Source organism: Chitinophaga sp. 10T418, assembly GCF_056394125.1.
The window spans coordinates 173,015-288,357 of sequence record NZ_JBFTHG010000002.1 but is presented as its reverse complement, the minus strand read 5'-3'; the positions used below and the strand labels follow the sequence as shown (position 1 = coordinate 288,357).

Here is a 115,343-nt window from a genome sequence, read left to right as displayed (position 1 = left end):
GGTATAATCAAGTAATGCCTGCTGAGTAACAGTGTTACCAAAGGAGTTTTCATCTGTTACAGAGTTGGGACCCTGGTAAAAGGTAGGTTTCCCGTTAGCATCGTAGTACTGTTGGTCGGCAATAAATTTCTTATTGTGTTTTATTTTCATCACGTAGGAAAGTGATGGCTTGAAATGAAGACCGTTGATGATTTCCCAATCTGCGCCTACATTCCCAATCAGGTCGTAGTTATTGTATTTGTTTTGACTGTTTCCTTCCAGCCATGCCATAGGACTACCATCTGCAATGTATCCAAAATAGCCATTGGCGTATTTGTATGGGATGGTGGGAGAAATGCGGTTGATCTGTCTTACAATCTGTGTAAAATCACCGGTATAAGGATTACTCGGTTCTATTTGGTTGCTGTTGGTAAAAGCAATATTGGCATTTACCTTTACCCTGTCAGTAACTTCAGAGGTGATATTCAGTCTGCTGGTATAACGTTTGGCATTTGTTTCTTTCACGATACCATTCTCGTCAAACAAACCGAGGGAGAAAGCGTACTGTGTTTTCTCGCTGCCGCCGGATACGCCCAGGTAGTGGTTTTGCTGCAAGCCACTGCCTTTATAGAACAGGCCGAGCCAGTCGGTATTCGGATATTTGTAAGGATCAGAACCATCTTTGAATTTCTGAATTTCCTGATCTGTCCAGCGTACAGGTTTTCCTTCATTCACGAGGGCTTTGTTATACAGGGTAGCTGCCTGCCAGGAAGGTAAGAAATCTGGTAAGCCGGTAGCTTTTTGTTTGCCTACATATGCATTATAACTCACCTGCGGTTTTCCTTTTGAACCTTGTTTGGTAGTGATGAGCACCACACCATTGGCGGCACGGGAGCCATAGATAGAGGAGGACGCAGCATCTTTCAGCACTGACATCGTAGCAATATCATCAGGATTGATATTATTCAGGTTGTTCAGGTTGGTGATGACTCCATCGATTACAATAATCGGATCGGAGTTATTCATGGTACCGATACCTCTGATGCGGATCCTTGCGGCATCACTGCCTGGTTGTCCGCTGTTGGCAGCCGTAACAGTTACACCTGGCATGGTCCCCTGCAGGGCATTACTCAGATTGGTTACCGGCCTGTTGGTGAGTTGCTCGGAGGTGATGGAGGTAACAGCACCAGTCAGATTGGCTTTCTTCTGGATGCCATAACCTACTACTATAAATTGTTTTAATGCGCTTACATCCGGAACAAGCGAAATATTGAATTGTTTTTTGCCGGCAATAGGAATTTCCTGGGTAACATATCCCAGGCTGCTGATCACCAATACGGCATTTTCAGGTACGTCTTTCAGTTGGAAAGTACCGTCCGGGCTGGAAACGGCTCCTTTCTGGGTGCCTTTAACCACCACAGAAGCGCCGGGAATGGGGGCTCCGGTATCGTCCGTAATTTTCCCTGTAATGATGGCAGGTGGCGGCGCCACTGGCTGGGGAGCTGCCGGTTTTTCATTTTTGGTAATGAAGATGGTGTTGCCCTGGATTTCAAAACTCAGCGGTTGCTGTACCAGCACCATTTCCATGGCCGCCTGCGGCGACGCATTTTTGAGGTCAACCGAAACAGGCTTACTGTTTTTCAGGTCCTCTTTATCATAGAAGAAAACATACCCTGTTTGCTCTTTTATAGCATTGAGTACTTTCTGAAGACTCACCGCTTTGGCGGAGTAGGTGACCGTTTGTGCGCTGCTGCTGGCACTTACCTGTAAGGTGGCCACGAGTAGCATGATAGAAGTTAGTCTCATCACTAACAAAATTTTGGTTGAGAGCTCCGCAAACTTCCAATATTTGCGGGTACCGGAATTACAAATAGCCTTAAGTTGCATACTTTTGCAATGTTTGGTTGAATTAATAAATAAAGTTTACCGACTTGTTTGTTGATGAAATTGAACTATAACCGGGGTAGGACGCCAATCTTAATCCCCGGTTTTTTATTCAATATGCGTGGAAAGCCACTTCTGACAGTTTCAGGTGGTTCATTGTTCTAAATGTTTCATTGTTCATAACTATGGCTGGATAACAATCCGGTTGCCATTTTCAATTCTATATCTGATCCTTGTTTTAGATAATCCTTTTAATACCTGCGACAGGGTGAGGTTTCTGCCTATTTCTCCGCTGAATACCCGTTGAGGGATATCTCCTTCATATTTTACTTCCACATTGTACCAGCGCGAAAGCTGGCGCATAACAGTAGGAAGGTCTGCATCATTGAAATTGAAGAAGCCTTCTTTCCACGCCAGCACCTGCGACAGATCTACATGATCCACTATCTGTATGGCCTGGCCACTAGCGTTTACCCTCGCCTGCTGTCCTGGTTTAAGCGTTTGTTGTTGCTGCTGCGCGATGATCTTTACAGCTCCTTCCTGTAAGGTGGTATTGGTACTGGCTTCGTCTTTATACGCATTAATATTAAAATGTGTGCCCAGCACTTCTATCGTTGTATTGTTAGCCTTCACCACGAAGGGCATTGTTTCATTTTTGGCTACTTCAAAGTAGGCTTCCCCGGTAATGGTTACCCTTCTTTCGTGTCCGGTAAATGCAGTAGGGTAGTAGATGGAAGAACCTGCATTTAGCCATACGGACGTGCCATCCGGTAAAATAAGTTTGTATTGCCCGCCCAGTGGGGTGCTCATGGTATTATATAATACCTTATCCGCAGCAACTCCTGATTCATTATAAGCCAGTTGACCGTTACTCAGTTTGGTGATACGGGTATTCCCCTGTTGGGCCAACACGCCGTTGCCGGCGCTGTCGAGTGGTATCTGGGAACCGTCAGACAGGGTGAGCATAGCCCGGTTACCGCCAGGTGCAACGTCCCTTACAGGTGGAGCGCTTACTATTGCTGTCGGATGTGTGGCAGTTGATAAACGATAATAATAAGTACCGGATATGATAAACAGGCCACAGGCGGCAGCCCACCAGTAGCGTTGCAGGAAATGCACCCGCTTTTTAGCCGGCTCCTGCAGCACGAATTTATCTGAATCCAGTATTTCTTTTACGATTGATTGCCAGTAGGGACGGTCATATTCCGCATCCGTGGCGGCCGCTGATGGCCCGGTGGCGTGAAATGCGTCAAGCTGCCGCACCACTTCGCCAGACTCATCATCATGGATGAACTGTAACAGTTCTTTGTACTCTGCCTGCGTGGCTCGCAGTTGCTGTACCTGTTCTAATAGATATTTAAGTCTTTCTGGCGTGGACAACAAGTGAAATTTAGAGTCTTTTGAATTTAGTTGATATCATGGGAGATCTCCTTATTGAGAAGCCCCCTGCTATATACGTACGGCAACTAAACAAATAGTACCTATCCGATTAAAAAAAAATTAATAAAAAAATAAAATGTCCCATCCAAGCAGGATGAGCGGGAGCATAACACCTTTACTGATGAGGTATTCCCGGATGGATTTCAGGGAACGGACCAGTGAGTTTTTGACGGTTTGCGGTGACAGTTGGAGCTGATCCGCGATGGTGGCAATTTTTAGTCCCTTCTCCCTGCTGAGCAGGTAGATCTTTTGTGCCTGTGGTGGTAACTGGCGAATGGCTTGTTTTACCAGTTGGGATGTTTCGGAAAAAGCAATATTTTCTTCTGTGAGATTGGATTGGTCGCTGCTTTCCCTTATAATGCTCTGGCTGGCCTTATTCCGGACTTCCTGTTTTTGTAACCAACTGTAACAGCGGTGGTACACCATCTTGAAAATCCAGCTATGTGGAATCAGTACATCTGTCAGCTTTTCCCGGCCAAGCCATATGCCCAGGAATATTTCCTGTATAATATCTTTCTCTGGTCCCTCTACCTGTATTACACGTGCAATCACAGGTGTAATCTTTGGTACATACAAATGAAACAATATTTCAAATGCAGTTTCGTCCCCCTGAGCTATTTGGTGGAAAAGTGCAATTTCATCTATTGAATCATTATTCATTCCGTTAAATCCTGCTCTCTTTTTTAAGATCATCCAATCCGGCAAATCTAAAAATAAAATGCTTGAATGACCTGTTGTTATTGGTAAAGATGCAGTTGCAAGGTACAAAAAAACAAATTGCTTCATGGAGCGCTCAATAAAGTTCCAACGCCTGCGACCAGCGCAGGCGTTTTTAATGGAGGCAGATCAGTTATTTATCGCCTGAACCAGTTGAAATCTGCATGACCGCCGGCTGCACGGGTATTGAAATTAAACAATGCAAACCTGTTGGCCGTCCAGTCCAGTCCCAATCCCATTTTTAATTCGTTTCCAATCGGGATAAAGTCTTTGCCATTGGTACTATAGGCAAAAGTGGCCACAAATCCCTTCTCTCTGGCATAAGACTTAAACCAGACCCTGTTGCTTTTTAAATGAGCTACAGCTATAATGCTGTCATTGTTTGCCATGATTATTCTTTTCCTGCCGTTGGTTTGCTGAACAGCTACATAGGCATAGGGAAGCTGGAATATGCCTAAACCGGCGATATCTCCATCTTTCATTCCCTGTACGTCCATTTCCACCGTTCCTTCTGAATATGGGCCTTCTACGCGTTGCGTTAAGGTGTTGATAGCCTGCTGCCATTTGGACGCTTTGCCAGCTTTTAAACGAAGATAGCCGGGGTGTTCTGTCAGCGACCATTTACTGTTATCCGGGTTATGATTCCATTGCCATTGCAGGGCCAATACGGGGGAATTGAATTCATCAGAACTGGCAGGCACCCTGATTGGGCTGGTTATACCAATTACAGGTTTAGGGAATGTATCTACTCCCATCCCGTTTTTACCCAGCATGGGCCAGCCATCTTCCCAGGTAACCGGTTCAAGATTCGGCACCCGCCCTATGGGGCCACGATCCTGCATAATAATAAACCACCAGGAGCCATCTTTTAATTGTACCATACCACCCTGATGCAATCCATTGCCAGGATAGGTATGATCATCATGTATTACTACTATCGATTCATAGGGACCGTAGATGCTGTCTGAGCGTAAACACACTTCGCGACCCCTTGTGCCGCCGGTAGAGCCAAGTATATAATATTTATTATTGATTTTATAAAGATGTGATCCTTCAAGATAAGGGAAGCCGGGATTGTCGTAAATTTTTCGCTGCGGAACTTTTACGGACTTCGCATCGCTATTTAATTCAGTGATATAAAGTGTTTGTTGCCCATGTGCCACATACACTTTCCCATTATCATCAAAAAAGAGTCCCGGATCATACAGGTACTCAGGGAAGATGGTTCTTGTCCATGGTCCGCTTATACTTTTAGCTGTACAAATAGAAAAATGCCCTTCTTTTCCTTCCATCTTCGGGGTGCAGAAGCCTACATAGAAGGTGCTGTCATGATGGCGGATGGTGGCTGCCCAGGAACCACTGAGGTACATATCTCCCCCTTTCATATCATAACGGGCGTCTTCATCATACCTGGATACGGCATATCCGGCCATTTCCCAGTTTACCAGATCCCGGGAAACAGCAATGGGGCAGCCTGGTACATAATGCATGCTGGTAGAAATAAAATAGAATTTATCATCTACCCGGATAATGTCCGGATCGGGCCAGTCGCCCCACATGAGCGGATTCTTAAAATGGCCGTTACCCAAATCTGGTGTCCAGCTTTTATTAGTTTGTGAGAAGGCGGTAGTGAACCACAGTAGAAGTGTAGATAATAATAAAGTCCCTTTCATTGATCACTGTATTTGTTTTTCGCGTAACGTTATTTTTTGAGTGTGGCGCTGCCTTTCATAAGCAGTGCGATTTTACATCTCATTGGGGATGCAATCATGCTGGAAGGTAGCGAAGCTACAGATATTTTTTAATAACACTGATTTACCTGGCATAAGAAACACTATACTTCATGTATAAAATAGTATAAAATATATTATAGGGAGCGCGTTGGCAGTAAACTGGAAAATAAAGATAGCATCGATCATATCCAACGTAATAGTAAGCATGTTTTTGGTGATAGCGTGGCGCTTGAATTATTTATGCTGTTCAAAAGCATACGAAGGTCAATAGATAATATTTTCCAGACTACAGTTAATTTGACTTATTCAGATGTTATTTTGATAATAGCGATTCTTTTTTGTGTAAAGTAGCACGCTTAATGATCACTTATATGAAACCCGGATATTAAGAAAAGCGGAGAAGCAATCAGTCTGGTGTATTCCGAAAAATGAATTTTACTTCAAAGTGAAAGTATGAATGGAGCGGTGTACATCATATACATTTTGTAGACTACATTGTTTGTGATTTAGTCTGCGCGATTTTGCTGTTCCTGTAAAAATTATCCTATTGATAAATCAATTTTTTCCCTTTAACTCAGTAAGAAAATGAAGAGTGGTGGCTGACCATTTTGTAATACAGGATAATATAAATACGATCTGATGATTTTATTTTATTTCAAACATTGCGTTTGCATAAAAAAATATTCGGGGCAAAATAACATTATTAAAAATCAAAGCAGTTGTTGTTTAAAAAAATATATCGCGTGATCTTCGTCAACGAGATTTGCCTCAGAATTATCGAGGATATTATTGTCACGATTTGTCAACCTATTCAGTTATGAAAAGAAAAGTAGAACCACTCCGGTGGCTCTTAGGTATCTTATGCCTACTGCTGACTACGCAGGTTTCATTTGCACAAAACCAGATCAGAATTACAGGAAAAGTTATTGACTCAAAAGACAGGGCGGCGCTGGGAGGAGCCACTATTACCCTTGTTGACAGCAAAAAAAATGCAATAGCTGACAAGGAAGGACTGTTTGAAATAACAGTGCCTGAAGGTAGCCGTCTGCGGGTTACAATAGTAGGCTATGAACCTGTTACTGTAAGTGCCCGGAACAATCTCACTATCCCGATGAACACATCATCCGAAACACTCAATGACGTAGTGGTGGTGGGATATGGTACACAGAAAAAAGAATTGTTAACTGCTTCGATAGGAACCGTAAAATTTGATGCAGTAAAGCGTAATATACCGACTCAACAACTGGGTAATCTTTTAGCAGGTCAGATCGCAGGTGTGAACGTTGCCAGCCCGAAGGGAATACCAGGAAACGATCCGGGCATTTCTATCCGTCAAAGGACCACCTGGGATAAGAATAAACAGGATATTCTGTATGTAATTGATGGAAGAATTGCAGGTAGTGATGATTTTAACCGCTTATCGCCCAATGAGGTGGATAACATCACCGTGCTGAAAGATGCAGCTTCTACTGCAGTATATGGTTCAAGAGCGGCTGCGGGGGTTATTGTGGTGACAACACGCAGAGGGAAATCCGGTAAAGCAACCATTGAATATTCTTTTCAGACGGGCGTTGACAAAAGAACCAGGAATAGTGATTTGATGAGTGCAGTGCAGTATTTTGAATTTCAGAACCGGATAACACCCAATTCATATAGCCAAACTGTTATTGATAAGTTTAAAACAATTAATGATGGTTGGGGATACGATCAATTAGCTGCTGTATGGCATGACCCGTCTACTACTACGCATAATTTAAGTATCACCGGAGGAACAGATAAAATACAATACTTCATTGGCGGTTCAATGAGTAATCAGCAGCTGTTCATAAAAAATCTGAAATGGCAAAATTACAACGTAAGAGCCAATATTAAGGCCCAGATTGCGCAGGGGTTGACGGCGGAAGCGCTCTTATCACTCAATAATAATATTAAAAATTTCCCTTCTGATAATGATTACGATGGTGATGTGTATGCTAAGCTAAGGGTATGGCAGCCATATCAACCTGTTTGGACAACTGACGGTCATCCCATTGACTATGGTTGGATTCAGAATATGGGTGCACAGGCAAGGGGTGATAACGGGTATAAGACTTCTTCTTCCGTTAAGCCGGTGGCCAACTTAAAGCTTAACTACCAGATTCCAGGTGTCAAAGGGCTTAGCGTAGCGAGCCAGTTTAGTAAATCGTTTTCCAACCAACGGGAGAAGGCATTTGTTAAGCAATATGATATGTGGATGATGAAAACAACTGACCAATATATCATCAGTACAGATCCTAAAGATTTTGTAGGGTTCAAAAAATCTTTTCATACCAACAAGTTGTCTGAACGATATGAGTGGAGTACTGACTATCAGTTGAACTTACAGGTAAATTATGAAAATACCTTTAAGGACGTGCACCATGTAAAAGCATGGCTGATCTATGAACGCACTGGCAACGATGGTTCCTGGATGAAAGGTACAAGGGAGCGGTTCCCTGTATATGTCAGTGATCAATGGGGCTTTACAAGTGGCGACAGAGTGGATTCTTATGTGGAAGGCAACACCGAACAACCCTCCGGAAGAAAATCGTATATCGGGCAGTTTTTTTACGATTATGACAGCAAATACCTGGCTTCCTTTGCTTTTCGTTATGATGGGTCCATGCAGTTTGCGCCCGATAAACGTTGGGGCCTCTTTCCATCCGGCTCATTGGGTTGGATTGTTTCAAAGGAAAACTTTTTCAGGTCAAACAAAATTGATATGCTCAAGCTAAGGTTATCTGMCGGCTTAGTGGGTAACGATGGCGTAGGAGGATGGCAATGGCAGGAAGCATACAAGCAGGGCGAAAGCGCATTTTTCGGAACAGGAGGTGCAACTGGTGTAGGCATCAAGTACGGCTCACTGGTAAATCCTGATTTAACCTGGGAAAAAACCTTGAATTATAATGCAGGAATTGATGTTAACTTTTTAAAACATTTCAATGCCTCGCTGGAATATTTCTTTACAAAAACCTATGACATCCTCGGAGCCCGTATTCAGACAGTACCTCCTACATTTAGCAGACCACTACCTTCTTCCAATTACGGAGAAATAAGAGCACAAGGAGCGGAGTTGAGCATAGGGTATACGGGACAAACGGGAAGTGTCAATTATCATATCAATGCGATAGCTTCTTATAGCAATGCAATTACTAAAATCAGGGATCAGAATCTTACCCATCCATATGATGACGTGCTCAATAAAAGCACTAGCAATATCGTCACCCGCGTAGCTGAAAAGATAATCAGAACGCAGGCCGACCTCGATGCCTGGAATGCAGCCAATCCCAATTATACTTATTATGGCTACAAAGCAGCGCTTGGCCAACTGGTATATAAGGATATTAACGGCCCTAATGGCAAACAGGATGGCATTATAGACGATTGGGATGCGATTGAATGGAAGAAGAATAACAACCCAATTGCCGTGGGATTAAATTTTGGYGCATCCTGGAAAGGGCTGAGTCTTGATGTCAGCTTTAATGGTAATTTAAATTATTACCAGTCTATCAGACCCATGGCACAAAATGTGGAATGGAACCGGAACTGGGTGAAATGGTCTACCGATAGCTGGACGCCTCAGAACCCCAATTCCTCCTTACCGCTTCGTTACTCCTCTAACGATGGCACAAACAAGGTAACCTCGGATCCAAGTACATTCTGGTGGAGAAAAAGTAGTTGGGTGAGGTGCAAGTATATATCACTTGGTTATTCACTTCCTCAGAACTGGGTAAATAAAGCTGGTCTCGCCGGTGCACGCACTTTCTTCAACGCTTCCAATCCGTTTATCATCAGCAAATTTAACAAGTTGTATTACGATCCTGAAATTGGTGGACCCAACAGCTTCCCCATTATGCGCACATTCAACTTTGGGGTAAGTGTGACCTATTAATTCAACTTGTTTTAAAATTAAAAACTACATTGTTATGAATAGTAAAATTCGTTTCTCCACATACGGCGCTGGATTGTTGTCGGTCATACTGATATTGTTTAGTCAGGCTTGTAAAAAGGGATTGGATTATGAAAATAAGGATGCCATTGTTCCGGATAAAGTCTGGACTGATGCCAATATGATAAGTGCTTACCTCAATGATATTTATGGCAAATTAATGCCCGGATGGCCGGAGAGTGGAAATGATAGTGATGAAGGGATGCATGGAGATGGTCATAATCTTGGCGAAAACCAACGGGGGATTACTACGGTGGAGAATACCCATATGGATTTAAACTATGAGTATATCGACAGGATTAATTACTTCCTGGATAAAATGGGCACCGTATCTAATACGGTAGTCAACGAATCATTGAACAAACGTTATGTAGCAGAAGCCAAATTCTGGCGGGCATGGACCTATTGGAATATGGTGAAACAGGTAGGTGGCATACCGCTGATATTGCATGTTCAGGACCCGTCTGACCTTTCGGAATTATTTGTTCCCCGCAGTAAAACGACTGAATGTGTGGCGCAGATAGTGAAAGACCTGGATGAGGCTATTGCTGTTTTGCCCGCAGTATACGCTGATGCTGGTAAAGATTATGGAAGAATAACCAAAATTGCCGCCATGGCTTTCAAAGGCCAGGTGCTGTTATGGTATGCCAGCCCCTTGTTTAATCCCTCTAACGATAAAGCCCGCTGGCAGGCAGCATACGATGCTAATAAAGCCGCAAAAGACGCGGGCATTGCTGCCGGTTACGGATTATTTGAGAATTACAAGAACATCTGGTACCAGGAGCGGAACAAAGAGGTGATTATGGTGAACCAATTCTTCTATCCCGGGCATCCTGTAGATTTGACTGGCCTGAAAGCAGGTGGCTATAACCATAACCAACCTTATCTTCCTATGCTGCTCGGTTTCCCAAAACGTGACGGATCTCCTATGGACATGGATGTTAGCAGGTTGTCTGATCCCGCTTACAACAGCCAGTTTTTAAAGGATTTTTATCTGAACCGTGACCCCCGTTTTTACGCGACCGTATTTTTTGGAGGAGTACCTTATGTGTGCCCTGATCAAAACGCTGATACCTATCGGAAGGGAGAAACCTATTGGTGTGTGTATCGCCATATTTCCGGCAATTCAACCGAAAGGGCCAGTTACAAGAGTGTATTGGTAACCGATTTTAACAGATCAGGTATACCCGGTTTTTTAGGTTTTTACGATAAGAAAGGATTAGATACAACGGTAGCAGATGAAAACAGCGCGAAAGGACAAACCGATTGGCCCGAAATACGCTTTGCTGAAGTATTGATGAACTACGGTGAATGTGCCAATGAATTAGGTCAAACTTCCGAAGCATTGGATGTATTGCATCAGATTCGTCAGAGGGCAGGTATTTTGCCAGGTAACGCTGGTACCTATGGTATTACTGCTGCAACGAAAGCAGAAATACAGCGTGCTTTTATGGCAGAACGATTTATTGAGTTTGCATTTGAGGGAAAACGTTCCGGCGATTTAAGACGCTGGAAAAGATATGATCTCCTGAATACAATGGGCACGCGTCAATCCATTTATATAGTGCTGCAACCAGATAAAAAAGTAGCCAGCAATGAACTTATTCTCAACGATACCACCAGGGCGAAGTTTTATGCCGCATATATTGCCAGCGTGGATGGAGACGTTAATCATAAATTCAACTACAATTTAACACACTGGTTCTCGGCATTAAATCCAGGCCAGATTTCACAATCGAAAAACGTATTACAACAAAATATCGAATGGGGTGGAGGCTTTGATCCGCTGCAGTAAATAGTTAAAAATAAATCACGTAAAAAGAGGCCGGTTGTGTTTACCGGCCTCTTTTTTTTATTGTAGTGAGAATAACTCCTTCGTTCCCGGCTTGTTCCTGAAGCCGGAACGAAGGAGCTGTATTGAGGGATCTTTTACTTACCTGTTTTTAATATAATTAAGATGCCTGCATCAAAAAATATTGCGGATGCAGGTCATGACTATTTTTATAGGGATAAAATAACATGTAAGCCGGCAAATATTGATGTTGATTTTTCGGGATGACAAGAGGATCTTTGTCTTTTAAGTGAAAGGGAAGCGAATGAGTGCTCAAACGTGTCCCTTCTCTTCTATTCTTCATAGATAGAAGGTATCTTATACTAAAGGGGTTTCAATTTTTGTACATAATTAGCAACTGTCAGAGTGCATCTTGAATTGAACTGATCATTTTAAAGTTCCACGAAATGCCGGGGGTATTCCTACCCCTGGTTTAAATTTGTTGTACAATGGGTGTAAATATAGCATTGATGCTGGTCAATATTGTTGTACAATAGGCGCTGGCTGTTGCATAACTTTATGAAGCATATTATTTATGATGAGTGAATGTTGGGTCCCGCCGGATTGTGGGGCTCAGGGAAAAGCCGATCATGGTGAATAAAATTGAGTTAGATGCCGGTATAAATGGTTTTAAGAACGGTCCCTTACCGGTAGCAACCCTATATAGAATCTCAAGTTGTAATAGTGGTAAACAGGTGTAAAATGTACAGTATTGATCAGGAGATATTTAATATCCAAAGTATACAAATCAGAGCGTTGGCCCCTGTAAAGGCCGTTACACCATTTCAGGATGCCACTATGGGACCTTTTCCCGAGTTTGGTATGTCGCTGATTGTGATTGAAGATGAATATGGGAATGTCGGGGAATCGCCTGTTTACAGCAGCTATACCAATATTTTAGAAGCCTGCCTGGTACCGCTGTTATTATATTCCACAGATATTATTTACGAGCAGTTATATGCGAGGTTGTATTGGTCGATCCGGAATGAAGGTTTCCGCGGTCCTGCTGCTGGTTTACTGGGGCAGGTGGATATGGCCCTGCATGATCTTGCCGCAAGGCGGGTGGGTGTTCCGTTACATACTTATATGGGAGCTACCAGTAATGATGTGAAGGTATATGGCAGCGGAGGAGGAACTAACTACACTTACCCTGAATTGGAACAGGAGGTCCGTTTTTTCGCAGCGGCTGGAGTGGATTGCTATAAGATGAAAGTAGGAAAAGACTTTGGTCTTAATATGGCAGAAGATGTAAGGCGGGTAAAATTTGTTCGTAGTCTTTTGGGCAAACAAACCAGGTTAGCAGTGGACGCCAACCAGATTTGGACATGTGAACAGGCGTTAAGGTTTATAGATCTTACCGGGGGGGAAGATCTGGCCTGGTTTGAAGAGCCCACTCATTCTGCTTCTTTTGATCAGATTGAATTGTTATGTAAACAGACGCCTATGAAGATTGCTTTTGGGGAGTCGGAAAGAACATCCCGGGTTTTTCCAACCCTTGTGGATATTGGCGTTTCGCATTTGCAACCGGTTCCAGGACATCTGGCCGGTGTAAAAGAATGGATGGCGGTGAAGGAGTTAGCCAACAGACACCAGGTAGATTTTTCATCCGGGGGATACTCTTTGTTTACGTCTTCGCTGATGGCTACCGCTTCGGGATCCAGTCAGGTAGAATATATGTATTCAATTATGTCCGGGCTGGAAAGATATTTTGATGTGAAGCCGGGATGGAGTAATGGACGATTCTATTTACCGGAGGTTTCTGGTCTGCCAGTACGGGTAAACTGGAGTAATTGTGAGTATACTGGTAAACTGGCAACCAGGCATGTTTGGAATAAAAAGAATGTCAGGGGTTACCGGCCTGTTGTATCTTTGTGATGCTTAAGCCTATTTTGTGAAGATAACTTTGACAGGTATAGACTATCTGGTACTTTTTGCATACGTAGTTACACTGTTTATTCTTGGATTTTATCTTAAATCCCGTCGTGCATCACCAGGAGCCGACATGTTTTTGGGTGGAAGATCTCTGAAATGGTGGCAGATAGGGTTTTCCATGTTTAGTGCGAATGCCGGGCCAATGATGCTGATAGGGTTATCCAGCCTTGGTTTTTCGAGAGGTGTGGTTGGAAGTAACTTCGAGTGGCTTGCCTGGATCTTTCTTATATTACTGGCTGCATTTTTTATTCCACGTTATATCTCAGCTGGTATCAGCACTATTCCGCAGTTTCTATTGTTGCGTTATGGCAGGAGGTCATATAATTTCCTGGTGGTATACAGCCTGGTATCCATTTTATTTGTGTGGTTAGGTAGTGCGCTGTATGCAGGAGGACTTGTAATATCCACCGTTTTTAATTGTTCGTTGTGGGAAGCTGTTGTACTGGTGGCGATTATATCTACGAGTTATACGGCTATTGGTGGATTAAAGGCGGTTGTTCGTACCGGCGTGTTTCAATCATTAATTATCATTACCTCCTCTTTGTTGCTAACGTTGCTGGCTATATGGAAATTAGGGCATGCAGAAGGAGTGGTTAAAGCTGTGTCACCGGATTACTGGAAGTTGTTTCATTCAACAGCCGATCCGGAATATTCATGGATAGCGATAGTGGCTGGTTATCCCGTTGTAGCCGTTTATTACTGGTGTGCCGATCAGACGATTGTTCAGAAAGTACTCGCTGCAAGAAGTATAAAAGAAGGGCAGTATGGCATTCTTTTCCTTGCAGCCTTGAAAATAATTACACCATTTATTTTTGTATTACCTGGTATTTTATGTTTTTTACTGTATGGAAATATAACGCACCCGGATAACGCTTATATCATGATGGTGAAACAATTGATGCCGCAGGGATTACGTGGACTTTGCATTGCAGCATTGATTGCATCGCTGATTGATACGGTTTCTTCCGGTCTTAACTCATTCAGTACTGTTTTTACGCTGGACGTGGTCAGCCAGTTTATGCTTTTGAGTAACAGCACCAAACTTACGGTTGGTAGGTGGATGACAGCGCTGGCAGCTGTTTTAGGTGTAGCCATTGCTATATTGTTTTCTTATTCCGGTAAAAGCCTGTTTGAGTTAAGTCAGGGGCTGGTGTCTATTCTGGCGCCGCCTTTATCAGTTGTTTTTCTGGGTGGTATATTTTGGAAGCGTACACACCGGATTGGTGCAGAAGCCGTTTTATTCGGAGGTGGATTTATCTGCCTGTTGATTGGTATCTGCTATGTATTAAATTATCCGTACAAAGGTTTCTGGCCGCATTTTTTGTTACTTTCTGTTTATATTTTTATTGGGCTGGTGGCGCTTTTAGTGTTGACAACCCTCATTCTCAAAGCGCCGGAAAAGAATCAGCCGGTATTTAATTTCCCTGGCAGCGGAATGTTGGTGATGGGCAGGTGGCTATGGCTCGGATGGGGTTTGCTGGCTTTGATCATGACAATTATTTATATCGTATTAAATTAGTCACTATGTACAAAATCCGTTCTTCTTTCTTTTCATTGCTTTTGTTGTCTGTTGGTCTTTTGCTGGTGCTGCATGCATGTAGTACCGGTAGCCCGGAAAGAGACAGTAAGCCTGAGTTGAAAGAATATGTCTTTGTTGTGAATATTGTGCCCGATTCATTAAAACTGAAAGAGTACCTGGATTATCATGCGCATATATGGCCCGAAGTAGAGGCCGGGTTTAGAAAAGCAGGATATAGGAAAATAACACTGTACCGGCATGGATATCTTCTTGTAATGACGCTTTCAGTACCTGCAGATGCTAACCTGGATCAGATGGGTAAAACGGCCGAGTCATATGATAAACGTTGTGCAGAATGGAACAGATTGATGGATGGTTATCAAACTGGTGTAGCAGGGACGGGAAAGAATGAAAAGTGGGTAGAAGCAGCGCCTTTCTATCGCTTTGTTAAAGACTAACTATATTTTGTTAGTATTCGGTTTTAAGAGGTTTTCTTTATCCTCGTATTGTTTCAGGAAGTCTCGTGGTGAAAGGCCCTTGATTTCCTTGAAATGTTTATTGAAATTTGAAATGTTGTTATACCCGCTGTTGTAGCTGGCCTCAGCTACGTTGTAGTGTCCTTCCAGTAATAATTTCGCAGCGTGTCCTATGCGTACTTCTTTTACAAAATCTATTAAGGTACGGTTGGTGTTACGTTTAAAGAAACGGCAGAATGCAGCTGATGACATAGGAATAAGATCTGCAACTTCCTGTAGCGTGATATCATTCCTGAAATTTTGAAAGATATGATCGAATACTTTATTTATTTTTTTTGCTTCACCGGAGTTTTCAACAGTGTTGTAGAAGGGAGAAGACAATACGCTTGATGTTTCAGATTGCGAGAGGATATCGAGCAGGCGTATCATCAATGCAATGCGGGTAAGGCCGGACACAAAGACCATTTGATGCATGATCATCTTCGCCGTGTGCAAGGTACTGCCGGTAAATAAAATGCCTTTGGCTGCTTTGTCAAAAAGTATATTCAACTGTTTGGCTTCCGGTTTTTCCAATAGATCCTTTCCAAGGAAATTGGGAAAGAAATGGATGACTACCGCCTGTGGAGAAATCAAGGGATCGATCAACTGGTAGTACTGCCAACAGTGCGGCACATAACTGCCCAGCAGCACCAGTTCCGGACCATTGAAATCTTCGATATGGTCACCGATAAATCTTTTGCCACTGCAATTTTCCAGCAATGCTATTTCAAAATTAATATGTGACTTTAATGCAGCATATTTTTTTATCTCCAGAATTTCAGATCTGACAGTAAACGATTGATCGGGTGGAAAAGTGAAATTCTCGTATATATATTGCATAGAATGTAGGCCTCGTTAGATCGTGCTGGCTATTCAAATATAGGGAAAACACCGGAGAATATTGCTAATTCTCAAAGATGGAATTATTGATTTTGCGATGGGCAAAAATAGTATTTGTAATGGTTAATTTAAGCGTTGTATGCTGCCTCGAAGAAGCGCATCTTTGTACCTGCTATTGGATTTGTTTTCGACCGGAATAATTGTTTTTCTACAAATGCTATCCATATTGGAAAATGGCTTTTGTAGCAACTTCTGCTGTCATTTAACGTCCGTATAATAGTGTCTCATAAGCAAATAGGATATTTAACGGAGGGGGTTTTTCAGCCTCTTTTTTATAATTCTTTCCGTACACCCCGGCATCCTTCTGCTGCTTAAGTCATCTCATATCAAAAAAACATTGATAGTAATCAATAAAATAATAGGTTTTAAGCTATCTATTGTGATAATTTCGCGTGGAGATAAGATGTCTCTTCGGTAGCGGATCTTTAAGCGATGGACAATATCAGTGATCTCATAAAAGGTAGCTACTTTATTTACTTTAATATTTCAGGTTCATGTTTATTCTGCGGAGCACCTATTGGTTCCTGTTTTACTTTTTTATTATTAGCGTTTTTGCAAATGATTTGTGCGGGCAAAATGCTGTTGTAGCGCACTATAATTTCGGACATTCCGGTGAAGTTACCTATGCCAATGGACCAGATACGATTAAAGATCTTGCTCATCATTTTGACCTGAAGAAGACGGGGCAACCGGTGTTTTTTGCAGATGCGCCTGCAGACAGGAAGCTGATGGGAGAGGGTGCGCTGTTGTTTAAAAATAACGTGGGTTATCACAGCCTGCAAACGATAGACGATGGAGGAGTGGGGTTTGTGATGGAAGTCTGGGCCCAGGCAAATTCCAGGCAGGATGCGCAACAGGGTGGAAAAGATTTTAACGTGCTTGCGGGTTATGGAAATGATTCATTGGGATATCTGATCGGACAGACGGGTAATAGTTGGTCTGTTTTAATAGATGGGCGTATTGCGCGAAAGAATATAGGGACAGTAGTTCCAGGCGAGTGGGTACACATTGCGTTGGTCGTGAAAGGGCGGAAGACAACTGGTTATATCAACGGGGTGAAGACATTGGAAGCTGATGGAAGCATATCGCATGCTCCCGCTTTTTTTAATGCAGGTGCTGTGGGCCGGAAAAGTTCATTCGATGGCTTAATATATGAAATGCGCCTGAGTAAATTAACGGAAGGTAAGTTTGATCCACGCCGCCACTTGCTCTATAATGGCGCACAGATAGTACAGCAGCGGCAGTTATCGGTAGCTCAGCAACAGGCAATGATTTCCGGGGTTTTAAATACGCCCGGCGTAAAGCGTGTAACGGAATGGCCGCTATCAGGCAACCAGGCAGACTGGCTGGTGGAACGTATACATGTGCCGGCGCAGATGTTGGTGCAGCCAGGCGCAGATGGGCTTTCCGCGAAATTGTTGCTTACTAACGGATTGCTTTCCCGGGAGTTTTATATCAGTGAAAATATTGCCTGTACAGGTTTTAGTAATTTGTCTGATAATGCAGAGTATATAAGAGCGGTAAAGCCAGAGGCGCGTATAATGATTGATAGCACCTGGTTTAATATCGGAGGATTAAGTGGTCAGCCGGAAAAATCTTACCTGATGGACAGCTGGTTAAAGGACCTGGTAGCTGAACCATCCGCCTTCCGGTTCGATGGTATCGAATTAAAGCAACCTGAAGTGCGCTATCCCTGGCAGCAAAAATATAATGCTGTACATGCAGAGTGGCCTCCAAAAGGAGTGCATGTAATTATGCATTATAAGGCGCCGCTTTACAAGGGTAATTTTAAGAAAGAGGTGGAGGTGTTGGTACATTATGAATTGTATGAAGGAATTCCGGTGATAGCCAAATGGGTTACTGTTGAAAATAAGGGTGGTGTTGCTTTTACGGTGCAGGAATCTGAGTCAGAAGTATTGGCGGTTAACCAGGACCAGATTAAACGACTACACGTAGAAAGCGATTATTCATTTGCATTGGTGAATGCGGATACAGAAGGAAGTGCGCTGATGCATTATAAAGGGACACCGCCAGCCTACCAGGTAGGAAGGTCTACAACAGATTGGCGGGTAGACAAAGAGTATAACACGTGGGCCTCACATAATCAGGCAGAGGACAGGTTTCTGGGGTTCCCTCATCATAACCTGATGGTTAGCCGGCCACCTATGGGGCCCAATGAGACTGTGCTTCCCAAACAACAATTTACATCGTTTGTAACATTCGAATTATTACATGACAACGATGACCGGGAACGTCAGAGTCTTGCGCACAGGCGTTTTTACAGAACGCTGGCACCTCAGGTAACGGAGTCGCTTCTCACCGGAGGTATCACCTCTCATGACAGGGTGGAGTTGAAAAAGTTTATTGATCAGATGGGCGAGCTTGGATTTGAACGGCTGGATATTATGGCATGGCCGGGCATATCGCATGATAACCTGGATTCGGCTTATGTGAGTCTTTGGAAAGAGATAGCAGGTTATGCAGCAGCCAAAGGTATTATTATGGGCGGTTATGAGTTGCAGGTGGCATCCAGGGGGCGTGGAGCTACGGTGGACTGTATTGATCCGCAAACAGGAAAACCAGGTAGCTTATTCGGGCAGAGTGTTTGTGTGGCCAGTGAGTGGCAGGATACCTACTATCCGAAAATGTGGAAATTTTTCGATAGAACAGGGTTAATGTCTTACACCGTGGATGGGCCATATCATGGGGATGTATGTGCCTCTCTGGAGCATCCGCATCATCATAATTTATATGACTCCCAATGGGAACAATGGAAACAACAGGTACGGGTTTTACACGAAACCCAACGACGTAACATGTACGCCGCCATACCGGATTGGTATTTCCTGAATGGACAGAGCGCCACCGGCATGGGATACAGGGAGGCGAGTGCCAACCTTACTCCCCAGCAACAATTATTACTGGGGCGGCAATATATTTATGACGGCACCTGGCATAAAGCGCCCACCATGGGCTGGATGACGCTGCAGCTGGTGGGCTTTTACACGGGAGATCCGCGTGTTGGCCTGGAGCCATTGTCGCAACACCTCGACCGATACGAGGTCGGATTATTTCAGCATCTCGCCAGCGGCTGCCAGTTTACAGTGCGGGGTAAACGCTTATACGATACCCCGGAAACAAAAGCAATGGTAGCCAAATGGACAAATTGGTTTAAACAACACAGGGCCATTCTAACATCTGATATCATCCATATTGCCCGCCCTACGGGGCGGGATCTGGATGCCATGTTTCATGTGAATTCCGGTATTGAGGAAAAAGGGATGCTGGTCATATTTAATCCGACAGATAAGACAATCACCAGGCAAATGAAGGTGCCTGTATACTATACCGGGATTACCGGCAATGCAAAAGTGACCGACAAAGATGGCAACATTACCAGCTATGCAGTTGATGCCCATCATGAAATATCGCTGCCGGTATCTATCCCATCAGGAGGTTATGCCTGGTATGTAGTAAAGGAATAAGTCGCATTGAGTTTTTAATCCTGTTTACAAAAGAGGTTGGGATTTTAGCCAGCCTCTTTTGTTTAGCAGACGTGAACCGATGGCATGGGTGATCATCCGGCAAAAAGGTAAGGAGAACTTAAAGAAGGCCTGACGACGATAAAATAAAATAATAGGAACCACCTTATAGACTTTAAAGCGACAAATAGTTATGACAACATTTTCCAGGATACTGAGTTTTATTTTCTTATTGGCCATCTGCCAGGATATATCCGCACAGAAAAAGAATGCACTGACCGTGCTCACCTATAATATACATCATGCTAATCCTCCTTCCAAACCAGGTGTAATAGATGTGAAAGCCATATCAGCAGTGGTGAAGAGAGAAGCACCCGATTTTGTTGCTTTGCAGGAAGTAGACGTTCATACAGGCAGATCTGGTAAAGCGGTTGATGAAGCCAGAGATATTGCCAGTGATGCCGGTATGAACAGCTGTTTCGCAAAAGCAATTGACTTTGATGGAGGCGGGTATGGCATCGCTATATTGTCAAAATATAAAATTGACTCTACTCGCATTGTTAAGTTGCCAACTGCCATCAGTGGGAGTGAAGACAGGGTATTGTTACTGGCATTTATTAATATGGGGGCCAGGGGACATCTGATATTTGCCTGTACACATATGGATGCCTCCCAGTCGGAAGCCAGCCGGTTGCTTCAGATAGAGGAGATTACCAGATCCTTGCAATCCTGGAAGTATCCGGTGATTATTGCCGGTGATTTCAATGCAGAACCTGACAGTAAAGTAGTAGAGAAATTAGATGCCGGTTTTATTCGTTCCTGTAAGAACGGTTGTGCGAATACTATTCCTTCGGATGCACCCACGAAAATAATTGATTACATCGCAGTGAGAAAAGGTGATCCGTTTTCAATTTTAACTCATCGTGTATTGCCTGATGCTTATCCTTCAGATCATTTGCCGGTAGCTGCTGGTATGCAATGGAAAAAATAATGTGCTGAAGAAAGTCATCTAAACAACACCCTTTATTGCAAAATTTCACGAATAGCCGGCGCTAATTTAGCGCCGGCTATTTTTCTGCATCGGAGTTTTATCTGTTCCTTCCTGTTAATTAATATGTAAGTACATGTGATTTAAAAGCCATCCTGGTTGTCATTTATTTCTGTAAGATCATAATTTTTGTTGCCGCCAAATTCCATTCAGTGGCTAATATAGCAGCAATTAGTCGTCCAGTTATGGAAATGATAATACTATATTCATATGTGCGAACATAATTCTCTTTAGTTTTGCCCCAAAAATTAGTATCTCAGTTTATACCTACAGCAGTAACTATGGTTTTTGAATCGCTAACGCCGGTAAGTCCGGCAATTCCCCTCTCGTTCAGAGAATATTAATTTCTTAAAATAAACTAGTAAGATACTGATATGCAATCGCATCGTAACAGTGACAATGAACTCTGGGTACTTGTGTCCCGGCATGATGATCAACCAGCATTTGAGCAATTATACAGACGCTATATGCGTGTATTGATAGCAGTTATTTATAAATGGTTAGATGATAAGTCTGAAGCGGAGGATATTCTTCAGGAAATTTTTCTTAATCTGTGGGAACGTCGGTCACAGATAATTTTAAAGGGTGATATTTATACTTACCTGTACAGCATGGCTCGATACAAAATCTTCGACTGTCTCCGGGAGAAAAAACTGACTGACCAACAGATTCGTGCCTGGGTGCAGATCTCCGGAGAAGGGCTTACACATGAAACTTCTTATTTTGAAGAGGAACTGCAGCGCAGGGAAGCACTCGTGGCCTCAGAGCTGACTCAGTTGCCGGCACAAATGAAAAGGGTGTATCTGTTGAGAATAGAACAGCAAAAAAGCATCCTTGAAATCGCAGCAGAATTGCGGATATCCCCCAATACCGTCAGAAATCATTTACAACAGATCCGCAAGCGTCTGCAAAGTGCAGCGCTTAAGTGCTCATCTTTTTTGCTCTTCTTCTAGCCGAATGCGCTCCAACGCAAACATTTCCATCTAATGTTACGGAATTATTAATTCAAAAAAACAGACTAGTCTTTTTTTTCAGTATGCAGACTATTATGTGGCAACCTTATGCCCATAACAGAACATGCTATGTTGTAACAGGACGTGTTCAGGGTGAGGATAGAGGTACACCTTGTAACAATATTTGAATTACATGCATCGCGAAAACGGAATCAAAGAAATTTTACAACGCTACCTGGAAGGTGAATGTACCGCACAGGAAGCCAGATGGTTGGAACAGTGGTATGAGCTGATTGAAAAAGGAGAGGATACAAACCTTTCCGGAAACAATACTGCGCTCCTGGATAACGACGATGAGGAACGGCTGGTAAAAGCATGGAGACTGGCGGTAGCAGCTCGTCAGATGAGCGAACAGCCGACAGAGAAGGGCAGGGTTATACCAATCAGGTTTCGTAAAGTCATGTTGTATGCTGCTGCGTGGACCGGCATCATCGTCTTTGGTGGAATGGCCATCTTCCAATGGCATAAATGGTATCAGGGGCAACAGGTCCGGCAGATGGCATCATTTCTTGAAATAAGCACCGGTTACGGACAGGTGCGGAAAGTCTTGCTGCCAGATAGTTCTGTCGTTTGGTTGAATTCCGCTACGCATCTTCAATACCACGCTGATTTTATCCGGCACCGGGAGCTGCAACTTACCGGCGAGGCTTTTTTCGAAGTGAAACCCGATGTACAACATCCGTTCATTGTCCGCTCAAACAATGCCTCAACGCGGGTGTTCGGAACGGCCTTTAATATTTCAGCTTATGAAGGAACTGGTCAGTTGCGGATCTCCCTGCAAAGCGGGAAAGTAGGGGTAACCTATGATGGCGTAAGTGGTAGCAAAGACCATGTATTAACTCCCGGACAATTGCTGATATACGACAACGTAGCAAAGGTAGCAAGACTTGAAACCCAGACACCGGGAGAAATGGATGTATGGAAGGCGGGAAGTCTCCTGTTCTATAAAACACCACTACGGGAGGCCATGGCTCAGATAGAGGCCAGATACGGGGTACATGTTGTTTGCGATGCTGCAGTAAACAATCAGACGATAACAGCAAAATTCGAGAATGCCGCATTGGAAAAAGTGCTTGAACACCTGGCATTCGGCTGGGACCTGCATTTTTCAAGGCAGGGGAATACACTATATGTGAGATGATAACGACAAATAAAACAGTGAATAATAATCAATTTTTAATGTATGAGCAAACAATTACAACAACGATTTAGGATATTAGGATTCCTGATTGTAATGTTTTTTATTAAGCAGGAGGGGCATGCGCAAGCCATTCACCTTGACCTTCGAAGCTCCAACCTGGCTAAAGTAGTAGCGGCGTTGCAGGCGCAGGCGCCAGGTGTTAATTTTTCTTATAGCCAGGAGGTGCTGGAAAAAGTACAAACAGGAGAACTACAGCTAAATACAACCCGTCTGAAAGAGGCGCTCGAAGTATTGCAGACAAGATACGGTCTTCACTATCTGATGGATGGCAAGAATGTAACATTGAAATATTTACCCCTGTCTGAACTGCCTGCTACGGAATACAAAAAAATAGAAGGAATAGTGACTGATGACAAGGGCCAGCCAGTGATAGGAGCTACGATCAGTGTGAAGGGAACCGGTCGCGGAAAAATTACAGATGTGAATGGTCATTACTCGATTGAGGCCCAGGCTGGCAAGCAGTTAGAAGTTTCCTCCATCGGATTCGGTACACAGGTAGTAACGGTGCATGATCAGGCAGTTATCAATATACGCCTGGCAAACGGTGTGAACGAGTTACATGAGATGGTATTTGTTGGTTACCAGAAGATGCGTAAAAGTGATTTTACCGGGGTAGTTGCCAGTGTTAAAGCGAAGGAACTGAATATTTCGGCCCCTTCGCTGGGCCAGGCGCTGGTGGGCAAAGTTGCTGGTGTGGTGGTGTCACAAACAGACGGTTCTCCCTATGCAAGCCCTAAAATCCGGGTACGCGGTGTGGGGTCTATCAATGCCGGCAGTGATCCGCTTTATGTAATTGATGGCTATCCCGCAGGGAATGATCTCTATATTAACCCAAATGATATCGAGTCAATCGATATCTTAAAAGACGCTGCATCTGCTGCTATTTATGGCTCCAGGGCTTCCGGAGGTGTTGTCCTGATCACTACCAAAAGAGGAAAGGAAGGCAACGGAAAGCTGGATTATGATTTTCAATATGGTATAGGCCAGTTGGCGAAGAAAGTAAAATTGTTGAATGCACAGGAATTTGCCCAACTGGTAGTTGACGGCAGAAACGACAGCTACAAGGACCTTGTGCAGAATGCCGGTTTGGTTTGGAATGATGTAATGTATTCTGACGACAATCCTACCCGGATTGCGCGGGTCGGCAATGCCGCATCTATCAGCATCCCTACAGAGCTGTATGATTTCCCTGCTCAAAAAGTACGTACGCCTAAATACAATACCGACTGGCAGGATGCGGTATACCGGAATGCTCCTTTTATGCGACATAACCTCGCTTTCTCAGGTGGTTCAAAAACGACCCGTTATGCTGTAAGCGGAGACTATCAACGCCAGGACGGGATCATGCGGAATACCGGCCAGCAACGCGTGAATTTCAGAGCTAATCTCGATGCGGATGTCAGCGATAAACTGAAAATAGGTACTAACATTTCCTACACATCGAACACCAACCAGGAAACCCAGGAAGGACGTTGGGATCATAGTCCTGCTATGGGTGCATTAATTTATATGCCTATCTTCCCGGTATACAATGATGACGGAAGCCTGGCTACCAACCTGGCCGCCGCACAATCTGCCGCCTATGGTTATCAGACGGTTGAAAACCCGGTAGCTACACTGGAAAGAATAAAGATCACCAGGAAAGGTAATCGGAGCACCTATAATGGATTCGCTACGTATGAGCTGATCAGTCACCTGGTATTCAAGGCCAACCTCGGCTTACAAACCTACAACGAAAAGTATGATTCTTATCAGCCAAGCAGCCTGAGTGTCGGAAGCTTTGCTCCTTATTCACCACAGGCGATAGCAGCCGCTAACGCATATGCACAAACGGTGTCTCAGAAAGACAGGCTCGCGGAATTTACATTGAATTACAACCGGGATTTCGGAAAGCATAGCCTGAATGCACTGGCAGGTTATACCGCACAGGAAACTAATTCAGATGTGATCAGTGTTTCGGCGCTGGGATTTCAGAATGACCTGATTCCGGAAATCACTGCTGGAACAGCAGGACAGGTGTCAGTAGGAGGGGGTAAGTCAACAAATACGCTGCTCTCTTACCTGGGCAGGGTACAATATTCTTACGATGGTAAATATTACCTGACGGGTTCTTTACGTATGGATGGCTCCTCAAGGTTTGGTTCAAATAATCGCTGGGCGAAATTTCCATCATTATCGGCGGGTTGGAACGTATCGAAGGAATCCTTCTACCAGGGCTGGCTGGCCGACCACTCCACCCTGCGCCTGAGGGCAAGCTGGGGACTGAGTGGAAACAACAGCATCGGGAACTACAATGCACTGCAAACAATGGTGGGTCCATCGAGCGTTATTTTCGGTAATAACATTGTTTCCAATGCTTATTATGTAGGTGGTATTGCAGACCCTAACCTGGGTTGGGAGTCCACCTCACAATATAATGTGGGAATCGATGTGGGGCTTTTCCACGACAGGCTGTTGCTGATTGCCAATTATTATGACAGCCGGACTTTTAACCTGCTTTTCCGCAATAATATCTCTGCTGTTTCCGGATCAACTACCATCCTGACCAATCTCCGTGATTCCAAAATCCAGAACAAAGGATTTGATTTTCAGATAGACGGTAAAGTGGTGAAATCTGAAAACTTTAACCTGAATCTGAACGCAAATATTTCCATCAATCGCAATAAAGTATTGAACCTGGGCGGTGCCAGCACTATTATGACAGCCGGGGCGGAAAGATCTTATCTCACCCATATTACGAAAACAGGAGAGCCGGTGGGCATGTTCTATGGTTACCAGGTGGCCGGTATGGTACGGGAAAGCGACATGGCAAACATTGCTATTGATAATGCCAACTATGATCCTAAAACACAGTCATTCCCTAAGGGATATATGCTGAAAGGGCCTGCTCGTTCGCTGGCCCAAACGAATCGCCTGAGACCCGGTGACCTGTATTTTAAAGATGTAAATGGAGATGGGGTGGTGAATGCCAGTGATCTGGGTATTATCGGATCTCCTTACCCTAAATTCACTTATGGATTCTCGTTGTCTGCCAACTACCGCCAGATCGATTTGGCTGCTTCCTTTGCCGGCTCCTATGGCAACCAGGTATTAGACGGCCAGGATTATTACCTCTACAACATGGAAGGATCCGGTAATAACTACCAGGATGTAGTGAACCGCTACCGGTCAGAAGATCAGCCTGGTGATGGGCATGTATTCCGCGCATCGAGAGCAGGAACACAAAGCAACAGTACAAGACTTTCCACTTTCTACCTGCAGGATGGAAGTTTCTTTCGCTGCACCAATCTCTCTATCGGCTATAAGCTGCCTGTTATTAACGGACTGAGAAAAACCGGTATCAGTGCTATAAGGGTATACGGAAGTATCAACAATGCTTTCACCATCACTAAATACAAGGGATATAACCCGGAGGTAGATTTTAATTACAGCACAGGTAATTCAACCGCTAACCTGACGCCGGGCGTGGATTATGGTATTTATCCGCTGGTACGGTCCTATAATATGGGCATTCATATGACATACTAATGAACTTTTAAATTTAGGAAGATGCGTAATATATATTTACAAACAGTTGCACTGATCGCTATACTTTTTTGTAGCTGTACAAAAAGTTTCCTGGAGCAGACCAATCCAAATTCTGTATCGATTCAAAACTTCTATTCTTCTTAGACGGATGTACTCCTGGCACTGAATGGTTGTTATCAATCCATACGGAGCTCCAGTTGTCTCGGTGAGGAAAGTGACCTTTACAACGATCAGCGTTCAGGTGACACCGGTACAAATGATAATCAGTCCAGTGCAGGAGAACCCTTTCAGTTCAATAACTATGCTATCCTGCCAACGAATGGCTACCTGAAAAGTCATTGGACATCGTTGTATCAGGCGATTACCCGATGCAACTTTCTGCTGGCCAATATCGATAATGTAAAATTTACTGCCGATTCAGTAAAGGCCCAGTATAAAGCAGAAGCCAAATGTTTACGTGCATTGCTCTATTTCCACCTGGTGCGCAAATGGGGAGATGTACCAATGGTAACTAAACCACTCGACGGCCAGGCAGATGTAACCGCTGTTACCTTTCGTGTAAAGAGGTCAGAGGTGTATCAGCAGATCGTAGCTGACCTGAGAGATGCGGTGAACAGCCCTTTACCTGTAGTGCAACCGGGTGCTAACCGGGGGCATGTATCCAAACAGGCCGCCACTGCTATCCTGGGACAAGTGTATCTTACCCGCTATGCCACATTGGGTGGCGGTAATAGCGGTACAGCCGTTAATACAAAAGATCTGGACAGCGCTAACTACTACCTGACGGCCTGTTACAATATGCGTACTTTCAGCTCTCTTGCCACCATACCCTACAAAGATGTGTTTGATGTGAGTAAGAAAGCCACCTGCCCTGAACTGATCTGGCAGATTGTAAATCTTCAGGGAGATATCAACTATCATTCAAACATTGCCGCAGATGCACAGGCAAAAGGAGAAACGGTGAATTCACTGAAACCAGGAACGGGTGTGGGMTACAATGTGAAACATGATCTGGTGAATGAATACGAAGAAGGCGATCCCCGTGCATCTTTCTCCATTAAATTTGCCAACGATCCTATCGTTAAGGACTGGTATGTTACGAAATTCAGAGATACAACTTCTACTGCCGGAACAAGTGGCTATGGAGGGAATGACTGGATACTGATTCGTTATGCGGATGTGATACTGATGCTGGCAGAGGTGAACATGTACATAAACAATACGGCTACTGCCATTCAGTACCTGAACATAGTTAGAACCCGCGCTGGCATGCCTTCCTATGAAGCAACAATTGCCACGGATCCTGCTTATGTAAGCAAGTTCCCGACACTGAAACTGGCCATCCTTCATGAAAGAAGGTCAGAGCTGGCATTTGAACATCATCGTTGGTTCGACCTGCTTCGTTTTTTCAATACTGATGACCTGGTATCCTATATCCATTCAAAAAAGCAAGCTGACTGGGGAATAGGGCAGATCGCTAATTTTAATAGTAAGGATGTCTATTTCCCTATACCTTATAGTGAAACTATACTGAACCCTGCAGGGATGTATCAGAATCCGGGATATTGAGTGCCATGAAATAATTCCTGGTATTTTATTTACCGAAAGTTGATACGCTGCAAATAACGTATATGCGTTTTGGTAATTAATAAAACGGGGGACACATTCTTGTGTCCCCCTCATGCTGTAATCAAGTACTGTTTGCAGGAATAAGCTTCATCTATCATTCACCGGTATATCCGGTGGGTAAAACCCGTTTTCTGGCCTTTCGACCATTTTGTTCCCCATAGCATCAATGGCGTTTCCAGGTTTATGTATACTACTTCAGGCCGCAACCTCTTGTAATCAAGGCTGCGGCCTGCCTTTGAATGGCTCCTGAGGGAGTAGTGTTTATTGTATTGAACCCTTCACCTTGTTTACATCATCCAGAAAGTAATTTCCCTGGCGTTCATCAGTTCCGCATGAGTGAAGAAAAATCCCTCGTGGGGGATGCCGTCTATAAGCACTTTTTTAACTTTTGTATGTGTGGCTGAAAAATCCTTTCGCCGGATAGAAAGAAGGTGAGATTTTCCATCTGTATTGGTAAGCGTTATTTTTAATTCATCAAACAGTGGCACACCAACGGCGTAATCAGTACTTCCCGGACATACAGGATAGAAGCCCATAGAGGTAAATACTAACCAGGCAGACATTTGTCCGCAGTCATCATTTCCGGAAAGCCCATCGGGTATATTCCTGTAGTTTACGGGGGTATATTTGTAGATCTTCTGCCGGGTACTATCAGGTTTGTTGATATAATTGTAGAGGTAAGCATAGTGATGACCGGGCTCATTATCATGATGATAATGGCTGGAGTCGAAGTTTTCATTGAGTAATTTCTCAAATGCATTGGTTCCTCCCATTAGCTGAATAAGAGCAGGTATATCATGCATGGCGCCAAAAAGATAGGTCCATTTTGAACCTTCTGTCATTCCCTCATTGGATTTTTTCTCTGAAACAAATGATCCATTGGCATATCTGCTGATAAAGAAACCTGAACTCCGATCATATAAATGCTGGTAGTTCTTACTTCTTTTTATAAGGAAGTCAAATTCAGATGGATGGCCGGTTAACCGGGCCACTTGCGCTACGCACCAATCATCGTATGAATATTCAATGGTCTGCGAAACATTTTCATTCGTGCGTTCCAAAGGAATATATCCCATCTGATTATACCACGTAAGCCCGGCTCTGGCCTCATAGGCCGTCCAGGGTGCACGATCAGCCCATTTGTTGATACTATCTCCGGTAGGTGCTACAAAAGCATCCTTCTTCACCGCTTCCCAGGCAAGCGATCTGTCGAAGCCTTTTATCCCCTTAACCATGGCATCTGCAATAACAGCATCAGCATGTGTGCCTATCATAATATTTGTGTAGGTTGGATTCGGCCATTTGGGTAGCCAGCCACCTTCCTGGTACATCTGTAACAGTGATTGTATCATCGCCCCCGAACGATCCGGGGTGAGTAGATTTAACAAGGGGTGTTCTGCTCTGAATGTATCCCATAAGGAGAAATCGTTGTAGCTGACACCGTCATGAATAATATCATCAAATGCACTGTAATAGCGCCCGTATTCTGAAAATTCCCTGGGATATTGCATGGTACGGTAAAGCGCAGTATAAAAGCAGGTACGTTCATTCCTTTCTCCTCCGCGGATGGATATGAGCCCGAGATATTTATTCCACTCCCTTTTGGTTTTATCCATGACCGTCTGCATATCCCAACCGGGTATCTCTGTATTAAGATTGCTACGCGCCTGATCGATACTGATGAATGAAGTGCCCACCCTGGTCATGATCCGTTCTCCGTTTCCTGTAACAAATTTCAGAAAGGCTCCGCACCGGTCACCAGATTGTTCTTTCTGACCAACGAATATCTCATCTCTATAAGTCGTTCCAAAAGAAGCGGGACGTTTATTAAACTGCACTACAAAGTAGCCTTTGAAGTTCTTCAGTGGAGGGCCCAGATGCGCCGACTGACGGTCGGGATTGTAACCAATAAGTTCATTCCGCGTCTCATCATATTTGATCCAGCCAACAAAATTTTCTTGTCGGGATGCCTCAACAAATATATAGGAGCTATCAGATGCAGGGAATGTAAATTCCAGGAGACCGGCACGTGACGTGGCCGAAAGACAKGCCTTAATCTTTTCACCATTGGTGGTATTAAGCGTTACCGAATATCCATAAGGTGTAGATTTTTCATCCTGGTGAGAAAAAGTCATGGCCCTTTTTCTGTTGGTAAATAAAGTACCGGATTGGGGAGATATCGTTACCATTCCATAGTCTCCCATCCAAATGGCAGGTTGATGGGTAGCGGTAAATCCCATTATAGTTTTATCATCATAATGATAAGATGTTCTGGAGATAATACTTTCCCGGGTTTGAGCACACCACTGAGTCATTGCAAACGGAGGTGCAATGGCAGGAGTTAGCCCCCCATACTCCGTACTGTTACTTCCTGTTGTTCCAATCATTGAGTTGACCTCATCTACCGGCGATTGCGCTTTAGACATCGTTGTGCTGAATAGACAAACGGCACACATGAATAGGTAACAGACCGTTTTGCAAACAGCCAGTTGTATTCTTAACATGTTTTTTATATTTAAATGACAGAAACATACAAAAGTCTATATGCAATATTTGTGGAGCAACAGCTAATTTGACCAATTGAGGTGTTATTTTAACCCTGCTGGTGTTACGATGATTGTTTCGGTATACTCGCTTAGTATATTTGGAGTTAAATTACCTTGGGTTGGCGTTCAGAAAAGGTATTAACTCAGGCTTGATCATTTCAAAATCGAATAGTGTCTATTACACATGAATCCTGTCACCTGTAGCATAAACTGGAAAAGCTACCTTTCGTAAAAAAAGGTAGCCCCCGATTGTAATAGTATATCGCCTTTTTCTAAATCCTATCTGACTTGGTAAAAGGCCAAACAATTAAAGCAACAGGTCTAATGGACGACTTGATAGGCTCTCAGTCGCATTGGTAGCAATTGAAATGTTGGCATTTTCACTACATTCTTGCCTATATCCTCCTTTAACATTTTCTTCATTCGGCTATCAGGAATTGAATCCGGGCAAGGCTTGATATAGTAATAGTAATAAACGAAGGGTTGGTAAACTTCAAAATTTTGGCCGGCTCCTGGCGTCACCCGTTTCCAATCAGTTTCTTTGTAAAAAGGAATAACTCTGGCAAATTCATCCCGGAAGCCTTGAGGTAAATCTCTCGAATAATCAATACTATCCAACATCTTCCCGTTCCGAATGTGAAACGTAATTGTAGAATATACTGTGCACTGCGTATCCTCCGGCATTGGTGCCATCATCACTTGTCCAACTTTTTCAAAAAGTAATTTAGTATGCGTGTTATCAATCAATTTTGTCTGAGAGAAAGTTTCAATACTAAATAAAACAAGCAACCCTGCAAAGAGGTAGTTTTTCTTCATATTTATTGTCATATAACCCTATTTAATGATAAAAACAGTGATTTTAATATTACTGTTCTATTTACATTTTGTACCGCTAATTCCCATTTTGTAATAATTATTTATAGATTCGAATTTATTTCGATCTGCTAATGGTAATGCCTGATATACGTCAGTTAGTTCAAGTCCTCCCCAGCTTAGGGCAGTAGCTTCATTATAATCCATATCTGGAAACATTTCAGTTAGGGCATCAGCAAGTATACAAACATAATCATTTGCCATTTTTCTATGATCTCTTCCATTTCTATCCTCTTTTGTTGGATCCCATGTGGCAATAGCAAAATAGGCATGCAGAATTTCGTGCATAATTGTTGAAATAATATATTCCTGGGAAGCGTTTTGAAGATTCGTATTACTAAGTGTTATATAAGCATGGCAATTGGGAAAGAGTCCACTTGGTAGGGTCCTGGCATCGTAAATGCCCGTGTTGCCAGTGTGGAATTCCAATGTAGATTTTGCCTTTGCTCCAAAAAACTGATAAAGCATAATGCTATACCTTCCTGCAAAGATTTGCCCTTTCAGATTGCTTAGTGCTTGTTTTTGACATTTATCTTTTAGACTATCAACTACTTTTTTAATTTCATATAGTTGCGTGATTGGGACAACCGCAGGTGCCCCACTACTTGTTCCACCGCCACCACCAGCGGCACCGCCTCCTCCCGTAGATGGAGGGTCTGCGCAGACCATTGTGGTTGACTTATAATTGCAATCCCAATGTGCGCCGTCATCAAAGGTTCTGCAATCGTACCAATCCGTAACAGTACAGATTGTTGGCGCAGTAGTTTCAGTTGAAGGTGATTTCCTGATAGAAGTAGAAAATGTAGCGGGCGAAATTTTGTTGTTTTTGTTAGTCCAGGCGCTTAGAAAATTGCCTTTCCAGTCTTCTACCTTTGTAACGCCTTTAAATGGTAGCTTCCCCAGTAGATAATCTTTATCAGGTATCTGGGTTACCACTTCATAATGTGTAACCCCTTTGGGGTTAGTGTAAATCTTTAAAAAAGTCATCTCAGTAGCCGAAATGTGGCTACCGTCGCTGATAGTAATGTATTTCGCTTTTGAAATAAAAACGGGGACAGTTACAATTGTACCGGTATTGTCCTGAATGACCTTAGCTCCACTCCATAAGGGAAATTTATCCGGACGTTTATTTTTATTTACATCTGGGATAACCTCAGCGTTAAAGTAATTGTAAGCCGCGTCAATGATTTCTGACTCAGATGCAGCATTTGCAGGTGGGGCTTCCTCTTTTTTGTTACAAGCGAAAATTATCGTTCCGATAACTATAGCAATAAATAGGATTTTTCTCATGAATTTTAAGGTCGAATTTATTCATGCTTAAAACAGGAATTAACGAAGGTCGGGTTATACAATACCTGGGTTTAATTAATACTAGAGGAATATTAATTACTCTACCTGAAGATAAGTTATTATTATGATTAAAATAACGGTGGATTTGTTTCTTTCATGTCAAAAGGAACATACGTTTGACCTATTGACTGTAAAGAATTGATTGAAATGAATGCGTCAGATTCTAATTCAAAAAAAATGGGATATTATAAAGAAACAAAAAAGTAGCCCTCTAAAAGGCGATGCAGGGTATGTATTTCCAATCCTGATGGCAATTCACGACACACTAAGAAAAATTGACACTCGCATTGTAAGCTACTTTGATGCAACAGTAAATGCCATAATCCCTGGCGATATTTTTATTTCAGCGTATGTAAAAGCCTACAGAAAAATCATTTTGAACACCTATAGTTAACTATTTTATAGTTTGCTAAGCATAATAGATGTTTTCAACCAAGCTAAGAGTGGCGGTGCAAATCAGTATAAAATCCGAATATGAATTAACTCAATACACATCAATCAAGGAATAAAATTGAGAAGAAGTGGAGCGTTTCGGAGAATTGCAGGATCAAGTTGAAAATTGGAGGATAGTGTAAATTTTAAGCATAAATTTTATAGTGGATTAAGAGCCCCATCATTATAGTCAACATTACCTGCAAAATGTATTTTCATTACATTGATACCGTTGATGCTATGCCTGATACCCGCTATGTACCTATAGAAGCAGCGCAGGAGAGGTGGACTTGATGCGGGGATGAGTTCGGGATGTATAACCGGGATGAAATTGCATCAGAAGAAGGATGGAGGTGAGCACTGGCTATAGTAGGGCTGCTTCAGTACCAGGCTGTAGCTGCGAAAAGAAATATACTATTGAAAGGAAGCAGGTATAGAGGGTTTATTCATCAAAATATCTCCGGTGGCAAGATCGCTTTATTCCAGTTGAATGATAGCTGGATATGCGTGTGTATAGATAAGTTTGGGAAGCAATTTCGTCCGCTTGGGGTAAGTACGCTTATGGGCGTATTTGAGTACTTGTGGCGCTGCCACCGCAATAATATCGGCGGCCATACATTGCCTGTTGCCCGATGGGCCATCTTTGTACATCGCTCTTACCTGGAAAACTACTACCAGTGAACCCTCTCCGGGTACATCCAGCGAAACATTTGTTTCCTGGAAAGTGGTATTGGTATCTATCATTAGTGTAACCGTTTCGCGACCCACCACCGTTTCGCGACCCACCACCTGGCGTGATCTAAAATCAATACGCGTTGCGATCACTTTTACTTCCAGCGCAGCAATGCCTTTATACCCGGTGATGGTTTGTGCGGGAATATTTAATATTCCGTTGCTCAAAAGCCGGGGGGCCACTGGAAAGAAACGATCTACTCCGGTATGCTGATTGAAGCGGAAGCCTGTTAGTGCTTCATGATGATCGCCGGCAGCAATGAGCAGCTTGTTGAGCCGATTGATGTGCCCACCGTCACAATGGATATCCAGGTGAGGGTAGAAAGTCTTACGGATAAAAGCGCCTTTCCTGCTGGCGATGCCAAAGCGCCGGGATGCGCGGCGGGTAGCAGCCGTTTGCTGCACGCTTTCGGGCATGCTGCGCAGGAAGTATTTGCCATTGCGCTTATACCCAATGAGATTGCCGAGTTTTCCCGTAAAGGAAATGACAGACATTTGTTTTGCCATGAGAGATTATTTTGATTACTATAAATATAACACAATCCGGGGAACCTGTTTCCGGGACAGGTTGAAGATTAGCTACAGGGAGTGTAATGGGTATTGTTTAATATTCAAGGATAGTTCGATGGGGATTTGAGAATGACAAATACCAGTGTATTTGCATAGATATTTCCCAGGTTTTCAACTTGATCCAGATTGTTACATTCTATAAGTGTAGTTGAAGATTTCCATAAAAGAAAAAAGTCTGGACGACTGCCCAACGCCGTGATATCTAAAGCCAGAAATAATTGCATGTTTATCAAGCGGCAGAATTTTTTTCCATTCACCCAACCTTTTGCTGTTGAGCCCCCGTTTACTTTATTAAATAAACTGAATAGTATGAAAAATATGCCACTCTATTTAATGGGCCTCGTCCTGTTGGCTTTTGTTGTTTTTGGCTGCCGCAAACAGATGCAGGTAAATCCTACCGATAATCCGCTGTCATCCAGTTTTGCCAAAAAGGATTCCAGCCATCCGGGCGATACGATCCCACACGATACGATACATCATCCCGGCGACACCATCCCTCATCACCCCGGCGACACCATCCCTCATCACCCTGGCGATACCATTCCTCATCACCCCGGCGATACCATTCCTCATCACCCTGGCGACACCATCCCACATTATCCAGGCGATACTATTCCGCATCATCCTGATTCCACCCGGCATCGGCGGTAACTGTCCGTGATTGTTGTTCACATGCGCCGGATGATGGCGCATGCCATAAAATTATTATACTCACAATATTTATTCAAACAAACGTTGCCTTCACCTAAGTGTGATGGCAACGTTGCTATTTCTTACTGTCTAGGAAAACACCCATTGGAAGATATTTTACAACTGATAGCGGAATGTGCTGACAATAACCGTCTAAGCCAGGAAAAGCTTTACTACAGGCTTTATCCGGCATTTTTTTTACTATGTCGTAAATTTTTCAGTGACAACAATGACGCGTTGGAAGCATTGAATGATGGTATGATTTTAGTTTTCCGGCACATAAAAAAATACGATGCTGCCAAAGGAGCGTTCTTTAACTGGGCTTATACGGTTGTCAGAAATGCGGCGCTAGATAAGCTAAAACAACATAAATGGCCGGAACACCAGGAACTGGATATTTTTTTGCCGGAGAAAAAAGAGAACCTGTTGGGCGAGCTGGAATGGAAGGATATTTATAAACTACTGGATTACCTTCCGCCTGCTACCAGGACCATTTGTTCTTTATATTATCTGGAAGATTTATCCATAAAGGAAATCAGTGAACGGCTGAAACTTAGTGCAGGCACTATAAAATGGCATCTGAGCGAAACAAGAACCCGGTTAAAGCCCGTATTTACAGCATACTATCTGAATAAATAATTACATCTGTGAGCGCATCTAACTTAGGCAACGAGTATATAAACGAGGAAAATTCACCTATTCCTATTCCTCCTGCAAAGGATGGATGGGCAGATATGGAGCGCAGGCTAAATGCCACTCCACCGGAGGTGCACCTGAATAAAAGACTACCATTTTTACACAAAGCAGCTTTGTTGGCCGGAATGGCGGCCGTTTCCGGTATTGCATTTGCCATCGCTTATCATGCCATTATCCGACCAGACACCAACCATTCACACCAATTGCATCCTACCTTAACAGAGACCTCTTCAGCAAGAATGCCTGCTGATGAAAATATGGATACCTTACCACACAACTATTTCTCTCTGGAAAAATATTTACCGTCAACATCGGGCATAGTTGGTGCAGAGGGACTACACGGCATACCTCCCGTTATTCTCATATCTGACATCAACAGTACAGGAGTGAATACTCAACCTCCTGCAGACGAGGCCAGTGCCGGCATTGAGATGAATGCTACCCGCGCTGAACGTCAAACGACCACAGGAAATAATCTTAACACGGACATCCGTAATACTGGTGTTAACGCTACCACTGTTGCACGCAGAGAAACAAAAGGTGCTACCGTTCATCCAGTGACACCTGGTCCCGGTAGCGAGGCAGGGGGGAGTCCTGCTACTCATCATGCGGGTACAGGAAGAGATATCAGTATTAATAAGAAAATGAACGTTGCTACTAAGCTGGATACCAACAACGCCGGCCCGAAACCATCCGCTAACAATACTTCCGGGGGGCTTAACATTTCCGGTGCTTCCGCCATTCTATTTCCTGAAGTTAATATCAATACTTCCTCCAGAGCACCGGAAACTTCCCGGCTGTTACTGCAATCGTTGCCGCTATATGCTGGAAACAGGAGCGCTTTGCACCATCAGCCACCCAACAACATTGCCTCACATCTTAATATAATCAGGAAACATGAATTACCGGAATGGCAGCTGTTTCTACAATGGCAGCCGCCTATTCCACTTTCCGGCAGCACTTATTATTTAAGCGGCCCCAATGGAAACAACCAGGTGTATCGTCTGCTGATACCGGGTATCCGCGCTGTCAGGAAATGGAATGCTAACTCCATTTCACTGGATCTGACACCTTTTACGGCACAGATGTATAATGATCCGCTGATCCGGGAAAATAAAAGCAGGAACCCCGACAGCTCTATCAACAAAACCAAAACAATGCTGCGCAAAGAATTCGGAGCCAGCATGGCACTACTTTACCACCGCCGTATTTTTGAACAGTGGCAGGTGGCCGCAGGCATTCAATTTAATTACTGGATGAACCGGTCAACTGATGTGCAAACTGTACGCTATCTGCCCTGGGGCAGCAATGGCGCAGATTCAAGTAACAGGGTGGTAAAAGAAAGTATTCAATGGCAACAGTGGAAGATACCGCTGGAGGTGTATTACAATGCTCCTCGCTGGCAGGCAGGTGTACGGGTGGAGATACCACTTAATGTCAACCGTAGCGACAGCATCATCGCCAGCATAAAAGCACCTGTTCAGTTACAGCTGATGCTCCGATACAAACTGCTGACGCGGCGTAAATAATCAGGAAGTGTTGATAGATAATGTAGGATTTGATAAAAAAGCCATAAAGCTGCCCTGCCTGGTGGACAGTCGTCTATTGGATTACAGCGTCTGGAAATTGAATCACCATTAATGGAGTTCGCTGAAATTCATTATCTGCAGCATTCGAAGCCTTCACCTGGTCTTCTTCCAAAAAGGACAAGCTCTCTATACATATAAAGGATGGCGACGTAAGGCAGCAATTCTGGAACCTGGCAATAGCCCTATTACAGGGCGGCAGGGAAAGGACTACCTATTTTTAAATTGTATCAAAAAATAATTTGATTTTTAAAAAATATAATATTTATATTTGAGTGTGTACTGAGAATTGTTACGAGAATTATTTCAGTTAGTTATCCGACCCAACAGACAAACCAAATCTAATCAGTTTTCCAGAGTAGCATATTAATCAATAGAGCAGAGCCCTTTATCGTATTTAGTTTATGTCACAACTATAACCCGTTCCCGTGAAATCTTCATTTTTCATGATTGGATGCTGTATGCTTATATGTGTCCAGTCATTCGCTCAATCTGACAGTTTAGCCTATAAAAAGAAAAAGCCCTTGTCTGCCGATGAATGGCTTGTAAAATTAGACGGTACCACCGCACAAACGCAGGAGAAATTATTGACGGCCACGAAAAGGAGTCTGCAAAAGCTCCGGATGCAGGAGGATAAATTATTGAGTAAAGTAAAGAAGAAGGATACTTTATTAAATAATGGATCACTTCTATCAACAGCCGTCTTTTATGAAGGATTACAGAAAAGGATAAATTCCGCGAAACAATTACCTGCACAGGCTTTCTCTGATGTATACAGCAGCAAACTGGATTCCCTGAAAACAGCCATGAAATTTCTTTCCCAGCGCAACCTGCTGCAATCTGTTCAGGCGCAGAAACAATACCAGCAGCTGCTTTCACAATATAGTGACCTGCAGCAAAAATTTAATGAAACAGGTAATATCAGCCAGTTATTGATGGAACGGCAACAACAGTTGTTGGATAAGATACCACAGCTGGGACGTTATAAGGGATTCCGGAAAATGCAGGAACAGGTGGCTGGGTATCGTTCAAAAATAAGTGCCTGCAAAGAGGTATGGGAGAATCCTTMCAAGCTGGAAAGTAAGCTCACCGGCCTGTTAGCAGGTAATCCCGATTTCCGTAATTTCTTTAAAAATAATTCTGACCTGGGCAGCATCTTTCAACTGGGCAGCGGCCAGGATAATGCTGCAAATGCTGCTAATCTGCAGACCAGGGAGGCCGTCAACCAGGTTATAACGCAGCGTACCGGTTTGGCCGGCAATATACAATCAAGGATACAGGAAAGCCTTCCATCCGGCGCCGGCCAGGTGGACGGTATGTTGTCAGATCTGCAGGGACTGACAGATCTGAAAAAAGAGAATCTTGGTCTAACAGGCGCCCATCCTGGATTTAAGCGCAGGAAATCTTTTCGTGAAAGATTGGAATACTCCACCAATATACAAACTGTGCGTGCTGATAACTTCTTTCCGGCAACAACAGATCTTGGCCTTGCTGTAGGCTACCGGTTTAATGAACGTAGCACGGCCGGTTTGGGATCGAGCGGAAAGATAGGCTGGGGGAAAGGATTTCAGGATATCAATATCACGGGGCAGGGCTTATCCCTGCGTTCATTCGTAGACATAAAACTTAAAGGAAGCATCTGGATCTCCGGAGGTTGGGAATTTAATTACCAACAACCATTTCATACGCTGCGAACGTTGCAACAGGTATCTGATTGGAAACAGAGCGCCCTGCTTGGGGTAACAAAAAAACTAAATATTGGATCCGGATTATTTAAGAGCTATGAAATAAAGCTCCTTTACGATTTTCTATACAGATACCAGATTCCTGTCACCACGCCATTTAAATTCAGAATAGGTTACAGTTTATAAAACCCATTATTCTTATGCTATGAAATTACTATCAAGAAGCCTTTGCCAGGCCCTCTTCCTTTGCGTTTTTTTTCATACAACGCTGATAGCCCAATCATTAAAATCTTATGTTCCTCCGGGACCCAATGCTGCCAGCCTTGGGGTTTATGGACAAGTACCTGTGAGCGAGTATAGCGGTGTGCCGGAAATCAGTATTCCGCTTCACACCATCAGTACCGGGGACTTTAACATGCCGGTATCTATATCTTACCACGGGAGGGGATTCAGGACTTCTGATGAAGCTTCCTGGGTAGGCCTGGGATGGGCATTGAATATAGGTGGGGTGATCACCCGGTCCAAACGTCAGCTTGATGATTTTGCGCAATGGGGGTATTTCAGAAAGAATACTTTTCCTCCCGGATTTCCTGATTTATGTCACGAGGATATAGATCAGGAGCCGGATATGTTCTATTATAACTTCAATGGATATACGGGGAAGTTTGTATTGGACGTAGGAACAGGCGGACAACCATTTACGCTCCGTTCCTTTACCCAGGAAAATATACGTTTTGAATATGACATGATCAATTCTGCCTGGATGCTTACTACCGATGACGGTGTAAAGTATGTGTTTGCTAAAACTGAAATGACCACGGAACGCACGATTAGCCCGGCAGCGGAAGGCCCCAATAAGGATAAATCAGAAACATACATTTCCAGTTGGTTTATCTCTGCTGTTATTTTACCGGATAATTCCAGGATCACCTATACTTATCAGACACCGCTGAATACTAAAATATCCAGATCTACTTCTTCATCGGTCACCTCTTCCCTGGTATCTATATATCCCCCCGAGCTGGGCAGCGGATGCTGCGCACCTGGATCCGTTGAGCCGGGAACGTTCTACAGCTACTCCAACACCACTATTTTGTCTGATGATGTGGTATTGACCCAGGTGGATTATCCTACAGGAAAGATAGTGCTGAACACCAGTAACAGAACGGATCTGCAGGTAGGGCCAGGGTTGCCTCCAAGTAAAAAGCTGGACAAAATAGATATTTACATGAAGGTTTCAGGGACAGACGTTTATCTGAAGTCCTTTCAGATGGGCTATGATTACTTCAGCTCAGGCAGTACTGCTCCTCCGGCTATTTCTACCCGTTTGCGGCTACGGAGTATTAATGAAAAGACCCAGACAGCTGCTTTTAAACCGTACTCGTTTTATTACATCAGTGACTATGTGTATGATAAATCTTCATACGGAGGATTTATGGGAAGCAACGGTATTATACAATCTATCGTTTATCCTACCGGTGGTAGTACCCGTTTCCAGTTCGAACCTAATGAAGCCGCTAGTCTCATCCCAGGTCCGAAAGGATTACGCATCAGGCAAATCTATGCCCTGGACCCGACCAATAAACTCGATGTCCGCAATTTTGAATATACCGGTGGAAAGCTCATGGGAGATGAATACGAATTCTTCTCCGCAGACGTGAATACTCCCATTACATTACAGCCCGGCTCCTGTTGTTCCTACCAGACTACTATCTATGGATCAATGCGTCGCAAAATCGTTGCTTCGGCTAACTATTCCACCATGAGCGAAACGGTGAATGGTACTACGCTCGGATATGATAAGGTGGTTACTTATTTTGGTGAGAATGGTGAGAATGGCAAAAGAGAGGCTTACTTTGAAAACGTTGTGCCTCCTGCTACCAATTATCATTCAGGTATTTTTCCTGTTCCGGTGCCATTGGATATATCTGCCAGAAACGGAAATCTGAATGATGAATATACTTATAGTAACGTAAATGGCACTTATGTGCTGGTGAACCGGGTCCACAATGAATATTCCTCCGCTAATGCCAAAGTGATGCATGTAAGGCGTTTTGCTTATGACAAGTGTGAGGATTTTCCTTATAATATTACCACTGAGTGGATCCGGCCAAGTCTTCAAACAGTATACAATTATGATCAGAATGGTGCTAATCCGGTGGTTAATACCACCCAGTATTACTATGATCAGACCGGTAATAGTCACCCAACACGGATTGTCAGTACCGATAGCAAAAACAATACGATTCAAACAACGAATCACTATGTGCAGGAAAAAGCGTCCCTGCTGGGCGGCGTTTATGCAGCTATGCTGAGTAAGAACATGATAGGTGCAGTGATAGATGAAGATTATCTCAAGGACAATGTTTTGCTGACAAAGAAAAGCAGAACTTATAAAGACTGGTTTAATAATGGGAAAGTAATCAGGCTAAATGAAGAATATATTCAGAAGGGACCTATCGGAAGTCTTCAACTGGAAATGAAGTATAATGATTACCTGGAGAATGGGAAAGTAGCTTCCTTCTCCAAGAGCGGGGGTAAACCTGTTTCCTACATCTGGGGATATGACGATACTTACCCGATTGCAGAAGTTAATAATGCGTCATTGCAGCCTGTCAATGAGATTATACCCAGAAGCCAGGTGGCAGGCCAGTTCCTTGATTTATCTGCACCGGTGCCTTCTGTTAGCTTCACGCCCTTTACCACCAATCTTGGTCAATCCGTCACTTATACAATCAAAGTGATCCTGGAAGGTACCAATCCGAGTGGGATGATTACGGTAAACCTACGAAGCAGTAACGGAACGATTCATTCTTCCAGTCATTACAGCGCCAATACTTACACTGAAACCGCACAGTTACCTGAAGGAACTGATTCCTATTATTTTTCGGTGAACTGGACCGGCGTATCAGCAACTTTGGCCAGGGTAGACATCAAGATTAATTATAACGAAGCCCGTGTCCATAAAAGTATCTTCCACACCAGCTTTGAAGACCTGACCACTGGCTTTCAGAGCGAAGCTAAAACAGGTAACAAAAGCATTACCGGTCCCTTTAATGTACCGATGCCCTGGACGGTAGGGAAATATATATTGTCGTGGTGGGAAAAAACGGCCGGCAGTAGCGGTGTATGGGTATACAAGGAACAACCTGTTGCTATCACTGCCACTAACGCTGCCGATTATACGATTGGGAGTAGTACGGTTTTACTCGATGAGGTACGGCTGTATCCTGCTGATGCATTGATGCGCACCTACACTTATAAGCCGGGTATTGGTATGTTGACCAAGTGTGATGAAAGAAATGTTGTTACCTATTATGAGTATGATGATCTGCTGAGATTGAAAATAATCAGGGACGAAGACCGGAATATCCAGAAGACAGTTGACTACAACTATAAAAATTATTAACTCATTTAACGATACCCGTATGAAACGATTTTTCCATCACAGGTTCGTAGTCAGGTTGCTGCTAATAATCTGTTACTCCCTTTTTTCTTTAAATGGCTTTTCCCAATTTACTATATCCGGTGCCACCTGTGTAGTATCTGGTACCTCCAACTATTATGCTATTGGAGGCGACTGGTCGATTAATACACAAATGACGTGGTGTACAGATAACGGGATCATTACAAATAGTACTGGTACCTGCAGGTCTGGCACACCATTGCCTTCCATTCAGATCACGTGGGGCAATCCGGGAACAGCCACGGTGACTTGCCAGTTAAGTGGCAGAAATGCCAGTCTTACAGTAGCTGTTGTAGCCCCATTTACGCCAGGTAATATTACTTCTGCTACCACTCAGCAGATAGCCTACAATACCGTGCCGGCTACTATCAGTTGCGCACCGGGAACAGGGGGCACCTGTAATCCCTCGTTTGTTTATCAATGGCAATCCTCCACAGATAATACTAACTGGACGGACATTGGCGGTGCTACCGGGGTTAATTTGTCTTTCTCCACCGGCCTTACCAATACTACTTCTTACAGAAGAAGAACCGTTTCCGGAAGTACGGAAGGATACTCTAATGTGGCCACTGTTTATGTAACAGCGCCATTGGTAGCTGGTAGTATCGGACCGGTTTCACAAAATATTGTGTACTACCAGGCCCCCGCCAACATTACGGGACCTGCGGCATCAGGAGGCGACTGTAGCGGCAACTATATTTACCAGTGGCAGTCCGGTACGAACGGAACTAATTTCACCGATATCAGCGGCGCCAATGGCGTATCCCTGGTGTTTCAGGGGTCATCGGATCTTACTGTCAATACCTATTTCAGAAGAAGGGTAACCTGTGGTAGCGCAGTAGGATATACCAATAATGCTTTGGTAAAAGTATTTCCGTATTTATCTGCCGGTTCTCTCCAGGCAACAAATACACAGGTCATCTACAATACCAGTCCCGGTATCATACAGGGAACACCGTCCACCGGAGGAAGCTGTGACGGCGCTTATGTTTATAAGTGGATCAAAAGTCCGGACGGTAACCAATTTGAAGTGATCAATGGCGCCACCGGCGTAAGCTACACACCTGGCCCCCTGACGGCCACCACCTTTTTTTATCGTCAAACTATCTGTGGTACGGATGTAGTGAGTGCGAATACAGTGCAGATAACCGTGGCGCCTGCATTGCAGGGTGGCAGCATTTCAGCACCGGTATTAAATATACCCGGCGGCACACCATCCGGTAATATTACCGGTACTGCTGCCGCCGGTGGAAATTGTAATGGTGCTTATAGTTACCAGTGGCAGTCTTCTCCCAACGCGGTCATGTTTACCAATATTCCGGGCGCTACTACTATAAATTTTGATCCCGGAGTACTCACTGCCACTACTTCTTACAGGCGCGTGGTAAGTTGTGCAACAGAAACATCTTTCAGCAACATCGTAACTATTGTAGTGCAGCAGGCTCCCGCCGATGCGCTTAATATGAACTATATCCGTACCCGTAGCTTCCTCAAACCCCTTATCGTAGATAAGGCGGTGGCAGATGCCCAGGCCAATCCAGACGAGGTGCGGCAGGTAACGGAATACTTCGACGGCCTTGGCAGGTTGATCCAGAAAGTGTCTAAACAGCAAAGCGGGAGTGGAGTTCCTGCCGACCTGGTGCAACCGTTGGAATATGATGCATACGGTAGGGAGAGCAATAAGTATATGCCGTATGTATCGGCAGGATCTGATGGCAATTACAAGATCAACCCACTGACGGAACAACAGAGTTTTAATGCGGCCCAGTTTCCCGGTGAATCCTCTTTTGTGGAGAAAGTGAGTTATGAAGCATCTCCACTTAACAGGGTTATAAAAACCAATGCTCCGGGCGCAAGTTGGTCCGGCAGTAACAGGGGGGTAGGTGTACAATTCTTCACCAATACTGCCGCAGATGAGGTAAGGATCTGGAATATAAATACGGATGGTACTTATACTTCGCCTTCTGCTTATCCCGGCGGTACACTTTACAAATCCATTACCACCAATGAGAACGGCAAACAGGTGGTGGAGTATATTGACAAAAACAATAACCTGGTACTGAAAAAAGTCCAGCTGGCGGATGCTCCCGGTGTTAATCACACAGGATGGTTATGTACTTATTATGTCTATGATGACTACAAAAACCTGGTGATGGTGATACAGCCGGCCGGGGTAGAATTACTGATTAAGAATGCCACCTGGAATCCGGCCGCCGTAGCAAATCTGATTACACAATATTGTTTTGAGTATGCTTACGATGTACAGGGAAGAACCATATCCAAAAGAATACCCGGAGCCACTCCAATGTACACCGTGTATGACCAGTGGGGGCGGGTAGTATTAACGCAGAGCGGAGAATTACGGAAGACCAACAAATGGATCTTTACCAAGTATGATGGTCTGGACAGGGTGGTGATGACAGGCTTTTACTCAGATGCTAGTCATATTGGTTTGGCGCAGATGAAAAGCTATGTGGACGCCAGCACCACTACGCTTGCCCGTGCAGAAAAAAGAGATATTGGCACTGCCCATGGTTATACCACCAGTCTCAGTTTCCCGTCAGTGTTGAATCCGCCTTTTCTCACAGTGAGTTATTATGATGATTACGACTGGTGCAGCACACAGGGTATCAGTGCGGTCAAAAATAACAGCTACGACAGCAAGCTGCCGGCTGCTTCCAACACAGTTTATCCCTATCCGCAGTCCATTGCACAGGGTACACAAATAAGGGGTTTGACTACTGGTGTGAAGAACCTGATACTGGACGATGGGAATACGGCTACGGTGAGCGTGAATTTCTATAATGCTAAGCAGCAATTGGTTCAGTCGCAGACCAAACAGCAAACAGGAGGGATAGACATTATCACTACCCAATATGACTTTGCAGGAAGGGTAAATGCAAGTTATCTCAAGCAGGAGAAAGCGGGTGCCAATGCACAGGTACATGAAGTACTCACCCGCAGTACCTACAATCATGTGGGACTGCTGAGCGTGCGTAAGAAAATATCCTCTTCACTGGCTGCCGACAAACCGGAACAGTCCATCGTTACCTACGAATACAATAAACTGGGTGAACCGCTGCGCAAGAAGCTGGGCGCTAACGACKGCGCCCTTGAATCAGTTGATTATAGCTACAATGTAAGAGGATGGGTGAACGGCATCAACAGCGATTACGTAAAAGGTAATGGCACCCACTATTTCGGGATGGTGATCGGATACGATAAAACCGATGCAGGTATCCCGGGCACGGCTTACCAGGCTGCCAGGTTCAATGGCAGCATCGGTGGAGTAGTATGGAAAAGCAAGGGAGATGGGATACTCCGCAAGTATGACTACAGCTATGATAACCTGGACCGGTTGAATAAGGCTGATTTTACCCAAAACCAGGACAACAGTGGTTGGTCTGCCGCCAGTGTTGATTTTAGTGTATACGGGGCTCCTGAGCATGGCAATAAGATCGGGTATGATGCAAACGGTAACCTGCTGAGTCTTTTCCAGAACGGACTGAAAATAGGGGCTTCCGCACCGCTGGATAAGATGCGCTATACCTATGCTGCCGGCGGGAGCAGTAACCAGCTACTGGCCGTAACAGAAGATGCATCCATCGGGCTTACCAATAATAAGCTGGGTGATTTTACGGATGTCAACCGGAGTAACGATGATTATTCTTATGACGCCAATGGCAACATGCTAACGGATAAGAATAAACGAATCAGCAACATTGTTTATAATCACCTGAACCTTCCCCGGACCATCACGCTGCTTAAGAGTGATGGAACATCCAAAGGTACCATAGAGTATATCTATGATGCCTCAGGAAACAAGCTGACAAAAAAGATAAATGAAACGGGCAAGCCGGTAAAAATTTTCCAGTATCTCGACAATGCAGTATATGAAGATGACGAGCTGAAATATTTCCAGCATGAAGAAGGCCGCATCCGCTTTACGAAAGGCATAGGTAGTAGCCTGGGCAGGTATGATTTTGACTACCTGTTAAAAGATTACCTGGGCAATGTCCGGATGGTATTGACAGAGGAAGTACAAACGGACGCTTACCCTGCATTATCCTTTGAAGGTGCATCCGGTAGTCCCGAGGTGGTAACACAGGATAATAATTATGAGAATCGTGCTGGTAACAGCATCGCTGTTGCCAGCAGCCGGACCGCCTGGCCGTCTGCTTATAAAGCCAATAACCCGGTAGCACCCGGCACGGTGAATGATTACGGTATGCTTGTGAAAAAGAGCGCTGGTGCTATTGGTGGAGCTAAGCTGCTGAAAGTCATGAGCGGCGACAGGCTGCATGTAAAGGTAGACTACTGGTATGATGTACCCAATGCTAATAATACCGGGGCTAATGGAGCGCAAAGCATTGTCGCCAGCCTGTTGAACGTACTTACTGCAAGTGCAGTGCCTTCTGAACTCATCAAGGGCAATGTATCAGCCATTACAAGTGGACTCTCCGGCAATGCTGACCTGGCAAATCTGCTGAATACCAACCCCGCCACCAGCGGTACCAACCAGGCACCCAAGGCATATCTGAACATTATATTCTTTAATGAGCAACTGCAGTTTGACAAAGTAAACAGTAAAGTTTTCCCTATAGGCTATATCAGTAATAAGGTAAAACAGACGATTGATAAATCGTTGTCCAATGCCATTAATGTCAATAAGAACGGATATGCCTATATCTATTACAGTAATGAAACAGAGGAAGCGGTATATTTCGACAATTTCCAGGTAACGCAGCAACGTAGTGCGATTCTTGAGGAAACGCATTACTATCCTTTTGGAGGAAGACTGGAAGGTATTTGCAGTAAGGCATTCGGTAAGCAGGCTAACGATTTTCAGTTTGGTGGCAAGGAGTTGCAAAGTCGTGAATTCAGTGATGGGGAAGGGTTGCAATGGCTGGATTTTGAGGCACGCATGTATGATCCGCAGATTGGCAGATGGTTTACCCCGGATCCGCGGGCAGATGAAATGAGGAGGTGGTCGCCTTATAATTACGCTTTTGATAACCCTATCAGGTTCGTTGATCCGGATGGAATGTCACCCGTTGATGGTCCGGGTCCCCGTAACAGGATGGACCAAATGATGGCCAATTATATAGCGAGAGGATTGAGGGTTCCGGGAAGGGATAATGGTGATCATGGCGTGGATCCAAAACTGCAGGCTTACTTTAACTTTATGATGGATAAAGCCATCCCTGCAAGTAAGCCTTTTGTAAAAGCAATGGATTTTGCGCAGGAAGTTGTAGAAGGATTTGTACCTTTCGTAGACGCTGCTAAAGAGTTTAAAAAAGGGAATTACATTACCGGCGTATTATATGCTGCCGTTGACGTGGCAGGAGAATCGTTACTAAAAGGGGCGGCTAAAGGCCTCACCAAGGTGACGATGAAGATAGCCGAGAAAGTCCTTGTAAAGGAAATATCGGAGCAGGCGGTGAAGATGGCGGAAAGAGCCACAGTGAGGGTGGTGGTAAACGGAAATGAGCATTTAATTCCGAAGGGACTGACCAATACAGAACTGATACAGTTTGGCGCGAATGAGGCAGAAAGGATAGTAGGTGGTACGGGGAGATATGCGGGGACGCAGAAACACACTTATGTCAATGCACTGCTGGATCGGTTTGAGCGTATTGACGGAACGAGGGGTTTCCAGTACGATGTGTATTTTGGACCTGAAAACGGTAACGGGCGCGGGTTCCTGGATTTATGGGATCCGCAGAATAATATGATATATGATTTTAAATTTGGGTATCCGAACAAAACGCCTGCTATGTTGAACAATTCTCCCCAAATGATCAGGTATCGTAATGAGTTTACAGGTGCATCATCAACAATTATCAAACCAACTAAGTAAGAATGACAGAGAAGGTATCAAGTAAAACGATTACACAGGAATGGCTGAAATCCTTGCCGGGTCTGTCGATGTATTCAGGTACACAACTATTTAAGATACTGGGACCACTGGTTATAGGGGTAGAAATAATTAAGATCCCCGCCAGGGGACGTTATGCACCCTATTTTGTTTTTATTCCGCTGGTCGATCTAAAGGAGGATGGAAAAGCAAGGGGTACACAAATAGTCATACAGGCAAGAGATACAGATAACAGGCAGTTATTTATATCTGAAGAACAGTATGATGTTATACCACCGGCAGCAATTGATTGTGTACTTACGCAATTCAGTATTGCTTTGGATCAGGATATAGCACAGCAGGCACTTTACAGGATGGTTGATAATTTTACGGGATGGATCGAAGTGAAAGCGCGAATCAGATATATAATGGATTTCCACCTGATAAAATTACATGTTGCACTTTATCTCGATGACGAAGTACAGATACAGGAAAGCCTGAGAAGCATCCGGGAAGTAACTGCAGTTGTTCCTGCCAATACGCTGGCTGCCTGGTTTGGTGACTTCGCTGCCTGGGAGCAACAGTTGAATACAATGGTAACAAACCGCGAGGCCTACCTGGAGCAGATAACGGAAAAGATAAAAAAAGATAAAAAGTTGTCAAAGCTTCCGAGGAATGATATTTATCGTTAATGATCCAGACTGATGTAATAAAAGAAGAGCGCTGCATCCTTGCAGCGCTCTTCTTTTATTACATAACCCAGCACGAGTTGTCAGTATTAAATAATAATAATCAGCTGCGCATTTTGTGCCCCAACAGGGTATTTAACGGGCTTATTTAGGCTATATTCTATAAGTGCAGTTGACGATTTGTATAAATGAAAAAAGCCCTACAGTCTTAACTGTAAGGCTCTTTTTTAAAAGTCGGGACGACTAGATTCGAACTAGCKACCTCTTGCACCCCATGCAAGCGCGCTACCGGGCTGCGCTACGTCCCGTTTTACCGGTATTCCCCCGTTGGACGGGGATGCAAAAGTAGCCAATTATTTTATTTTTCAAAATATTAAGTATACTTTTTTATAAAATATTTTAAATATAAATCGTTAGCGCTATCTATCGACCCAGGGGACTTCGAAGGGCGTTAAGAAGGTGGTGAAGTATCAGGCTCGATGCTTGATTTAAACACCTGGTAATTTTGAAAATTAATTTATTAAAAATAATATTTTCATTTTGTGTTAGTTGATGTACCTGGCAATAACTTTATCACCATCAGTATTTTATCGATGCCTATATTTGCAGCCATAATATCTGTGCTATTAATTTAGTTAACCAAAGCCATAATAACGTAATTACATGAAGTATTATTTATCCCTGTTATTCCTCTTGTCAGGACTCTATCTGCATGCACAAGTAAAAACAAATCTCATCGGCGATACCGGCAACGTCGGCATCGGAACCCAAACGCCCACTGCTTTGCTGCACGTGAACGGCGGCAATATTAAAGTATCCGATCCCATTGGCTACCCCTGGGGTATGGCGATAAATCTGCCCAATCCTACCAGCCCCTGGGCCAGGGAATTCAGTATCTCTACGGGGAGTACCGGGAAAATGGCATCATTCGGCGCTTTTGGTAATGCCGGCGCATTGAATTATGCTTATATAGGCGGCAATTTAACCGCGGAAAGCGCTCACCTCACACCCTGGATGGTTTTCAAACCCAATGGCTATGTTGGTATCGGCACGGTTGATCCGCCAACAACATTTGCTGTGAATGGTGGGGTCACTATTTTCTCAGGCGTAAACGCTGTCACGGCAAGGCCTCTGATAACAAAGGAAACGATGACAGGAGAAATACGGGGTACCAGTCCGAGCTGGTATGGAGGCGATGACGGTTTCCTGAGATTGAGTGCGGGCGGTGGAACCAACGCGGGCACAAAGTCTTTTATTGACCTGTCGGGGTACGCAAACAATCAACCGGATCGCTTCCAGAACATCACGCTGGGCACCTCCGGTGCTGAAAGAATGCGCATCACTTCAAATGGAAACATTGGTATCGGCACCAGTAATCCCACGGCTAAGCTGGCAGTAAATGGTGATATTAAAGCCACACGCGTAAAAGTGACCGCTAACGCTGCCGATTGGCCGGACTACGTATTCAGCACATCTTATCAATTGCCTGGACTGCCGGAACTCGAAGAATACATCCGGAAACATCAGCATTTACCCGGTGTGCCTTCTGCAGAAGAAGTGAAGAAAGAGGGGAGTGCAGACCTGGGAAGCATGAATGAAATACTGCTCCGCAAGGTAGAGGAGTTAACCCTTTATATGATTGAGCTCAAGAAAGAAAATACAGCCCTGAAAGGCCGTATCGAAAGCCTGGAGGCTAAACGATAAATATGAGTAAGCAGCCCTGAACATAACCGTTTCAGGGCTGCTTTTATACGGTAATTTATTATCCCCGTTTCCCGCCACGGCTAATCAAAAATATAATCAGGCCCACTACCACTGCTACGGCAAGTATCCCTGTCCATACGCCAGCTTTGAATATTCCGCCTATCACTTCGCAACTACTGAGGAAAAGTACCAGGCATGACAGCAACCAATAAGTGAGGTGTTTCATATCGTTCAGTTTTAATGATATACACACCAAGACATATCCTGTACCAAAATATATTTGCAGGTGTCAAAATAATTCACAAGCTTTAGATGATCAACCAGGACATGTATGAATACAGGGAAAGCCTATAAATCAGGCCTGCGCGTGGTGGCTTCCCATTCCTCACTTTGGGGACTCTTTCTACAAGGTGACCGCCACGCTTTCGCCGAAATATATGATGCGCACATCGATGACCTCTTTCACTACGGTATGCATTTTTGCCAGGAAAAGGAAAGGGTAAAGGACTGTTTGCAGGACCTGTTCCAGGATCTTTGGATCAGCAGGGCACACTTGTCTGCCGACATTCAGAATGTACGCTATTACCTGATCAGCAGCCTGAGAAGGCGCCTGCTCCGGGCTCTCCGTAAAGACCGCCGCTATCAGCACCGCGAGTCCTGGGAAGCCTTTGAATTTGAATATACCCTCCCCCTCGAAAATCAACTCATTCAGCAGGAAACCCTCGAAGCCCAGAAACGCCTCCTGCAGGAAGGTCTGGCTACTCTCACCCGCCGCCAGCGTGAGGCCATCTATCTCCGCTTCTTCCAGAACCTCAGCTACGATGAAGTAGCAGATATTATGTCTATGCAGGTAGATTCTGTCTATAATACCATCTCCAAAGCAATCGGCATCCTCAAGAAAAACATTTCTCTGCCGCTCCTGTTGCTGCTTTTAAGCAAATAAAAAAATATTTTGAAAAAAGTGATGAGATTTCTTTCATGGAGGTCTCTTTAAGAAAAAGCATGTTCTCTTGGCAGCCAGCAACTATTTATCATACACGGCCAGGGAGTTTGCAATGGATGAGGATTTCCAGGAATGGGTATTGCACCCGGAGCTAAGAAATGTGTTTTGGGAAACGTGGCTCGCGCAAAATCCTGACAAGGAGCCCATCATCAGCAACGCCCGGCAATTGGTGCATAGTATCAGATTCCGCTCATACACCCTCTCCGCTACGGACAAGGAACAGCTATGGGAAGGAATATGGAATGGGCTCGCAGAAGAGGAAGAAACAACAAACGATATAGCCCGCATACCCTGGTGGAAAAACACCTGGAAATATGCAGCAGCAGTGTTACTGGGGATCCTGCTAACAGGCGCCTGGTGGAAATGGCAATCAACCAGCCATGAACCAGCTATCGTCAGCATACATACCCGGCTGGGCGAAACCAAAAATCTGTTACTGCCTGATTCTTCAGAAGTAACGCTCAACGCCGACTCACGACTGCTTTATGCAGTAAATGGAGACGGGAAACGCGAAGTATGGCTCGATGGAGAAGCCTTCTTCCATGTAAAACATACCGCTTCCCATCAGAAATTTATCGTTCATACCTACGATAATCTCAATGTGGAAGTACTGGGCACACAGTTTAATGTGAACAGTTCCGGGAAAGAAATTATAGTAGTGCTGCAACAGGGCAGTATACTGCTCAATATAGGCGAACCCGTTAAGGGAAAAACCGCTGAACTATACCTGCATCCGGGTGAAATGGTTCGATACAATAAACAGGACGGCGATTATACAAAGAAAAGTGTAGATGCAGACCATTATACCTCCTGGCACACAGGACGACTGGTAATGGACGATTTTACACTGACAGATGCTGCCGCCTTCATGCAACAGGTGTTTGGTAAAACACTGATTGTTCGCGACACACAATTATTACGATATAAGGTATCAGGGTCAATGCCTATCATTTACAACCCCGATACCATGATGACTCAGCTGGGAAAGGTTTTCCGTATGCAATTCAACCAAAGAGGCGATGAAGTCTGGATCCATAAACAATAAAGATCGCCGCTCATTATTATAAGTAGTCTATTCCTTAATCGTTAAAACCTGTTCAAGATGAAAAAAGGTTTACGTGTTTTGCTAATGCAAACATTAGCCCTGTATTTMCTATCCCAAACGGTGTCGGCACAGAACCTCGCTGCCACCAATAATCCGCAGATTCCCCCTGAAACCGGTAACAGTGAGGAGCTGCAACCCGATGAGTCTTCACTGAAAACAGTGCTGCATCTCATCGAAGACCGCTTCAGCGTTTCTATTGCCTACAAAAGTAACCTGGTGAAAAATAAAAAGGTACAACTGTCTGTTGCTACCTGTCAGTCACCCGAAGAAGCATTGGGCAAAGCCCTCTTGCCCTTCAATCTCCACTACGAAAAAGTGAGGGAACACTTTTATATGGTCACCGAAAAAGCACCGGCGCCAGTGCCTGTCGAATCAGGTGTACTTCAGCAACAACACCCCGTGAAAGGGGTGGTGAAAGATGATAAAGGGAACCCGTTTCCAGGTGTAACAGTACGTATCACCGGAACAAACATCGGTACGGTGACAAGCCCCGAAGGGACCTATTCCATCTCCGCTCCCGGTAAAAGCAACGATGAACTGGAAGTCAGTTTCATCGGCTACGAAACACAGCGTGTAGCCATTAGCGGTAGACAACTCATCAATATCACTTTGAAAGAAGGCGCCAGCGCCCTCAACGAAATAGTGGTAACAGGATATACCACCCAGAAAAAGAAAGATCTTACCGGCTCCGTAGCAGTGGTAAACATCGATAACTTAATTAAACAACCTTCCGCCCAGGTAACAGAACAGTTACAGGGACAGGCTTCCGGCGTAACCGTGATAGGCTCCGGCCAACCGGGACAAGCACCACAAATTCGTATCCGTGGAGTAAACACCTTTGGTTCCAACTCCCCGCTGTATGTAGTGGATGGAGTACCAACCACCGATATCGCCGACCTCAATCCAAATGATGTGGCCAGCCTGCAGGTATTGAAAGATGCCGGCGCCTCTTCTATCTACGGTGCCCGGGCTTCCAATGGTGTGATCATCATCACCACCCGCCGTGGTTCCGGTAAAGTAAAAGTAAGCTACGACGGCTACTATGGCCGCCAGCAGCCGAAGAAAGGTAATGTATGGAATACACTCAATCCGCAGGAACAGGCAGACCTCAGATGGCTGGCGTACAAAAACTCCGGTATCGACCCAGGCACAGAGCAATACGGTAACGGCGCCACGCCCAGGATCCCTGATTATATTCTGCCTTCGGGAGCCATGGAAGGCGATCCACGGGTAGACCCTTCCAAATATTATCTGAATCCGAATTATACTGACCTGACAGATTATGGTAACTTCTACCAGATCTCCAGGGCAAATAAAACAGGTACCGACTGGTATCATGAAGTATTCCGTCCAGCCCCGATTACCAGCCACAATGTGGCCGTGAGCGGTGGTGGGGATAAAGGTAATTATCTCTTCTCCCTGAATTATTTTAATCAGCAGGGAACGTTGATGAATACCTACCTGAGAAGGTATACTATCCGCTCCAATACCCAATATAATATTACGGATCATATCAGGGTAGGAGAGAACCTGGCATTCTCTATGTCTGAAAACCCTACCGTTGAAATCAATAGTTCTGATGCCGCTATCGGTCATGCTATGCGGGAGCAAAGTATTATACCGGTGTACGACATTAAAGGCAACTTCGCCGGTTCCGCCGGAGATGCGCTGGGGGATGCTTTTAACCCGGTGGCGATGCAGTATCGTACCCGTAACAATAAAGGCTTTAACAGCCGCTTGTTTGGTAATGTGTATGGAGAAGTAGATTTCCTGAAATACCTGACCTTCCGTACCAGCTTCGGTGGTGAAATATCTTCCGGATGGTCGCACAGTTTTACCTTCCCGCAGTATGAAAATAAGGAGAACTCCACCAGCAACTCCTATACAGAGGGATCTACTAACGCTCATGCATGGACCTGGACAAATACCCTGACTTATCACCAGACATTCAACCAGGTACATGACCTGAAAATAATTGCGGGTACGGAAGCATTTGACAGCCGTAACAGAAGCGTGGGCGGTACTACAAAAGATTATTTCACTTTTGATGCTTACTTCCCCGATCTGACTACTGGTACCGGCGTACAAACCAACTACAGCACCCGCGAATCAGAAAGCCTGTATTCCATACTGGGTCGTATTGATTACTCTTTTAAAGACAGGTACCTGCTGAGTGCTACTATTCGTCGGGATGGGTCGTCTAAATTTATAAATAACCGTTTCGGTACCTTCCCTGCTATTACTGCCGGCTGGCGTGTTTCGCAGGAAGAATTTATGAAGAAGGTGAGCTGGATCTCTGATCTGAAGCTCCGTGGCGGCTGGGGTATTATGGGTAACCAGCTAAATCTCGGCGTCAACAACGGTTACTTCCTGTATGGTGGTAAACGCAGTTCTACCTACTATGACCTCGCCGGTGTGAATAATGGTCTCACCGCAGGTTTTGCCAGTTTCCAGATCGGTAACCCCGATGCAAAATGGGAAAGTGATGTTAATGCCAACATCGGTATTGATGCAAGCCTGTTTAATGGTGAGTTGGATTTCTCCGCCGACTATTATCGTAAGGATATCAGGGACCTGCTGTACAACCCGGAACTACCTGGTCTTGCTGGTACATCGGCACAGCCTTACGTGAATATTGCACAAATGAAGAATGAGGGATTCGACTTCTCTATTGGCTGGCATAAAAATATCACTAAACAACTGCAAATAAACCTGACTGGTACACTGACTACTTATAAAAACAAGATCGTTAAAATTGCTGATGGAGTAGAGTATTTTGATAGTGATGGCCGCCGTTTTGATGGTAGTAATATTATCCGTAATGCAGTAGGTCAACCGGTGTCTTCTTTCTTCGGTTATAAAGTGATTGGTTTCTGGAATGACGCCGCTGAAATTGCAGAAGCAGATAAACAGGCGCAGAAAGCTACCAGCACGCCGGATGCTACTTACCAGGAAGGCGAAGGACTGGGACGTTTCCGCTACCAGGATGTGAATGGCGATGGTATCATTACACCGGATGACCGTACTTTCCTCGGCAATCCGAACCCTGATTTCTCTTATGGATTGAATATCGGTCTGAGTTACAAAGGTTTTGATTTCAGCTTGTTCCTCTTCGGTACCCATGGTAATCAGATCTGGAACAACGTACGCTGGTGGCGCGATTTCTACCCTTCTTTTGAAAGTGCCAAGAGCAAAACCGCGCTGTATGATTCCTGGAGACCTGATCATAAAAACGCTAAAGCGCCTATACAGGAAGTGGCCGGATCTACCAGCACCCAGGGAGTGCCTAACTCTTATATGGTGGAAAATGGTTCCTATCTGCGTGCCAAGAACCTGCAGCTGGGATATACTTTCCCGGCAGGTTCACTTAGCCGTTTACGCATAGAAAAATTGCGTGTTTACGTGCAGGCAGCCAACTTGTTTACCATCACTAAATACTCCGGTTTGGATCCTGAAATTGGCGGTTCAGATATTACCGATTTTGGTGTAGATGAAGGTGCTTATCCTAATCAACGCCAGTTCCTGATTGGCATTAACCTGGGTTTTTAACAATTGCTCATTTAAAAAAGTATGGTCATGAAATCATTTTATCATATACTACTGAGTGTGGCTTTTGCAACTCCCCTGATGTCTGGTTGTAGTAAGAGTTTCCTCGAACGTACCCCGCAGTCTTCCCTGGAAGAATCATCACTTACCAATAAAAAAGGTGTCAATGCCCTGTTGATCGGCGCTTATGGTGCATTGGACGGACAGGATTTCAAGGACGGTGACCTGACCAATCTCTCCGGGGGCAGTGGTTATGCAGTATCTCCTGATAACTGGATCTATGGCAGCGTATGCGGTGGTGATGCCCACAAAGGGAGCGATCCCGGTGATGCATCCGCTATCCTGCAGATAGCTACTTTTGTTGGTAACGCTACCAATGGTTTCTTCAACGAGAAATGGCGGGTAGATTATGAAGGTGTGCGCCGTTGTAATTTCGTATTGCACCTGTTGAAGAACGTCACTGATATGACGGAAGCTGAAAAGAAGGAAGCGGCAGGAGAAGCGCGTTTTCTTCGCGGACATTTCTATTCAGATCTGAAAAAGATGTTTGATCATGTACCCTGGGTAGACGAGAATTCCGAGAGTTATTCCAAACTGAATGTAGATGATTATAAAGTGCCCAACGATAAGGATATCTGGCCAATGATTGAAGCTGACTTCAAATACGCCGCCGATAACCTGAATGAGATACAGGATGTGATAGGCCGCGCCAATAAATGGGCAGCCAAAGCTTACCTGGCTAAAACATATCTCTATGAGAAAAAGTATGTGGAAGCGATGCCCATTTTTGAAGATGTGATTGCCAACGGCCAAACAGCCAAAGGTGTCCATTTTGAACTGGTACAGAAGTTCCATGATAACTTCGATGCTTTTACAGAAAATAACAGCGAAGCCGTTTTTTCCATTCAATACAGCGCAAATGATGGCTCCGGTGGTACCGGTAATGCTAACCAGGGAGAGATGCTGAATTACCCGTATAATGGCCCCTTCAGTTGCTGTGGTTTCTATCAGCCTACACAGGACCTGGTGAATTCCTTCCGTACTGATGCCAACGGTTTGCCATATATCGATGATTTCAACAGCCACCCTGTTGTAAACGATATGGGCATTGCCAGTGATGAAGCCTTTACTCCGGATGAAGGCAACCTGGATCCTCGTCTCGACTGGACCGTAGGCCGCCGTGGTATTCCTTTCCTTGACTGGGGTAATCACCCGGGCAACAATTGGATTCGTGACCAGCATTCTGCAGGCCCTTATTCCGCTGTGAAAAATGTATATATGCAGGCCACACAGGATAAATTTTATGATGGTAATGGCTGGGCGCCGGGAAATGCTATCAACTATGTACTGATCCGTTTCTCTGATGTACTCCTGATGGCGGCTGAATGCCAGGCACAGGTAGGAGATCTGAATATTGCGCAGCAACATGTAAATACAGTGCGTGCACGTGCTGCCAACCCGGTGAGCTGGGTAAAGACTTACATCGATCCGGAACATCCATTGGCTGGTTACACCAATACCCCTGCGGCTAATTATAAAATCAGTACATACACGGCCGGTACCTTTACCGCAAAAGGCAAAGCATGGGCTACGAAAGCCATTCAGTTTGAGCGTAAGCTGGAACTGGCTATGGAAGGACATCGTTATTTTGACCTGGTACGCTGGGGCATCGCACAAACAGAGCTGAACCGCTACTTCAGCTACGAGAAAACTATTACTACCGATATTGCCACCGGTAACTTTGGCGCCAAAAATGTCAGATACCCGATTCCACAACGCCAGATAGATCTGAGCGTGAAAAACGGCGCCTCTGTGCTTATCCAGAATACGGGCTACTAATCATACACATCTAATGAAGAGGGAAAGGCAGTTGCCTTTCCCTCTTTTATCAATCCTCATTACAAAAATATTAATTACATGAAACACGGCTATTACCTGTCGCTGTTAATGAGCCTTGCTTTGCCGGTACGCGCCCAGCAATGGATTACTGCCAGGCAGCCACTGGAGGGGAAATGGCAGATACAGTCAGCGGCTAAAGTAAAGGAAGACGGGAAAGAGATTACGGCAATGAACTTCTCCGCAGAGCAATGGTACCCCGCCAAAGTGCCGGGAACAGTAATGGCATCCCTCGTGGAAGATGGCGTTTACAAGGATATCTTCTTCCATAACAATATGGAACATATTGCCACCGATCCCTTTAAAGCTCCCTGGTGGCACCGCACTACCTTTGAATTGCCTGCCATGGCCCCCGGACAGGTGGTACAGCTCCTCTTTAACGGTATCAACTACCGCGCATCGATCTGGCTGAATGGTAAACAGGTGGCCACAGATACGATAAGAGGTGGTTTCCGCAGATTCAAATTTGATGTGAGCCAACTGGTACATACCGGCACCAACGTACTGGCCGTAAAGGTGACGGCACCGGCGCCCGGTGAGCCTACACTCGGGTTCGTAGACTGGAATCCCGCACCTCCCGATAAAAATATGGGCATCTGGCGTGATGTACAACTGCTGCTAAGTGGTCCCGTCACCATATCACAACCATTTGTTCAAACAACGGTGGATACAGTGGCTTTTAAACGTGCATCCGTTACCGTGAGTGCTGTGCTCAGCAATGAAAGCAATGCGCCGGTTACAGGTACACTGGAAGGACATATCGAGGACGATATCCACTTTTCCCAACAAATTACCTTAACCCCCAACAGCCACCAACAACTTACCTTCACACCACTGCAGTACCCGGCGCTGATTATCCGGAATCCCCGCCTGTGGTGGACCCGCGACCTGGGTAAACCGGAATTGTACCAACTGTCGCTGCAGTTTAAAACAGGTAATACGATAACGGATACACGAAAAACAAGATTCGGCATCCGGCAGGTATCTGACTATATCAATGCCGATGGACATCGGGGCTATATCCTCAATGGCCGCAAATTGCTGATCCGTGGCGGCGGATGGACAGATCCCATGCTGCTCAACGCCACCACCGATTATGAACGCGCCGGTATCGATTATGCCGTTCAGATGAACCTCAATACTATCCGCATGGAAGGCTTCTGGGGCAACAATGAGCACCTCTACGATCTGTGTGACGAAAAAGGCATCCTCATCATGGTAGGATGGAGCGCCCACTGGGAATGGGATAACTACATGGGCACAAAAGCAGACGACTTTGGCGGCATCATTACACCGGAACAACAATTTATTGCAGCACAATCCTGGAAAGACCAGATCATCTGGTTGCGCAACCATCCTTCCATATTCGTTTGGGTATATGGCAGCGATAAACTCCCACGCCCTGCGCTCGAACAGCAATACCTGGATATACTGCGGCAATACGATCCATCCCGCCCTTCACTGAGCTCCGCCCATGATAATACCAGTACACTCACCGGACCCGCCGCCGTAAAAATGCGCGGGCCCTATGATTATGTGCCACCAGACTATTGGTACATCGATGATAAAAATGGCGGCGCCTTCGGCTTTAATACAGAAACAGGCCCTGGTCCACAGGTACCCATGCTGGAAAGTCTGCGGAAGATGATCCCGGCAGACTCCCTATGGCCCATTTCCGGCGCCTGGATGTATCATGCGGCAAGAGGGGAGTTCCATAATCTCGACTACTACAACAATGCCATGGAAAAACGTTTAGGCAAAGCCGTTAGCCTGGAGGATTACCTGCGCAAAGCACAATACCTCAACTATGAAGGTATGCGTGCCATGCTGGAAGCATTTACGGCCAACCGTCCTGCCGCTACGGGTATTATCCAATGGATGTACAACTCTTCCTGGCCTAAACTCTGGTGGCAGTTATACGACTACTACCTGCTGCCCACTGCCGCCTTTTACGGCGCCCGCAAAGCAGGAGAGCCCCTGCATATTTCCTGGAACTATGGCCGCCGCGGAGTAGATGTAATCAACAATACCGGTAATACCACCGGTCAGCTGAAAGCCCGTATTCATGTGCTGGATGCTGCACTGCAAACTATTTATAAAACAGATACGCTGGTCACCGGCCTGCTGCCGCAAAATGCTATTCACCTGCCCGCATTGCCGGTATCGCCGGCCACGGGCACCTGGTACCTGGATTTGCAACTGCAGGACAAGGATAAAACGGTGAGCCGTAACTTTTATGTGCTATCATCCCGGCAGGACCTGCTGGATACGGCCAAAACAAACTGGTATGTTACGCCCCAAACAGCGTTTGCTGATCTCACTTCCCTGCAGCAACTACCTGCTGTAAAACTGGACATGCAGTCGAAACTGCTAGCCAAAAGAGATACAACTTTTGCCAGCGTAGTATTGAAAAATACAGGTAATACACTGGCATTTATGGTACACCTGGATATCCGCCGCAAGAGCGGGGAAACAGTGGTGCCGGTGTTCTGGGAAGACAATGACTTTACGCTGCTACCCGGTGAAAGCAGGGTAATTAACGGATACGTACATACGAAAGATTTACAACAACAACCTGCGGTGGTTTCTTTAAGTGGCTGGAACATCGTACCAATTCATCAATAATGAAAAACAGGAATTATTATATTGTTGGTTTAATCATGCTCACCTTTTTCGTGATTTCTTTTCTCACGAATGTCATAGGTCCCCTGATACCAGATATTATCAATGGTTTCCACCTGAGTCTTACGCTCKTGGCACTATTGCCTTTCGCTTTCTTTATCGCTTATGGCGTTATGTCTATTCCTGCGGGAATGCTCATAGAAAAGTACAAGGAAAAGAAAATCATGATGGCAGCTTTTGTAGTAGCCTTCCTGGGCGCGTTGTTGCTATCCTGCTTCCCGAATTACTTAACTGCGGTGCTCTCCCTCTTTTTAATCGGTTGCGGCATGGCCATGTTGCAGGTAGTCATTAATCCATTGCTGCGCACTTCCGGTGGGGAAGAGCATTATGCATTTAATTCCGTGCTGGCGCAACTGATATTTGGTCTGGCCTCTTTTGTGAGCCCGCTCGTATATTCGTACCTGGTAGTGCATATACAAAGTGGTAGTCTGCATACCTTTGCCGGTCTGGTACCGGCTAACTTACCATGGATTTCGCTGTACTGGCTGTTTACGTTGATTTGCATTCTGATGATCGCCATCATCGGACTGTCTAAATTTCCCAGCGTAGCGTTAACAAAAGAAGAGACGGTAGGTGCTTTGCAAACACATATCGATCTGCTGAAAAAACCGGTAGTGGTATTGTATTTCTTTGCTTTGTTCTGTTACGTAGGAACCGAGCAGGGGATTGCCAATTGGATTTCGCAGTTCCTCATGGTATATCACCATTATGATCCGCAAACGACCGGTGCTAATGCAGTGGCGTATTTCTGGGGTTTGATGACAGCAGGTGGTGTATTGGGATTACTTCTCCTGAAACTGATAGACAGCCGCAAAGTATTGGTAGGCTTTACGCTGCTGGCGATGATCAGTCTTACCGCAGCGCTGTTTGGCAGCGGCCCGGTAGCCCGGATCGCGTTTCCTATGGTGGGTTTCTTTGCTTCTGTGATGTATCCCATTATTTTTTCACTGGCGCTCAACTCTGTATCAGAACACCATGGCTCTTTCTCAGGCATCCTGGTAACAGGTATCACCGGCGGCGCCGTATTGCCGCTGATAGTAGGCTGGCTGGGAGATCATTGGGGACTGCGTATTGGTCTGTGTTTCCTGTATCTGACGATGGGATATATTTTAAGCATCGGCTTCTGGGCAAGACCTATTGTTACCAATAAAACATTAAGCTTCAGCGGGAGGGAGTAGCGTTAGTTGCTCTGCCCATTGCAAACCGCCGGCTAATGCACGGTTGCTGAATTCAATATGGATCACCCTGCGATTTTGTCTGTTGCTGCTGCGGCTGGAAGCATGCATCAGTAACGGCCGCATAATCATCATGCCACCAGGTGGTACTGCACAACTGACATACCCTGTGCCGTTCATATCGATAGTGTCTGCCCGGTAAACGCCTTTCAGGTGTGAGCCGGGCATCACTTTTAAAGCACCATTATGGTCATCAGTATCATCCAGGTGAATGCGAATAGTGAAATTGTTTTCCAGGATATCAACAGGCGGCTGTACGGCATACTGGTCGGGCTTTATCGTCCACGGACCATATCCTTCCACCGGGAGCTTCTCCGCAACAGAAATAGTCAGGTCCTGGTGCCAGGCCACAAACCAGTTAGACTGCCCTGGCTTATCAAAATAGATGGATTTAACCGGGAAATATCCTGCACCAAAAAGCTGCTGTAGCAATACTTGTAAGCGCGCTGTAAAAACAAGCGTTTGTATTGCCGGCACTACCTGCAGAAACCGGCGGATAGCAAAAAGGTCCTTCGTCTTCCGGAATAACGGTCCGGTAGGATCTGCATCGTTGATAGCAGTCACCATCGCATCGATCGCGGACTTGTCAAATACATCCGGTATCACGGTAAATCCTTGCTTGCTGATATGTTCCTGGTGTGCTGAGATGTTCATATTACCGATTCATTGGGTATTTGTTAATCCAGTGAAAGCCTCTGTTGATGAGCAGGGAATCATTTGGATCCTTTCTTTTCAATTATAGGTGTATACTATCTTTTTCCGCTATACAATTTATTATTTTATCAGCGTAATATTTCCCTTGAATTCGAATTTTTCCCCACTCTCACATACCGTTTGCATAGAATAGATGTAAGTACCCAAAGGCGCTTCTCTATTGTTACTACGGCCGTCCCATCCTGCGGAAGGTACGTTGACCGGGAAGTGCGTTCTTTCAAATACCAGGGTGCCCCAGCGATCATAGATGCGTAACCATTCCACTTCCTTTACACCTTTACCCTTAGGATAAATTCTTTCATTCCTGCCATCCTGGTTGGGAGTAAATGCATTCGGCATAAAAATGGCGCTCTGCTGGCAGAGCACATGCACCATCACATCATCAGATGCTTTACAGCCATATACATTTTCTACTTCCACCTTGTAAAGGGTGCTGAGATTAGGAAGGGCCTGTACCCGCTGACAGCTCGCACAGTCAAGATATTCAGCAGGCGTCCAGCTCCAGCGGATCACATCATTGCTGTTATTGCTGGCAAGGTACACGGGTACACCCGCCATGGTTTGCCGGTCTATACCGGCACTTACCACCGGTGTAGGATTTACTTTTACAGTGAGCGATGTCTTGTCCGAGAAGCAATTATCTTTATCATAACCGGTTACTTCGTAAGAATACTGGCCGGTACGGTTGATGGTCGCAACAGGAGTAGGAGAGGCGGGCTTGTCGAGCCCAAATCCGCGCCATACATAGTAATCTGTTCCCCATACCCGTAATGGCAACTTATCACCCAAACACAACAGTGTGTCAGGTGTAGCATGTATGGTAAAGGGCTGTACTACTCTTATTTTTACCTGGTCTGTATTTACGCAGCCTTTCGCGTCTGTTACTTTTACCTTGTAAGTAGTGGTAACTGTCGGAGTTGCTTTGGGATCCGGACTGGCAGGATTATCCAGGCTGGCAGCAGGCGTCCATTCATAAATACTTCCACCTCCGGCGTGTAGTATGGTGGCGTTATTCAAACAAATAAATTCAGTAGGTGAACTGGCTTTAATATCCGGCAAGGCCAATATATTCAATGGATGCGTAGTCTTATCAGCACAGCCATCTTTGCTGGTAACTGTCAGCGTTACGGTAGTGTTGCCGGTGGTAGAATAGGTCTGTGCCGCAGGTTGCTGTACGGTACTGGTTTTACTGTTGCCAAATTCCCAGGCCCAGGTCACGTCTGTTGTCCGGGTGACACTGCCGCTAAAAGTAATGGGTGCGTCTTTACATACTTCATCGGGACCGGTAATTACGGCTAACGGTTGAGGATATACGTTATATGATTCTTCCACCGTTTGCGTGCAACCATATTTGGTGGTAGCTGTAAGTCCAAATTTATACACTCCCGCTTTGTCCATGTAAAAGGAAGGGGTAGTAGTGTTGATATTAGTCGGTGTAAGGGAGGCATCATAAGTCCAGGTAAAGGCGGGAGGCATGTTGAGCTCATCCACAGAGTAACTGTTGAAGGTTGGCGCAAAGGTCAGCGTACCTTCGCCACATATCTTGTCCGGATTAGGATGCAGTTTAATATCCAGCTGATCTATTACGATCGGATGATCCAGGAAGGCATTGCCTTTGCAACCTGCATCGTCTTTCAGCAACAGTCGTGGCTTGTATATCCCGGGCTCGGTAAAACGATGGGTGATGTCCAGTTTATCTGTTTCTTCCACATCTCCGTCTGTAAAATCCCAGCTGAAAGAAGTGGCATTTTCCGGCTTTACCGTAAAGGATATTTCCTTTTGCAGGCATCCCCCTTCAGCACTGGTGGTAATGGTAGCATATGGCCCCTTAACCACTGCCATTTCGGTGTATTCATCTTCTGTATCTGCAATACCTGTTACTTTCAGGGTTACTTTATAGTGTCCGGCCACCGTATAGGTATGCACCGGAAAGGCCTGATCAGAAGTGGCCCCGTCACCAAAGTCCCATAAACAGGTGTTGTAGTTGATGGACGTATTATTAAAGCGGAAGATCATCGGCGCACAGTTACTGCCGTTTACAAATGTACCGGTATAAGTGAAACCCGCACCCACGGCAGATACTTTGATGTTCTTTGTTTTTTCATCGGTACAGCCGTTATTATCTTTGATCTGCAGCTTTACAGGAAACACTCCTTTGTCGGGGTATTGGTGTGTTACGGAATATGGATCTGTAGCGGTGTTGCCATCTCCCAGGTCCCATTTAAGTTCGGTAATATTTCCTCCTACGTCGTAAGAGCTGTTCCAGAAATTCACATAGCTGCCGGGCATTACCACGTAGGCATCTGCGTTGAAGTCGGCCAAAGGCCCGTTCACCTGTAAATATTTGCCGGCGAACGTATTAATGCAACCATCCTTGTCCGTTACAGTGACAGAAGGTGTGTAGGTGCCAGCTACCGCATAGGTGTGTTTAAATGGTCCGCTGGTGTAGGTCTGGGGACCCGAATTATCTCCAAAATTCCATACCCATTTTTTAACCCCGCTGCTGTTGGTAACATCTGTGTTGTCTGTGAAGGTAAGTTCCGTCCCTTTACATTGTGCCTGCGAAGGAAGATTGTAATCTGCCAATGGCCCGCGTACGGTGATGTCAATGTTGTTACTGTTGTTAGGGCAACCCAGTCTGTCCTGTATCCTTAAGCTAATGGTATGTTTACCTGGTGTAAGATTAGAATACGCCTGGTGATTTTCATAGTACGAATAACCCGCACCATCCAGCTGCCAGTAATAAGCCCAGCTGTCATGTATGCTTGCATCTTCTGCCGTTACGTGCCCAACCACTGTTTCATTACTGCATAATGTAATCTTGTCAGTAGCAATCGTTACAGGAGAAGGGGCTATAATGTTGACTGTGCTGGTGAGATACGTTGTACAATGGCCGTCAGAGGTAGTTAGTTGTATCGTATAAATTCCCGATTTGGCATAAATATGTGTAACGTTATCACTATGGGTGGTATAACTGGTATCCTTTCCATCGCCCCAGCTCCATTTCCAGCTTGTAGCGCCCAGTGAATACTCGGTAACGCTAACGGTAGTACGCTGATCACAATTTACCGGGTTAATCCTGAATCGGGGAAAAGGATTAACTGCGTTGATATAGGCTTTTTTTGTAATCGTATTCGGACAGGTACCGTTGGTAACTGTTAAAGTCACATCGTAGTAACCGGGTTCTGCGTAGCTGTGGGTAGCCGTGCGGCCGGATCCCCAGCTGTTATCACCGAAAGCCCAGTACCAGTCGGTACCTGCATCGGATTTGTCAGTGAAGGTTGTCAGGGAATTACCACACACTTCCGGCGCATTCGGAGAGCTGAAATCCGGTGTTGGCTTTTTATATACGTCCATCCGGTAAGGAAGGTTAACCGTTCCCGTACAGCCGTTAACGGTAGTGTATTGCAGGGAAGCCGTGTAAGAACCGGCTTTAGGGTAGGTGTGCGTGGGAGAAGGATCTGCGGAGGTGCTTCCGTCCCCGAATTTCCATAGATAGGTTTTTATCTGGTCACTGCTGCTGCTGCCGGCATTAAAGGTAGCGGAGAGTCCTTCGCAGCCATTGTAATTAGTGGCATAAGCAGAAATTAATGTTTTATAAATGTATAAACTGGAATAGGAGGTGGCAATACAACCATCTTTACTCTTCGCCTGCAGATAAATATTGAAATTACCTTCCCGGTTGTAGGTGTGTATAGGATTCTGGATGGAGGCCGCCTGTCCGTCACCAAATGTCCAGGCCCAGCTATCAGCCCCGGTGGTATTGCCCGTGAAATTAATGGTAGCTGGTACGTCACAAATAGGTTTATTATCGGTACTGATCGTTGCGGTAGGCGTTTGTTTTACGTCCACTGTTTTTTCTACTACATCAGGACAATTGCCGAACATAGCGGTCACCTTCACTTTTACAGGTCCGACAGTGGTGGGATAGTAAGAAAGGGTATTATCCCAATACGCCCATGCAGGCTGTCCATTCACTTCCCAGGTGGTGCTCTGAGGTTGAACAGGAGAAAAGGTGGCTTTGAAATCAGCGTTCTGACCGCTGCAAATCAGCGCAGGAGCGTTGAGCGTGGTCACGTAATTACCCACATTGATATCGTCCACGGTTTTAGTGGCTGTGCAGCCCCGTTCATTGCTCACCGTGAGTTTTATACTGTGTGTACCTTTAGTGGTAAAGGTATGTTTACCGGGGTCTTTAGCAGTACTGCTGCTGCCGTCATCAAACTCCCATTTATACGCAAGTGTTCCGGTACCGGAAGAGGTATTGGTAAACAACGCATCTACCGGCGCTTTACATAGTATTTTCTGTGCAACATTGAAATCAGCATTGAGTGCCGCGGCTACATCCACTGCTTTGTCCATTACTTTAAAATTCGTACAGCCATAGCTGTTAGTAACGGTCAGCAATACACTATATACACCTGGCACCGTGTAATTATGACTGATAGTACTTCCTGCATTTTCCGCCGCGCCGCCATCGCCGAAATCCCAGCTATAGCTTTGCAGGGTACCATCTCCTGGTTTGGATTTATCTGTAAAAGTGGGGCTGAACGTTACACACCCTTTAGGGGAAGATACACTGAAATCCACAGTAGGCTTAGATCTTACATGTATGTAGTCTGCCTTGGTTTCCGTTTTGGTACTGCCATCTGCATAAGTTACTTTCAGGGTAACGGTGTAATTCCCGGTCTTTACATAAGTAGCTGCAGGCTTCTTTTTCGTACTGGTATTGCCGTTACCGAAATCCCATTGCCAGGAAACCGGGCTACCGGTAGACAAGTCCGTGAAGGTGGTACTCACAGATTCACAATCACTCACAACGGAAGCTGAAAAATCAGCTTTTTGCTGCGCCTGGGCACTATGGATATTGAAAAGGCTGATAAACAGGTATAGCATCAGGGAGCCAACAATGTTGCGCTTGACAGGGAACAGATACATCGTATGTATAGGTATAAGGTGCCAAAATTAAGTATTTCCGGGCATATTTTCCGGTACATCCGGTTACTTGAATATTATGTTATCGCTATACGATAAATGCTTAATTTTAAAGAACTTAAAAGCAACAGATTATGTCTCATTTGTTCAGTCCTTTTACGTTGAGGGAAATCGTATTTCGCAATCGCATTGCAGTATCACCCATGTGTGAATATTCTTCGCAGGACGGATTTGCAAATGACTGGCACCTGGTACACCTGGGCAGCAGGGCGGTAGGTGGCGCAGGACTGGTGCTCACAGAGGCAGCGGCAGTATCACCGGAAGGACGTATCTCCATTCATGACCTGGGCATCTGGAAAGATGAACATATTGCCATGCTGCAGAGAATCACCACTTTTATTGCCGCTCAGGGTGCTATCCCCGGTATACAGCTGGCGCATGCCGGCAGGAAAGCCAGCACACTAAGGCCCTGGGAAGGTAGCCGCGCACTCCCGGCAGCAGAAGGGGGCTGGCAGGTGGTAGCGCCCAGCGCCATCCCGTTCAACGACGTATATCCGTTACCGGCAGCACTCACGGAAACGGGCATACGCAAGGTACTGGACGATTTCAGGGCCGCTGCACTCCGTGCTTTGCAGGCCGGATTTCAGGTAGTGGAATTGCATGGAGCACATGGTTACCTGTTGCATAACTTCTTATCGCCACTCAGTAATCACCGCACAGATGAATATGGAGGTACTTTTGAAAACAGGATACGCTTGCTGGTACAGGTGGTAGAAGCGGTACGTACAGTATGGCCGGAACAATATCCGTTGCTGGTCAGGATCTCCGCTACTGATTGGGCAGAAGGGGGCTGGAATCTGGCGGAGTCAGTACAACTGGCCACCATCCTGAAAGACAAGGGAGTAGATCTGATAGATTGCTCTTCCGGCGGTTTGGCAGCACATCAGCAAATCAAGGTAGGACCGCTGTACCAGACGCCATTCGCGGAAAAAATACGTAAAGAAGCCGGCATCGCTACCGGAGCCGTAGGGATGATCACCACTGCAGAGGAAGCGGAAGGAATCATCGCAGAAGGCCGCGCAGACATCGTCCTGATGGCCCGCGAATTATTAAGAAGTCCCTATTTTCCCTTACATGCAGCGCATAAACTCGATGCAGACATAACATGGCCGGTACAATACGATCGTGCAAAAATGAGGAAAAGAGACATAGCGTAAATACAAAGGGGGCGCAGGTGTAATACTGTCCCCCTTTGTATTTATATATCTGCCCTGGCAATTATTTCAGTATCGCTTCGATGGCATCAAGTTCTTCTTTCGTAAAAGCAGTATTCCGCAGGGTATCCAGGTTATTGTTCAGTTGTGCTACAGAGCTGGCACCAATCAATACCGTAGTAATACGTTTATCTTTCAGGATCCAGGCCAGTGCCATCTGGGCAAGTGATTGTCCGCGTTGCTGCGCCAGCTGATGCAGCTTTTTCACTTTCTCAATCTTTTCAGGTGTTACCTCACCTTCCTGCAGGAAGCCAGTAGGCTTGCTGGCACGTGAACCCTCCGGAATGCCTTTCAGATAACGGTCGGTCAGTAAGCCCTGTGCCAGTGGAGAGAAGGGGATACAGCCTACGCCATTTGCTTCCAATACATCCAGCAAGCCGTTCTCCACCCAACGCTCAAACATGCTGTATTTAGGCTGGTGAATGAGGCAGGGCGTCCCGAGTGATTTTAAGATGGCAACAGCGGTGCTGGTTTGTTCTGCCGTATAATTGGAAAGACCTACATACAACGCTTTCCCTTGTTGAACTATGCTATGCAGCGCTCCCATGGTTTCTTCAATCGGCGTAGCCGGGTCAGGCCTGTGAGAATAGAATATATCTACATACTCCAGCTGCATACGACGTAAGCTCTGATCCAGGCTGGACACCAGGTATTTGCGGGAGCCAAAGTCGCCATAGGGGCCAGGCCACATAGTATAACCGGCTTTGGTGGAAATGATCAGCTCATCACGCAGATTACCTGTGAAATCCTGTTTTAAAACCCTGCCAAAAGTTTCTTCTGCACTACCAGGTAACGGACCATAATTGTTGGCCAGGTCAAAATGCGTAATACCTTTGTCGAAAGCATTACGGATAATGTTGCGTCCATTCTCAAAATTATCGATAGAACCGAAGTTGTGCCATAGTCCCAGCGAAACGGCAGGCAGCTGAAGGCCACTCTTACCGCAACGGTTATAGGTCATACTTTTGTATCTGTCGGCTGCAGGTGAGTATTGCATGGAATTTCTGATTTTAGGGAGACAAGATAAAAAATAAAAGGGAAACATACCCCCTGGTATATTTCCCTTTTGTATACAATTTCTTGTTGTAATTAGTGTGTTTCCTCAACCGGTACACGTTGGGATGCCAACTGTGACAGTTTATTACTTTCTTTCAGCTTTTCCGGTATAGGGCGTATTTCCCATACAATGCCCAGCAAGCCTAACGTTTTGATAACATAGTAGGTAATGTCAAATTCCCACCAGTAAAAACCTTGTCTGGCCGCACTCTGATAATAGTGGTGATTGTTATGCCAGCCTTCTCCCAGTGTAACCAATGCCAGGACAGCACTGTTGCGGGATTCATCTCCGGTATAATATCTCTTCTTACCAATTTTGTGCATCAGGGAATTAATAGTAAAAGTACCATGGTACAATATCACGGTGCTCAGGAAGAACCCGATCAGCAGCGTAGATAAACCTGCGGTCCAGTCGAACCAGCCGGTGCCATTCACTTTATTGCCTACAAAATACACTGCTACTGCTAATATAATAGCGGGCACCCAATGCCATTTGTTCAGCCACATTAATTCTTTGGCTTTGTGATCTTTGATCAGGTCAAAACGGGTAGGCTTGTACTCCGGCCCCATGATCCAGCCAATATGTGCGTACCAGAATCCGTAAACATTCGCTGAATGCGGATCTTCAGGGGTATCGCTATGCTTGTGATGGATACGGTGATTAGCTGACCACCATAAAGCGCCTTTCTGTAAGCTGCTCTGCGCACCTCCAGCCAGAATAAACTGGAAGAATCTCGACGTTTTAAATGCACGATGTGAGAAGTAACGATGGTAGCCCGCCGTTACAAAAAACATACGTATGACGTACAATACACCACATAAGATCCAGTCAAATGCAGTAGTGCCGGTAAAAAATGCAAATAAGGGCACCGCGTGTATGCCCATGAAGTCTGCCTGATGCCACCAGTTTGGTGGTTTTCTGTCTTGCTTGATCGCCTTATTCATTCCACAAAGATAATTTCCGTCTGTTGTTAAATCTATGATTTAAATCATTTGGACAAAGTTAAGTGCTTTCCCCGGTTTTTCCGTGGCTATATTCTACCGAACTTTTTATGGCAGGATGTGTTAGAGGAAAACGTAGTACTATCCTTTATTTAATATTAAAGTAATTATTATGTCACAATTCATCTCTGCTATTCGTAATAATGTGAAATATTGGTGGCTGTATCTGCTCAACGGAATCATATTCTTCATTGCGGGCTTTATTGTTTTCTCCAATCCATTCAGTAGTTATGTGCTGTTGAGTATTTTTTTCAGCGTTACATTGTTTGTGACAGGGATCTTCGAAATAGCCTTTGCACTCGGCAATCGTAAAGGACATACCGGGTGGGGCTGGTCGCTGGCTTCCGGGGTCGTGGATGTAGTGATAGGGGGGATCCTGATAGGCTACCCAGCCGTCAGTATGGCCGTCATACCCCTGTTCCTGGCCTTCTGGTTTATGTTTAAAGGTATCAGCCTGATAGGATTTTCTATTCAGCTGCAATCGGACAGAATTCCCAACTGGGGCTGGCTGCTGGTAGGAGGAATCATCTTAATTATCATCGCTATTGTTATACTGGATAACCCGACACTCGGTGTAGCTGCCATACTGGGGCTGATGGCCGCCGCCTTCTGGGCAACAGGCATACTCAGCATCCTTTTCGCCTTCCGCCTGCGACAAGTGAAGAAAGAGCTGCTCGGAGCTTAAAGCTTAAAGCAAAAGGCAGAAAGCTATTGAAGCGAATGATCAACGCGAAAATATTTATCGTGTGGTCATTCGCTTCAATAGCTTTTTGCTTTAAGCATTCGGCTTTCTGTTTTATGCTTTTTACTTTCGGCTTTCTGCTTTTTGCTTTTTTCCAGTATATTCGGTCCATCTAAATCTTTTCTCTTCCGATGAAAATCAACAAAATCTATGCTATTGCGTCCTTGTTACTATGCGCAGGGATACAGCAGGGAGCGGCCCAAACAACGTCTAAATACGACCAGCATGAGGCTTTTGCTCCTTTGTTTTATCCGGCTCCGGGTAATGAGTTCCGCAGTGCCGGCGGACAGCCGGGCCCCAAATACTGGCAGAATGCTGCCGACTATAAGTTGGATGTAACCCTGGATACATTGCAGCACAGGCTGAGTGGGACTGTAGTCATTACTTACAAAAACAACAGCCCGGACCAGTTGCCTTTTTTATGGTTGCAGCTGGATCAGAACGTGTACCGGGAAGACTCCCGGGGTTCCAAAACGGTAGCTGTTTCCGGAGATCGCTTTGCCAACAGAAATTATACGCAGGGCTTTGAACTGAAAACAGTTAGTATCATCAGCAACGGTAAAACGATTGCCGCGAACTATCTGGTGAATGATACCCGTATGCAGATTAAACTGGCAGAAGCCATGAAATCGGGTACTGCACTGCAGATCAAAATCGAATATGCCTACGCTATTCCGGAATATGGTACCGATCGTACCGCCCGCTTGCGCACCGCCAACGGATGGATATACGAAATTGCACAATGGTATCCCCGTATGGCTGTATATGATGATGTACTCGGATGGAATAATATTCCCTACATGGGCGCATCAGAGTTTTACCTGGAGTACGGCAACTTCGATTACAGCATTACCGCCCCCGCCAATATGGTGCTGAGTGGCTCCGGTCAGCTGGTAAACGAAGCACAGGTATTATCACCCAAAGAAATCAGTCGTCTCGCTAAAGCACGCAACAGTGATCAGACCGTGTTTATCCGCGACAGCACAGATATTAATACCATCGCGGCAAAAGGTAACCGTACCTGGCATTTTGTGTGTCAGAATTCCCGTGATGTGGCCTGGGGCGCCTCCGGCGCTTTCATATGGGACGCGGCCCGCATCAATTTACCCGGTGGTAAAAAATCGCTGGCCATGTCGCTCTATCCGCTGGAAGTAGCCGGTAACAATGCCTGGGGCAGATCCACCGAATATGTAAAAGGCTGTATTGAACATTACTCCAACCAGTGGTTCGTATATACTTACCCGGTAGCTACCAATGTGGCGGGTACGGTAGGAGGAATGGAATACCCCGGTATCGTTTTCTGCTCCTGGAAATCTACCAGAGGTGGCCTGTGGGGCGTAACCGATCATGAATTTGGCCATAACTGGTTTCCTATGATCGTTGGTTCGAACGAACGTAAATATGCCTGGATGGATGAAGGCTTTAATACTTTTATCAACGGTATCTCTACTAAAGCATTTAATAAAGGTGAATACAGCAGCCCTCAACCAGTGCAGAGAATGGCGCCAATGTTGTTCTCTTCCAGGGCAGAACCTATTTTAACCACACCGGATATACTCGACATGAATTACCTGGGCGTAGCGGCATATTTCAAACCAGGACTGGGTTTGAACCTGCTCCGTAATGAAATCCTGGGACCGGAACGTTTTGATTATGCATTCCGGGAATACATTAAACGCTGGGCGTTTAAACATCCTACCCCCTGGGATTTTTTCCGTAGTATGGAAAATGCTTCCGGCGAAGACCTCGCCTGGTTCTGGCGTGGCTGGTTCTTCAATACCTGGAAACTGGATCAGGCGGTGAAGAATGTACAATATGTAAAGAATGATCCCGCACAAGGTGCAATGATTACCCTGCAGAACCTGGAGCAATTGCCCATGCCCGTAGTTATTGCTATAAAAGATGTAAACGGTAAAACAGATACCGTACGCCTGCCGGTAGAAGTATGGCAGCGCAGTGCTACCTGGACTTTCCACTATCCGTCTACCGTGAAGTTAAGCAGCGTAGTCATTGATCCTGCTGGGAATTATCCTGATGTTAATCCGGCTAACAACAGCTGGAAAGCAGATGCAGGCCAGCCTATACCTGCCGGTACTACGGCAACGGCTGTATTAAATAAATATATCGATGCCATCGGCGGCGCAGATAAACTGAAAGCAGTAAAGGATCTTTCCTTGCTGGAAACAGGAGATGTAAGCGGTACTGCACTCGAATACACCGTGAAAGCAAAACAACCGGACAAAGTACTGAACACCGTATTTATTCCTATTGCTAATCTGACAGCCATGAAATTGCTGATCAACGGTAACAATATCTCGATGTCCCGCAGCGGACAGCCAATAACGCTCTCACCTGCTGATAAAGCAATGCTGAAGGATAAATACCTGATGTTCCCTGAACTGTATTTTGCGGCACCGGAAAATAACGCGAAGCTGGAACTCTCACCCACACTGGAAGATGTTAATGGTATCCCCAGCTACGTAGTCAGCATTGCGACTTCTAACGGCGCCTTATTCCGTTATTATTTTGATGCAAAAACCGGATTCAAAGTACGTGGGGTATCACTTGCCGGACAGGAAGGCGGTGGTACTGAAACAACCACTGATTATGGTGATTACCATGAAGTGAGTGGTATCATGTTTCCGTTTAAAATAGCCACCAACAGCGGCGGATATAACACCGATCTTAAACTGAAAACAGTTACGGTGAATAGCGGATTGAGTGACGACATATTTAAATAAGCCTAAAGCGTAAAGCGGAAAGTAAAAAGCTATTGAAGCGAATGATGTGAATGAAGCGAATATCTCCTCGCTCACATCATTCGCTTCAATAGCTTTTTACTTTCCGCTTCATGCCTTCTGCTATTTTAAATATCTTCGTCCCACTTAAAGACGAGAAGCATATGAAACACCTACGGCCTGTCATGTTTGTTGGTACTGCCTCTGATGTGGGCAAAAGTGTCATCACTGCCGGGTTTTGCCGTATTTTTAAACAGGATGGATACACACCGGCGCCTTTCAAGGCGCAGAATATGTCTCTCAATAGCTACGCTACTCCGGATGGCCTGGAAATAGGCCGTGCGCAGGCGGTGCAGGCAGAAGCGGCAGGCGTACCCTGTCATACTGATATGAACCCTGTGCTGCTGAAACCTACCAATGATCAAACTGCTCAGCTGGTGCTTCATGGCAAACCCGCCGGCAACCAATCTGCCTGGGAATACTTCATGGAAGATGATAAACGCGCCTTGTTTGAAGAGGTGAAGCAATCATTTAACCGGCTGTCTCACCAATATAACCCGGTGGTAATGGAAGGCGCCGGCAGTATCTCTGAACTCAATCTCCGGCAGAAAGATATTACCAATATGCGTATTGCGCTGCATGCCGGTGCCGCAGTATACCTGGTTGCAGATATTGACCGCGGTGGTATTTTTGGCAGCGTATACGGTACTATTGCTTTACTGCCACCGGAAGAAAAAGCACTGATAAAAGGCATCATCATCAATAAATTCAGAGGAGATATCCGCTTGTTTGAGGATGGGCGTAAACTACTGGAAAACCTTACCGGCGTACCCGTAACAGGGGTATTGCCCTACTACCATGATATTTATATTGAAGAAGAAGATACCCTGGGACTATCGTTAAAGCATAAACGACAAACAACCGGCCGCGTAAATATAGCAGTAGTGCTGTTACGACATATGTCTAACTTCACCGACTTCCACGCACTGGAGAAAGATGAGCGGGTACATCTTTTCTATACAGATAATCCGGCGGAACTGGCTACTGCTGATATTATTATACTACCTGGCAGCAAAAATACCATTGAAGATCTCATCGCTATCCGGAATAACGGTACGGCCCGTGCGATAACGGAAGCGCACAAACGAAATAAAGTGGTGATAGGTATCTGTGGTGGTTACCAGATGATGGGAGAGCAGGTGGCGGATCCTTTCGGGGTGGAGGGACCAATAGCAAGTATCCCCGGACTGGGCATATTACCCGTAACAACAGTACTTACCAGGGAAAAAACTACGCAGCAACGTACGTTTCGTTACCGTCACCAGGAAAAAATATGTGAGGGATATGAAATTCATATGGGCGAAACCAGTACCCAAAAACCTTCTCCTCTCAATGAACTCACCAATGGCGCCACAGATGGATATTTCCTCAGTCCTCAATGCTGGGGTACCTATCTGCATGGTATCCTCGACAATGATACAGTGGTAAGTGATTTACTGGCACAATGTGGAAAAGTAGCCGTGGTAAAGGATTTCGACTATCGGAGCTTTAAGGAAGCGCAATATAATAAACTAGCAACGCATATACGTGAACATCTGGATCTTTCAGCTGTTTATAAGGCACTGGAATTATAACTTTATTGCATTATGATACAAGGACATGGAGATGATGGCTATCTGTTTGACCAGCCTGTTAAAGTGGATTTTAGTTCAAATGTGTGGTATGGTGGCTTGCAGGAAGGGCTGAAAACACATCTCAGCAACAAGATAGCAGGAATAGATCACTACCCGGACGCCGGTGCAGAGAAATTACAGGCGCTGTTGGAAAAACAGGCGGGCCTGCCCGCCGGCAGCATCATGGTCACTAATGGAGCTACAGAAGCTATTTACCTGGTAGCACAGGCTTTTACAGGCGCCACCGCCACCGTAATAGCACCTACTTTTGCGGAGTATGCAGATGCCTGCAGTTTGCACCGGCACAAAGTGTTGTATATGTCGTGGGATAAACTGACCCCGGATACCACTTTCAGCACCGATATGGTTTTTCTGTGTAATCCTAATAATCCTACCGGTCAAACGCTGGATGAGCAGGCATTACAACGACTTCTTCAGATCAACAAACACACGGTATTTATTATTGACGAGGCCTATATTGAATTTACGCTGGATGCAGCCAGTATGCTGCCGCATTTGCATCGCTTGCCTAATGTATTGGTATTGAGATCCCTGACCAAGACTTGTTGTATTCCCGGGCTGCGCCTGGGATATATTGCCGGCAGGAGACAATTGCTGGACCGGGTGCGCGCGTATAAAATGCCCTGGTCGGTCAACAGTCTCGCACTGGAGGCAGGTTATTATATCCTGGACCATCTGAAACAATTTACACTGGACAAAGAATCATTGTTGCAGGATACTTTTCATTTATGGGAAAGCATTCGTAAGATGCCGGAGTTTAAAGTAACGCCAACGCATACACATTTTTTTCTGTTCGAAACACTGACGGGTACTGCCGCTTCGCTGAAGGCCTGGCTGATGGAAAAACACGGTATCCTTATCAGGGATGCCTCCAATTTCTACGGCCTGGAACAAGGACATTGCCGCGTTGCCTGTCGCAGTGCCAACGATAATAAATTATTGACTACCGCATTGCGCCAATGGACCCTGTATTAAAATTCGTATTGCCGTTACTGTTAGGCTATGCCGCCGATCTGCTGCTGGGTGATCCCCGTAGCTGGCCGCACCCGGTAAAAGTGTATGGTAAGCTGATTCAGCGTGGTACCCAATGGCTGAATAAGGGCGCTGCCCGGTTCTGGAAAGGTACATTCCTTACACTCATATTGTGTATAGGGGTATACTGTTTTTTCTATTTTGCACAAGTGGGCTTATCACAGTGGCCTGTGGCCTGGTACATTTTCAGTACAGTGTTTGTCTTTTTTGCACTGGCCAACAAGAGCCTCCTGCAGGAAGGAAAAGAAGTATTTAATACACTGCATAAAGATGGAGTGGAAGCCGGCCGGGCACGACTGTCGTGGATTGTAGGCAGAGACACTGCGCAGTTATCTCCGCAGCAAATTCGTATCGCCGTCCTTGAATCGATGTCTGAAAACCTGAGCGATGGCGTGATAGCGCCGCTTTGTTTTTATGCGGTGCTGGGGCTTCCGGGTATGATGCTTTATAAAATGATCAACACGCTGGATTCCATGATAGGCTATAAGAATGAGCAATATCAGTACTTTGGCCGCTTTGCGGCGAGACTCGATGATGTGGCGAATTATATTCCGGCACGTATCACTGCTTTACTCATGATCCTGTTGTGGGGTAGCAGCCGCGCCTGGCATTACATGATCCGATATGGATCCGCACATGCCAGCCCTAACTCAGGTTACCCGGAAGCTGCACTGGCAGGTATTCTTGATTGTCGTTTCGGAGGCCCCAATACTTACGGAGGGGAGGTCGTGCATAAACCCTATATCGGTGAAAATGAACGAAACATTGAACATGAAGAGTTTGTGAAAGTAATGTATATCAATCACGCAGTTACCTTCGTGATGATCATTTGTATCGTATCGGTCAAATATTATTTGCTATGGAATGCACAACAGCAATAGCCGTTACTTTTTTCTTTGTGTAGGAATGATCAGCGTTACCTTCACTCCTTTACCACCTTTGTCTTTTTTGTCTGTAACAGCGATGGATGCCAGCTTTCCGGTTTGCTTACTCAATATTTTCAAGCGTTCCTGGGTAATAATGCCGGAGAGAGAATTCTTCTCACGATCGTGTTTTTCTATCAGGCCAAGGCCATTATCTTCAATAACGCAATGGAGTAGTTCATTAGTCAACTGCAGGGTGATGGCTATATGACCCTTATAGGGAAGGTTACGCATGCCATGCTGGATGGCGTTTTCAACAAACGGCTGCATTAGCATGGGTGGAATAAAAACATCCATGTCTTCACAACCTTCAATGGGATAAATCTCATAGTCAAATACATTTCCAAAACGAATGGCCTGCAGACTCAGATAGTTTTCCAGTGCCTCTACTTCCTGGTGCAGCTGTACCAGGTTGTGACGGGAATTTTCGAGGTTCAGTCTTAACAACCGGGCAAATTTGTTCAGGTATTTAACGGATTTTTCTTTCTCATCATGCCGGATAAAACTTTGCAGCACAGCGAGCGTATTGAAAATAAAATGGGGTTCCATCTGACTGCGCAGCAGGCGCTGTTCCAGTTCTGTACTGTGTTGCAGCGTTCTCAGTTTTCGTTGCCTGATCAGCACAATGGTCAACGCAGCACCTACCAGCAAAAGGATCCCAAAGATAAACAGGATGAGGCGTTGCTGCCGCAGGATAATCGCCTGGTTGTTATACTGCCGGCTGATATCAATGGTTTTATGCTGCTGCTCTTTCAGTTCATTGATAGCCTGCAGCTCCATTACCTGTTTCAGCTGTTGTTCTTCCATTTCCGTGAGCGACATATTAGAGGCGGAGTCGAGGTATATCACAGCATTTTTGTAGTCGCCGCTGGCATAGTAAATATTATATAAAGAACTGTAGGCAGAACTGAGATCCCCGGCATTTTCCGGATCCCTGGCTTTATCCACGGCTTTATTGATATAGAAGATAGCTTTCGGATAATCCTTTTCTTCCATAAACATTTGCCCATAGTTGACATATTCCCGGAAGGAAACTTTGTTCGCTCTTTCTTTGATATGAAAAGCCTGTACCATCAGGCGATGACCTTTTTCCATGTCGCCCATTTCTTCGTGCAATACACCCAGCGCAGAATATACGGTCGCAATTCTGATAGAATCAGGTTGCTTTAAGGCGAGTCGTAATGCACTGTCTTCGTAATGAAGTGCCAGCTCATAATCATGTTGGCGCTCGGCTATCCGCGATTGCGCTTCCATGAGATACGACATATAATAGTGATTTTTTTTGTCGGGATATGCGGCGATGGCTTTGTCTGTATAGAGTTTTGCTTTATCATACACGCCATATCGGAAGTGGATTTCGGCAGCCAGGTCGTACAGGCGGTATATTTCTGTATAATGAAATCGTTGGGCCAGCTCCAGTAAGGTATACATCCTGGAAAAGGTGCTGTCATCAATTTTCTTTTGCAGCTCCAGTCGCACGAGCCCCATTTGTTGTAGCATATACAGTGATATGTAGCGGCCGGTATCAAGGGGAGTGGTTGGTAACATGCGCCGGTAGCTGATGGCAGCGGGTTTAGCGCTGTCTGCAAAATATTGTAGCCTGCCCAGCAGGTAATAATAAAGCCCTTGTCCCTGCTCTCCGGCCGCTATGGCAGCAGGTTGCAGGGCCAGCATTTTTTTTCGGGCAGCTGCTCCGGAAAAGCGGTCACCGGAATCTATCAGTTGTTTCAATACGCCTATCACTGCCGGATCTGTGGTGGTGGGGGTGGAAGCAGGAGGCACGGGCTTATTTTGCCGGCTGCAGCTAAGCAAACAACAAAAGGCAATGATCAGTAATAAAATAAACCGGTAGGAAAAAAACATGTATGCAATTTAATGTTCGCCGGTGAGAAACTGTCTGACGAACTCCCTTTTACGTGATGACACCGGGATTTCGCTGCCTTCTTTCAACACCAGGATGCCATCTTTCAGAAAACGGTCGATAAAATGATGGTTCACAATGTACGACTGATGGATACGTATAAACCAGTTTTCCGGCAGCAGTTCCTCATATTCCTTGATAGGGCGCGATACTGTTACTTTTTTCTTGTCGGTTAAATGAAAAGTCGTGTAGCTGCCATCACTCTGGCAATATAATATATCTTCAAAAGAAACAACCTGCAGGTATTGATGGGAGCGGAGCACAATACGATTATGCAATCCCGGCTTTTTATGAGCGTCTGCCACTTCCAGCTGTAGCTTGTTATTGACAGGGCTTTCAGACTTTAATCGGTGAAGGGTTTCTGATAATTCCTCTTCATCTACCGGTTTCAACAGGTAATCATATGCGCCAAATTTAATGGCTTTGATCGCATGTTGATTGTAGGCAGTAATAAAAATAATACGGAAGTTCCTCTCCGGAAACTGCTGTAACAGTTYAAATCCTGTTCCGTCCGACAGCTCAATGTCCAGTAACAGCAGATCCGGCTCTGTATTGGGAATAATTACCTTAGCTTCAGCAATACTGCCACAACTACCCAGTACTATAAAATCCGGATAACGCTTCATCAGCCATTCAAGGTCCTTTCTGATGGCGGGTTCATCATCAATTATCAACGTACGGATCATAATTTCCTTTTAATTTCCAATGCTATTTCACAGGTAAGTGATAAACAGGTATCTAAAAGTAAGGGATTTTCACAGTCTTCTAAACTATGGGTTATAAACAGAGATGAGAGGCCGGCTAGATGCCCTGGTTATTGGTGTTAACCAGGATGTTGGCTTCGTCTTCGAAAGATTTAAATTCATCTTTGCGGGTAGACTTAAACACCACTTTGATTAATAGCAGCCCTATAATAACAGGGATGGCGCCGCCGAAGCTGATGATCAGCTGTTGGAAAATGAGGCTCAATACAACGGTGAAAAGGGCAAAGCCTGCCAACATACCACCTATGATCCACATCACGGGTGGTATAAAATCCACCTGTAGATAATGTTGCTTATACCGCAGCAGGTATTTAAAATTGTCGTGCGGAATAATGATGGTCTGCGGACTCAAAAATGGCTTTTTCAGTTGCGCCTTTGGAAAGTGCTGCTGTACCTCTGAAAAGATCTGTTGTACACTTTTCGACTGTGAATTCGTAATCTGCATTTAAATGGGATTTATGGGTTTCTCAATAATGTCTTGTTTGTAATATGACTGCAAAGTAAGATGGGCAACAGGTGCAAACAGGACGGAATCTATATCCGTTTACATATTCTATATATTCGCTGGCTTTAATTGGATGCGTTGATTGTTTTTTATCTTCGCCGCCGTTGCCACCCGGTATATGAAGGGGGGAGCGTAAAAAACTATATACTTCCTGCATCCGTATTTATAGGAGTGCAATTGTAAAATCTTAGTATGAGCAGTAAAGAGGAAAAGATCAGTATTTTAAGTTGTGGCTGGCTGGGGAAGCCACTGGCGTTGCATTTACAGGCAGCAGGTTATCGGGTGAAAGGCGCCAGAACCAGCATGGAAGGAGTGAAGGAGCTCACCGCACTCGGATTGGAAGCTTATACTGTGATCTTATCTGAAGAAGTCCTGACGGGTCCCGATGAATTCTGGGACGCGGATATTCTGATCATTAATATTCCCCCCCGTAAGGAAAGAGGGATGGATGCACATGTGACGGAAATAGCGCTGCTGCGCAGTTTTATAGAAACGACCAATATCAGTAAAGTGATTTTTGTGAGTTCTACTTCTGTTTATGCAGATGTAAACGGCCTGGTGACCGAGGAGAATGAGGTCATGCCAGACACGCCCAACGGGCAGGCATTGCGGGCAGCGGAAGCCCTGTTGCTGGCGGCTGAACGGTTTGAAACAACCGTGCTCCGCTTCGGCGGATTGATAGGCTATGATCGTTTACCCGATGCCCGCCGGATCATGGAAGGCAAAAGAATGAATGAACAGCCCATGAACGTCATCCACCGGGATGACTGTATTGGTGTTATCAGCCGGGTTATCAGCCAGGGTGCCTGGGGTGAGGTGTTCAATGCCTGCGCCAGCGGCCACCCGCAACGCAGCAATTATTATAAGGCCGCCGCCCAGGCACTGGGCATAACATTGCCACGCCGCCTGCCGGCACAGGAGGAACCCTATAAAATTGTGGGCTCCCGGAAGTTAAGGCACGTACTCGGCTACACGTTTAAATACGATGACCCGTTACTGGTTTTTGAGGATACCAGGAAAATCAGGAAGTAGGGATATCTTTGTGCTAAATACCCTACCTATGCGCCAATACCTGCCCTACCTGTTTTCGTTCCGGCGACTTTTCCAGCTGGCCTGTATCAGCGGTTTTCCGCTTTTTATGCTGTTTTTAATGACACAAGGCTCACATGATTCCTTGCCGTTGTTTGATGACGCGTTTACCGGCGAAACCCTTATAGTTTGCGCGATTGGATACTTGATAATTTCATTGCTTTTCTATACCACCCGCCCTCATCTCTTTTTAATTTTTTTTACAATAGGTAAAGCTTGCCTGCTAGGGGGACTGGCTGCTTATTATTATCTCTGGCAGTATGCACCGTATCCGCCGGAATGGATCGACTAAAAAAATTTGTTTACATATATTAAAATCGCTATATTGTTACACTACCTCACTATAGCCAACAGGAGGTACGCCTGACCATAGAATATTTGTATCACCTAAACCTAATTAAAGCCGTGAATCTGCTGCTCCTTAGCCTGTTTGCCCTGGCACTATGGCTGATGTTCTCCCTCTACCGGAGTCACAATCGCAAAAAGGCCGAATTGCTTCTGCCTGTGAGATCTGCGAATATTGTAAAAATTCATAGTTACAAGTCTTTTGGCATTATTGCCACTATCAGGTTTAAGGATGACCTTACACCACAGATAGGGGACCGGTTACATGAAGAAGGAAACATTTATCAGATAACGGGCGTGGTCACGCCGGATGCCATACAGGAACAACCTAAAGACACCTGGGACTGCCGTCTGGTAAAAATCTAGCAATGGAATACCTCAAGATTTCCTGGCTTCATCGTTTTGAGGATGAACCGGTATTCCTATACAGTGAAATTGACGCGCTACGTTTTGAAAACCGGAAGATTGAAATATATCAGGACGGTAGCTTCGGCATCGCCAATAGTAATTTTCATTTTGGGGGTACCGCCTTATCGGATGTAGTGATGCCCGAAATAGAAGATATCTGCGAGGATAAGCACTTTATACCTGAACTGATTTCGCAGGCCGAATTTGAACTTATCTGGAATCAATATTATTATTTTTTGTCCTGACATAGCTGGTCCGTGATTTGCTGATGATCTGTAAAAGGATCTTATGAACGCTTTTATGATTAAAACATCCGGAGGCCGCTTTTACGTAAAGCCATATTCTGCCGAACGCTTTCTGGTAGACGTGGATGGCGAAGAAATTGTTATGGAGAAAGATGAAGATGGGTACGTACGTGCACCGGGCGCAACAGACCATGGTCATCGCTTAAATATGGGTTTGCTGAATAGTATCGCAGACCAGATTGCGAGGCAGACAGCGTAAAAAATCCACAAACCGGGGTTATTTGTGTGCCTCAAAAGCAGACAGATACTTATCAATATACTGCTCCTTGGTTTTTGTTTTATACTGCATCACAAAACGGGGATGCTCCAACGGTACGATCGTTTTGAAAAACTGCTCCTTCTCATTTAACGCCTGCAGGAATGCGGCATTTTTCCCCGTTCCCATACAATAGCAAACATCACGACTGATATTCCATTGCAATTGTTCCTTTAAACTGCTCACTATAAAAGGATAAGCCGCTTTTGTCAGTGCAGCGCTGTCATAATAATTATAATTTATTTCTTTCCCACCCGGTTGAACCGAGGTAAAGCCAAGTGGGCAGATACTGCTGATATAAAAGTGCTGGTAAAAGTTTTTCACGCCCCCGTAGGCGTCTATTACCTCATACACAAAAACAGACGAGGGTTCATGCGTTTTCAGCCCCGGGATCTCAATGCCACATTTATCCAGCATCCGCTTGGTATCAGTAAAAGGCACACCAGTAGATCCTGACCCCAATCTGCCAGGGTTAATGCCCAGGATAAGTTGTCTGGGCTTTTTATCGTTATAAAACTTTTTATAGAATTGGGTCATAATGCCGGTAATCCCCGGGCCCTCCTGAAAAGGATTCAGGACACGTATACCCGCAGGCAGTTTACCCGGAAAATGCAGATGGCTGTTAAATGCGATGATCTGATCCGCTATTGTCATTCCGCAATTTACGCCATTTGATGATGCCTCGTAATTTTCTCCAGGATATCCTCTTCCCGGTAAGGCTTCATGATATAATCATTCAATCCTGAGCGGAGGTACAGCGCAATATCATCTTCCATCACATTACCGGTAATAGCAATAATGGTGACCGCCGCCTTTTTCCTGTCGGGAAGTTCTCTGATCATATTGGTGAGCATCAGGCCATCTATGCCTGGTAAATCAATATCCGTCAGCACAAAATCGAAGGATTCACGCTGATATATTTCCAGGGCTTCTTCCGCAGAAGATACGATCAGGTAGGATGCCTGCATTCTGTCCAGCATCAGGGCCAGTAATTTCTGATTGAGGATGCTATCCTCCACTACTAACAATCTTATACCTGCCGGTACAACGGCGCTTGTAGATGTATTACTCACGGGGACAATAATTTTTTTAGTAGCAGGTGATGGTGTCATCAGCTGATACCGGATTTCAAAATAAAAAGTGGTGCCTTTGCCGGGGAGGCTCTCCACATGAATCTTACCGTTATGCAGATCAATGATTTTTTTGGAAATGTGTAATCCTAATCCACTGCCTTTATGATAATGGTTATTTCCCTGGGAGAAAGCGTTGAACACTAAAGGTAGTTCTTTATGTGAAATACCGGAGCCAGTATCTTTTACACTTATCTGTAACAGGTTGTTGTCACGCATATGTGCAGTGACCGTCACGCTGCCTGTTTCTGTAAACTTAATTGCATTGGCAATCAGGTTGATTAACACCTGTTTAAGCCGGAAAGCATCTCCCATCACCAGCAGGGTGCTGGGGAAATAAATATTGACATCCAGCGGGAGAGATTTCATTTCGGCCTGTACCGCCAGGGTATTACACACTTCTTCAATGGCGGTCCGGGGCGCAAACTTCTCCAGCCGGAGTACAGGCTCGGCTGTTTCCATGCGCGTATAGTCAAGCACGTTATTCACCACCTGCAACAGCATATCGGCCGAATGTCGTATAGCCGATACCGTTTCCGGTGTTTTCCCCTGTTCCAGCAGCCAGGTATAACCGAGTATAGACTGCACCGGTGTGCGGATTTCATGGCTGATGGTGGCAGCGAAATCACTTTTCTGCTCTGCAAATTTCTCTGCCTGTTGCTTCGCCCTCAATAAAGCCAGGTCATAACGGTACAAACGTATAATACCATATATAATGATGCCTGCCATCAACAGTATTAAAGGGATTTCCCAGTAATTGTGTTTGTCCAGCCTGTAAAGAGAATGGTCAATGTCCTGCCCCAGCTGTAACCGCTTTTTATCTGTTTCGTCCAGCATATTTTGTTTCAGTGCAGCCATGAGGTGCAGCAGTTCTGTAAACAACCGCTCATTGGCCACTACCAGCGCATATTCTTTCTGTTTCAGGTTATTATGGCTATCCGTAGCATCTTTTATAAATTTACTGTAGGCATCCTGGATTTTCTTCAGCTGCTCCTGCGTAAAAGCTTTGCCATTGGCATTGGTATCATACTGTACAATCTTTACCTGCTTGCTGGTTTGCTGTATATTGGGCTTGTTGCTGATAGCGTCTTTGATACGGCCAAACAGTTTCTTTTTGCCTTTTGCCTGGGCCGTTTCAGTGGTCACCACCGTATCCGCCTGGCGCCGGGGTTGCGGTAATTTTATATTGCCTAACTGTTGCAGGGGCAGGGGAGTAGTGGCAGTATCCCATACCTGCGATAATTGTAACAGGGAATCTACGTATAGCCGTGTCTGTAAAAACAACTGCGATTTCCGGGCCTTGTCCGCCAGTAATGCTTGCATCTGCCGCTCATCCTGCCTGGAACTCACCGCACTGTCGAGATGCTCGGTAATGCGCTTCAGCTGACCGACATAACTATTTAAATAATTCCGGTCAAAAGTGAGTGTATAGATACGAAAATTATTATCTGCTGCGTATAATAACTGTACCGCCTGGTCAATATGGCCAGCATCTGTTTTGGTAGCCACAAGGTTTTTAACAACAATGCCTAACTGTTGGGATTCCCGTTTCCGTAAAAAGATGATCATGAAAAATGTCATCAGCACCAAAACCATTATCGTTAGCACAGCATAGCGTACAAAGGTCTTTTTTTCCTGAATTTTATACATCGTTACATTATGATTGGATGTTGGCTTACAGTCCTGCCGGACTGCTCACGAAAATAAATGATTTTATTGGCCGTAACTAATAGATAATCAATGTAAAACAATGGATATAGGTATATATTTTCTCCTGAATTGTATATGTATTGCTTTATTTAATACATTATATTTTTTTACTTATTAAAAGATTAATATTCCATGGAATCTGTTTTTTAATTCATGATATTTATAATATCTTTTGTCACAAGGAAAGCTCAATATTGATTTTTGTATTATTGTTGCGTTATAATATTTTTCCTCAATGCACTATCTGAAAAACTGTTTTATTACCTGTTTATTATTATTTGCATTACTACCATTTACCTATAGTCAATCACTTTATCCGGATCCGCAGTATAAATTTGTAACAGGTCCGKGGACGTTACAGGATCGTAATTTTTATCTGTTTACCCTCCTGGAACGATTACCCGGCCTACCTTCGCTCTTAGCTAAAGATAGCAGCCTGCAGGCGCTCCGGAATCAGTATAAACAACATATATCCCATCCCGTGAGCAACGGGGAAAATCCCGCTGGACTGTTATTTTCAGATGCAAACATTCAACAGGTAAGCAGCGCCTTCACCAGGTTGCTACAACAAAACCCGGGTCCATTCGTTCGATTGTTACGGGAAATGCGTGGCAGTGGCCTGTTTGAACTGCATGCCCGTAAAAGTGACGGGGAATTTCTGACGGCAGCCTGGAAAGATGCAGCCGTTGGTATCAACTATATCATCAATGCCTATACGAATGGCATCGGTCTGCGATACCCGGTAATTGATTCAGCACTGTTGTATGTACATTCACCTGCCTATAAAGCCGGAGTGCAGCATTTGTTGGAGCAGGTAGAGGAGAAGGACCGGCAGGATGATTTGTTTTTCCAGCCATCGCTGCAGCTGGCACTTGGATTACTTACGCTCAGCCACCGCGATGAAGCAGCCCGCTACGAGCCTATGTCGGCCACTAACGGAGACGCCTATAGGCAAATAAAGAAAACCGATTGGAGTAAGTATCCTTATACAGCCATGCTGATCCTGGGAGCCAGCCCCGTAGCCAAAGAAGTGCTGAGCGAAACCGGGAAAAGCCGTTGCCGCACCGGCGCCGGGTTATATCAAAAAGGCCTCGCACCCTTTATTATAGTGTCTGGTGGGCATGTAAGACCAGTGGGTACGCCCTATTCAGAGGCGGTAGAAATGAAGAAGTACCTGGTCAACGAGTTGAAAATACCCGCCGCTGCAGTCATGATAGACCCTTATGCGCGGCATACTACCACCAACGTACGTAACGCAGTACGTATTGCGTGGAGAAGCGGTATCCCGGTCAACAAACGGATGTTATGCGTATCTGATGCGATGCACCTGGTATATGTCACCAGCCCGCTGTTTAAGCAACGCTGTATGACTGAACTGGGATATATGCCTGCGGCAGACATCGAACAAACAGATCTTTATTATTTATCGTTCGTACCAGACCTCCGTTCCCTGCAGGTGAATACCTTCGATCCACTGGATCCCTGATACACAATATTTCGTTCACTTATTCGTCTTTCATATAAACCTTACAACACAAAGCTATGTCTGATCAATCTATCCAGCCCTTGTATACTATCCTCGGAGCAGGAGGTATCATCGCTAATGAACTGGCTGCAGAACTCGTGAATAATAAAAAACGGGTTCGCCTGGTAAGTCGCTCCCCCAAATCAATTGCGGGCATTACCGACCTGGTAGGGGCTGACATCACGGACTATGAACAAACAAAAAATGCGGTAAAAGGAAGCAGTATCGTTTTCCTCACGGCAGGATTGAAATATGACATCAAAGTATGGCGCGATGCCTGGCCTAAGATCATGACCAACGTGATCAATGCCTGCAAAGAAGCTGGCGCCAAACTGATTTTCTTTGATAACGTATATTCTTACGGGTTAGTAAATGGCCCAATGAAAGAAGATACCCCTTATCAGCCTTCCAGTAAAAAAGGGATCATTCGTGCGGCCATTGCCAAACAACTGATGGACGAAGTAAAAGCAGGTAAAATCACTGCTACCATTGCGCGGGCAGCCGATTTCTACGGCCCCGGCGCTGATAAAACCGGCTTCCTGAACCTCCTGATCATCGATAAATTTAAAAAGAACAGCTCAGCCATGTGGCTGGGAAAAGATAACCAGACACATAGCTACACCTTCACACCAGATGCTTCGAAAGGCTTATACCTGCTTTCCCAGGATGATACTTCCTGGAACCAGGTATGGCATTTGCCTACCGCCAATCCTGCACCGGATGGTAAAGGCTATGTAAACCTGATTGCCACTCAAATGGGCGTAAAACCCAAATATATGAAGCTGGGTAGCTTTATGCTAACACTCTCCGGACTGTTCGATCCCACCATCAGAGAAATGAAGGAAATGCTTTATCAGAGCAACTATCCATACATACTGGACTCTTCAAAATTTGAAAAACATTTTAATGTAAAACCCACTTCCTATGAAGAAGGGATCCGTTTAACACTGGCAAAACAGTAGTCTACTGATTTGGTAGGAAAATAAATTTGGTAGTTAATTTTTCTGCATTATCTTTGCACCAGTTCTTTAAATAGCTTATCAAGAAAGGAGGAGGGACATGGCCCGACGATACCTTAGCAACCATCACTGCGCAAGCAGTGAAAGGTGCTGCATCCATCCCGGTTTAATTACCAGGAAAGATAAGTCAGATTCTAAGTTTTACTATACATTATTATCTATATAATGATAAAACTCATCTGGCTCCCAGGTGAGTTTTTTTTATGCCCCTGCCTACCCTTGATATGCTCATTTAACGGACCTGTTTAATCAATTTTCATCAAACTAAAAATCAAAAAACAGATGAGCACAATTACTGAACTGATCCACTCTATTCCCGTAGACCCTCACACCGGCGCCATTGCCGTGCCTATTTATCAAACCTCTACGTTTGTGCAGGAAGCACCCGGCGTTAACAAAGGATATGACTATGCCCGCTCCAATAATCCTACCCGCGAAACAGCCGAGAAGATTATTGCCAAACTGGAAGGCGGTGCCACCGCATCTTTATTCTCCAGCGGGTTAGCAGCTATTGATGCAGTAATTAAACTGCTAAAATCCGGTGATGAAATTGTAGCGGTAGATGATATCTATGGCGGCGCTTTTCGTCTCTTTAATAAAGTATATGAGAAGTTTGGTATCAAAGTAAATTACGTAGATACATCAGATACCCAGGCGGTCTTCAATGCTATTACGCCCGCTACCCGTTTAATATGGCTGGAAACACCCACCAATCCCACGCTGAAAATCTCTGATATCGCTGCTATTGGCCGCATTGCAAAGGCGCATAATTGTTTGTTCTGTGTAGATAATACTTTCGCTTCCCCCGTATTGCAAAAGCCATTGGAGCTGGGTGCAGACCTGGTGATACACAGTGCTACCAAGTACCTTGGCGGACATAGTGACCTGATTGCAGGCGTGGTAGTCGCTAAAACAATACCACTGGGAGAGGAGATTAAATTTTATCAGAACGCCTGTGGGGCTATTCTGTCGCCCTTCGATAGTTTCCTGTTGATACGCGGTATCGAAACCCTGCACCTGCGCATTAAACAACATGGTATCAATGCACAGGCACTGGCAGAATACCTGGAGAAACATCCGGCAGTAGAAAAAGTATTCTATCCCGGCTTACCTTCCCATAAAGGGCATGAGCTGGCAAAGCAGCAGAGTAAAGGGTTTGGAGGTATTATTTCTTTTACATTGAAAGATGATACCACTGAAGCAGCTACTGCATTTGTTACGTCTACTCACTACTTCAAGCTGGCGGAAAGCCTGGGTGGTATCAAGAGCTTACTCTGTCATCCGGCTGCGATGACCCATAAATCTATTCCGGCAGAAAAAAGAAGAGCGGCCGGCGTGAGCGATAGTCTGATCCGTTTGTCGGTAGGACTGGAAGAAACAGCCGATCTGCTGGCCGACCTGGAGCAGGCCTTTACGAAACTGCCGGTGCCCGCCCTCGCAGAAAGCGCGTTGTCAGCATAGCCGCTACGTTGTCGCCGGTGGCATTGAGAATGGTAGCCAACGGATCTACCAGCGTACCAATAATCATCAGCGGTGGCAGGGCTTCTATCGGGAATCCGTAGATACTCATCACCAGCAGCTCGCCGATATAGCCGCCGTTGGGGATGCCACCTTCCACTATGCTGGCGATAACAGTAACGCCTAGTGCCATCAGGACCACGGAAGGACTGTCGAAACTTTTACCAAACATGGCAAATACTACCGCCATTTTTATAATAGAAGAAATACTGGAGCCATCTTTATGCAGGGTGGCTCCAAGCGGCACCACCACATTACCGATATCCTGCGGAACACCCATTTTGGCCACTGCTTCGAGGTTGGCCGGAATAGTAGCAATGCTGCTGCCCGTGCCTACTGCCGTAAGGGTAGGTATAATATTATTTTTCCAGAAGATTTTAATACCCGGTATTCCTCCGGCCACAAACGCATACAGACTGAATCCGAATATAAAGTAGAAGATACCGAAGCCGTAATAGATACCCAATGAATGTGCATAGGTGCCAAACAGTTGAGGACCTACGGTGCCTACCTGGTAAGCGAAATAAGCGCCCAAACCAACAGGTCCCAGTTTCATGATCACGCCGAGCACTTCTTTCATCACTTCGTTGCCGGAATACAAAAACTGCCGGAAAGCTTTGCCAGCCTCGCCTACACGCATGGCCGCAAACCCGGTGAGACCGGAAAAAATGATAAAAGGCAGCATATTTTTGCGCGACAATAATTCATAAAATTCACCCACTGTGAGTAATCTGCTCAACTGTTCTCCCCAGTTGCCCGGCTGCTCTATGTTGATGGTTTTTGATAAGGCTACCTGCTGGTGGATCGGGAATAACCATACCGCCACAATGGTCAAAAAAGCAGATATCAGGATGGTACTGAGGAAAACCAGCGACATCATGCCCAATATTCGCCCCAGTTTATTGCCGGCGTCGATATGCGCAATGGCATTTGCAATACAGAAAAATACCAGTGGTATGATCACGGTGAATAACAGGTTCAAAAAAATATCGCCTATCGGCTTTATAATGACTACCTTTTCTCCGAATATAAGCCCGGCAATACTGCCGGCTATGATACCTGCCAACAGCCAGAACATGCTGCTGTACGTTTTAAGAAATCCCATGAATGAAATTTATATTATACAAGATAGCCAAATGTATCTGATCATTGAACAATCAGACATGATTATTGTTTATGCTCATAGCAAACCAATATGTTAGTCATGAAAAGCTTGCTGCTCTGTTTGTTGCTGCCCTTTTTTTTCCAGGACCGATCCTACACCATAGGAGAGGTGATGCGTAATGCCAGGCAACTGCAGAATGACAGCACACCGGTTAAGATTACCGGCTATGTGACGAAAAAACTACGCGACAATAATTACCTGTTTGAAGACAAAACTGCAGAAATTCAGATTGCTATTGACCCCAGGTATCTTCCCCGAAAACCATTCAATGACAGAGATGCGGTGACCATCAAAGCCCTGGTACAATACGAAATCAACAAACCCATTACCCTCAAAGTAAATCAGGCGGTTAATAACGATTAACGGAGATGACTATATGATTTTCACCACGAAGCTGTAAATACTCCTCATACTTACCAGGATCACAATCACTGCTACCGCTACCATAATTGTTTTGGCAGAAATTTTATTGGATACCCTTGCTGCAATAGGAGAGGCAATAGCGCTGCCTACTACCAGCCCGAGTACGGCGTCCCAGTGCACATGATAAAGTACGGTGATGAAAGTGAGGGAACTGAGCATAGCAATAAAAAAGCGGGTAGCCTTGACCGTGCCCAGTGAAAAACGGGGGTGTCTGCCGCCGGCAATCAGCGACGATAATACAATAGACCCCCAGCCGCCACCGCCAATAGCGTCTATAAAACCGCCGCCAAAGCCCAGCAAACCAATTTTCTTTATTTTTTTAGTGACATGCTTTTTGCGTTGTGCCCGGATAGCCCGTAACAGGATCACGGTACCCAGTGTCAGCGTATACAGCGATACCAATGGTTTGGTATACATCGCATAATGTTCCAGGGAAGATAAGAGGTAAGCACCTATCACCGCTCCGGCGATACCCGGCAATATCAGTATTTTGAAAAGCTTTTTGTTGACATTGCCCATGCGCTGATGCATCCAGCCTGCAATACCGCAACTCAGGATCTCAGAAATATGCACCGCTGTACTGGCGGATGCCGGCGGAATACCCATGGACAGGGAAAAAGTAGTGGAAGTAATGCCGTAAGACATGCCTATGGCGCCATCAATCATGGCAAATATAAAACCAGCTATCAGAAAATAATAAAAAGTAGGAGGTACGTCTTCTACATACGTGCGGAATGCAGGTGATTGCCACCAGGAGATACCCAATATAATCGCTAATAGCAGAATGCCCCCCAAACCGTATATCCAGCGCTGTTTTTTGTAAGCACGGCTTTCGTTGGCGTTGCTGTTTTCGGGTGGCAATGATGCCTTTGATACTGTTGTGGTCGTGGTTACCGGGGTAACCAGGGTGGTAAGTTCTTTCTCCATTTTTTATAATGTGCCGGCCTTAATTCACCACAAAATACATAAACTCTATGAAATAAGTAGACTACTTGCGAAAAAATTACGAATTACGAATTATGAATTACGGATTTGTGGGGAGATCATGCATGAGGGAATCTCCCCACAAATCCGTAATTCGTAATTCATAATTCGTAATTCCCAAAATACTCCAACGTATAAAAATTGATTTACCTATATTTGGGGTTGCGAACCAATCTACGAACTACATGCTTTGGCAACTTTTCTGGACAATTATATTAGTGCTATTAAACGGATTCTTTGTTGCGGCAGAATTTGCCATTGTTAAAGTACGTTCTTCTCAAATCAACAGTAAAGGTGGTGTAGCCAGTAAAAGGGCTACTGCAGCCGCTAAAAGCGTGTTAAGTAACCTGGACGGTTACCTGGCCGCTACTCAGTTGGGTATTACCCTGGCATCCCTTGGTCTGGGTTGGGTTGGAGAATCCGTGATGACAGCCATCGTGCTGCAGGCAATGGAAAAGCTGGGAATCACCGCCATTTCTGCCGCTGCCGTACACTGGATATCTGTTACAATTGCATTTACCATTATTACCATATTACACATCGTTTTCGGGGAGCTGGCGCCCAAATCGATGGCCATCCGTAAACCGTTGCCTACCACATTGGCCGTAGCCATCCCGCTGCGCGCCCTGTTCGTCATCTTCCGCCCGTTTATCTGGATGCTCAATGGCTTAGCCAACAGCATTCTCCGGATGATCGGCATCAAGCCTGCCGGTGAATCAGAAATTCACTCTGAAGAAGAACTGAAACTGATCATTTCCGAAAGCCAGGAAGGCGGCGCCATCGAAGAAACAGAACGGGAACTGATCCAGAACGTATTTGAATTTGACGACAGCCGCGTAAAGGAAATCCTCACCCATCGCAAAGATATTTCTGCGCTCGACATTAACCTGCCCCTGGATCAACTCATCGACCAGGTGATCAAAGATGGCTATTCCAGGTATCCTGTATACAGCGGTTCCCTCGATGAACTGAAAGGCGTGGTATATACAAAAGACGTGGTGAAAGGTGTGCACGAAAAAACGCTGCAGAACCTGAAGGATATCATGAAGCCAGTATTTTATGTACCAGATAGCATGAAAATAAAAGATCTGCTGCGTACTTTCCAGGGCCAACGGCTGCAAATGGCTGTGGTGACCAATGAATTCGGAGATACCGAAGGTATTGTTACCATGGAAGATATCCTGGAAGAACTGGTAGGAGATATACAGGATGAACATGACCATGAAGCGCCTATCGTAGAACAGAAAGATGATAACTTCATTGTAGACGCACATGAATACCTGGCAGATATCAATGAATTATTACCTTATCCGCTGCCAGAGAGTGAACATTATGAAACACTTTCCGGTTTAATTAATTATATACACGGAAATATCCCCCGCGAAGGTGAGGTGATCATGATTGAAAATTATGAAGTGCTGATCCTGAAAATGTTCCGTAGTTCTGTTGAGAAAGCAAGACTCAAACTGATCCGATAAAATATTTTTATGGAGAAGAAAATCCTCCACGTCCTGGAAGGACGTGAAAAGCACATTACCGATACAGAGGTAGTGCGGCAATCACTGCCCACTATGCAGTTCCGCTTTGCCAATCCCTTTATTGTAGTGCATCATATGCCTGCAAAGTATTTTGCCCCCGGATCTCCGGAAGACAGGCTCCATCCGCATCCCCACCGCGGTTTTGCGCCGGTTACCTTTATGTTGCAGGGGCAAGGCTATCACCGCGATAATGCCGGTAATGCCATGACAGTGACCGGTGGCGATGTACAATGGATGTTTGCTGGCAGCGGTATCCTTCACAGCGAAGGCCCCTCCACCGAATTTCTCGAAAAAGGAGGCAACTACGAACTACTACAGTTATGGTTTAATGTACCCGCTGCCCATAAAGGTGAAGCACCCTGGTACCAATATATAAAAGGTACAGAAATGCCGCCGGTAGCGGAGAAAGAAGGTATACATCTGACACTCATCAGCGGTGACTATGAAAATAAAAAAGGTCCGTTAAAAAATTTTACGCCTATTACTGCAATATGGGGCAATGTGGAAGCTGGTAAGGAAGTAACGCTGACGGCTACACGTGGGTACTGGACTTTGCTGTATGTAATTGACGGCAGCTTAAGAGTGAATGGTACGGAGGTGAGTGGATATCACCTGGTAGTTTTTGATAAGGAAGATGAACAGTCAGATGTTCATATAGAAGCCCTGGAAAGTACCCGCCTGTTGTATCTTTCCGCAGAACCCATCAATGAACCTGTAGCCGCAAAAGATAATTTCGTGATGAATACTTCTGAAGAAATTKATCAGGCAATKGAAGATTATAAAAATGGTTTATTCGGTACACTCGAAAAATAATTATACAATTTATAGGGAGAAGTGATGGTACTTCTCCCCATAATCATTCACCACCCTACACTGTATCTTTTCGCGGTCTCCAGGTAGTATCTGTTTTCTTCTTATCTTTTTTATGATGTCTCATTGTAGTATCCAGCGGTTTTGGTGGAAATGTATCCTGCTGGAAAATCTCAATGTTGTTATTTTTTACCGGAGCAGCCTGCGCAGCACGATCCGGATCTCCCTTAAAGAAAATAAACACGGTGAGTATGGCCATTAGACCAATAGTGGCTGGAAGGTTTTTCATATAGTTAAGATTTATGTCCAAGGCTATAAATGCAGATATCATGCTCCAATTTATCTGCAGTGTCCAATTTGTTATAATCACCTGAGCATTCTTCAGTTGTCTCTCTTTTTTAAGGCTGTCACCGTTTGGGGAACGCCATTTTATTGTGGACATTGTCCGACAATCAGTGGAAAGGGGGTAACATTCCCGTCCGTGCCCGGCGCTCCGAATGGGGAAAGGAGTGAGGCACTGCTTTTGTGGCGCATTGGATATTGTTCACCAAAATAGTTTCTTATGAAAGGTACCAGAAGTGAAAATACCCGGCAGAGTAAACAGCAACATTTCTCCAACATGCCTAAACCTGAAATCAGGGACAACCTCGACAGCCGGAAAAATGAAGAACAGGATTTCAAGGGTAAAGATATTACCCATAACAGCAAAGACACAAAAGAACATAAGCACAAAAAACATTAACGAAAATCTTCCCGGGGGCACTTCCCGGGAAGATTTTTACATTACTCCCGCACGATCAAAATAGTAATAAATATGAGGAATGATAAAATGATCCTGGCTGGTTTCCTGGCAGCTTCTATTTTCCTGGCCTGCAACAGCCCCATGCAGAACAAGCAAGAGCAGGCAGCGCATGATTCCGCCAATGCCCCGCCAAAGTCACCGGATACAGGCGAGCCTATAACCATGCAGCGCGATACTACCTACGGCGACTATCATATCAGCGTTATTACCCGTGGCAATGGCTATATGCGGGACCTGGTTCTGGCCATTGGCAGTAAAAAAGATACAACGGTGGCAGATAGTATTACGGAGAAGGATGTAAAGGGACAATTGAAAGATGTAATGATAGCGGACCTTGATGGAAACGGCCAGCCGGAAATCTATTTCGCTATGCTGTCTGAAGGTACCGGCAAATATAGAAAGATCTATGCATTCGACCTGAGAAGGCCCGTTTCCCGTATTAATACCAATTCCATTGATACCATGCAGCAACTGGCTTACCGCGGACATGATACTTTTTATATTAAGGGAAAAAACCTCGTGCGTACTTTCCCTGCCTTCCGGGAAGGAGGTCCTGACGTACTGACCGCCAACATAAAAGGCATCATTTTATACGATCTCAGGAAAGAAAAAGATACGTTGAAGTTGTTGCCCGCAAAGTAAGCAGAAGGCAGAAAGCATAAAGCAAAAAGCCCTTGAAGCGAATGATCAGCGCAGAGACTTAAATCTTTGCTCTGATCATTCGCTTCAAGGGCTTTTTGCTTTACGTCTTCTGCTTATTTCTTGTAAGCTATTCCTTCCTTATCCCAACGTGCATAGAAAAATTGTAATGCCTGCTGAAACTGGGTAAAGTTTTTATTAGCAGGTACCGTCCAGCCGTCTTCGGCGTAGGCCGCCAGTCTTGGAAATACCTGGCGGTTCATCGTTTTTACATCTGGTATCCATTCCCCCCACATCTGACACCCGGTACCCAATATTTTTGAATAATATTTAGGATCCAGCCCGGCAGGAATCGGATCAAAGCTATAGGCTTTTTCCAGCGATATTTCGTTGTAGTCATAATCCAGGTAGGTAGAAGCGTGGTAAGAATTCACCACATCATATCCTTTGGAAACGGCCTCTGTGATCAGTTTTAACTCTCCTTTCCAGAACTGAACAATGGTGCCTGGCGCCAGTTTTTCTGTAGCAGAGGCATCTTTGCTATCTGTAAATTCATGCAGCTTGCTGCCCATAATTTCATTCCAGCCAGCCATGCGGCGGCCTTTTTTAGACAGGTATACTGAAATATTATTGGTGAAGAAAATCTGCAGGTCGGCAGGAGAGGCCAGCTTATGCGCGGCCATATAGGATTGTACGCCGGCATCCGCTTTCCATTGGTCATATTTCACCTCGTCACCGCCAATATGTATCACTTTGGACGGGAACAGTGCGCTTACTTCATCCAGTACATCCTGCAGGAAGCCGGTTACTTTTGGGCTCGTTACATTAAAAACATCATAATGCACCCCAAATGTGCCAGGAACCTTAATAGGTGTCTCCTTGGTGCCTAACCACGGATAAGCGGCGATAGCGGCGCTGGAATGCCCCGGCATTTCTATTTCCGGCACAATAGTGATGTGTCTGTCCGACGCATATTTGATAATGGCTTTGATTTGCTCCTGAGTATAGAAGCCTTCATGTACTTTCCCATCAAAATTTTTGCTGTTCCAGGTACCGATTTGGGTAGAATCACGTTTTCCACCCACAGTAGTCAGTAACGGATATTTTTTTATTTCAATACGCCAGCCCTGGTCATCGGTCAGGTGCCAGTGAAAAACGTTCATTTTCAGGAGCGCCATTTCGTCCAGTAAATGCTTTACCGTTTCACTGCCTTTGAAGTAGCGGCCTTCATCCAGCATGAATGCTCTCCAGGGAAAGCGCGGTTTATCTTTTACGGAAACGGCATCTATCGTATAGGTATTTCCGTTAGCTGTAATCAACTGACGCAGGGATTGGATACCATAAAAAATGCCATTGTTGGTGGCGGCGGTAATGGTGATGCTGCCGGGGTTTACGAGCAGCTGATAACCTTCTGTACCTAACTCCTGCTTCAGTTTTTCGTTTAAGGTTAAACGGATAAAATCACTTTTAGCGGCAGGTTTGAGTGAGAGGGAGAGTCCATATGTTTCCTGCAACGCCTGTTGCAGTTGGTTGGCCTCGCCGGCGCTCTTGCCTGGAATGATGGCAGTGGCGCCGGATAAAGTGAAGGTGCCGGATAATGTTTTTACTTCCGATGGCTGCGGAATAATATTGATGGCTTGCAGCTGCATGGCACTTACTGATAGCAGTAACATGATGGCACTGGCCAGAGTGTTGCTTAGTTTTGACATACGCAGATTTTAATTGTTCACTTGTTTAAGGCGAGAAAATACAAATAAAATCCCGTGATTTTAAAAAAGCTACGCTAATGCTATTTGTTCCCTGGAAACCGAAATATCAGTGATGGCCTCAGAATAAAATACCGGTGGCACATTTTTCAGCGGTAACAGGCAATCTACGGCTTCTTTGTCGGTACTGCGGAACCAGCGCTGCTGCGTTTTTGTTTTATCAATAAAGTAGAGCTTCCCTAATTTATAGCGGAAGCTGTCTTCTTTATAAATACTGCTCATTTCCACAATCACTTCCAGCTGATGCTCATCATCTGTTTTGTGATACGCATATACGTATTTACCATCGCTGCCTTCGCTGAGCTTCCATCCTTTTTGTTCCATATATCTGTTCAGGATATCGCTTTCCATGGAAATATCCTCGAAGTCGTGTACCAGCGTGGTATAAGCCTGCTGAGGAGGGAGCGCAGCCACCGGTCTTTCCAATTGAGGAAAGACCGGCATAATCTGCAATGTTGAAAATTTCTGCTTCCATTGCTGCAGGGTAGACGCATCCAGGTAAACTGGATGGAGTATCCGTATTGAAGCATTTTCCGGGAGCGTAATGGTAGTATCTACTAATGTCAGCTGGGTACCATCTTCCCGGCAATAGAATGTGGTAATCAGTTGTTCCTGCTCATCAAAGAGGCCCCATGCCATGCGGGTAGCGTATACAAACATGATGGGATGCTGTAGAAAGAGTTGTTGCCATTGTGCAGTACTCCACTTTCTTTGAATTACGAGGAAGTGTTCCATGCGGGGGGATTGCGACTTCACAATTTCCGCGACTTCTTTGGTGAGTGCCTTGAATGATTCCCTTACTTCACTGGAAGTGGCTGCTGGTATGGCTTTTAAGTGACGGTTGTTGTCGTTGAGATAAGCAGGTTTGAAGTTGCTATCTAAAAATGCACGATAGACATCCTGCTTTACCTCAAAATATTTAAACCGGCCATTGAAGCCGAAATCAGGTATGATCCGGTCGCCAAGTTCATGAATAGTGAGGCCCATTTCTGTAGCCGTATTTTGCAGGGCTGCCAATGCGGCTGCACCTACATTTGATTTGCGGATACGATATCTGCGCGACAGGAATTCCACCTCTCGCAAAGCAGGGGCGCTACCCTGAATCGCCAGGGCGGCTACACCATGTTCGGCCATCTTAAGGCGTTTGGTGTCTATCCAGTATTGAATGGCGCTACGCAGGTTTGTTGCCAGCACATCATCGCCTACCAGGGCGGCTAACGTCATCAGGTATTTGAATTTTGCATCGCCTCCCTGATCCATATAAACCTGGAACAGGTGTGCTGCAAAAGCCCCGCTGCTGGAGCGGTCGATTAAACGCAGGAGCGGTTTTGCTTCTACGTCAGCGCGAATTTCGGTCACACGCCCCATCCGGTACATCAGGAAACGCACCATATCAGTGGAGAGCATGTCGCCATTCAACAGGTAGAGTGGAGGCAGCGCGCTGTCGTCCAGCCATTTTTCGGCTGGTTTGGAAAGCTTGCCTCTTTTCTTTGCATAAGCTACTAACTGTGTTACAATGGCCATGTCATCTTCACCGGTAATAGTATGGTCGCCCAGCGTTTCCAGCATCAGATCCCGTGCATCATCGTTTACTTCTTTCTGTAATATTTGTTGCAGCAATGTCAGTGCATGCGGATTATTGAGTCTGCATAGGATCTGCACGCCGGTAAGACGTTGATCTGCTTTTGAACTTAATAATAGTTCTGCAGCCTTTTCAAGTGCCAGCGGATGCTCCGCCAGAACAACGGCAACGAGCGTACGAACAGATTTCAGCTTGTGGAGGGTAAACGGCCATAACTGATCTATGTAAAGGGAGCCAGGTAAGCGGGTCAGTGCCGGCAATACCACTTTTGCATCGTAGTCATTCTCCAGTGCACTCATTAATAAGGATACGGCGCCTTCTTTGAGTTCATCTACCAGCAGATGGAAAGTATCCGGGTGCAGGTAGCGTTTTTCAGAAAGGTAACTATCCAGGTAGTGGAGCAGGTTTTGACGGTCATGCTGTAATAAGGCGCGAACCGCCAATATGCCCGATGGGATGATGTCAGGTATCCATTGGCCTGTTACCAGTGATCCGGTTAATGCGCGATCGTCCATGCCTGTCTTTGGCAGATCCAGGTAATCATAGGATGTTTTTACCAGCCTGTGATGATATTTTTCCGGGAGATGATGAGCCAGCAGATGATAGCCTTGCAGGGCGGCGGCATAATCCGGTAGTAAGTAGGCTTTGTCAGTAGCTTTTTCGATTAATGATTCATATTTCTGCAGATTGTTTTGCAGTAATACTTTGGATAGTTCGTGCTGGTCGGGCAGATTGCCGGTTTGCAGCAGGATGTTTTCCAGGTAGTCCATTTCACGTTCCGGATGTGCTTTGGAAAGGAGACGGTAGAACAGGGAATTCCAGTTTTTTTGTTTCCATGTAACGAGGTAGTCATCGATCACATGTCGTTCTGCGCTTTTGATCAGGTCCTGTAAAAATTTGCGCAGGGGCGTAAATTTCAATGGTGCCAGGTCGAAGTTGTTGCCATCACTGGAATAGCTGATCAGTTGTGATCCTATTTCTTCCGGTGTGCAGCCTCTTTGTTGCAGGAAGCTGGTGAAATAGCTGAATCGTAGTACAATAGAAGAGGAGGTGCCTGGCATGTCCATCATAGGAACGATCCTCGTCAAAAAAACATGTTTGCAGACCTTCCAGGTGTTAGGTGCTGCGATGAGTTGTAATACCAGGCGGTCATTGTCGTTCCAATGTTCCGGTACCTGAAGTAATTGAATAAATAATCCGAGTGTGGTGGCGTCTTCGTCTGAGTTAAATACGGGTGGTTGAAGTGTTTGCCCTGTAAGGAAATCTACCCCGGTCCGTATAGGTTCATTGTTTTCATAGATAGTCAAGTTCAGTCTTTCAAGCAGAGGTAGTATGTCTTCCTTTTTGTACGGCATAAGGTATAAATAGATTCATTTATTTTTTCAGCACAATATCTTCTTTTGCGGCCCATTGTGCAACATCCTGTTTGCTCAATGCCATGGCCATCATATCCGGGAATTTATCCGGTGAACAGGCGAATACGGGTATTCCCAGGTTGGCGAGAAACTGCGCATTTTCGTGATCGTAGCTTGGTGCGCCATCATCGTTCAATGCCAGTAATACGATTACCTGCACACCTGCTGCTGCCAGGTCGGTAAAGCGCTTACGCATGTTTTTTTCATCGCCTCCTTCAAAAAGGTCTGTGATCAGTACCAGTACGGTGTCGGTGGGCCTGCTGATGATTTGTCCGCAATATTTCAGTGCGGCATTAATATCAGTGCCACCGCCCAGCTGGACGCCAAATAACAGTTCTACCGGGTCCTGTAATTCTTCCGTAAGATCGGCAACGGCTGTGTCAAAAACAACCATTTGTGTTTTTAAGGCAGGGATAGATGCCATGACCGCTCCGAAGATACCGGAATATACCACAGAAGTGCCCATAGAGCCGCTCTGGTCCAGGCATAACACTACTTCTTTGAGTGCTGACCTTTTACGGCCGTACCCAATCAGTGTTTCCGGGATAATAGTTTTATAGGCAGGTTGATAGTGTTGCAGGTTTTTCTGGATGGTCAGGTGCCAGTTTACTTCGTTATGGCGGGGACGCCTGTTGCGCATGCTGCGGTTTAAGCTGCCACTGATGGCCTGTTGGGTAGGCTGCGACAACTTTTTCAGCAGATCGTCCACTACCTTTCTGACTACCTGCCGGGCTGTGTCTTTGGTTTTTTCCGGAATGACCCGGCTCAATGTCATCAGGGTAGCCACCAGGTGTACATCGGCCTCCACATTTTCCAGCATCTCTTTTTCAAAGAGCATTTGGGTGAGGTTGAGGCGCTTCAGTGCATCCTGTTGCATCACCTGTACCACGGAGGAAGGGAAGTAACTGCGGATGTCGCCCAGCCACCGGCTCACATTGGGTGAGGAGGGGCCTAAGCCACCCTGCCGGGTGTTGTCGTACAACGCTTCCAGTGTTTTGTCTACCTGCAGGTCCGTTTTATTCAACGAAAAGGCGGTACCATCATTCTGGGCTCCACCCAGCACGAGCCGCCACCTGCGAACCTGTTCTTCATGCTCCATCTGCTAACAATTTTGAGTCATTCAATCCCAGCATTTGCATCACTACCGGAATACCCCTGGCACCGCGATCATTGTCGATGCCTCCTATGGTAGCGGCTTTTATGCTGGTGCCGCTGCCACCGTTCTTCACTTTGTCGCCCAGTTTTTTTCGTTCCGGGCCGGTAAAGTTAGAAAAGGTGCGGCGTAATAACGGCAATACCTGTATGAAAATATCATTTTCCAGCTGAGAAACCCAGTTATGTACCATTCCCCATAGCTCCTCATCCAGCAGCAGCAAGGTGCCGCTGCCTCTCAGGAAGCCTTCCAGCCAGGCGGCTGCCAGCGATGGCGGGTTGGCGATGGACATGGATACACTAAAGGCCTTGCTGAGCGCTTCTCCCGTGATCACTTTGGCATCGAACAACAAACGCGTGGAATATCCGGCTATCATGGGGGCAGACTGCTCATTACGGGATATCGCCAGTAAGGTTTGCTGCCAGGAGCTGTCAAGATCTTTGTCCTGCAACAGGCTGATGGCATCATTCATGGCGTAGAAAAGATCCAGTAGTGCCAGTGCCGCGTCTTCCGCCACGGAAGTACAGGCAGCTGGTAAACTGATACAGATACGGCCAATCATGCTTTCGGTGATATCATTTACCAGGGCAGCATCCGTTTTCCGTACGTTGCCATACCGGCTGATATTTACAAGGGATGGAATGACTTCCATCAGCTGCAATACATCTCCCGAAGCTGCCGCCAGGTTGTTGATGCGATGAATCAGCACTTCCACAATGGCCGGCAGTTCCGCCGGTATAGCTGATTCCAGCATTTTACATACCTGCTGCAGGGTGCTGGTATTTTCGGCGCTATGGGTCACATAGCGGGTGGTAGCTTCCGCTACCGTATTTCCCCAGGCGCCTTTTTCAATGATGTCTATTGAAAAAGCAGGGTCCCATTGCAGTCGCCATTGCTCCTTAAAAGTACCTTTACCTGCTATCTCGGCACGTTTGCCCCAATAGATCTCCAGTAACTGCAACCGGTGCAGGAAAATACTTCTTTCCAGGTCGGTGTCCTTGCGCAAATCCAGTACATAGTCTTTGAAATCTGCTGTCTGTGGTAACCTTAGTTTCTTCTGCCATTTGGCAATATCTGTTTGCAGTGGAGGAGTAGGCACCTCTACAGGCACTTTCCCGATGCGGTTGCGTACAATGAGCTCATCCCGTATGAGCTGCATGAGGATACTCTCCCCGTTACACAATACACTGAGGGTGGCTTCATTCAGCTCTTCCAGTCCGGGGCGGGAATAATGCCGGAGGGATGCCAGGGAGTTGGCTAACCGTACCGCTTCCATCACATGTGCTACGGAGGTATCCTGTTGTTGTTCCCTGAAAAGTTTTGCTACCAGCGCCATCCAGCGGGTGCCATCATCGGTGGGGTGTTCCCAGATATGTTCATACCATCCCGGTGAGGGAATGCCGGCGCCGTAACCGCTCTCGTAACTTAAACGGCTATACGTCCATGGAATCCAGGTGCATTCCACTTTTGCTTTAGGCAAGCCTTTCAGGAGGTCGTTGTCTTCTTTTTGCCTGGGCATGTTTTGCAGTGCCGGCGCATGCCAGGCGCCACATATCACAGCAATCCGCTGGAACATTTCCTTTTCTGCCAAACGGATACACTTACGCATCCATGCTTCCCGGAGTTGTTCCCGGTAATCTTCTCTCCGGGGTAATTCTTCCCGAAGGGCCTGCATAGCATCGTTTACCGCTTCAAACACAGATGCCTGTTCCAGGCGGTATTCAAACATATGTTCCCACCATCTTTCTCCGTCATCATAACCGGCGGCCGCAGCCAGGTGTGAAATAGGATCACGCTGAGGGATAAACGAAGTTTCGGGTGCTTCTGTAAGAACTTCTTCGTTGTTATTGCGCGCATTGTTATGGTAGCGGGAAGTAGTGCGGAGGGATACATTATTTAATGTAATAAGGGGAGTATCCGTTATATCTCCGTCAGGAATTTCACCCGGTCCTTCTCCTGCTGCCTCCTCTGCTGCTTTTGCCGCCGCCTCATTTTCAATTCCGAATACATGTGCCAATGGAAGATCCATGAAGCGGGCATGTATGCGATGTTGCTTTGCATATAACATGGCTTGCCACTCCGGCGAAAAGGCCGCGAACGGATAGAAGCAGGCTTTCTGCGGACTATCCGGCTGATAGGCAAGGATGGCTACCGGAGGCTGCAAATCCTCATGGCCTGCCCATTGCAGTAAAGCATCTGCTTCCGGTGGTCCTTCTATCAGCACAATATCCGGTTGCAGCTCTTCCAGAAAAGCTTTTACATTCCTGGCAGAACCAGGTCCGTGGTGCCGGATACCTAAAATATGTACAGACATATGTAGCGCTTAATCGTAAAATAAACTTGTTTTCTGAGGTTGGTATCTCTAGAAATCACAAAATTACAAATTGCTGATTATCAGTTTATATGAAATGGTTGATTGGTAATAAACAATAAATAGAAACGACTAATTTATGCTGCAGCGAGTGATCTGTCTGCATCATCTTCATTTCTATCTCCATCATTCGTCAATGGCTATTTATTTTGTCATCATCCACTCATGATGGATACAATTTCCAACCCTTCCAGGGACCAACTTTACCCTAAACTAAATCCCTGCAGGCCCGGTATACGTCTTTCCAGTCTTCCCGGGTTTTCACCACCGTTTCCAGGTATTCCTGCCATACCAGTTTATCCTGCACCGGATCTTTCACCACTGCACCGATAATACCGGCGGCCAGATCTGCTGCATTCAGTCTTCCATCACCAAAATAGGCAGCCAGGGCTAACCCATTGTTAACCACGGAAATAGCTTCTGCCGTACTCAACGTGCTGCCGGGAGATTTTAGTTTTGTTTTACCATCCAGTGTCACACCATTGCGCAGTTCGCGGAAGATGGTAACGATACGACGGATTTCTTCCAGCGCAGGTTTTTCTGCCGGGAGTTCCATCACTTTTTCGAAGCTTTCCACCCGTCTTCTCACGATATCAATTTCTTCTTCCATAGAATCAGGTACCGGCAGTATAACGGTATTGAACCTACGTTTTAATGCACTGGATAATTCGTTCACCCCTTTGTCACGGTTGTTGGCCGTGGCAATCACATTGAATCCTTTAGTAGCCTGTACTTCTGTATTCAGTTCCGGGATAGGTAGTGTTTTTTCAGACAGAATGGTAATCAGGGTATCCTGCACATCAGCGCCTATACGGGTCAACTCTTCTATTCTGACTACTTTACCATCCTGCATGGCCCGCATCACCGGCGTTTCCACCAATGCATTTTTAGACGGTCCTTCTGCGAGGAGGCGGGCATAGTTCCAGCCGTAGCGGATACTTTCTTCACTGGTACCGGCGGTACCCTGTATGATCATGGTGGAATCACCGCTGATGCCGGCTGCCAGGTGTTCACTCACCCAGCTTTTGGCGGTACCGGGCAAACCATATAACAACAGCGCGCGATCTGTAGCCAGGGTAGCCACGGCAATTTCCATCAGGCGTCTGCTGCCAATATATTTAGGAGTTACTTCAAAACCATTTTTCAGTTTGCCGCCTATCAGGTAGGTGACTACAGACTGGGGAGATAACAACCAGTTATGCGGGCGCTTTTCGGAGTCCTGCTTTTTCAGTTCTTCCAGCTCTTCTGCAAAAAGCTGTTCGGCATGATAACGTAAAATGTCTGACATGGGATGTTGATTTAGCTTTTAGCTGTTGGCCTTTAGTTATTGGTAAGGGGTTTCAGCTGTTAATATTATTTGTTGAAACTCCCGGGTAGCTGGCTTTTAGCCTGTAAGAGCCGGCCCAGGTGAACTTTTATATTATTCCAGTAGCCTACATGATAAGATTCTGTTGGCACAATATCATCGAGCGTAGCAGTGATGGCTACGGGTATCTGACGGATCACATTATTCATGAACAGCTGGTTATAGGTATAAGGTTGTGTGGCCGCATACCGCATTATCCTGGTACATAAAGGCACACTCCATTCCTCCGGGTTGTTGCTGGCATATTTGATGATCGTTTCCGGGTGTTCATCAAAGAATTTCTCGCTGAACTGCTGTTGTTGATCTGTTGGCAGCATCGGAATGATATCAATATAGAATGTTTCACTGTACTGCATAAACGTAATGGCCCGTTGCCGATCCTCAAACCAGGTAATGGCTTGCACCAGCGCCGGTACGAAGGGTTGCAGTGTTTCATATTGCCCGAACAGCCTCATTACTTCTGCGGTAGACCGCCCGAAATGGGTTTCCCAGCGGGAAGGATCTACCAGGCTGATTAACTGATAGAGGATATGTGTTTCGTCTGATACCTTTTTATTATTGCTGAGTTTTTCGATACCACTCTGAAAAATACGGTCGTCTTTTAAGTCCGGCAGGGCTATCACTATATGGCCATCATCCTGGAGCTGTATTGCTCCGGCTAATACCTGCCAGTATTGCTCATGCAGGGAAGAACCAGGAAGTTTTTTCAGCAGGCGGATGACGGTTTCTTTTACCTGCTTGCTTTTTTCGCTTAGCAAAGATTCCAGCCATTCAATGTCTGTTTCATGTGGTGGCTGTTCCAGCACTGTCAGTAACTCAGTTTTTACAGTGGCGCTTTCTTTGGACCAGGTTTGCTCCAGCCAGGTGCGGGCCATAACGGGATCCGTTGCACGTAATTCTTTCAGTGCTTCTACCCGTTGCGCGGTAGCGCCATTTTCCCATCTTTCTTCCAGTGTTTCTGCCACCCGGGAAAAGTTCCAGTCGGGGTTAAATTGCCCCAGCCATTCGGCGCGATAACCACCGGCAGCAGCGGTGAGTACCCGGAGTGATTTATTGCGCCATGCTTTATCCAGCATCACGGGTAACTGCGCAGGAGGCAGCAACAGGTTAGCTTTGGTGCAGTATTCCAGCCATAGTTGCAGCAGTTGTATGCTGTCTGTTTCCAGTACGGGTTGCAATACGCGGATAGCTGCAGGCGGACAATAGGATTTGGTTTCAGCAGCACATACCGCTATGGGTTGAATGGCAGCAGTCACCGGTTGGGTACCACTTTGCCGGTAATTATAGACAACGGACGCCAGTTGCAGGAACTGTTCTTCTTTATCAGCCGATGCGTTGCCGAGGATTTGCTCTGCTGCCGCCTGCAGCGGACCATTCAAGCCCTGGCTGTCGGCTTGCTTTTTGGCGGTTCCCAGCAGGGCGGTATTGATGATATTATTCCAGCGCTCCATTATAATATTTTGTATTCATGTTCATGCCATACCCCGATTGGTTCATACTGCATTTCCCGGCCGGTAACGGCCATATGCAGCGGGGTACCTCCGCTAAGCGCCAGTAGTTTCCAGATATGCGGGAATCCTTTTTTTACCGGCATCAATTGCTGCCGGCTATCCTGCAGCCACCATTGTTCCTGGTGCCATACCGGGGTGAGACCCGCAATCGTATATACCTGGTCGTTATACACCGGCAGTACGGCGCAGATATCAGTTTGGGCAGATACCACTTCTTCCCATCCGGCAAAACCACTGAAGGTATGATCCGGGGGAACTGTCATTTGTTGTTTAATAATGGCCCGGAGTGGTGCGGCAGAAGGGTAGTATACCAGTTCTGCCGGGATGGTGGTGCCGGGGGTAATAGGATTGGCGATAGTGCTCTGGCCGCGTACAAAAAACTGCAGTATCAATGCACGGCGTTGTGTACGGATGCCGTATAGCCAATACCGTTCTACTACAAGACGGTCTTCTTCTGTGGTTTGTTTGCCCAGTACCCGCCAGGTGTCTGTAACACCGGTTTGTTCTTTCAGTTCTTCCTGAGCTTGTGCAAAACCAATCAGACTGCGAATATCCTGCTGTAATGGTTCCGGTAGCTGGTCGAGGTGCTGATAGCCCTGAATCACCAGGTAAATGCGTATCAGCTGGTTCATGAAAATGGTTTGCCACCCTTCATGGAAGTAGCTGATATCGGCGAGTTCGCGCATCATGGCAGCCAGGCCGGGGGCCTGGGCATCTACCATACGGCGAATCATATTTTCAAAGAAGGAGGGATCTTTTTCAGGCAGGTCCATGATGCCATTGCGTACCAGGTCTTTTATCCAGCGCAGTAGTTCCGCAGTACCATCGCTGACTTTCTGCTGCCTGGCCTGTTGTCTTTTGGCCTGGGCGGTGGTGTCTACCTGTTTGTCAGTTGCGCTGGCGGCTACTGTTTTCTTTTCTTCTCTTTCGGCACGTTTGGCTAACCATTCGCTGACCCATGCAGGAGGTGTTTGTTCCGCAAAGGAGTCGGGCTGCCTGGAATATTGCAGTAACAGTCCCAATCCATGTTTGCAGGGAAACTTACGGCTAGGGCAACTACATTTGAATGCCATGTTACCGGTATCTATTTGTGTCTGGTATGGTTTGCTGCCGCTACCCTGGCATTCTCCCCATAACGCATTATCGCCAACGCCTTTGCTGACCCATTTGGCCGGGTTGGCCAGGTCTTTCCCGGATTTACGGGAAGAGTCATCAGGCGCCATAGCAAGCACTTGTTCGTCGGATAGGTTCAATGGATTAACGATTTAAGGCACAAAGTAAATAATTCCATAAAATAAAAAACCAAATATCAAATAACACTACGCAGTGTATTTGGTATTTGGTTCAATATCTGGTATTTTTTATTGCTTAAAGAAAGCCCAGTTCCAGCTTTGCTTCTTCACTCATCATTTCTTTAGTCCAGGGTGGATCAAAAGTAAGATGTACATCTACGTCAGAAACGCCTTCAATATTTCTTACTTTTTCATCTACTTCGCGGATAATATCTCCTGCCACCGGGCAACCGGGCGCAGTAAGGGTCATATCGATACCAATCCGGTTATTCTCCTTGATCTTGATTTCGTATACCAGTCCAAGTTCCATGATGTTCACCGGAATTTCCGGATCAAACACGGTTCTCAGCTGTGCTTCTATCAGTTCTCTTAATGTTGCTTCACTCATTGCTGGTTAATTTTTGCCTGGTAAGCGATGGAATACAGCTTCATTTGTTTCAGCATACTCAGTAACCCGTTGGAACGGGTAGGGGAGAGATGACTGCTCAAACCAATGGCGTCAATGAAATAGATATCTGCTGCTGCAATGTCTTTTGGCGTATGCCCGGAAAGTACATAAATCATCAGGCTGACCAGTCCTTTGGTGATGACTGCATCACTGTCGCCGGTAAAAAACAATTTCCCGTCTTTCAGTTCTGTATGCAGCCACACACGTGATTGACAGCCTTTGATCAGGTTGTCCGGTGTTTTAAATTCTTCTGCAATGAGTGGTAATTCCTTACCTAACTGGATGATATATTCATATTTATCTTCCCAGCTGCCCATCATCGAAAAATCCGATACTATTTCTTCCTGTATTTCCTGAATCGTCATATTCACCTGTTTACAAAAGCATGGAGGCGGCTCTTTTAATGCCGGCTACCAGTTTGTCTATTTCTTCCCTGGTATTATAAAAAGAGAGTGATGCACGAACGGTACCGGGGATCTTAAAGAGATCCATCAGCGGTTCGGTGCAGTGATGTCCTGTTCTTACAGCGATACCTTGCTGATCCAGCAGTTCGCCCATGTCAAAAGGGTGAATGTTGTGTACCAGGAAGGAAATCGCACCACTTCTGTTGGCCGCATCTCCGATAAAGCGGATACCATCAATTTTACGGAGTTCCTGCATTGCATATTCCATCAGTTCTTCTTCCCATTGCTGGATATTGGAGATGCCGGTCTTTTGTAAATATTCAATGGCAGTCCCCAGCGCAATGGCGCCTGCAATATTAGGGGTACCGGCTTCGAATTTATACGGTAATTCGTTATAGATCGTTTTCTCGAAAGTGACGGTCTTGATCATATCGCCACCACCCTGGTAAGGGGGCAGTTTATCCAGCCATTCCTTTTTGCCATAGAGCACACCGGTGCCGGTAGGTGCATAAATTTTATGGCCGGAAAATGCGAGGAAGTCTACATCCAGGGCCTGCACATCAATACTGATATGTTGAATGGCCTGTGCGGCATCCAGCAGTACCGGTATATTTCGTGTATGCGCCAGCGTGATGATATCCTGTACCGGATTCACGGTGCCCATCGTATTGGAAACGTAGGTAACGGCAACCATTTTCACGGAGTCGTCCAGCATGGCTTCGTAGGCATCCATCAGCAGTTCACCGCGCTCATTGATAGGGATTACCTTCAGTGTGGCGCCGTTTTCTTCGCAAACAATCTGCCAGGGCACTATATTGCTATGGTGTTCCATGGAAGAAATGATCACGCTATCGCCTGCCTTCAGGAAACGACGGCCCATGGTATTGGCTACCAGGTTGATACCGTCTGTAGTGCCTTTGGTAAAGATGACTTCGTGTGGATCTGCTGCGTTGATAAAGCCGGCTACGGTGATACGGGCTTTTTCGTATGCATTCGTTGCTACCTGGCTCAGGTGGTGTACACCCCGGTGCACATTGCTGTTATATTCTTCATAGTAGCGGGCTTCCGCTGCTATTACTACCTGCGGCTTCTGCGTGGTTGCTCCGTTGTCGAGGTATACCAGCGGTTTGCCATGTACCTGTTGCTGCAGAATAGGAAAATCCTTTCTGATCTGCGTTACATCCAGGCCGGCGGTCACTATGTTAGCAATATGTTCCATTGTAATTTTAGTTATTCATGATCTCCGCAATCTGCTCCTGCAGGTAATGTTGCAGGGCTGGTACCTTTATGGCATCTGTAATGTCATGAGAGAAAGCATTTACCATCAGCGCTTTTGCCGCATCTTCACCTATGCCACGGGAGCGCAGGTAGAACATGGATTCTTCGCTGAACTGACCGGCAGTAAAACCATGGCTGCATTTTACATCATCGGCATATATTTCCAGCTGAGGCTGAGAGTTAATATCTGCTTTGTTGCCCAGCAGCAGGTTATTGTTCTGCTGGAATGCATTTGTTTTCTGCGCTTCCTGGTGTACCAGGATTTTACCGGTGAATACGCCATTGGCATTATCCAGCAGTACGCCTTTGTACAGCTCATTACTGTTGCAGTCAGGCATGATATGATCCATGAAAGTATGGTTATCTACATGCTGATGTTTGCTGGCAATATATAAACCGTTCAGATTAGTTTCAGTATGACTGCCATTCAGTGCCACGCTCAGGTTATTACGGGTGAACGGGGTATTGGGCAGTGTGAAATTAAAATGATGATAACGGCTGTCTTTATGTTGCTGTGCAGCAGTGGTATGTACTTCGCGGAAGCTTTCTTCTCCTTGTTGTACATTATAATGCCACAGTTCTGCATTTTCCAGTATCACGGTTTCCAGTACACTGTTGGCAAAAGCCACAGTAGCGGTTTCCGGATGAACAGAGCTTTCGATAATCGTAGCGGCAGCACTTCTGTTCAGTACCCATAAATGACGGGGCTGAATAACAGCGTGCGCTGTGCAGGAATATACGTGTACTACGTGTATTGGTTTTTCCAGTACAGTATTGGCAGCCAGTTCTATATACAAACCATCTGCGAAGAGGGCGGTATTTAACTGGGCCATTGATTCGCCGGCCAGGTGTTTCTGTTCGTTGAAATACGTAACAAAACCAGGAGCAGTAGTGTTTGCGCTCATTGCGCCCACCGTGATGCCTTTACCTTCGGGCAGGGTAGACTGATCTGCCTGCAGGTGGCCGTTTACCAGTACTATACGGTAGCAATCCAGTTCAGGAATTGCTTTGCTTTCTGCTACCGCAGCGGAAACCGGTGTAGCAGTGGTCAGCAATTCATATGGAAATTCTTTCAGATAGCGCTGAATATTCGTGTAGCGCCATGCTTCTGTTTTCAGCGTAGGAAGTCCTGTTGCTGTGAAACGCTCCAGCGCCTTGCGGCGGATGTCGTGCAGTGCTGCAGTAGCAGGAGTGGATACCTGTGCTGACAGTGCATTTACATCTTCCGTTAACGCCTGGTAAAATGGCAATATCATATCGCTTGTCATAATTCGTTTTATACAGATTCTTTCAAATGTAATTCCTCTTTCAGCCAGTCGTATCCTCTTTCTTCGAGTTCCAGTGCCAGTTCTTTGGTACCGGTTTTGATGATACGGCCATTGTATAATACATGCACAAAGTCAGGTATGATATACTCCAGCAGGCGTTGATAGTGAGTAATCACTACGAAGGATTTCTCTGCATCACGTAATTTGTTTACACCATTTGAAACAATACGCAGTGCATCGATATCTAATCCGGAATCTGTTTCATCCAATATTGCCAGCTGTGGATCCAGCATAGCCAGTTGGAAAATTTCGTTACGTTTCTTTTCACCACCACTGAATCCTTCGTTCAGAGAACGGTTCATCAGGTTGGAATGGAAATCTACCAGTTGTTGTTTTTCTTTGGTCAGCTTCAGGAACTCTCTTGCTTCGAGGGCAGGGAGGCCTTTATACGCCCTGATTTCATTCAGTGCAGTTTTCATGAAGTTGAGGTTAGAAACACCGGGGATTTCAACAGGGTATTGAAAAGCCAGGAATACACCTTCACGGGCGCGATCTTCCGGAGCCATGTCCAGCAGATTTTTGCCGTTGAACCATACCTCACCTTCGGTGACAGTATAGTTATCACGACCCGCCAAAACAGAAGCCAATGAGCTTTTGCCGGAACCGTTAGGTCCCATGATAGCGTGCATTTCTCCTTTGTTTATTTCGAGATTAATGCCTTTCAGAATTTTTTTCCCTTCTACTTCTGCGTGCAGATTTTTAATCGTCAGCATGTTTGTTTTTTTCGTTCTGTATGTATTAGTTGGATAATGAATTATCCAACGCTTCCTTCAAGTGTAATAGATAATAATTTCTGTGCTTCCACTGCAAATTCCATTGGCAGCTGGTTCAGTACTTCTTTCACATAACCGTTTACGATCAGGGCTACCGCTTTCTCACTGTCGATACCACGTTGATTCAGGTAGAAGATCTGATCTTCTCCGATTTTGGAAGTGGTAGCTTCATGTTCGATCATCGCCGTTTTGTTCCTGGATTCGATATACGGGAATGTGTGAGATCCGCATTGGTTACCGATCAGCAGGGAGTCGCACTGAGTGAAATTGCGGGCATTGTCTGCACGGGGACCAACGGATACCAGTCCGCGGTAACTGTTGTCGCCACGACCAGCAGAAATACCTTTGGAAATGATGCGGCTTTTGGTGCCTTTTCCGATATGGTGAATTTTGGTACCGGTGTCAGCAATCTGTTTGTTACGGACTACTGCTACGGAATAAAATTCGCCTTCAGAATAATCACCCTGCAGAATTACACTGGGATATTTCCAGGTAATAGCAGAACCGGTTTCCACCTGTGTCCAGGAGATTTTGCTGGAAGTACCTTTGCAGATACCTCTCTTGGTCACGAAATTATAGATACCACCTTTACCGTCTTTATCACCGGGATACCAGTTTTGTACGGTAGAATATTTTATTTCAGCCTGCTCCATGGCTACGAGTTCCACTACTGCAGCATGCAGTTGATTTTCATCACGCATAGGCGCCGTGCAACCTTCCAGGTAACTTACATAGCTGTTGTCGTCTGCAATGATCAGGGTACGTTCAAACTGTCCGGTGTTCTGCGCATTGATACGGAAGTAAGTGCTCAGTTCCATCGGGCAACGAACGCCTTTCGGAATGTATACGAACGAACCATCGGAGAATACCGCAGCGTTGAGCGCAGCAAAGATATTGTCCGTATGAGGCACCACACTACCCAGGTATTTTTTTACCAGGTCAGGATGTTCCTGCACCGCTTCACCGAAAGAGCAGAAAATTACGCCCATTTCTTTCAGCTTGCCTTTGAAGGTGGTTGCCACAGAAACG

80 protein-coding genes, 1 tRNA gene and 1 riboswitch (2 of these 82 running past the window's edge) are annotated in these 115,343 nt (G+C 45.5%); of the genes, 45 read left to right on the top strand and 36 right to left on the bottom strand.

Annotated elements, in window-relative coordinates; all coding sequences use genetic code 11:
• The 4 genes from AC1DCV_RS05495 to AC1DCV_RS05480 form a co-directional block, all read right to left on the bottom strand.
• Nucleotides 1-1,785, bottom strand: the 5' portion of a protein-coding gene (locus AC1DCV_RS05495) for a TonB-dependent receptor (RefSeq protein ID WP_477022231.1). Its footprint begins 1,542 nt before the window's first position; only the first 1,785 of its 3,327 coding nucleotides appear in the window; it begins with the start codon at nt 1,783-1,785; its stop codon lies beyond the left edge, outside the window.
• A 261-nt stretch (nt 1,786-2,046) separates the two neighbouring features.
• Entirely contained in the window at nt 2,047-3,243 is a 1,197-nt protein-coding gene (locus AC1DCV_RS05490) for a FecR family protein (protein WP_477022230.1), read from the bottom strand.
• A 120-nt stretch (nt 3,244-3,363) separates the two neighbouring features.
• Complete coding sequence (locus tag AC1DCV_RS05485) at nt 3,364-3,963, bottom strand: RNA polymerase sigma factor (protein ID WP_477022229.1); 600 nt, start codon at nt 3,961-3,963, stop codon at nt 3,364-3,366.
• Between the two features lie 194 nt (nt 3,964-4,157).
• Nucleotides 4,158-5,693 carry a glycoside hydrolase family 43 protein gene (locus AC1DCV_RS05480; RefSeq protein ID WP_477022228.1) on the bottom strand — a complete coding sequence of 512 codons (1,536 nt, stop codon included), beginning with the start codon at nt 5,691-5,693 and terminating at the stop codon, nt 4,158-4,160.
• Nucleotides 5,694-6,570: 877 nt separating this feature from the next.
• Here AC1DCV_RS05480 and AC1DCV_RS05475 point away from each other — a divergent pair.
• From AC1DCV_RS05475 to AC1DCV_RS05455, 5 genes are all read left to right on the top strand, one after another.
• Nucleotides 6,571-9,663 (top strand): SusC/RagA family TonB-linked outer membrane protein, encoded by a 3,093-nt coding sequence (locus AC1DCV_RS05475; RefSeq protein ID WP_477022227.1) that lies wholly within the window; start codon nt 6,571-6,573, stop codon nt 9,661-9,663.
• 34 nt (nt 9,664-9,697) lie between these two features.
• Nucleotides 9,698-11,515: a RagB/SusD family nutrient uptake outer membrane protein gene (locus tag AC1DCV_RS05470; RefSeq protein ID WP_477022226.1), complete on the top strand. Its 1,818-nt coding sequence runs from the start codon at nt 9,698-9,700 to the stop codon at nt 11,513-11,515.
• A gap of 738 nt (nt 11,516-12,253) precedes the next feature.
• Nucleotides 12,254-13,426 (top strand): enolase C-terminal domain-like protein, encoded by a 1,173-nt coding sequence (locus AC1DCV_RS05465; RefSeq protein WP_477022225.1) that lies wholly within the window; start codon nt 12,254-12,256, stop codon nt 13,424-13,426.
• Nucleotides 13,427-13,442: 16 nt separating this feature from the next.
• Nucleotides 13,443-15,002 carry a sodium:solute symporter family transporter gene (locus AC1DCV_RS05460; protein WP_477022224.1) on the top strand — a complete coding sequence of 520 codons (1,560 nt, stop codon included), beginning with the start codon at nt 13,443-13,445 and terminating at the stop codon, nt 15,000-15,002.
• Nucleotides 15,003-15,007: 5 nt separating this feature from the next.
• Nucleotides 15,008-15,460 (top strand): L-rhamnose mutarotase, encoded by a 453-nt coding sequence (locus AC1DCV_RS05455; RefSeq protein WP_477022223.1) that lies wholly within the window; start codon nt 15,008-15,010, stop codon nt 15,458-15,460.
• Here AC1DCV_RS05455 and AC1DCV_RS05450 read toward each other — a convergent pair whose 3' ends face one another.
• The gene (locus AC1DCV_RS05450; protein WP_477022222.1) at nt 15,461-16,357 is read right to left on the bottom strand and encodes an AraC family transcriptional regulator; all 897 of its coding nucleotides are present in this window, start codon (nt 16,355-16,357) and stop codon (nt 15,461-15,463) included.
• 554 nt (nt 16,358-16,911) lie between these two features.
• Between AC1DCV_RS05450 and AC1DCV_RS05445 the strand changes: the two genes are divergently transcribed.
• From AC1DCV_RS05445 to AC1DCV_RS05420, 6 genes are all read left to right on the top strand, one after another.
• Nucleotides 16,912-19,902 (top strand): LamG-like jellyroll fold domain-containing protein, encoded by a 2,991-nt coding sequence (locus AC1DCV_RS05445; protein ID WP_477022221.1) that lies wholly within the window; start codon nt 16,912-16,914, stop codon nt 19,900-19,902.
• A 190-nt stretch (nt 19,903-20,092) separates the two neighbouring features.
• Nucleotides 20,093-20,890: an endonuclease/exonuclease/phosphatase family protein gene (locus AC1DCV_RS05440; RefSeq protein WP_477022220.1), complete on the top strand. Its 798-nt coding sequence runs from the start codon at nt 20,093-20,095 to the stop codon at nt 20,888-20,890.
• A gap of 431 nt (nt 20,891-21,321) precedes the next feature.
• Nucleotides 21,322-21,900 carry an RNA polymerase sigma factor gene (locus AC1DCV_RS05435; protein ID WP_477022219.1) on the top strand — a complete coding sequence of 193 codons (579 nt, stop codon included), beginning with the start codon at nt 21,322-21,324 and terminating at the stop codon, nt 21,898-21,900.
• 193 nt (nt 21,901-22,093) lie between these two features.
• On the top strand, nt 22,094-23,101 hold the full coding sequence (locus AC1DCV_RS05430) for a FecR family protein (protein ID WP_477022218.1): 1,008 nt from the start codon (nt 22,094-22,096) through the stop codon (nt 23,099-23,101).
• Between the two features lie 42 nt (nt 23,102-23,143).
• The gene (locus AC1DCV_RS05425) at nt 23,144-26,689 is read left to right on the top strand and encodes a SusC/RagA family TonB-linked outer membrane protein (RefSeq protein WP_477022217.1); all 3,546 of its coding nucleotides are present in this window, start codon (nt 23,144-23,146) and stop codon (nt 26,687-26,689) included.
• A 156-nt stretch (nt 26,690-26,845) separates the two neighbouring features.
• Complete coding sequence (locus AC1DCV_RS05420) at nt 26,846-28,258, top strand: RagB/SusD family nutrient uptake outer membrane protein (RefSeq protein ID WP_477022749.1); 1,413 nt, start codon at nt 26,846-26,848, stop codon at nt 28,256-28,258.
• Between the two features lie 347 nt (nt 28,259-28,605).
• Here the strand turns inward: AC1DCV_RS05420 and AC1DCV_RS05415 are convergent, their stop codons facing one another.
• From AC1DCV_RS05415 to AC1DCV_RS05405, 3 genes are all read right to left on the bottom strand, one after another.
• Nucleotides 28,606-30,774: a GH92 family glycosyl hydrolase gene (locus AC1DCV_RS05415; protein ID WP_477022748.1), complete on the bottom strand. Its 2,169-nt coding sequence runs from the start codon at nt 30,772-30,774 to the stop codon at nt 28,606-28,608.
• A 411-nt stretch (nt 30,775-31,185) separates the two neighbouring features.
• Nucleotides 31,186-31,680 (bottom strand): hypothetical protein, encoded by a 495-nt coding sequence (locus tag AC1DCV_RS05410; RefSeq protein ID WP_477022216.1) that lies wholly within the window; start codon nt 31,678-31,680, stop codon nt 31,186-31,188.
• Between the two features lie 57 nt (nt 31,681-31,737).
• Entirely contained in the window at nt 31,738-33,027 is a 1,290-nt protein-coding gene (locus AC1DCV_RS05405; protein ID WP_477022215.1) for a hypothetical protein, read from the bottom strand.
• A gap of 211 nt (nt 33,028-33,238) precedes the next feature.
• On the opposite strand from AC1DCV_RS05405, the gene AC1DCV_RS05400 reads away from it, so the two are divergent.
• The gene (locus AC1DCV_RS05400; RefSeq protein ID WP_477022214.1) at nt 33,239-33,481 is read left to right on the top strand and encodes a hypothetical protein; all 243 of its coding nucleotides are present in this window, start codon (nt 33,239-33,241) and stop codon (nt 33,479-33,481) included.
• Between the two features lie 515 nt (nt 33,482-33,996).
• Here the strand turns inward: AC1DCV_RS05400 and AC1DCV_RS05395 are convergent.
• Nucleotides 33,997-34,758: a hypothetical protein gene (locus AC1DCV_RS05395; RefSeq protein ID WP_477022213.1), complete on the bottom strand. Its 762-nt coding sequence runs from the start codon at nt 34,756-34,758 to the stop codon at nt 33,997-33,999.
• Nucleotides 34,759-35,130: 372 nt separating this feature from the next.
• Here AC1DCV_RS05395 and AC1DCV_RS05390 point away from each other — a divergent pair, with 372 nt between their 5' ends.
• From AC1DCV_RS05390 to AC1DCV_RS05360, 7 genes are all read left to right on the top strand, one after another.
• Nucleotides 35,131-35,472: a hypothetical protein gene (locus AC1DCV_RS05390; RefSeq protein ID WP_477022212.1), complete on the top strand. Its 342-nt coding sequence runs from the start codon at nt 35,131-35,133 to the stop codon at nt 35,470-35,472.
• 144 nt (nt 35,473-35,616) lie between these two features.
• Nucleotides 35,617-36,150, top strand: coding sequence for an RNA polymerase sigma factor (locus AC1DCV_RS05385; RefSeq protein ID WP_477022211.1), 534 nt, complete (start codon nt 35,617-35,619; stop codon nt 36,148-36,150).
• Between the two features lie 8 nt (nt 36,151-36,158).
• Complete coding sequence (locus AC1DCV_RS05380; RefSeq protein WP_477022210.1) at nt 36,159-37,736, top strand: hypothetical protein; 1,578 nt, start codon at nt 36,159-36,161, stop codon at nt 37,734-37,736.
• Nucleotides 37,737-38,254: 518 nt separating this feature from the next.
• Nucleotides 38,255-39,664 carry a hypothetical protein gene (locus AC1DCV_RS05375; protein WP_477022209.1) on the top strand — a complete coding sequence of 470 codons (1,410 nt, stop codon included), beginning with the start codon at nt 38,255-38,257 and terminating at the stop codon, nt 39,662-39,664.
• A gap of 19 nt (nt 39,665-39,683) precedes the next feature.
• Nucleotides 39,684-42,887: a hypothetical protein gene (locus AC1DCV_RS05370; RefSeq protein WP_477022208.1), complete on the top strand. Its 3,204-nt coding sequence runs from the start codon at nt 39,684-39,686 to the stop codon at nt 42,885-42,887.
• A gap of 19 nt (nt 42,888-42,906) precedes the next feature.
• The gene (locus AC1DCV_RS05365) at nt 42,907-48,804 is read left to right on the top strand and encodes a DUF6443 domain-containing protein (protein ID WP_477022207.1); all 5,898 of its coding nucleotides are present in this window, start codon (nt 42,907-42,909) and stop codon (nt 48,802-48,804) included.
• Nucleotides 48,805-48,806: 2 nt separating this feature from the next.
• Nucleotides 48,807-49,493 carry a hypothetical protein gene (locus AC1DCV_RS05360; protein ID WP_477022206.1) on the top strand — a complete coding sequence of 229 codons (687 nt, stop codon included), beginning with the start codon at nt 48,807-48,809 and terminating at the stop codon, nt 49,491-49,493.
• 231 nt (nt 49,494-49,724) lie between these two features.
• Here the strand turns inward: AC1DCV_RS05360 and AC1DCV_RS05355 are convergent.
• Nucleotides 49,725-49,798, bottom strand: a tRNA-Pro gene (locus tag AC1DCV_RS05355).
• 355 nt (nt 49,799-50,153) lie between these two features.
• On the opposite strand from AC1DCV_RS05355, the gene AC1DCV_RS05350 reads away from it, so the two are divergent.
• Complete coding sequence (locus AC1DCV_RS05350) at nt 50,154-51,194, top strand: hypothetical protein (protein WP_477022205.1); 1,041 nt, start codon at nt 50,154-50,156, stop codon at nt 51,192-51,194.
• Between the two features lie 58 nt (nt 51,195-51,252).
• Here AC1DCV_RS05350 and AC1DCV_RS05345 read toward each other — a convergent pair whose 3' ends face one another.
• Nucleotides 51,253-51,420, bottom strand: a complete 168-nt coding sequence (locus AC1DCV_RS05345) for a phosphatidate cytidylyltransferase (protein ID WP_477022204.1) — start codon at nt 51,418-51,420, stop codon at nt 51,253-51,255.
• A gap of 105 nt (nt 51,421-51,525) precedes the next feature.
• Between AC1DCV_RS05345 and AC1DCV_RS05340 the strand changes: the two genes are divergently transcribed.
• From AC1DCV_RS05340 to AC1DCV_RS05315, 6 genes are all read left to right on the top strand, one after another.
• Complete coding sequence (locus tag AC1DCV_RS05340) at nt 51,526-52,137, top strand: RNA polymerase sigma factor (RefSeq protein WP_477022203.1); 612 nt, start codon at nt 51,526-51,528, stop codon at nt 52,135-52,137.
• Between the two features lie 67 nt (nt 52,138-52,204).
• Complete coding sequence (locus AC1DCV_RS05335; RefSeq protein WP_477022202.1) at nt 52,205-53,242, top strand: FecR family protein; 1,038 nt, start codon at nt 52,205-52,207, stop codon at nt 53,240-53,242.
• A 57-nt stretch (nt 53,243-53,299) separates the two neighbouring features.
• A complete protein-coding gene (locus AC1DCV_RS05330; RefSeq protein WP_477022201.1) occupies nt 53,300-56,851 on the top strand; it encodes a SusC/RagA family TonB-linked outer membrane protein in 3,552 nt (1,183 codons plus the stop codon).
• Nucleotides 56,852-56,878: 27 nt separating this feature from the next.
• On the top strand, nt 56,879-58,687 hold the full coding sequence (locus AC1DCV_RS05325; protein ID WP_477022200.1) for a RagB/SusD family nutrient uptake outer membrane protein: 1,809 nt from the start codon (nt 56,879-56,881) through the stop codon (nt 58,685-58,687).
• A 78-nt stretch (nt 58,688-58,765) separates the two neighbouring features.
• Nucleotides 58,766-61,369, top strand: coding sequence for a glycoside hydrolase family 2 protein (locus AC1DCV_RS05320; RefSeq protein ID WP_477022199.1), 2,604 nt, complete (start codon nt 58,766-58,768; stop codon nt 61,367-61,369).
• A complete protein-coding gene (locus AC1DCV_RS05315) occupies nt 61,369-62,604 on the top strand; it encodes an MFS transporter (protein WP_477022198.1) in 1,236 nt (411 codons plus the stop codon). The genes AC1DCV_RS05320 and AC1DCV_RS05315 overlap by 1 nt, the downstream gene beginning before the upstream one ends.
• Here AC1DCV_RS05315 and AC1DCV_RS05310 read toward each other — a convergent pair.
• Both AC1DCV_RS05310 and AC1DCV_RS05305 read right to left on the bottom strand, forming a co-directional pair.
• Entirely contained in the window at nt 62,581-63,315 is a 735-nt protein-coding gene (locus tag AC1DCV_RS05310; protein WP_477022197.1) for a phytanoyl-CoA dioxygenase family protein, read from the bottom strand. The two genes, AC1DCV_RS05315 and AC1DCV_RS05310, sit on opposite strands and share 24 nt — an antisense overlap.
• A 120-nt stretch (nt 63,316-63,435) precedes the next feature.
• Entirely contained in the window at nt 63,436-68,313 is a 4,878-nt protein-coding gene (locus tag AC1DCV_RS05305) for a PKD domain-containing protein (RefSeq protein WP_477022196.1), read from the bottom strand.
• 131 nt (nt 68,314-68,444) lie between these two features.
• On the opposite strand from AC1DCV_RS05305, the gene AC1DCV_RS05300 reads away from it, so the two are divergent.
• Entirely contained in the window at nt 68,445-69,527 is a 1,083-nt protein-coding gene (locus AC1DCV_RS05300; RefSeq protein WP_477022195.1) for an NADH:flavin oxidoreductase/NADH oxidase, read from the top strand.
• A 61-nt stretch (nt 69,528-69,588) separates the two neighbouring features.
• Here AC1DCV_RS05300 and mgrA read toward each other — a convergent pair whose 3' ends face one another.
• Together mgrA and AC1DCV_RS05290 are read right to left on the bottom strand one after the other, a co-directional pair.
• Nucleotides 69,589-70,581 carry an L-glyceraldehyde 3-phosphate reductase gene (gene mgrA / locus AC1DCV_RS05295; RefSeq protein WP_477022194.1) on the bottom strand — a complete coding sequence of 331 codons (993 nt, stop codon included), beginning with the start codon at nt 70,579-70,581 and terminating at the stop codon, nt 69,589-69,591.
• A gap of 92 nt (nt 70,582-70,673) precedes the next feature.
• Nucleotides 70,674-71,585, bottom strand: coding sequence for an acyl-CoA desaturase (locus tag AC1DCV_RS05290; RefSeq protein WP_477022193.1), 912 nt, complete (start codon nt 71,583-71,585; stop codon nt 70,674-70,676).
• A 169-nt stretch (nt 71,586-71,754) separates the two neighbouring features.
• Here AC1DCV_RS05290 and AC1DCV_RS05285 point away from each other — a divergent pair, with 169 nt between their 5' ends.
• The 5 genes from AC1DCV_RS05285 to cbiB all read left to right on the top strand — a co-directional run bounded on the left by AC1DCV_RS05285 (nt 71,755) and on the right by cbiB (nt 78,729).
• The gene (locus tag AC1DCV_RS05285) at nt 71,755-72,327 is read left to right on the top strand and encodes an HdeD family acid-resistance protein (RefSeq protein WP_477022192.1); all 573 of its coding nucleotides are present in this window, start codon (nt 71,755-71,757) and stop codon (nt 72,325-72,327) included.
• A gap of 188 nt (nt 72,328-72,515) precedes the next feature.
• Nucleotides 72,516-75,125, top strand: a complete 2,610-nt coding sequence (locus AC1DCV_RS05280; RefSeq protein ID WP_477022191.1) for a M1 family metallopeptidase — start codon at nt 72,516-72,518, stop codon at nt 75,123-75,125.
• Nucleotides 75,126-75,286: 161 nt separating this feature from the next.
• Complete coding sequence (locus AC1DCV_RS05275) at nt 75,287-76,756, top strand: cobyric acid synthase (protein ID WP_477022190.1); 1,470 nt, start codon at nt 75,287-75,289, stop codon at nt 76,754-76,756.
• Between the two features lie 12 nt (nt 76,757-76,768).
• Entirely contained in the window at nt 76,769-77,791 is a 1,023-nt protein-coding gene (locus AC1DCV_RS05270) for a pyridoxal phosphate-dependent aminotransferase (RefSeq protein WP_477022189.1), read from the top strand.
• The gene (gene cbiB / locus AC1DCV_RS05265; RefSeq protein WP_477022188.1) at nt 77,776-78,729 is read left to right on the top strand and encodes an adenosylcobinamide-phosphate synthase CbiB; all 954 of its coding nucleotides are present in this window, start codon (nt 77,776-77,778) and stop codon (nt 78,727-78,729) included. Before AC1DCV_RS05270 ends, cbiB begins: the two co-directional genes overlap by 16 nt.
• Nucleotides 78,730-78,732: 3 nt before the next feature.
• Here the strand turns inward: cbiB and AC1DCV_RS05260 are convergent, their stop codons facing one another.
• From AC1DCV_RS05260 to AC1DCV_RS05250, 3 genes are all read right to left on the bottom strand, one after another.
• Complete coding sequence (locus tag AC1DCV_RS05260; RefSeq protein WP_477022187.1) at nt 78,733-80,634, bottom strand: tetratricopeptide repeat-containing sensor histidine kinase; 1,902 nt, start codon at nt 80,632-80,634, stop codon at nt 78,733-78,735.
• A 9-nt stretch (nt 80,635-80,643) separates the two neighbouring features.
• Nucleotides 80,644-81,378 (bottom strand): LytR/AlgR family response regulator transcription factor, encoded by a 735-nt coding sequence (locus AC1DCV_RS05255; RefSeq protein WP_477022186.1) that lies wholly within the window; start codon nt 81,376-81,378, stop codon nt 80,644-80,646.
• Between the two features lie 115 nt (nt 81,379-81,493).
• Nucleotides 81,494-81,901: a hypothetical protein gene (locus tag AC1DCV_RS05250; protein WP_441575861.1), complete on the bottom strand. Its 408-nt coding sequence runs from the start codon at nt 81,899-81,901 to the stop codon at nt 81,494-81,496.
• A 252-nt stretch (nt 81,902-82,153) separates the two neighbouring features.
• Here AC1DCV_RS05250 and AC1DCV_RS05245 point away from each other — a divergent pair, with 252 nt between their 5' ends.
• The 5 genes from AC1DCV_RS05245 (at nt 82,154) to AC1DCV_RS05225 (ending at nt 84,307) form a co-directional block, all read left to right on the top strand.
• Complete coding sequence (locus tag AC1DCV_RS05245; RefSeq protein WP_477022185.1) at nt 82,154-82,993, top strand: Rossmann-fold NAD(P)-binding domain-containing protein; 840 nt, start codon at nt 82,154-82,156, stop codon at nt 82,991-82,993.
• 28 nt (nt 82,994-83,021) lie between these two features.
• Entirely contained in the window at nt 83,022-83,342 is a 321-nt protein-coding gene (locus tag AC1DCV_RS05240; RefSeq protein WP_477022184.1) for a hypothetical protein, read from the top strand.
• A gap of 113 nt (nt 83,343-83,455) precedes the next feature.
• Nucleotides 83,456-83,761, top strand: coding sequence for a head-tail adaptor protein (locus tag AC1DCV_RS05235; RefSeq protein ID WP_441575864.1), 306 nt, complete (start codon nt 83,456-83,458; stop codon nt 83,759-83,761).
• Between the two features lie 2 nt (nt 83,762-83,763).
• Entirely contained in the window at nt 83,764-84,048 is a 285-nt protein-coding gene (locus AC1DCV_RS05230; protein WP_441575865.1) for a DUF6881 domain-containing protein, read from the top strand.
• 43 nt (nt 84,049-84,091) lie between these two features.
• Complete coding sequence (locus AC1DCV_RS05225) at nt 84,092-84,307, top strand: hypothetical protein (RefSeq protein ID WP_441575866.1); 216 nt, start codon at nt 84,092-84,094, stop codon at nt 84,305-84,307.
• 18 nt (nt 84,308-84,325) lie between these two features.
• Here AC1DCV_RS05225 and AC1DCV_RS05220 read toward each other — a convergent pair whose 3' ends face one another.
• A complete protein-coding gene (locus AC1DCV_RS05220) occupies nt 84,326-85,018 on the bottom strand; it encodes a uracil-DNA glycosylase family protein (protein ID WP_477022183.1) in 693 nt (230 codons plus the stop codon).
• 8 nt (nt 85,019-85,026) lie between these two features.
• Nucleotides 85,027-87,075 carry an ATP-binding protein gene (locus AC1DCV_RS05215; RefSeq protein ID WP_477022182.1) on the bottom strand — a complete coding sequence of 683 codons (2,049 nt, stop codon included), beginning with the start codon at nt 87,073-87,075 and terminating at the stop codon, nt 85,027-85,029.
• A 364-nt stretch (nt 87,076-87,439) separates the two neighbouring features.
• Between AC1DCV_RS05215 and AC1DCV_RS05210 the strand changes: the two genes are divergently transcribed.
• From AC1DCV_RS05210 to AC1DCV_RS05200, 3 genes are all read left to right on the top strand, one after another.
• Complete coding sequence (locus AC1DCV_RS05210) at nt 87,440-88,690, top strand: YdcF family protein (protein ID WP_477022181.1); 1,251 nt, start codon at nt 87,440-87,442, stop codon at nt 88,688-88,690.
• Nucleotides 88,691-88,746: 56 nt separating this feature from the next.
• Nucleotides 88,747-89,691, top strand: coding sequence for an NAD-dependent epimerase/dehydratase family protein (locus AC1DCV_RS05205; RefSeq protein WP_477022180.1), 945 nt, complete (start codon nt 88,747-88,749; stop codon nt 89,689-89,691).
• Nucleotides 89,692-89,763: 72 nt separating this feature from the next.
• Nucleotides 89,764-89,877, top strand: a riboswitch (SAM riboswitch).
• A 153-nt stretch (nt 89,878-90,030) separates the two neighbouring features.
• Complete coding sequence (locus tag AC1DCV_RS05200; RefSeq protein ID WP_477022179.1) at nt 90,031-91,209, top strand: trans-sulfuration enzyme family protein; 1,179 nt, start codon at nt 90,031-90,033, stop codon at nt 91,207-91,209.
• Here AC1DCV_RS05200 and AC1DCV_RS05195 read toward each other — a convergent pair.
• Nucleotides 91,160-92,371, bottom strand: coding sequence for a dicarboxylate/amino acid:cation symporter (locus AC1DCV_RS05195; RefSeq protein WP_477022178.1), 1,212 nt, complete (start codon nt 92,369-92,371; stop codon nt 91,160-91,162). The two genes, AC1DCV_RS05200 and AC1DCV_RS05195, sit on opposite strands and share 50 nt — an antisense overlap.
• A 99-nt stretch (nt 92,372-92,470) precedes the next feature.
• Between AC1DCV_RS05195 and AC1DCV_RS05190 the strand changes: the two genes are divergently transcribed.
• On the top strand, nt 92,471-92,794 hold the full coding sequence (locus AC1DCV_RS05190; RefSeq protein WP_477022177.1) for a NirD/YgiW/YdeI family stress tolerance protein: 324 nt from the start codon (nt 92,471-92,473) through the stop codon (nt 92,792-92,794).
• A 9-nt stretch (nt 92,795-92,803) separates the two neighbouring features.
• Here AC1DCV_RS05190 and AC1DCV_RS05185 read toward each other — a convergent pair whose 3' ends face one another.
• A complete protein-coding gene (locus AC1DCV_RS05185; protein WP_477022176.1) occupies nt 92,804-93,781 on the bottom strand; it encodes a sulfite exporter TauE/SafE family protein in 978 nt (325 codons plus the stop codon).
• Nucleotides 93,782-94,023: 242 nt separating this feature from the next.
• Between AC1DCV_RS05185 and AC1DCV_RS05180 the strand changes: the two genes are divergently transcribed.
• Both AC1DCV_RS05180 and AC1DCV_RS05175 read left to right on the top strand, forming a co-directional pair.
• On the top strand, nt 94,024-95,316 hold the full coding sequence (locus AC1DCV_RS05180; RefSeq protein WP_441575875.1) for a hemolysin family protein: 1,293 nt from the start codon (nt 94,024-94,026) through the stop codon (nt 95,314-95,316).
• A gap of 9 nt (nt 95,317-95,325) precedes the next feature.
• A complete protein-coding gene (locus AC1DCV_RS05175; RefSeq protein WP_477022175.1) occupies nt 95,326-96,189 on the top strand; it encodes a pirin family protein in 864 nt (287 codons plus the stop codon).
• Nucleotides 96,190-96,244: 55 nt separating this feature from the next.
• Here the strand turns inward: AC1DCV_RS05175 and AC1DCV_RS05170 are convergent, their stop codons facing one another.
• Complete coding sequence (locus tag AC1DCV_RS05170) at nt 96,245-96,475, bottom strand: hypothetical protein (protein ID WP_477022174.1); 231 nt, start codon at nt 96,473-96,475, stop codon at nt 96,245-96,247.
• A 273-nt stretch (nt 96,476-96,748) separates the two neighbouring features.
• On the opposite strand from AC1DCV_RS05170, the gene AC1DCV_RS05165 reads away from it, so the two are divergent.
• Nucleotides 96,749-96,928, top strand: a complete 180-nt coding sequence (locus AC1DCV_RS05165; RefSeq protein ID WP_441575878.1) for a hypothetical protein — start codon at nt 96,749-96,751, stop codon at nt 96,926-96,928.
• Between the two features lie 72 nt (nt 96,929-97,000).
• Nucleotides 97,001-97,630: a hypothetical protein gene (locus AC1DCV_RS05160; RefSeq protein ID WP_477022173.1), complete on the top strand. Its 630-nt coding sequence runs from the start codon at nt 97,001-97,003 to the stop codon at nt 97,628-97,630.
• A gap of 113 nt (nt 97,631-97,743) precedes the next feature.
• Here AC1DCV_RS05160 and AC1DCV_RS05155 read toward each other — a convergent pair whose 3' ends face one another.
• The 13 genes from AC1DCV_RS05155 to sufB all read right to left on the bottom strand — a co-directional run.
• Nucleotides 97,744-99,336 (bottom strand): beta-N-acetylhexosaminidase, encoded by a 1,593-nt coding sequence (locus AC1DCV_RS05155; protein ID WP_477022172.1) that lies wholly within the window; start codon nt 99,334-99,336, stop codon nt 97,744-97,746.
• Nucleotides 99,337-99,405: 69 nt separating this feature from the next.
• A complete protein-coding gene (locus tag AC1DCV_RS05150) occupies nt 99,406-102,330 on the bottom strand; it encodes a DUF4132 domain-containing protein (RefSeq protein WP_477022171.1) in 2,925 nt (974 codons plus the stop codon).
• A 19-nt stretch (nt 102,331-102,349) separates the two neighbouring features.
• Entirely contained in the window at nt 102,350-103,489 is a 1,140-nt protein-coding gene (locus tag AC1DCV_RS05145; RefSeq protein ID WP_477022170.1) for a VWA domain-containing protein, read from the bottom strand.
• Entirely contained in the window at nt 103,479-105,857 is a 2,379-nt protein-coding gene (locus AC1DCV_RS05140) for a DUF5682 family protein (RefSeq protein WP_477022169.1), read from the bottom strand. The genes AC1DCV_RS05145 and AC1DCV_RS05140 overlap by 11 nt, the downstream gene beginning before the upstream one ends.
• 265 nt (nt 105,858-106,122) lie before the next feature.
• Nucleotides 106,123-107,202 (bottom strand): ATP-binding protein, encoded by a 1,080-nt coding sequence (locus AC1DCV_RS05135; protein WP_441575884.1) that lies wholly within the window; start codon nt 107,200-107,202, stop codon nt 106,123-106,125.
• Nucleotides 107,203-107,267: 65 nt separating this feature from the next.
• Nucleotides 107,268-108,731: a DUF5691 domain-containing protein gene (locus AC1DCV_RS05130; RefSeq protein ID WP_477022168.1), complete on the bottom strand. Its 1,464-nt coding sequence runs from the start codon at nt 108,729-108,731 to the stop codon at nt 107,268-107,270.
• Nucleotides 108,731-110,044 carry an SWIM zinc finger family protein gene (locus AC1DCV_RS05125; protein ID WP_477022167.1) on the bottom strand — a complete coding sequence of 438 codons (1,314 nt, stop codon included), beginning with the start codon at nt 110,042-110,044 and terminating at the stop codon, nt 108,731-108,733. Before AC1DCV_RS05125 ends, AC1DCV_RS05130 begins: the two co-directional genes overlap by 1 nt.
• A 115-nt stretch (nt 110,045-110,159) precedes the next feature.
• Nucleotides 110,160-110,471 carry an iron-sulfur cluster assembly protein gene (locus AC1DCV_RS05120; protein ID WP_441575887.1) on the bottom strand — a complete coding sequence of 104 codons (312 nt, stop codon included), beginning with the start codon at nt 110,469-110,471 and terminating at the stop codon, nt 110,160-110,162.
• The gene (locus AC1DCV_RS05115) at nt 110,468-110,896 is read right to left on the bottom strand and encodes a SufE family protein (RefSeq protein WP_441575888.1); all 429 of its coding nucleotides are present in this window, start codon (nt 110,894-110,896) and stop codon (nt 110,468-110,470) included. Before AC1DCV_RS05115 ends, AC1DCV_RS05120 begins: the two co-directional genes overlap by 4 nt.
• A 10-nt stretch (nt 110,897-110,906) precedes the next feature.
• Nucleotides 110,907-112,154, bottom strand: a complete 1,248-nt coding sequence (locus AC1DCV_RS05110; RefSeq protein ID WP_477022166.1) for an aminotransferase class V-fold PLP-dependent enzyme — start codon at nt 112,152-112,154, stop codon at nt 110,907-110,909.
• A gap of 7 nt (nt 112,155-112,161) precedes the next feature.
• Nucleotides 112,162-113,481: a Fe-S cluster assembly protein SufD gene (sufD, locus tag AC1DCV_RS05105; protein WP_477022165.1), complete on the bottom strand. Its 1,320-nt coding sequence runs from the start codon at nt 113,479-113,481 to the stop codon at nt 112,162-112,164.
• Between the two features lie 8 nt (nt 113,482-113,489).
• Nucleotides 113,490-114,254, bottom strand: coding sequence for a Fe-S cluster assembly ATPase SufC (sufC, locus tag AC1DCV_RS05100; protein ID WP_331963425.1), 765 nt, complete (start codon nt 114,252-114,254; stop codon nt 113,490-113,492).
• Nucleotides 114,255-114,295: 41 nt separating this feature from the next.
• A protein-coding gene (gene sufB, locus AC1DCV_RS05095; protein ID WP_441575891.1) for a Fe-S cluster assembly protein SufB crosses the window boundary here: on the bottom strand, nt 114,296-115,343 show its 3' portion. The gene runs 398 nt beyond the window's last position; only the last 1,048 of its 1,446 coding nucleotides appear in the window; its start codon lies beyond the right edge, outside the window; it ends in the stop codon at nt 114,296-114,298.

Bases quoted from the DNA above. Each gene is read 5' to 3' on its own strand.
- AC1DCV_RS05485 (WP_477022229.1), bottom strand. From the start codon at position 3,963: ATGAATAATGATTCAATAGATGAAATTGCACTTTTCCACCAAATAGCT.
- AC1DCV_RS05480 (WP_477022228.1), bottom strand. From the start codon at position 5,693: ATGAAAGGGACTTTATTATTATCTACACTTCTACTGTGGTTCACTACC.
- AC1DCV_RS05470 (WP_477022226.1), top strand. From the start codon at position 9,698: ATGAATAGTAAAATTCGTTTCTCCACATACGGCGCTGGATTGTTGTCG.
- AC1DCV_RS05465 (WP_477022225.1), top strand. From the start codon at position 12,254: ATGTACAGTATTGATCAGGAGATATTTAATATCCAAAGTATACAAATC.
- AC1DCV_RS05455 (WP_477022223.1), top strand. From the start codon at position 15,008: ATGTACAAAATCCGTTCTTCTTTCTTTTCATTGCTTTTGTTGTCTGTT.
- AC1DCV_RS05450 (WP_477022222.1), bottom strand. From the start codon at position 16,357: ATGCAATATATATACGAGAATTTCACTTTTCCACCCGATCAATCGTTT.
- AC1DCV_RS05445 (WP_477022221.1), top strand. From the start codon at position 16,912: ATGTTTATTCTGCGGAGCACCTATTGGTTCCTGTTTTACTTTTTTATT.
- AC1DCV_RS05440 (WP_477022220.1), top strand. From the start codon at position 20,093: ATGACAACATTTTCCAGGATACTGAGTTTTATTTTCTTATTGGCCATC.
- AC1DCV_RS05435 (WP_477022219.1), top strand. From the start codon at position 21,322: ATGCAATCGCATCGTAACAGTGACAATGAACTCTGGGTACTTGTGTCC.
- AC1DCV_RS05430 (WP_477022218.1), top strand. From the start codon at position 22,094: ATGCATCGCGAAAACGGAATCAAAGAAATTTTACAACGCTACCTGGAA.
- AC1DCV_RS05425 (WP_477022217.1), top strand. From the start codon at position 23,144: ATGAGCAAACAATTACAACAACGATTTAGGATATTAGGATTCCTGATT.
- AC1DCV_RS05410 (WP_477022216.1), bottom strand. From the start codon at position 31,680: ATGAAGAAAAACTACCTCTTTGCAGGGTTGCTTGTTTTATTTAGTATT.
- AC1DCV_RS05405 (WP_477022215.1), bottom strand. From the start codon at position 33,027: ATGAGAAAAATCCTATTTATTGCTATAGTTATCGGAACGATAATTTTC.
- AC1DCV_RS05400 (WP_477022214.1), top strand. From the start codon at position 33,239: ATGCGTCAGATTCTAATTCAAAAAAAATGGGATATTATAAAGAAACAA.
- AC1DCV_RS05395 (WP_477022213.1), bottom strand. From the start codon at position 34,758: ATGGCAAAACAAATGTCTGTCATTTCCTTTACGGGAAAACTCGGCAAT.
- AC1DCV_RS05390 (WP_477022212.1), top strand. From the start codon at position 35,131: ATGAAAAATATGCCACTCTATTTAATGGGCCTCGTCCTGTTGGCTTTT.
- AC1DCV_RS05370 (WP_477022208.1), top strand. From the start codon at position 39,684: ATGAAATTACTATCAAGAAGCCTTTGCCAGGCCCTCTTCCTTTGCGTT.
- AC1DCV_RS05360 (WP_477022206.1), top strand. From the start codon at position 48,807: ATGACAGAGAAGGTATCAAGTAAAACGATTACACAGGAATGGCTGAAA.
- AC1DCV_RS05350 (WP_477022205.1), top strand. From the start codon at position 50,154: ATGAAGTATTATTTATCCCTGTTATTCCTCTTGTCAGGACTCTATCTG.
- AC1DCV_RS05345 (WP_477022204.1), bottom strand. From the start codon at position 51,420: ATGAAACACCTCACTTATTGGTTGCTGTCATGCCTGGTACTTTTCCTC.
- AC1DCV_RS05340 (WP_477022203.1), top strand. From the start codon at position 51,526: ATGAATACAGGGAAAGCCTATAAATCAGGCCTGCGCGTGGTGGCTTCC.
- AC1DCV_RS05325 (WP_477022200.1), top strand. From the start codon at position 56,879: ATGAAATCATTTTATCATATACTACTGAGTGTGGCTTTTGCAACTCCC.
- AC1DCV_RS05320 (WP_477022199.1), top strand. From the start codon at position 58,766: ATGAAACACGGCTATTACCTGTCGCTGTTAATGAGCCTTGCTTTGCCG.
- AC1DCV_RS05310 (WP_477022197.1), bottom strand. From the start codon at position 63,315: ATGAACATCTCAGCACACCAGGAACATATCAGCAAGCAAGGATTTACC.
- AC1DCV_RS05305 (WP_477022196.1), bottom strand. From the start codon at position 68,313: ATGTATCTGTTCCCTGTCAAGCGCAACATTGTTGGCTCCCTGATGCTA.
- AC1DCV_RS05300 (WP_477022195.1), top strand. From the start codon at position 68,445: ATGTCTCATTTGTTCAGTCCTTTTACGTTGAGGGAAATCGTATTTCGC.
- mgrA (WP_477022194.1), bottom strand. From the start codon at position 70,581: ATGCAATACTCACCTGCAGCCGACAGATACAAAAGTATGACCTATAAC.
- AC1DCV_RS05290 (WP_477022193.1), bottom strand. From the start codon at position 71,585: ATGAATAAGGCGATCAAGCAAGACAGAAAACCACCAAACTGGTGGCAT.
- AC1DCV_RS05285 (WP_477022192.1), top strand. From the start codon at position 71,755: ATGTCACAATTCATCTCTGCTATTCGTAATAATGTGAAATATTGGTGG.
- AC1DCV_RS05280 (WP_477022191.1), top strand. From the start codon at position 72,516: ATGAAAATCAACAAAATCTATGCTATTGCGTCCTTGTTACTATGCGCA.
- AC1DCV_RS05275 (WP_477022190.1), top strand. From the start codon at position 75,287: ATGAAACACCTACGGCCTGTCATGTTTGTTGGTACTGCCTCTGATGTG.
- AC1DCV_RS05270 (WP_477022189.1), top strand. From the start codon at position 76,769: ATGATACAAGGACATGGAGATGATGGCTATCTGTTTGACCAGCCTGTT.
- cbiB (WP_477022188.1), top strand. From the start codon at position 77,776: ATGGACCCTGTATTAAAATTCGTATTGCCGTTACTGTTAGGCTATGCC.
- AC1DCV_RS05260 (WP_477022187.1), bottom strand. From the start codon at position 80,634: ATGTTTTTTTCCTACCGGTTTATTTTATTACTGATCATTGCCTTTTGT.
- AC1DCV_RS05250 (WP_441575861.1), bottom strand. From the start codon at position 81,901: ATGCAGATTACGAATTCACAGTCGAAAAGTGTACAACAGATCTTTTCA.
- AC1DCV_RS05245 (WP_477022185.1), top strand. From the start codon at position 82,154: ATGAGCAGTAAAGAGGAAAAGATCAGTATTTTAAGTTGTGGCTGGCTG.
- AC1DCV_RS05240 (WP_477022184.1), top strand. From the start codon at position 83,022: ATGCGCCAATACCTGCCCTACCTGTTTTCGTTCCGGCGACTTTTCCAG.
- AC1DCV_RS05230 (WP_441575865.1), top strand. From the start codon at position 83,764: ATGGAATACCTCAAGATTTCCTGGCTTCATCGTTTTGAGGATGAACCG.
- AC1DCV_RS05225 (WP_441575866.1), top strand. From the start codon at position 84,092: ATGAACGCTTTTATGATTAAAACATCCGGAGGCCGCTTTTACGTAAAG.
- AC1DCV_RS05220 (WP_477022183.1), bottom strand. From the start codon at position 85,018: ATGACAATAGCGGATCAGATCATCGCATTTAACAGCCATCTGCATTTT.
- AC1DCV_RS05215 (WP_477022182.1), bottom strand. From the start codon at position 87,075: ATGACATTTTTCATGATCATCTTTTTACGGAAACGGGAATCCCAACAG.
- AC1DCV_RS05205 (WP_477022180.1), top strand. From the start codon at position 88,747: ATGTCTGATCAATCTATCCAGCCCTTGTATACTATCCTCGGAGCAGGA.
- AC1DCV_RS05200 (WP_477022179.1), top strand. From the start codon at position 90,031: ATGAGCACAATTACTGAACTGATCCACTCTATTCCCGTAGACCCTCAC.
- AC1DCV_RS05195 (WP_477022178.1), bottom strand. From the start codon at position 92,371: ATGGGATTTCTTAAAACGTACAGCAGCATGTTCTGGCTGTTGGCAGGT.
- AC1DCV_RS05190 (WP_477022177.1), top strand. From the start codon at position 92,471: ATGAAAAGCTTGCTGCTCTGTTTGTTGCTGCCCTTTTTTTTCCAGGAC.
- AC1DCV_RS05185 (WP_477022176.1), bottom strand. From the start codon at position 93,781: ATGGAGAAAGAACTTACCACCCTGGTTACCCCGGTAACCACGACCACA.
- AC1DCV_RS05180 (WP_441575875.1), top strand. From the start codon at position 94,024: ATGCTTTGGCAACTTTTCTGGACAATTATATTAGTGCTATTAAACGGA.
- AC1DCV_RS05170 (WP_477022174.1), bottom strand. From the start codon at position 96,475: ATGAAAAACCTTCCAGCCACTATTGGTCTAATGGCCATACTCACCGTG.
- AC1DCV_RS05165 (WP_441575878.1), top strand. From the start codon at position 96,749: ATGAAAGGTACCAGAAGTGAAAATACCCGGCAGAGTAAACAGCAACAT.
- AC1DCV_RS05160 (WP_477022173.1), top strand. From the start codon at position 97,001: ATGAGGAATGATAAAATGATCCTGGCTGGTTTCCTGGCAGCTTCTATT.
- AC1DCV_RS05155 (WP_477022172.1), bottom strand. From the start codon at position 99,336: ATGTCAAAACTAAGCAACACTCTGGCCAGTGCCATCATGTTACTGCTA.
- AC1DCV_RS05150 (WP_477022171.1), bottom strand. From the start codon at position 102,330: ATGCCGTACAAAAAGGAAGACATACTACCTCTGCTTGAAAGACTGAAC.
- AC1DCV_RS05145 (WP_477022170.1), bottom strand. From the start codon at position 103,489: ATGGAGCATGAAGAACAGGTTCGCAGGTGGCGGCTCGTGCTGGGTGGA.
- AC1DCV_RS05140 (WP_477022169.1), bottom strand. From the start codon at position 105,857: ATGTCTGTACATATTTTAGGTATCCGGCACCACGGACCTGGTTCTGCC.
- AC1DCV_RS05135 (WP_441575884.1), bottom strand. From the start codon at position 107,202: ATGTCAGACATTTTACGTTATCATGCCGAACAGCTTTTTGCAGAAGAG.
- AC1DCV_RS05130 (WP_477022168.1), bottom strand. From the start codon at position 108,731: ATGGAGCGCTGGAATAATATCATCAATACCGCCCTGCTGGGAACCGCC.
- AC1DCV_RS05120 (WP_441575887.1), bottom strand. From the start codon at position 110,471: ATGAGTGAAGCAACATTAAGAGAACTGATAGAAGCACAGCTGAGAACC.
- AC1DCV_RS05115 (WP_441575888.1), bottom strand. From the start codon at position 110,896: ATGACGATTCAGGAAATACAGGAAGAAATAGTATCGGATTTTTCGATG.
- AC1DCV_RS05110 (WP_477022166.1), bottom strand. From the start codon at position 112,154: ATGGAACATATTGCTAACATAGTGACCGCCGGCCTGGATGTAACGCAG.
- sufD (WP_477022165.1), bottom strand. From the start codon at position 113,481: ATGACAAGCGATATGATATTGCCATTTTACCAGGCGTTAACGGAAGAT.
- sufC (WP_331963425.1), bottom strand. From the start codon at position 114,254: ATGCTGACGATTAAAAATCTGCACGCAGAAGTAGAAGGGAAAAAAATT.